Source organism: Pseudomonas sp. TAA207 (genome assembly GCF_001529285.1).
GTDB lineage: Bacteria > Pseudomonadota > Gammaproteobacteria > Pseudomonadales > Pseudomonadaceae > Aquipseudomonas > Aquipseudomonas weihenstephanensis.
The window spans coordinates 1-113,733 of record NZ_LLWJ01000071.1 but is presented as its reverse complement, the minus strand read 5'-3'; the positions used below and the strand labels follow the sequence as shown (position 1 = coordinate 113,733).

The 113,733-nt window shown below is 55.9% G+C and carries 113 protein-coding genes and 2 tRNA genes (1 of these 115 only partly in view); 54 read left to right on the top strand and 61 right to left on the bottom strand.

Features of this window, described 5'->3' with window-relative positions; translation table 11 throughout:
* Positions 1–212, bottom strand: the start of a protein-coding gene (locus AP059_RS18720) for an MIP/aquaporin family protein (protein ID WP_059765192.1). The gene continues 637 nt to the left of window position 1, outside the view; only the first 212 of its 849 coding nucleotides appear in the window; it begins with the start codon at positions 210–212; its stop codon lies off the left edge, out of view.
* 380 nt (positions 213–592) lie between these two features.
* Here AP059_RS18720 and ybaK point away from each other — a divergent pair, with 380 nt between their 5' ends.
* Complete coding sequence (ybaK, locus tag AP059_RS18715) at positions 593–1,063, top strand: Cys-tRNA(Pro) deacylase (RefSeq protein WP_059764905.1); 471 nt, start codon at positions 593–595, stop codon at positions 1,061–1,063.
* Between the two features lie 113 nt (positions 1,064–1,176).
* Here ybaK and AP059_RS18710 read toward each other — a convergent pair whose 3' ends face one another.
* Positions 1,177–2,286, bottom strand: a complete 1,110-nt coding sequence (locus tag AP059_RS18710) for an ABC transporter ATP-binding protein (protein ID WP_059764903.1) — start codon at positions 2,284–2,286, stop codon at positions 1,177–1,179.
* Positions 2,283–3,203, bottom strand: a complete 921-nt coding sequence (gene argF / locus AP059_RS18705; RefSeq protein WP_048362684.1) for an ornithine carbamoyltransferase — start codon at positions 3,201–3,203, stop codon at positions 2,283–2,285. The genes AP059_RS18710 and argF overlap by 4 nt, the downstream gene beginning before the upstream one ends.
* Positions 3,204–3,589: 386 nt before the next feature.
* Between argF and grxD the strand changes: the two genes are divergently transcribed.
* Complete coding sequence (grxD, locus tag AP059_RS18700) at positions 3,590–3,931, top strand: Grx4 family monothiol glutaredoxin (protein ID WP_059764901.1); 342 nt, start codon at positions 3,590–3,592, stop codon at positions 3,929–3,931.
* Positions 3,932–4,019: 88 nt separating this feature from the next.
* Here grxD and bfr read toward each other — a convergent pair whose 3' ends face one another.
* Both bfr and AP059_RS22135 read right to left on the bottom strand, forming a co-directional pair.
* Positions 4,020–4,490, bottom strand: a complete 471-nt coding sequence (gene bfr / locus AP059_RS18695; protein WP_019411006.1) for a bacterioferritin — start codon at positions 4,488–4,490, stop codon at positions 4,020–4,022.
* Positions 4,491–4,688: 198 nt separating this feature from the next.
* Positions 4,689–4,907, bottom strand: coding sequence for a bacterioferritin-associated ferredoxin (locus tag AP059_RS22135; protein ID WP_082706834.1), 219 nt, complete (start codon positions 4,905–4,907; stop codon positions 4,689–4,691).
* 275 nt (positions 4,908–5,182) lie between these two features.
* Between AP059_RS22135 and AP059_RS18690 the strand changes: the two genes are divergently transcribed.
* A complete protein-coding gene (locus tag AP059_RS18690; RefSeq protein ID WP_048362688.1) occupies positions 5,183–5,785 on the top strand; it encodes a peroxiredoxin in 603 nt (200 codons plus the stop codon).
* 77 nt (positions 5,786–5,862) lie between these two features.
* Here the strand turns inward: AP059_RS18690 and rnt are convergent, their stop codons facing one another.
* Together rnt and pyrC are read right to left on the bottom strand one after the other, a co-directional pair.
* Complete coding sequence (rnt, locus tag AP059_RS18685) at positions 5,863–6,534, bottom strand: ribonuclease T (RefSeq protein ID WP_059764899.1); 672 nt, start codon at positions 6,532–6,534, stop codon at positions 5,863–5,865.
* Positions 6,531–7,577 carry a dihydroorotase gene (gene pyrC / locus AP059_RS18680; protein ID WP_059764897.1) on the bottom strand — a complete coding sequence of 349 codons (1,047 nt, stop codon included), beginning with the start codon at positions 7,575–7,577 and terminating at the stop codon, positions 6,531–6,533. The genes rnt and pyrC overlap by 4 nt, the downstream gene beginning before the upstream one ends.
* A 155-nt stretch (positions 7,578–7,732) precedes the next feature.
* Here pyrC and AP059_RS18675 point away from each other — a divergent pair, with 155 nt between their 5' ends.
* Together AP059_RS18675 and AP059_RS18670 are read left to right on the top strand one after the other, a co-directional pair.
* Entirely contained in the window at positions 7,733–8,638 is a 906-nt protein-coding gene (locus AP059_RS18675) for a flagellar protein MotY (protein ID WP_059764895.1), read from the top strand.
* 128 nt (positions 8,639–8,766) lie between these two features.
* The gene (locus tag AP059_RS18670; protein WP_059764893.1) at positions 8,767–9,984 is read left to right on the top strand and encodes an argininosuccinate synthase; all 1,218 of its coding nucleotides are present in this window, start codon (positions 8,767–8,769) and stop codon (positions 9,982–9,984) included.
* Positions 9,985–10,052: 68 nt separating this feature from the next.
* Here AP059_RS18670 and AP059_RS18665 read toward each other — a convergent pair whose 3' ends face one another.
* Positions 10,053–10,841, bottom strand: coding sequence for a hypothetical protein (locus AP059_RS18665; RefSeq protein ID WP_059764891.1), 789 nt, complete (start codon positions 10,839–10,841; stop codon positions 10,053–10,055).
* A gap of 1,018 nt (positions 10,842–11,859) precedes the next feature.
* Here AP059_RS18665 and AP059_RS18660 point away from each other — a divergent pair.
* Entirely contained in the window at positions 11,860–12,486 is a 627-nt protein-coding gene (locus AP059_RS18660; protein WP_047274014.1) for a response regulator transcription factor, read from the top strand.
* A 96-nt stretch (positions 12,487–12,582) separates the two neighbouring features.
* Here the strand turns inward: AP059_RS18660 and AP059_RS18655 are convergent, their stop codons facing one another.
* The 4 genes from AP059_RS18655 to metG all read right to left on the bottom strand — a co-directional run bounded on the left by AP059_RS18655 (position 12,583) and on the right by metG (position 16,824).
* Positions 12,583–12,762 carry a PA3496 family putative envelope integrity protein gene (locus tag AP059_RS18655; RefSeq protein ID WP_059764889.1) on the bottom strand — a complete coding sequence of 60 codons (180 nt, stop codon included), beginning with the start codon at positions 12,760–12,762 and terminating at the stop codon, positions 12,583–12,585.
* A 106-nt stretch (positions 12,763–12,868) separates the two neighbouring features.
* Positions 12,869–13,507 carry an endonuclease III gene (gene nth / locus AP059_RS18650; RefSeq protein WP_059764887.1) on the bottom strand — a complete coding sequence of 213 codons (639 nt, stop codon included), beginning with the start codon at positions 13,505–13,507 and terminating at the stop codon, positions 12,869–12,871.
* A 67-nt stretch (positions 13,508–13,574) separates the two neighbouring features.
* Entirely contained in the window at positions 13,575–14,558 is a 984-nt protein-coding gene (gene rsxB, locus AP059_RS18645) for an electron transport complex subunit RsxB (RefSeq protein WP_059764884.1), read from the bottom strand.
* A 214-nt stretch (positions 14,559–14,772) separates the two neighbouring features.
* Positions 14,773–16,824 carry a methionine--tRNA ligase gene (gene metG, locus AP059_RS18640; protein ID WP_059764882.1) on the bottom strand — a complete coding sequence of 684 codons (2,052 nt, stop codon included), beginning with the start codon at positions 16,822–16,824 and terminating at the stop codon, positions 14,773–14,775.
* A 174-nt stretch (positions 16,825–16,998) separates the two neighbouring features.
* On the opposite strand from metG, the gene apbC reads away from it, so the two are divergent.
* Positions 16,999–18,093, top strand: a complete 1,095-nt coding sequence (apbC, locus tag AP059_RS18635) for an iron-sulfur cluster carrier protein ApbC (RefSeq protein WP_059764880.1) — start codon at positions 16,999–17,001, stop codon at positions 18,091–18,093.
* A gap of 160 nt (positions 18,094–18,253) precedes the next feature.
* Here the strand turns inward: apbC and AP059_RS18630 are convergent, their stop codons facing one another.
* Complete coding sequence (locus AP059_RS18630) at positions 18,254–18,463, bottom strand: cold-shock protein (RefSeq protein WP_002554837.1); 210 nt, start codon at positions 18,461–18,463, stop codon at positions 18,254–18,256.
* Positions 18,464–18,815: 352 nt separating this feature from the next.
* On the opposite strand from AP059_RS18630, the gene dcd reads away from it, so the two are divergent.
* Both dcd and AP059_RS18620 read left to right on the top strand, forming a co-directional pair.
* On the top strand, positions 18,816–19,382 hold the full coding sequence (dcd, locus tag AP059_RS18625) for a dCTP deaminase (protein ID WP_048362698.1): 567 nt from the start codon (positions 18,816–18,818) through the stop codon (positions 19,380–19,382).
* A gap of 94 nt (positions 19,383–19,476) precedes the next feature.
* Positions 19,477–19,677 carry a hypothetical protein gene (locus AP059_RS18620; RefSeq protein WP_048362699.1) on the top strand — a complete coding sequence of 67 codons (201 nt, stop codon included), beginning with the start codon at positions 19,477–19,479 and terminating at the stop codon, positions 19,675–19,677.
* Positions 19,678–19,793: 116 nt separating this feature from the next.
* Here AP059_RS18620 and AP059_RS18615 read toward each other — a convergent pair whose 3' ends face one another.
* From AP059_RS18615 to AP059_RS18585, 7 genes are all read right to left on the bottom strand, one after another.
* Positions 19,794–20,921, bottom strand: coding sequence for a succinylglutamate desuccinylase/aspartoacylase family protein (locus tag AP059_RS18615; RefSeq protein WP_059764879.1), 1,128 nt, complete (start codon positions 20,919–20,921; stop codon positions 19,794–19,796).
* A 98-nt stretch (positions 20,922–21,019) separates the two neighbouring features.
* Entirely contained in the window at positions 21,020–23,464 is a 2,445-nt protein-coding gene (locus AP059_RS18610; protein WP_059764877.1) for a penicillin acylase family protein, read from the bottom strand.
* A gap of 171 nt (positions 23,465–23,635) precedes the next feature.
* The gene (locus AP059_RS18605; RefSeq protein ID WP_048401092.1) at positions 23,636–24,277 is read right to left on the bottom strand and encodes a glutathione binding-like protein; all 642 of its coding nucleotides are present in this window, start codon (positions 24,275–24,277) and stop codon (positions 23,636–23,638) included.
* Between the two features lie 202 nt (positions 24,278–24,479).
* Positions 24,480–24,692 (bottom strand): SEC-C metal-binding domain-containing protein, encoded by a 213-nt coding sequence (locus AP059_RS18600; protein ID WP_048362703.1) that lies wholly within the window; start codon positions 24,690–24,692, stop codon positions 24,480–24,482.
* Positions 24,693–24,699: 7 nt separating this feature from the next.
* On the bottom strand, positions 24,700–25,185 hold the full coding sequence (locus tag AP059_RS18595; RefSeq protein WP_256209943.1) for an LEA type 2 family protein: 486 nt from the start codon (positions 25,183–25,185) through the stop codon (positions 24,700–24,702).
* A gap of 32 nt (positions 25,186–25,217) precedes the next feature.
* The gene (locus AP059_RS18590; RefSeq protein WP_059764873.1) at positions 25,218–25,694 is read right to left on the bottom strand and encodes a YchJ family protein; all 477 of its coding nucleotides are present in this window, start codon (positions 25,692–25,694) and stop codon (positions 25,218–25,220) included.
* A 4-nt stretch (positions 25,695–25,698) separates the two neighbouring features.
* Complete coding sequence (locus AP059_RS18585) at positions 25,699–26,196, bottom strand: DUF6231 family protein (RefSeq protein WP_059764871.1); 498 nt, start codon at positions 26,194–26,196, stop codon at positions 25,699–25,701.
* 219 nt (positions 26,197–26,415) lie between these two features.
* Here AP059_RS18585 and AP059_RS18580 point away from each other — a divergent pair, with 219 nt between their 5' ends.
* Positions 26,416–26,694, top strand: a complete 279-nt coding sequence (locus tag AP059_RS18580; protein WP_059764869.1) for a DUF1145 domain-containing protein — start codon at positions 26,416–26,418, stop codon at positions 26,692–26,694.
* Complete coding sequence (locus AP059_RS18575) at positions 26,687–27,445, top strand: hypothetical protein (protein WP_059764867.1); 759 nt, start codon at positions 26,687–26,689, stop codon at positions 27,443–27,445. The genes AP059_RS18580 and AP059_RS18575 overlap by 8 nt, the downstream gene beginning before the upstream one ends.
* A gap of 87 nt (positions 27,446–27,532) precedes the next feature.
* Here the strand turns inward: AP059_RS18575 and AP059_RS18570 are convergent, their stop codons facing one another.
* Positions 27,533–27,997 carry a CopD family protein gene (locus AP059_RS18570; RefSeq protein ID WP_059764865.1) on the bottom strand — a complete coding sequence of 155 codons (465 nt, stop codon included), beginning with the start codon at positions 27,995–27,997 and terminating at the stop codon, positions 27,533–27,535.
* 97 nt (positions 27,998–28,094) lie between these two features.
* Between AP059_RS18570 and dinG the strand changes: the two genes are divergently transcribed.
* The 5 genes from dinG to pdxH all read left to right on the top strand — a co-directional run bounded on the left by dinG (position 28,095) and on the right by pdxH (position 36,103).
* Positions 28,095–30,239, top strand: coding sequence for an ATP-dependent DNA helicase DinG (dinG, locus tag AP059_RS18565; protein WP_059764863.1), 2,145 nt, complete (start codon positions 28,095–28,097; stop codon positions 30,237–30,239).
* A 95-nt stretch (positions 30,240–30,334) separates the two neighbouring features.
* On the top strand, positions 30,335–32,686 hold the full coding sequence (locus tag AP059_RS18560) for a beta-galactosidase (protein WP_059764861.1): 2,352 nt from the start codon (positions 30,335–30,337) through the stop codon (positions 32,684–32,686).
* 358 nt (positions 32,687–33,044) lie between these two features.
* Positions 33,045–34,190, top strand: a complete 1,146-nt coding sequence (locus tag AP059_RS18555) for a serine hydrolase domain-containing protein (RefSeq protein ID WP_059764858.1) — start codon at positions 33,045–33,047, stop codon at positions 34,188–34,190.
* Between the two features lie 109 nt (positions 34,191–34,299).
* On the top strand, positions 34,300–35,430 hold the full coding sequence (locus AP059_RS18550) for an OmpA family protein (protein ID WP_059764856.1): 1,131 nt from the start codon (positions 34,300–34,302) through the stop codon (positions 35,428–35,430).
* Positions 35,431–35,455: 25 nt separating this feature from the next.
* Positions 35,456–36,103: a pyridoxamine 5'-phosphate oxidase gene (pdxH, locus tag AP059_RS18545; RefSeq protein WP_059764854.1), complete on the top strand. Its 648-nt coding sequence runs from the start codon at positions 35,456–35,458 to the stop codon at positions 36,101–36,103.
* Here the strand turns inward: pdxH and AP059_RS18540 are convergent.
* On the bottom strand, positions 36,051–36,332 hold the full coding sequence (locus tag AP059_RS18540; protein WP_059764852.1) for a hypothetical protein: 282 nt from the start codon (positions 36,330–36,332) through the stop codon (positions 36,051–36,053). The two genes, pdxH and AP059_RS18540, sit on opposite strands and share 53 nt — an antisense overlap.
* Before the next feature lie 186 nt (positions 36,333–36,518).
* On the opposite strand from AP059_RS18540, the gene AP059_RS18535 reads away from it, so the two are divergent.
* Entirely contained in the window at positions 36,519–36,983 is a 465-nt protein-coding gene (locus AP059_RS18535; RefSeq protein ID WP_048362716.1) for a glycine zipper 2TM domain-containing protein, read from the top strand.
* A gap of 221 nt (positions 36,984–37,204) precedes the next feature.
* On the opposite strand, the gene nhaA is transcribed toward AP059_RS18535, so the two are convergent.
* The 4 genes from nhaA to AP059_RS18515 form a co-directional block, all read right to left on the bottom strand.
* Positions 37,205–38,389 (bottom strand): Na+/H+ antiporter NhaA, encoded by a 1,185-nt coding sequence (nhaA, locus tag AP059_RS18530; protein WP_059764850.1) that lies wholly within the window; start codon positions 38,387–38,389, stop codon positions 37,205–37,207.
* Positions 38,390–38,635: 246 nt separating this feature from the next.
* Positions 38,636–40,246 carry an NAD(P)/FAD-dependent oxidoreductase gene (locus AP059_RS18525; protein ID WP_048362718.1) on the bottom strand — a complete coding sequence of 537 codons (1,611 nt, stop codon included), beginning with the start codon at positions 40,244–40,246 and terminating at the stop codon, positions 38,636–38,638.
* A gap of 115 nt (positions 40,247–40,361) precedes the next feature.
* The gene (locus AP059_RS18520) at positions 40,362–41,033 is read right to left on the bottom strand and encodes a COG3650 family protein (RefSeq protein WP_059765189.1); all 672 of its coding nucleotides are present in this window, start codon (positions 41,031–41,033) and stop codon (positions 40,362–40,364) included.
* A 59-nt stretch (positions 41,034–41,092) separates the two neighbouring features.
* Positions 41,093–41,692 (bottom strand): short chain dehydrogenase, encoded by a 600-nt coding sequence (locus tag AP059_RS18515; RefSeq protein WP_048362719.1) that lies wholly within the window; start codon positions 41,690–41,692, stop codon positions 41,093–41,095.
* Between the two features lie 104 nt (positions 41,693–41,796).
* On the opposite strand from AP059_RS18515, the gene AP059_RS18510 reads away from it, so the two are divergent.
* A complete protein-coding gene (locus AP059_RS18510; RefSeq protein ID WP_059764848.1) occupies positions 41,797–42,705 on the top strand; it encodes a LysR family transcriptional regulator in 909 nt (302 codons plus the stop codon).
* Here the strand turns inward: AP059_RS18510 and AP059_RS18505 are convergent.
* From AP059_RS18505 to AP059_RS18465, 9 genes are all read right to left on the bottom strand, one after another.
* Complete coding sequence (locus AP059_RS18505; RefSeq protein WP_059764847.1) at positions 42,702–43,205, bottom strand: DoxX family protein; 504 nt, start codon at positions 43,203–43,205, stop codon at positions 42,702–42,704. The genes AP059_RS18510 and AP059_RS18505 overlap by 4 nt on opposite strands.
* Complete coding sequence (locus AP059_RS18500) at positions 43,202–43,978, bottom strand: HvfC/BufC N-terminal domain-containing protein (protein ID WP_059764845.1); 777 nt, start codon at positions 43,976–43,978, stop codon at positions 43,202–43,204. The genes AP059_RS18505 and AP059_RS18500 overlap by 4 nt, the downstream gene beginning before the upstream one ends.
* Positions 43,975–44,856: an MNIO family bufferin maturase gene (bufB, locus tag AP059_RS18495; RefSeq protein WP_059765187.1), complete on the bottom strand. Its 882-nt coding sequence runs from the start codon at positions 44,854–44,856 to the stop codon at positions 43,975–43,977. The genes AP059_RS18500 and bufB overlap by 4 nt, the downstream gene beginning before the upstream one ends.
* A 23-nt stretch (positions 44,857–44,879) precedes the next feature.
* A complete protein-coding gene (locus tag AP059_RS18490) occupies positions 44,880–45,188 on the bottom strand; it encodes a BufA1 family periplasmic bufferin-type metallophore (RefSeq protein WP_059764842.1) in 309 nt (102 codons plus the stop codon).
* Positions 45,189–45,497: 309 nt separating this feature from the next.
* Positions 45,498–46,199: an ABC transporter ATP-binding protein gene (locus AP059_RS18485; RefSeq protein WP_048362724.1), complete on the bottom strand. Its 702-nt coding sequence runs from the start codon at positions 46,197–46,199 to the stop codon at positions 45,498–45,500.
* The gene (livG, locus tag AP059_RS18480; RefSeq protein WP_048362725.1) at positions 46,200–46,967 is read right to left on the bottom strand and encodes a high-affinity branched-chain amino acid ABC transporter ATP-binding protein LivG; all 768 of its coding nucleotides are present in this window, start codon (positions 46,965–46,967) and stop codon (positions 46,200–46,202) included.
* Positions 46,964–48,220, bottom strand: a complete 1,257-nt coding sequence (locus tag AP059_RS18475; RefSeq protein ID WP_048362726.1) for a high-affinity branched-chain amino acid ABC transporter permease LivM — start codon at positions 48,218–48,220, stop codon at positions 46,964–46,966. Before AP059_RS18475 ends, livG begins: the two co-directional genes overlap by 4 nt.
* The gene (gene livH, locus AP059_RS18470; protein ID WP_048362727.1) at positions 48,217–49,140 is read right to left on the bottom strand and encodes a high-affinity branched-chain amino acid ABC transporter permease LivH; all 924 of its coding nucleotides are present in this window, start codon (positions 49,138–49,140) and stop codon (positions 48,217–48,219) included. The genes AP059_RS18475 and livH overlap by 4 nt, the downstream gene beginning before the upstream one ends.
* Positions 49,141–49,389: 249 nt before the next feature.
* Complete coding sequence (locus AP059_RS18465; protein WP_048362728.1) at positions 49,390–50,511, bottom strand: branched-chain amino acid ABC transporter substrate-binding protein; 1,122 nt, start codon at positions 50,509–50,511, stop codon at positions 49,390–49,392.
* 363 nt (positions 50,512–50,874) lie between these two features.
* Here AP059_RS18465 and AP059_RS18460 point away from each other — a divergent pair, with 363 nt between their 5' ends.
* A complete protein-coding gene (locus AP059_RS18460) occupies positions 50,875–51,174 on the top strand; it encodes a DUF2288 domain-containing protein (protein ID WP_048363026.1) in 300 nt (99 codons plus the stop codon).
* 154 nt (positions 51,175–51,328) lie between these two features.
* Here AP059_RS18460 and AP059_RS18455 read toward each other — a convergent pair whose 3' ends face one another.
* The 3 genes from AP059_RS18455 to rapA form a co-directional block, all read right to left on the bottom strand.
* Positions 51,329–53,512 carry a hypothetical protein gene (locus tag AP059_RS18455; RefSeq protein WP_059764841.1) on the bottom strand — a complete coding sequence of 728 codons (2,184 nt, stop codon included), beginning with the start codon at positions 53,510–53,512 and terminating at the stop codon, positions 51,329–51,331.
* Between the two features lie 213 nt (positions 53,513–53,725).
* Complete coding sequence (locus AP059_RS18450) at positions 53,726–55,930, bottom strand: putative bifunctional diguanylate cyclase/phosphodiesterase (RefSeq protein WP_059764839.1); 2,205 nt, start codon at positions 55,928–55,930, stop codon at positions 53,726–53,728.
* 278 nt (positions 55,931–56,208) lie between these two features.
* On the bottom strand, positions 56,209–59,055 hold the full coding sequence (gene rapA / locus AP059_RS18445; RefSeq protein WP_059764837.1) for an RNA polymerase-associated protein RapA: 2,847 nt from the start codon (positions 59,053–59,055) through the stop codon (positions 56,209–56,211).
* A 172-nt stretch (positions 59,056–59,227) separates the two neighbouring features.
* On the opposite strand from rapA, the gene AP059_RS18440 reads away from it, so the two are divergent.
* From AP059_RS18440 to ccoM, 3 genes are all read left to right on the top strand, one after another.
* Positions 59,228–59,560, top strand: coding sequence for a hypothetical protein (locus AP059_RS18440; RefSeq protein WP_048362732.1), 333 nt, complete (start codon positions 59,228–59,230; stop codon positions 59,558–59,560).
* Positions 59,561–59,641: 81 nt separating this feature from the next.
* Positions 59,642–59,803 carry a hypothetical protein gene (locus tag AP059_RS22525; protein WP_087148758.1) on the top strand — a complete coding sequence of 54 codons (162 nt, stop codon included), beginning with the start codon at positions 59,642–59,644 and terminating at the stop codon, positions 59,801–59,803.
* A gap of 142 nt (positions 59,804–59,945) precedes the next feature.
* Positions 59,946–60,059, top strand: coding sequence for a cytochrome c oxidase subunit CcoM (gene ccoM / locus AP059_RS22865; RefSeq protein WP_019411060.1), 114 nt, complete (start codon positions 59,946–59,948; stop codon positions 60,057–60,059).
* Between the two features lie 208 nt (positions 60,060–60,267).
* Here ccoM and AP059_RS18430 read toward each other — a convergent pair whose 3' ends face one another.
* The 8 genes from AP059_RS18430 to AP059_RS18395 all read right to left on the bottom strand — a co-directional run bounded on the left by AP059_RS18430 (position 60,268) and on the right by AP059_RS18395 (position 71,550).
* Complete coding sequence (locus AP059_RS18430; protein ID WP_048362733.1) at positions 60,268–61,740, bottom strand: inorganic phosphate transporter; 1,473 nt, start codon at positions 61,738–61,740, stop codon at positions 60,268–60,270.
* Positions 61,741–62,078: 338 nt separating this feature from the next.
* Entirely contained in the window at positions 62,079–62,279 is a 201-nt protein-coding gene (locus tag AP059_RS18425) for a hypothetical protein (protein WP_048362734.1), read from the bottom strand.
* Between the two features lie 648 nt (positions 62,280–62,927).
* Positions 62,928–63,752 (bottom strand): methyltransferase domain-containing protein, encoded by an 825-nt coding sequence (locus AP059_RS18420; protein WP_059764835.1) that lies wholly within the window; start codon positions 63,750–63,752, stop codon positions 62,928–62,930.
* Positions 63,753–63,773: 21 nt separating this feature from the next.
* Positions 63,774–64,169 carry a hypothetical protein gene (locus tag AP059_RS18415; RefSeq protein ID WP_059764833.1) on the bottom strand — a complete coding sequence of 132 codons (396 nt, stop codon included), beginning with the start codon at positions 64,167–64,169 and terminating at the stop codon, positions 63,774–63,776.
* 24 nt (positions 64,170–64,193) lie between these two features.
* A complete protein-coding gene (locus AP059_RS18410) occupies positions 64,194–65,384 on the bottom strand; it encodes an NAD(P)/FAD-dependent oxidoreductase (protein ID WP_059764831.1) in 1,191 nt (396 codons plus the stop codon).
* A gap of 404 nt (positions 65,385–65,788) precedes the next feature.
* A complete protein-coding gene (locus AP059_RS18405; RefSeq protein WP_048362737.1) occupies positions 65,789–67,240 on the bottom strand; it encodes an AdeC/AdeK/OprM family multidrug efflux complex outer membrane factor in 1,452 nt (483 codons plus the stop codon).
* Positions 67,237–70,395: an efflux RND transporter permease subunit gene (locus AP059_RS18400; protein ID WP_059764829.1), complete on the bottom strand. Its 3,159-nt coding sequence runs from the start codon at positions 70,393–70,395 to the stop codon at positions 67,237–67,239. Before AP059_RS18400 ends, AP059_RS18405 begins: the two co-directional genes overlap by 4 nt.
* Before the next feature lie 3 nt (positions 70,396–70,398).
* Positions 70,399–71,550, bottom strand: a complete 1,152-nt coding sequence (locus AP059_RS18395; protein ID WP_048362739.1) for an efflux RND transporter periplasmic adaptor subunit — start codon at positions 71,548–71,550, stop codon at positions 70,399–70,401.
* Positions 71,551–71,817: 267 nt separating this feature from the next.
* Here AP059_RS18395 and AP059_RS18390 point away from each other — a divergent pair, with 267 nt between their 5' ends.
* From AP059_RS18390 to AP059_RS18380, 3 genes are all read left to right on the top strand, one after another.
* Positions 71,818–72,489: a TetR family transcriptional regulator gene (locus AP059_RS18390; protein ID WP_059765185.1), complete on the top strand. Its 672-nt coding sequence runs from the start codon at positions 71,818–71,820 to the stop codon at positions 72,487–72,489.
* Positions 72,490–72,865: 376 nt separating this feature from the next.
* Complete coding sequence (locus AP059_RS18385; protein WP_059764827.1) at positions 72,866–73,564, top strand: CoA transferase subunit A; 699 nt, start codon at positions 72,866–72,868, stop codon at positions 73,562–73,564.
* Positions 73,565–73,566: 2 nt separating this feature from the next.
* Positions 73,567–74,196, top strand: coding sequence for a CoA transferase subunit B (locus tag AP059_RS18380; protein WP_059764825.1), 630 nt, complete (start codon positions 73,567–73,569; stop codon positions 74,194–74,196).
* A 119-nt stretch (positions 74,197–74,315) separates the two neighbouring features.
* On the opposite strand, the gene fdxA is transcribed toward AP059_RS18380, so the two are convergent.
* The gene (gene fdxA, locus AP059_RS18375; protein ID WP_048362742.1) at positions 74,316–74,639 is read right to left on the bottom strand and encodes a ferredoxin FdxA; all 324 of its coding nucleotides are present in this window, start codon (positions 74,637–74,639) and stop codon (positions 74,316–74,318) included.
* Between the two features lie 130 nt (positions 74,640–74,769).
* The gene (gene mutS / locus AP059_RS18370; RefSeq protein WP_059764823.1) at positions 74,770–77,349 is read right to left on the bottom strand and encodes a DNA mismatch repair protein MutS; all 2,580 of its coding nucleotides are present in this window, start codon (positions 77,347–77,349) and stop codon (positions 74,770–74,772) included.
* A 184-nt stretch (positions 77,350–77,533) separates the two neighbouring features.
* Here mutS and AP059_RS18365 point away from each other — a divergent pair, with 184 nt between their 5' ends.
* The 24 genes from AP059_RS18365 (at position 77,534) to recX (ending at position 95,623) form a co-directional block, all read left to right on the top strand.
* The gene (locus tag AP059_RS18365) at positions 77,534–78,268 is read left to right on the top strand and encodes a LexA family transcriptional regulator (protein ID WP_059764821.1); all 735 of its coding nucleotides are present in this window, start codon (positions 77,534–77,536) and stop codon (positions 78,266–78,268) included.
* 491 nt (positions 78,269–78,759) lie between these two features.
* Positions 78,760–79,113, top strand: a complete 354-nt coding sequence (locus tag AP059_RS18360) for a phage holin family protein (protein WP_059764820.1) — start codon at positions 78,760–78,762, stop codon at positions 79,111–79,113.
* A gap of 31 nt (positions 79,114–79,144) precedes the next feature.
* On the top strand, positions 79,145–79,336 hold the full coding sequence (locus AP059_RS18355) for a hypothetical protein (RefSeq protein WP_059764817.1): 192 nt from the start codon (positions 79,145–79,147) through the stop codon (positions 79,334–79,336).
* A gap of 66 nt (positions 79,337–79,402) precedes the next feature.
* On the top strand, positions 79,403–79,894 hold the full coding sequence (locus AP059_RS18350) for a phage tail tube protein (protein WP_059764814.1): 492 nt from the start codon (positions 79,403–79,405) through the stop codon (positions 79,892–79,894).
* An 8-nt stretch (positions 79,895–79,902) separates the two neighbouring features.
* Complete coding sequence (locus AP059_RS18345; protein ID WP_059764812.1) at positions 79,903–80,250, top strand: phage tail assembly chaperone family protein, TAC; 348 nt, start codon at positions 79,903–79,905, stop codon at positions 80,248–80,250.
* A 149-nt stretch (positions 80,251–80,399) separates the two neighbouring features.
* Entirely contained in the window at positions 80,400–80,534 is a 135-nt protein-coding gene (locus AP059_RS18340) for a hypothetical protein (protein WP_371260638.1), read from the top strand.
* Positions 80,535–80,588: 54 nt separating this feature from the next.
* Positions 80,589–81,818: a phage tail tape measure protein gene (locus AP059_RS18335; RefSeq protein WP_059764808.1), complete on the top strand. Its 1,230-nt coding sequence runs from the start codon at positions 80,589–80,591 to the stop codon at positions 81,816–81,818.
* A 37-nt stretch (positions 81,819–81,855) separates the two neighbouring features.
* A complete protein-coding gene (locus AP059_RS18330) occupies positions 81,856–82,194 on the top strand; it encodes a phage tail protein (protein ID WP_059764806.1) in 339 nt (112 codons plus the stop codon).
* 26 nt (positions 82,195–82,220) lie between these two features.
* Entirely contained in the window at positions 82,221–82,397 is a 177-nt protein-coding gene (locus tag AP059_RS22130; RefSeq protein ID WP_082706832.1) for a Com family DNA-binding transcriptional regulator, read from the top strand.
* A gap of 20 nt (positions 82,398–82,417) precedes the next feature.
* Positions 82,418–83,260, top strand: a complete 843-nt coding sequence (locus tag AP059_RS18325; protein WP_059764804.1) for a putidacin L1 family lectin-like bacteriocin — start codon at positions 82,418–82,420, stop codon at positions 83,258–83,260.
* Positions 83,261–83,461: 201 nt separating this feature from the next.
* On the top strand, positions 83,462–84,145 hold the full coding sequence (locus AP059_RS18320; protein WP_059764801.1) for a phage minor tail protein L: 684 nt from the start codon (positions 83,462–83,464) through the stop codon (positions 84,143–84,145).
* 2 nt (positions 84,146–84,147) lie between these two features.
* Positions 84,148–84,918 (top strand): C40 family peptidase, encoded by a 771-nt coding sequence (locus AP059_RS18315; protein ID WP_059764799.1) that lies wholly within the window; start codon positions 84,148–84,150, stop codon positions 84,916–84,918.
* A gap of 23 nt (positions 84,919–84,941) precedes the next feature.
* Positions 84,942–85,598 (top strand): tail assembly protein, encoded by a 657-nt coding sequence (locus AP059_RS18310; RefSeq protein WP_059764797.1) that lies wholly within the window; start codon positions 84,942–84,944, stop codon positions 85,596–85,598.
* A gap of 58 nt (positions 85,599–85,656) precedes the next feature.
* Positions 85,657–86,262 (top strand): tail assembly protein, encoded by a 606-nt coding sequence (locus AP059_RS18305; RefSeq protein WP_059765183.1) that lies wholly within the window; start codon positions 85,657–85,659, stop codon positions 86,260–86,262.
* 65 nt (positions 86,263–86,327) lie between these two features.
* Positions 86,328–90,182, top strand: coding sequence for a phage tail protein (locus AP059_RS18300; RefSeq protein WP_059764795.1), 3,855 nt, complete (start codon positions 86,328–86,330; stop codon positions 90,180–90,182).
* Positions 90,175–90,483 carry a hypothetical protein gene (locus AP059_RS22360; RefSeq protein ID WP_131811534.1) on the top strand — a complete coding sequence of 103 codons (309 nt, stop codon included), beginning with the start codon at positions 90,175–90,177 and terminating at the stop codon, positions 90,481–90,483. Before AP059_RS18300 ends, AP059_RS22360 begins: the two co-directional genes overlap by 8 nt.
* The gene (locus AP059_RS22355) at positions 90,480–91,175 is read left to right on the top strand and encodes a hypothetical protein (protein WP_131811533.1); all 696 of its coding nucleotides are present in this window, start codon (positions 90,480–90,482) and stop codon (positions 91,173–91,175) included. Before AP059_RS22360 ends, AP059_RS22355 begins: the two co-directional genes overlap by 4 nt.
* A gap of 92 nt (positions 91,176–91,267) precedes the next feature.
* Positions 91,268–92,095 carry a hypothetical protein gene (locus tag AP059_RS18295; RefSeq protein ID WP_059764793.1) on the top strand — a complete coding sequence of 276 codons (828 nt, stop codon included), beginning with the start codon at positions 91,268–91,270 and terminating at the stop codon, positions 92,093–92,095.
* A complete protein-coding gene (locus tag AP059_RS18290) occupies positions 92,092–92,448 on the top strand; it encodes a hypothetical protein (protein ID WP_059764791.1) in 357 nt (118 codons plus the stop codon). Before AP059_RS18295 ends, AP059_RS18290 begins: the two co-directional genes overlap by 4 nt.
* Positions 92,441–92,713 carry a hypothetical protein gene (locus AP059_RS18285; protein WP_059764788.1) on the top strand — a complete coding sequence of 91 codons (273 nt, stop codon included), beginning with the start codon at positions 92,441–92,443 and terminating at the stop codon, positions 92,711–92,713. The genes AP059_RS18290 and AP059_RS18285 overlap by 8 nt, the downstream gene beginning before the upstream one ends.
* Positions 92,714–92,769: 56 nt before the next feature.
* Positions 92,770–93,378 (top strand): glycoside hydrolase family 19 protein, encoded by a 609-nt coding sequence (locus AP059_RS18280; protein WP_059764786.1) that lies wholly within the window; start codon positions 92,770–92,772, stop codon positions 93,376–93,378.
* 67 nt (positions 93,379–93,445) lie between these two features.
* Positions 93,446–93,946 (top strand): CinA family protein, encoded by a 501-nt coding sequence (locus AP059_RS18275; protein WP_059764784.1) that lies wholly within the window; start codon positions 93,446–93,448, stop codon positions 93,944–93,946.
* An 83-nt stretch (positions 93,947–94,029) separates the two neighbouring features.
* Positions 94,030–95,148, top strand: coding sequence for a recombinase RecA (gene recA / locus AP059_RS18270; RefSeq protein ID WP_048362747.1), 1,119 nt, complete (start codon positions 94,030–94,032; stop codon positions 95,146–95,148).
* Between the two features lie 7 nt (positions 95,149–95,155).
* Positions 95,156–95,623 carry a recombination regulator RecX gene (gene recX, locus AP059_RS18265; protein ID WP_059764782.1) on the top strand — a complete coding sequence of 156 codons (468 nt, stop codon included), beginning with the start codon at positions 95,156–95,158 and terminating at the stop codon, positions 95,621–95,623.
* 964 nt (positions 95,624–96,587) lie between these two features.
* On the opposite strand, the gene AP059_RS18260 is transcribed toward recX, so the two are convergent.
* Both AP059_RS18260 and AP059_RS18255 read right to left on the bottom strand, forming a co-directional pair.
* Positions 96,588–97,688 (bottom strand): TIGR00730 family Rossman fold protein, encoded by a 1,101-nt coding sequence (locus AP059_RS18260; RefSeq protein WP_059761476.1) that lies wholly within the window; start codon positions 97,686–97,688, stop codon positions 96,588–96,590.
* Positions 97,689–97,913: 225 nt separating this feature from the next.
* Positions 97,914–98,324 carry a PA3611 family quorum-sensing-regulated virulence factor gene (locus AP059_RS18255; protein ID WP_059761477.1) on the bottom strand — a complete coding sequence of 137 codons (411 nt, stop codon included), beginning with the start codon at positions 98,322–98,324 and terminating at the stop codon, positions 97,914–97,916.
* Between the two features lie 227 nt (positions 98,325–98,551).
* Between AP059_RS18255 and AP059_RS18250 the strand changes: the two genes are divergently transcribed.
* Complete coding sequence (locus tag AP059_RS18250) at positions 98,552–99,304, top strand: tRNA-uridine aminocarboxypropyltransferase (RefSeq protein ID WP_059761485.1); 753 nt, start codon at positions 98,552–98,554, stop codon at positions 99,302–99,304.
* A gap of 95 nt (positions 99,305–99,399) precedes the next feature.
* Here the strand turns inward: AP059_RS18250 and AP059_RS18245 are convergent, their stop codons facing one another.
* A complete protein-coding gene (locus AP059_RS18245; RefSeq protein WP_131811532.1) occupies positions 99,400–99,606 on the bottom strand; it encodes a hypothetical protein in 207 nt (68 codons plus the stop codon).
* Here AP059_RS18245 and erdR point away from each other — a divergent pair.
* The gene (gene erdR, locus AP059_RS18240; RefSeq protein ID WP_059761479.1) at positions 99,599–100,249 is read left to right on the top strand and encodes a response regulator transcription factor ErdR; all 651 of its coding nucleotides are present in this window, start codon (positions 99,599–99,601) and stop codon (positions 100,247–100,249) included. The two genes, AP059_RS18245 and erdR, sit on opposite strands and share 8 nt — an antisense overlap.
* Positions 100,250–100,324: 75 nt before the next feature.
* Positions 100,325–100,687, top strand: coding sequence for a diacylglycerol kinase (locus tag AP059_RS18235; RefSeq protein ID WP_048362753.1), 363 nt, complete (start codon positions 100,325–100,327; stop codon positions 100,685–100,687).
* On the opposite strand, the gene AP059_RS18230 is transcribed toward AP059_RS18235, so the two are convergent.
* Positions 100,684–101,610 carry a LysR family transcriptional regulator gene (locus AP059_RS18230; protein ID WP_048362754.1) on the bottom strand — a complete coding sequence of 309 codons (927 nt, stop codon included), beginning with the start codon at positions 101,608–101,610 and terminating at the stop codon, positions 100,684–100,686. The two genes, AP059_RS18235 and AP059_RS18230, sit on opposite strands and share 4 nt — an antisense overlap.
* Before the next feature lie 117 nt (positions 101,611–101,727).
* On the opposite strand from AP059_RS18230, the gene fpr reads away from it, so the two are divergent.
* Entirely contained in the window at positions 101,728–102,507 is a 780-nt protein-coding gene (gene fpr, locus AP059_RS18225; RefSeq protein ID WP_048362755.1) for a ferredoxin-NADP reductase, read from the top strand.
* Positions 102,508–102,569: 62 nt separating this feature from the next.
* Here the strand turns inward: fpr and tsaA are convergent, their stop codons facing one another.
* The 5 genes from tsaA to rimO form a co-directional block, all read right to left on the bottom strand.
* Positions 102,570–103,265 (bottom strand): tRNA (N6-threonylcarbamoyladenosine(37)-N6)-methyltransferase TrmO, encoded by a 696-nt coding sequence (tsaA, locus tag AP059_RS18220; protein ID WP_059761480.1) that lies wholly within the window; start codon positions 103,263–103,265, stop codon positions 102,570–102,572.
* Between the two features lie 122 nt (positions 103,266–103,387).
* Entirely contained in the window at positions 103,388–103,852 is a 465-nt protein-coding gene (locus tag AP059_RS18215; RefSeq protein WP_048362757.1) for a DUF1456 family protein, read from the bottom strand.
* 76 nt (positions 103,853–103,928) lie between these two features.
* Positions 103,929–104,639, bottom strand: coding sequence for an rRNA pseudouridine synthase (locus AP059_RS18210; protein WP_048362758.1), 711 nt, complete (start codon positions 104,637–104,639; stop codon positions 103,929–103,931).
* 50 nt (positions 104,640–104,689) lie between these two features.
* Complete coding sequence (locus AP059_RS18205) at positions 104,690–105,175, bottom strand: acetyltransferase (protein WP_059761481.1); 486 nt, start codon at positions 105,173–105,175, stop codon at positions 104,690–104,692.
* A 104-nt stretch (positions 105,176–105,279) separates the two neighbouring features.
* Positions 105,280–106,617: a 30S ribosomal protein S12 methylthiotransferase RimO gene (rimO, locus tag AP059_RS18200; RefSeq protein WP_048401048.1), complete on the bottom strand. Its 1,338-nt coding sequence runs from the start codon at positions 106,615–106,617 to the stop codon at positions 105,280–105,282.
* Between the two features lie 291 nt (positions 106,618–106,908).
* On the opposite strand from rimO, the gene AP059_RS18195 reads away from it, so the two are divergent.
* Entirely contained in the window at positions 106,909–108,810 is a 1,902-nt protein-coding gene (locus AP059_RS18195; RefSeq protein ID WP_059761482.1) for a potassium transporter Kup, read from the top strand.
* Positions 108,811–108,974: 164 nt separating this feature from the next.
* Here AP059_RS18195 and AP059_RS18190 read toward each other — a convergent pair whose 3' ends face one another.
* The 4 genes from AP059_RS18190 to AP059_RS18175 form a co-directional block, all read right to left on the bottom strand.
* Complete coding sequence (locus tag AP059_RS18190; RefSeq protein ID WP_059761483.1) at positions 108,975–110,255, bottom strand: virulence factor family protein; 1,281 nt, start codon at positions 110,253–110,255, stop codon at positions 108,975–108,977.
* Positions 110,255–112,897 carry a bifunctional lysylphosphatidylglycerol flippase/synthetase MprF gene (mprF, locus tag AP059_RS18185; protein ID WP_059761484.1) on the bottom strand — a complete coding sequence of 881 codons (2,643 nt, stop codon included), beginning with the start codon at positions 112,895–112,897 and terminating at the stop codon, positions 110,255–110,257. The genes AP059_RS18190 and mprF overlap by 1 nt, the downstream gene beginning before the upstream one ends.
* Positions 112,898–113,156: 259 nt before the next feature.
* Positions 113,157–113,233: transfer RNA gene (locus AP059_RS18180), tRNA-Met, on the bottom strand.
* A 147-nt stretch (positions 113,234–113,380) separates the two neighbouring features.
* Positions 113,381–113,457 (bottom strand) — tRNA-Met (locus AP059_RS18175).
* Between the last annotated feature and the right edge of the window lie 276 nt (positions 113,458–113,733).

Sequence of the window (113,733 nt, the reverse complement as noted above, 5' to 3'; positions counted from 1 at the left end):
TTTAAGTGAGCGCCTGAAACTCCCGCGGTCAGGTAAATCGCCATGCTGACGCCAATGCCCCAGATGATGCTGATTTCCCAGAGGCCAAAGCTGGCGCCCGCCACCTTGAGGGCTGCGACACAACCTGTACCAAAGAAGATGAGAAGTGCGGTGCCGAGAAACTCGGCCATACACTGGCCTGAAAGCGTTGGGTGCTGCGATGCAGTCGTCATTTTGAAACCTCTTTTTTGTTGTTTTTTGACGTCGTCAGTCAGGTTGGTCGTGAAGCTGCACAAAAACCGGGAAGTTTTGCGCCCGGTTTTCGTGTGCGGATAAAAATGTTCAGGTATCGAGCGTATATATTCAGAATCGAAAAAATATAGACAAGAAACACGGCTGTCAAAGGTCGAAAGTGAACGAGCCGTCGTATTCTGACTTTTGAGAGATGTTTTGGGGCTTGTTTTTCTGTAAGCAAAGGCTACAAATTGGTAGGAGCAGGTGTAACGATTCATCAGGTATTTAATTCGGAACGCCCGTTCCAACGCCTTTTTACGGGCAGATGGCCTAAAATCCGCACGCGATTGTCTTTACTCACTCCACGATTGGAACGCACATGACCCCCGCACTGGACCTGCTGAAAAAAGTTTGCGCACAACACCAGGTACACAGCTATGAGCACGACCCCAAAGCGCCTTCTTATGGGCTAGAGGCCGCAGAGAAACTGGGGCTAGAGCCTGGTCGGGTGTTTAAGACGCTGTTGGCGAGCAGTGAAAAAGGTGAATTGTTGGTCGCTGTGGTACCAGTCGTCGGAAGTCTTGATCTCAAAGCGTTGGCTCATGCAGCCGGGGTTAAAAAAACCGAGATGGCTGACCCTGCGGCGGCGCAAAGAGCGACAGGGTATTTGCTGGGTGGGATCAGTCCGTTGGGACAAAAGAAGCGTCTGCGTACCTTTATAGATAGCAGTGCACAGGATTTAACCACTCTTTATGTGAGTGCGGGGCGACGCGGGCTTGAGGTCGAGCTGGCGCCAGGCGTGTTGGCAGCGCAGACACAGGCCACCTTTGCCAACATTGGGCGAGATTGATCAGCCGCTACAGGCGTCAGTGTTTGCTCGCTGTAGCGGCGCTGTTGCGGGTTAAGCCGCACGGGAGTACAGCATCTGCACGTTATGCATCCGTTTGGGCAGGTTGTCGTTTATCAGTGGGACGTGCTGATGCGTCTAACGCCGGCCTCGCTGTGCGGGATTTGCGCAGCGGTGCTGCCACTGGTTTGAAACATCACTAAATGCTCTGCCGCGACCCGGATGCCCACTTCTGTGCCAGGTAAATGGTCCACGTGGCTTGGGAAAATGGATTCCAGCTGGCTGCCTGTCGGTAATTGCAGACGATACAGCGTTGAAGCCCCCAAAAACGTTTTACCGATAATGCGCGCTTTCAAGTTGCTGTCCGGTGCGTAGACGATGTCGTCCGGGCGCAGTAATACATCGACAGCACCCCCTGTTGGCCAGGTATAAGCCCGATTGCCTTGCAACACGCCCAGCTCGGTCTGAACCGATTCCGGGCTGAGCAATTGGCCACGAATGAAGTAACCCTGGCCAATGAAACTTGCGACATAGGGTGTGAGCGGTTCGTGATACAGGTTGTAGGGCGTATCCCACTGTTCGAGACGACCTTCCTTGAACACGCCGACGTGGTCGCTAACAGCGAAGGCTTCTTCTTGATCGTGTGTCACCAAAATCGCACTGGTGCCACGGGCTTTCAGAATGTCCCGTACCTCGTGGCTCAGCTTGCGCCGCAACTCACCGTCCAGATTCGAGAACGGCTCATCAAGCAATAGCAGTTGCGGTTCTGGCGCCAGTGCACGGGCGAGTGCTACACGCTGCTGTTGCCCACCCGATAGCTCGTGCGGGAAACGCTTGCCAAGGTTCTTCAGGTTGACCAGTTCGAGCAACTCTTCAGTAATGCGCTCTTTGCCTGGAAGTTTGCGAATACCGAACGCAATGTTGTCCGCCACGCTGAGATGGGGAAACAGCGCGTAGTCCTGAAACACCATGCCGATCCGGCGTTTTTCGGGCGCCAAGGTGAACCCGGCGCTGGAGATGATTTCACCGCCCAGCTGGATTTCTCCTTGATGAACGGGTTCAAAGCCTGCAATCGCGCGCAAGGTTGTGGTTTTGCCACACCCTGAAGAGCCCAGCAGACAACCGATGTCGCCTGCATTGAGGTGCAAGTTGAGGTTCTGTACCACGCTCTGGCCTTGATACCCGCAGGCCAGATCGCGCAGGTTAAGCAGTAGAGGCTGACTCATGCGTGGTGGTACGCCGGTTGAACGAGGAATTCGAGCAGCGCTTTTTGTGCGTGCAGACGGTTTTCGGCTTGATCCCAGGCGACTGAGCGCGGATCGTCAAGCAAGTCGACACTGATTTCCTCGCCGCGATGAGCGGGCAGGCAGTGCATGAACAGCACGTCTTCGGCAGCCAGGTCGAGCAGCGCTTTATTGACTTGGTAAGGGGCGAACTGCTTCAAGCGTTTGGCCGTTTCTTCCTCTTGGCCCATAGACGTCCAGACATCCGTACTCACCAGGTGCGCGCCTTTAACCGCCTCGCGTGGATCGCGCACGATGGTCACGCGTTCGCCTGCCAAGGCAACAAACTGCGGGTTGGGTTCATAGTCTTGCGGGCAAGCGATGCGCAGCTGGAAGTCGAACTGAATGGCCGCTTCTATATAGCTGTTGCACATGTTGTTACCGTCGCCGATCCAGGCCACGGTCTTGCCTTTGATCGAGCCGCGATGCTCCATGAACGTTTGCATGTCAGCCAGTAGTTGGCAGGGGTGCAAGTCATCTGACAGACCATTGATCACGGGAACGCGGGAATTGGCCGCGAACTCAGTCAAGGTGCTGTGAGCGAAGGTACGAATCATCACGGCATCAAGCATGCGCGACATGACAATGGCGCAGTCACCGATAGGTTCGCCGCGGCCCAGTTGGGTGTCGCGCGGCGACAGGAAGATGGCCTGACCGCCGAGCTGGATCATGCCGGCCTCGAAGGACAAGCGGGTGCGGGTCGACGATTTCTCGAAAATCATGCCCAGCACGCGGTTTTTCAGAGGTTCGAAGAGTACGCCGCGATGGCGCAGGTCCTTGAGCTCAATGCCTCGACGAATCACGCTGATTAGCTCTTCGGGCGTGCAATCCATGAGGGAGAGAAAGTGCCTTGCGCTCATCATTAGCTACCTTTTTTACAACGACTGCAGATGCTCAAAGCCGGGATTTTCACAAAAACGGGCGAGACCTGCGGCGTAAGCCGCACGGGGCGACGAAATAGGGGAAGGCGCGATCTTATAAGGAAATGTCGCGTCTTGCCAATCAGGGTGTTTTTTTAGAGGGTTCAGGTTCCGTTCGTCCGCCGTTAGCGTGTATCTGGATCACCTGGAGGATGGCTTCCTGCCCTCAGATGCCCATTTGTACACTGCCCTGACATTGCTTGGCAATTTATGGGCGGCAGAAGCAGATTATCGTCTGTGGGGCCGACCGAGCGTCTTGCTTGTGTTTCCGTTACAATGCGCCACCGTGCCGACAACTGAGTCGGAAAGTTCAGCCGAGGTGCTCCATGGATATCATCGAAACTATTAAAGAACAGATTGCCAACAATACCGTTCTGCTCTACATGAAAGGCTCGCCGAATGCCCCGCAGTGCGGCTTTTCGGCTAAAGCTGCTCAGGCTGTGATGGGCTGCGGTGAAAAGTTCGCTTACGTGGACATCCTGCAAAACCCGGAAATTCGCGCCAACCTGCCAAAGTACGCCAACTGGCCAACCTTTCCTCAATTGTGGGTAGGCGGTGAATTGGTGGGCGGCAGCGACATCATGGCTGAGATGCATGCCGCTGGTGAGCTGCAAACGCTGATCAAAGAAGCCGCCGCGAAAGCAGCAGCTGCCAAGACCGAAGCGTGATGACGGTGGTGCGCTAACTATTAGCGCACAATAAAAAACCCCGCCCTGCGATGAACAGGGCGGGGTTTTTTAATGAGTGCGAAGTTGCTTATTCACCCATTTGAGATTGCAGATAGTTCTCAATACCGACTTTGTCGATCAAACCTAACTGAGTCTCCAGCCAGTCAATGTGCTCTTCCTCAGATTCAAGAATATCTTCGAGAAGTTCACGGCTGCCGAAATCGCCGACAACTTCGCAATGGGCAATGGCAGCTTTTAGATCAGCATGGCCGGTGCGCTCAATACGCAGGTCGCACTCAAGCATTTCTTTGGTGTGCTCGCCGATGTGCAGCTTGCCCAGGTCCTGCACGTTAGGCAGACCTTCTAGAAACAGAATGCGTTTGATCAGCTTGTCAGCGTGTTTCATCTCATCGATGGACTCGTTGTACTCATGCTTGCCCAACTTTTCCAGGCCCCAGTCCTGATACATGCGTGCATGCAGGAAGTATTGATTGATTGCGACCAGCTCGTTGCCGAGGATTTTATTGAGGTGCTGGATGACTGAAATGTCGCCTTTCATCGCGAGGGCCTGCCTTAGTTAACTGTATATGCGCCAGAGTTTGAGCCGCGCACTTACAGCTGTCAAACCTAAGTAGTTGAATAATAAATGAAAATTAATCGGAATAAGAATGTTTGTGTTCCGCGTCTAGACGCTAAGCACTTGAATTCAGAGCATAAAAAAACCGGACATTAGTCCGGTTCTTTGAAAATGGCTTATTCAGGCAGCTGAAAAATCTGCGGGATAACTCATAACGGCCTGGCTGGCTTGTAGTGACGTCAAGGTTTCACGAACCACTTGTTTGGCCAGGCATGCACATTTGCCGCATTGGCTGGCAACACCCGTCGCTTCGCGGACTTCACGGTAGCTACAGCAACCGTCGTAGATTGCGTCGCGGATTTTTCCATCGGTGACGCCAGTGCAAAGGCAAACGTACATAAATAAGAACCATCGCTGGTTGGGATTCAATGCGATGGATCTTAATGTTAACGAGAATGATTGTCAAAGCAACTTGGGTCTCGATAGGGCCTCGATTTGGTGTGGCTGACGAACGGTGCCGCGATGATCTGCACTTGCCATGAAAAAGGGGTAAGGCCGGTTCCGACGAGCGGTGTATGATGCGCGATCTTTTCACGCGAGCGCTGGCTGTAATAATGCCTTTCAACGAAGGTTAGCCAGTTCCCGTTCTTCACGCTGCACATCAGGAGATATCCATGAGCGTACTCGTAGGCAAACAAGCCCCTGACTTCACCGTAGCCGCTGTTCTGGGCAATGGCGAAATCGTTGACAGCTTCACGCTGTCCACCGCGATCAAAGGCAAATACGGCCTGGTGTTCTTCTACCCGCTGGACTTCACCTTTGTGTGCCCATCGGAGCTGATTGCCCTGGATCACCGCATTCCTGAGTTCAAAGCACGTAATGTTGAAGTGGTTGCAGTCTCTATCGACTCCCATTTCACACACAATGCGTGGCGCAATACCCCAGTTAACAACGGCGGTATCGGTCAGGTGCAATACACCATGGCTGCGGACATGAAGCACGAAATCTGCAAAGCCTACGACGTTGAGTCCGAAGGTGGTGTCGCTTTCCGTGGTGCTTTCCTCATCGATGACAAGGGCGTTGTTCGCTCGCAGATCGTTAACGACCTGCCACTGGGCCGCAACATGGACGAGTTGCTGCGTCTGGTTGATGCATTGCAGTTCCACGAAGAGCACGGCGAAGTGTGCCCTGCCAACTGGAAAAAAGGCGACAAAGGCATGACCGCTTCGACTGCGGGTGTTGCTGCTTACCTGACCGAGAACGCTGACAAGCTGTAAACGTTCGTTTCAGGTATAAAAAAACCGGACTCAGTGTCCGGTTTTTTTAGGCTGGCAAGAAAGTCCAAGCGACTGAATCAGTCGTTGAAGTCTTTCCAACCGCCCATTTGTTTCCAGCTGTTGACGATGCCACAGAACAGCTCAGCTGTTTTTTCGGTGTCGTAACGTGCCGAGTGTGCTTCGCGCCCGTCGAAGTCGATATCAGCGGCCTGACACGCCTTGGCCAAAACGGTTTGACCATAGGCCAAGCCTGCCAGTGTTGCAGTGTCAAAGCTTGAGAAGGGATGAAACGGATTACGCTTCATGTCCAGGCGCGCGGCAGCAGCGTTCAGGAAGCCCAAATCGAAACTGCTGTTATGGCCTACCAGAATGGCTCGCTTGCAGCCGTTGGCTTTCAAGGCTTTGCGTACGCCACGGAAGATGTCATTCAGCGCGGTTTCTTCGCTAACGGCCATTCGCAGTGGGTGATCAAGCTTGATGCCGGTGAACTCCAGCGCAGCGGCTTCGATGTTGGCACCTTCGAACGGCTCAACACGGTGGAAATAGGTGTGCTCGGGGAACACGAAGCCTTTTTCGTCCATGCCGATGGTCACAGCGGCAATTTCCAGCAATGCATCGGTCGCGCAATTGAAACCACCGGTTTCAACATCAATCACAACCGGCAGGTAACCGCGAAAGCGCTCGGCCATTGGGTGGCGAGGGCCGCTATGACCGCCTTCGTGTTCGTCATCAAAATGGTCGTCACTCACAACTGTTCCTCCAGCAGGCGCCAGCGCAGTTTTTCACCGGCGCGCAGCGGGATTACGGTCAGCTCGCCGAAGGGCAGGCTGCTTGGGGCGGTCCACTCCTGGCGAACCAGGGTGATGTGTTCGGCGCTTGGCGGCAAACCGTAGAAGCGCGGGCCGTTCAAGCTGGCAAATGCCTCCAGTTTGTTCAGCGCATTGCGCTGTTCAAAGGCTTCGGCATACAGCTCAATGGCCGCGTATGCGGTATAGCAGCCAGCACAGCCGCACGCTGCTTCTTTTGCGTGTTGGGCATGCGGGGCCGAATCGGTACCCAGGAAAAACTTTTCGCTGCCACTGGTTGCCGCATCCAACAGCGCTTCCTGATGGGTGTTGCGCTTGAGAATAGGCAAGCAATAGAAGTGCGGGCGAATGCCCCCCACCAACATATGGTTGCGGTTGTAGAGCAGGTGATGAGCGGTGATGGTTGCGCCGACGTTGGCCGAGGCCTCGTTGACGAACTGCACTGCATCGGCAGTGGTTATGTGCTCAAACACAACTTTCAGCGTAGGAAAGCGATCCACAACGCGGCGCATGTGCTCGTCGATGAAGATTTTTTCGCGATCGAATACATCCACATCGCTGCGTGTTACTTCGCCGTGGATCAGCAATGGCATGCCGACTTCGGCCATGGCTTCAAGCACCGGGAAAATGGCATCGATGCTGGTGACGCCAGAGTCGGAGTTGGTTGTGGCGCCAGCAGGATAAAGCTTGGCAGCGTGAACGAAACCGCAAGCCTTGGCCGTACGAATATCTTCAGGCTGTGTGCGATCGGTGAGGTAAAGGACCATCAACGGTTCGAAGCGGCTACCGTCAGGGCGCGCAGCTAAAATACGCTGGCGATAGGCATCTGCTTCGGTTGCATTACGCACCGGAGGTACCAGGTTGGGCATGATGATGGCGCGGCCAAAAGTGCGCGCAACATCCGCGACAGTGTGAGGCAACATGGCGCCATCGCGAAGATGTATGTGCCAGTCGTCGGGACGCAGCAGGGTCAGGCGGTCGGACATTGGGGATTCCAGGCGGGTCAAACTGAGGCGAATGCTACCGGAAAACACTCTCTCAGGCACTCGCTATCAAGTTTTGTGGCGCTTAACCGATATCTCTTGAGAACGCCGTAAATCTGTTTGCTGTTTTTTTGCCGTACAAGCCTGTGGAGCCTCCCGTGCGCCAGCGTTATCTAGCCCTACTCAGTATGTTTGCCAGCCTGCCTGCCATGGCCCTGACTTTTCAGACGCGTCTGGAGAATATCGAGTGGAAGGTAGAAGGTGACAAGTTCGAGTGTCGTCTGATTCAGCCCATCACTGATTTCGGTTCCGGTGCCTTTGTGCGTCGTGCGGGTGAGCAAGCGGTTTTCCGTTTGAATGCCTACAACTCGATGATGGGTGAAGGGTCTGCGACGCTGCTGGCTGCGGCTGCACCCTGGCAGCCAGGGCGTGGTGATATTAATTTGGGGGCGGTGCGCATAAACCGCGGCCACGTGCTGTTTAACAGCTCTCAGGCCCAGGCAGGCAGTTTGGTCAGAGGGTTGCTGGAAGGTCGCAGTCCGTTGGTCAGGCATTACTCCTCGTCAGGTGGGCTCTCGGAGGTTCGCTTGTTACCGGTCAAGTTCCGTCAGGCTTATGGTGATTACGAGGCATGTACTGCCAAGCTGCTGCCGAAAAACTTTGAACAGGTACGCCAAACTCAGATTGGCTTCCCGGGGGGAGGTATTGAGCTGGACGCTCAGGCGCGGATTAATCTGCAAGTCATGGTTGATTATATGAAGGCAGATCCTACGGTAAACCACGTCACGCTGGACGGTCACTCCGACAATACCGGCAATCGCTTGACCAACCGGGACTTGTCCCGACGCAGAGCGCTGGCCGTGATGGACTATTTCAAGGAGAACGGCCTGCAAGAGTCGCAAATCACCCTGCGTTTCCACGGTGAGCAGTATCCTTTGGTGCGCAATTCCAGTGCGGCAAATCGTGCGAAAAATCGTCGAGTCAGTGTGCGACTCGATCGTACCCCCGCGTCTGAAAAAACGGCTCCGGCGGCAAGCGTTATCAACCCTGCAAACGTCTCTTGAATGCGCCTTGTTCGTCGCGCAAATGAAAGTAACTGTCGCTTTGTCGTCTTAAGCTGTCGCGCCTCTGTAAATTCATACACTTGAGCGGTAGACTGTTCGGCTTTTCGAACAACCCGTGGAGTGATGGCATGGCGGACGTAAACAAGGTCGTTCTGGCTTATTCGGGCGGCCTGGACACTTCGGTGATCCTGAAGTGGCTGCAGGATACTTATAACTGTGAAGTCGTAACCTTTACTGCTGACCTGGGTCAGGGTGAAGAGGTCGAGCCTGCACGTGCCAAGGCGCAAGCCATGGGCGTCAAGGAAATCTACATTGATGACCTGCGCGAAGAGTTCGTTCGAGACTTCGTGTTCCCTATGTTCCGCGCCAATACTGTTTACGAAGGTGAATACCTGCTGGGCACATCGATTGCTCGCCCGCTGATTGCCAAGCGTTTGATTGAAATCGCCAATGAAACGGGCGCTGATGCCATTTCTCACGGCGCTACAGGTAAAGGTAACGACCAGGTTCGTTTTGAACTTGGCGCCTATGCCTTGAAGCCTGGGGTCAAAGTGATTGCTCCTTGGCGTGAGTGGGATTTGCTCTCGCGTGAAAAGCTGATGGATTACGCTGAAAAGCACGCCATCCCTATCGAGCGTCACGGTAAGAAAAAATCCCCGTACTCGATGGATGCCAACCTGCTGCACATCTCTTACGAGGGCGGTGTGCTGGAAGACACGTGGACCGAGCACGAAGAGGATATGTGGCGTTGGACCAAGTCGCCCGAAGACGCGCCTAACACGCCAACGTATCTGGAGCTGACCTACCGTAATGGCGACATCGTTGCACTGGATGGCGTTGAAATGACGCCGGCGACAGTGCTGGCGACACTGAACCGTATCGGTGGTGAGAATGGTATTGGACGTCTCGATATCGTTGAAAACCGCTATGTGGGCATGAAGTCCCGTGGTTGCTATGAAACGCCAGGCGGCACCATCATGCTGCGTGCGCACCGTGCTATCGAGTCGATTACGCTTGATCGTGAAGTGGCGCATTTGAAAGATGAGCTGATGCCTAAATACGCCAGTTTGATCTACACCGGTTACTGGTGGAGCCCTGAGCGGGTAATGTTGCAACAAATGATTGATGCGTCCCAAGCGCACGTTAATGGTGTTGTGCGCCTCAAACTGTATAAAGGCAATGTGATTGTGACCGGGCGCAAATCCGACGAATCATTGTTTGATGCCAATATTGCAACGTTTGAAGAAGATGGCGGTGCTTACAATCAGGCGGATGCGGCAGGCTTTATCAAGTTGAATGCGCTGCGCATGCGGATCGCTGCGAACAAAGGCCGTAAATTGTTCTAATACACACGGTGTTAAAAAGCCCTGGCCTTGGTCAGGGCTTTTTTATGGGGGGCATTCAGTGGCGAGCGTCAAAAGGGCAAGCGGAGGGAGTCATCCTGGGTGTTATAAGTGATAACCGTCGTGTTTTCCATGAGCTGATTTTTCTTATGTGCATGCACTGCTAATGAAGTGTCTTGCATCAATGCATTGATCTGGTGATTGATTAATAGAATAAGCGTGGTGTTTTTCTTGAGTATGTTTTTGGTCGGGTGCAAGGCTTTATTCAGGCGGTGGAGGACTTCTTCCAGCCTGGTTTTATCCAGGATATGAAGGTTCGGATGAGTAAGGTTTGCGATGTGCAGGCCGTCTGTTCCGGCCTTCTTTAAAGTAATAGATTGTGGTGCGCTTGCCTCTCTGGTGGAGGAGCTAATGTCAAGTACGGTTTTTATTTTGCGTCGTTTGCTGTGCGTTGAATCATAATCTCGATGCCCTTGAGGTAAGAAAATAAGGCTTTGGGGGCGGCAAAGAGTTAGTTTCACATTTGCCCAGTTGAGGGCTTTTTTGTGTGCTGGCACATAAGGATGTGCGAAATGATTGCTGCCTTCGTTTTGCGGGCGCGCGCGTTCAGTGTTAGTGGTTATGAAGTTTGTTTCATTAGTGAAATCGGACGGCGAGTAAAGGGATTTGTTGTTAAAGTTTAAGGTGATGAAAAAAAGAAAAATTAGAATAAGTGGGAAAATCATCAAGAACCAGACATAGATCTCCTGGTTCTCATTGTTGATGTAAGGCAAGGAAATAGAGGCGGATGCCTGCGTCAGCATTGAAAAAATAGCGATGACGGTGAGCGGGTTTTTGGCTTTGTATTTTTGAGTGATCATAATGTGGCCTGTGCGAAAAATAAGGGTGGTTTTTACGTAAATAGTTTGTGCGCAAGGGGGCCTTGCCTGGCTGTTATCAGCGTCAGTGAGGACGTTCGCAAGGGTGAAAAGTGTGACTTCTTATAAAGCTAGACCTGGCTTTTTGAAACCGCAAGGATAAACGTGGCCTGTATTTATATGCGCGATATCTGGATATGGGTTTTTGACGGTTTTTTGTAGTATTTGTCGTGAAAGTCGCTCGGAAGTTTTCTTTTTTTGTGATGCGTCAATAAGTGATGAAGGTGGAGGTTTTTGAGTGTGATCAAATGCTGGGCAGGTTTGGCTAATGTGCTTGTTAGTATTGATTAAGTAACGCTTAATCTCTTTCCGAATGATCTGTAGTACTTTTCCTTAAGTGATAATTTGAAATATTTTCTTATGAAAGGAGAGTAGATTTTGTCAGGAGACAATTATTACCGAGTAGCAGTGTTGTAAAGGCATGCTAGTGTGGTTAGTAGTCATATTTCCATACGCATCCAAGCTCTTGCTGAATGATTGATGGGCTGCTAAATAGGTGTGTCAATATTTCTCTGTTTGCATGGGTAGTCGTTGCAGATGTTTTGTAAGGTAATTTTTACGCGTTTATATCAGCCGATTACCACATACATAATGTGCAGTTGAGTGATGCTTCAGAGCGGGCGCAAAGGAAGGTGATTGAAAAAAGCAGTGTGTGGATGTATGGCGTTGCGTCGAAGCATCGCTTGCGTAAGTGCGATGGGGTTGCACAAAAAAACACTCGTTTGATTAATTCCATAGTAAGTGGAGGCTTCGCAGTTCGATTTTTCTTACGTGGAGTGATTCGCGCGTTTGAGAGGCGGGAAGTTTTTCTTCAGAGCGGTTTTTTGTAGGATAAATCGTTATTTTATGTAGGTGATGTCTTTGGCTGTTAGTGCTCGGGGGGGAGCGCTATGCCCAGGGTGTTACGACTAGGCTATTGTGCTGACTCTAAAAATTCGAACAGCGAAAATTGGAATTGCCCATGAATAAAGTGCTGATCGTGGATGACCATCCCGTGATCCGTCTTGCTGTACGTATGCTCATGGAACGACATGGCTATGAAGTCGTTGCTGAGACGGATAACGGTGTAGATGCGTTACAACTTGCGCGTGAACATGCGCCAGATATTGTCATTCTGGATATAGGAATACCCAAACTTGACGGGCTTGAGGTTATAGCCCGACTTTCAACACCTGCATTACCCGTAAAGGTGCTGGTATTGACGTCACAGGCACCCGGTCATTTTTCCATGCGATGCATGCAGGCCGGAGCTGCGGGGTATGTATGCAAACAGCAAGACTTGACCGAGTTGCTCAGTGCAATCAAAGCGGTGCTGTCCGGTTACAGTTACTTTCCCAACCAGGCACTGCACTCGGTACGCACGAGCCTTGGCAATGCGAGTGAAGCGGATATGGTGAACCGCTTGTCGGGGAGAGAAATGATGGTCTTGCAACAGTTGGCGCGGGGGAAAAGTAACAAGGATATTGCCGATGGCATGTTCTTGAGCAATAAAACGGTCAGTACCTATAAAACCCGGCTTTTACTAAAGCTCAATGCACGCTCCCTGGTTGACCTGATCGAACTTGCACAACGCAATGGCTTGGTGTGAAGGGGATATGAGCGTAGCTGCTATTGATGCATCCGCGTGTTGTGGCTTGTGTCCTTAAGAATAAAAAGCCTCCGGGACAGGAGGCTTTTGAGGAGGCTATAGGTCGTAGTCATAGTCAGACAGTTGTCTCTTGAGGCGCTTTTCCTCAAGAAGGTTGTCTATGGTCCTGCGTTTGGCGAGATTGATCTTCGCCACAGGTTCAGGGGACGGTGTGGGAACGCTATCGTCCAGCTCATCCAAATCTTCGTCATCCAGTCTTTCTTTGCCAGTGCTCATTCTTTTCACTCCAGGCCAAGACAGCTATTGGCGCCCCTTATAGCGACAAACGCTTCGGGGGTAAAAAAGATTTTCTCAATCGATCAACCCTAAAAGCTTCGATGGTTCAATCATCGGATGTTTTTTGCTTGAATTCGCATAGGTCTTCAATGCGGCAACTGCCGCAACGTGGCTTGCGTGCCTGGCACACATACCTGCCGTGCAAGATCAGCCAGTGGTGGGCATCCAGTAAGTAAGGCTTGGGTACGAATTTCATCAATTGCTTTTCAACCTCCACCACATTTTTGCCCGGGGCGATGCCTGTCCGGTTGCTAACCCTGAAAATATGCGTGTCCACCGCCATAGTGAGCTGCCTGAAGGCAGTGTTCAGTACAACATTAGCCGTCTTGCGACCTACGCCAGGGAGTGCTTCGAGCTCCTCGCGGGTTTGAGGCACTTGGCTGGCGTGACGCTCGATCAGTAAGCGACAGGCTTCAATCACGTTCTTGGCCTTGCTGTTGTAGAGGCCGATGGTCTTGATGTAGTGCGATAAACCTTCTATTCCCAGAGCGTAGATGGCTTCTGGGGTATTCGCGACCGGGAACAGCTTGGCCATCGCCTTGTTTACGCTAACGTCTGTTGCCTGAGCTGACAAAATCACGGCGATCAATAGTTCGAAGGGCGATGTGTAGGCCAGTTCAGTCTTGGGCTCAGGATTGTCTTCGTGAAATCGACGAAATATTTCAAGGCGCTTAGCGGCATTCATGAGTAAAAAGGTTCCCGATGTGCAGTGTTAAGGGCCTTGAGAGTAAGTAGGTGCAAAGCCTGATATTTCAAGCTTTGACGGTGTCTAGTGCGGCCAGAGTCAATTCGGCATGAGTGACTGCTTCGTTCAGTGAAGTGAGCTGCTCACTCGGCAATGCCTGGTTAATGGCTTTTTTCAGTTCTGCGCGACGCAAAGCAAGCTGGATTTTTGCACGCTTAACATCGGCGCCCGGCGTTAAGGGCGCGTTACTCGATAGCTCTGGACGCTGTTCGAGTTGAGCCAATGCTTGTTCTGCACGTTCAAATTGCGCTTGAAGCTGGATCAACTGGGATTGCTGTGGGGCAGTCGGCGGATGGCCAAATGCTTTAAGCGATTTGTGAAGTTGGGCGCGCGCCATCGCAAGGGTGACTTTGGCCTTTTTAAGGGCTGCATCGGCAAGGGGCGCTGATGGGGTTGTCGGGTTGTGCGCGGCTACGGTGGGTATACGAGTTTGCTGAGTGCGAGCGAGCCGTTGTGCTTGCTTGAGTTGCTCCTCAAGGCTCAGGCGTGCCTCGCGCTGCTCATAACGCTGTCGAGCGTGATCGCGCTTGCGCGTGCGTGCGTGGCGCTGGGCTGCTCCGTGAGCCAATCCGCTTACCACCGGGATCACATCGCCAGGTAGCGGACGCATTTCAATGCAGTCGACAGGGCAGGGGGCTACGCACAAGTCGCATCCCGTGCATTCATCCACTATTACGGTGTGCATGAGCTTGGCTGCACCCAGAATGGCGTCTACCGGGCAGGCTTGAATACACTTGGTACAGCCGATGCATTCGGCCTCGCGAATAAAGGCGATTTGTGCCGGTGCCGTGCCGCGCTCCGTGTCCAGTGCAATGACGGGTATTTTCAGCAATGTGGCAAGCGCGCCAATGGTTTCATCAGCACCGGGCGGGCATTTATTAATCGCTTCGCCTTGAGCAATACCCTGCGCGTAGGGTTTGCAACCGGGATGGCCGCATTTTCCGCACTGGGTTTGCGGCAATAAAGCATCAATCTGTTGAATCAGGCTCATGGTGTTTTATGTCCAGCGACAGCAGGCCGCCCCCAAGCGCTATTCATCCGGCGCGGTGGTTGAAGTGGGCTGGCGATAACGCGTGAATGTCAGATCAGTCATGCTCGATACGGTTAAGTGAGCGTGGCTGATTATCCGACAAGGCAGGAAGGGCGGCTACTGATGAACGTCCGCTAACGGCCTGTAAGCCGTTAGCGGGTGTGTGAGGCAAGTATTATTTGATGCGCTGGCCTGGCTTTGCGCCGCTGTCCGGGCTCAGCAGGTAGATTTCTTCGCCGCCAGGGCCGGCTGCCATCACCATGCCTTCAGAGATGCCAAAGCGCATTTTGCGCGGCTTCAGGTTGGCAATCATCATGGTCAAGCGGCCTTCAAGCTCTGCCGGGTTGGGGTAGGCACTTTTGATGCCGGAGAACACATTGCGTTGTTCATCGCCGATGTCCAGTGTCAGGCGCAAGAGTTTGTCAGCGCCCTCCACGGCTTCAGCTTTGAGAATCAGCGCGACGCGCAGGTCTACGGCGGCGAATGCATCAAACTCGATCTCGTCCGCCAGCGGCTCTTTTACCAGCTCGCCGTTGCCTTTTGGCGTGGCAGCCCCCGTATCGGTCTGGCTAGCAATCAGGTCTTCTTTAGAGGCGTCAGTCATGGCTTGAACTTTTACTGGATCAATGCGGGTCATCAGCGGCTTGAATGCATTCAACTGATGATTGTTGAGTAGCGTGCGGTGGTCAGCCCATGTCAGAGGCTCGACATTAAGAAATGCCTCGGCATCTGCTGCGAGCACTGGCAACACGGGCTTGAGGAAAATGATCAGTTGGCGGAACAGGTTGATGCCCAAGGCACAGACCGCCTGCACTTCGTCCTGTTTGCCTTCTTGTTTGGCCATTGCCCAAGGCGCTTTCTCGGCAATCCAGGCGTTGGCACGGTCGGCCAGCGCCATGATCTCACGCATGGCGCGCGCGAAGTCGCGGGCTTCATACGCTTGCGCAATGCTAGGTTCGGCGGCGAGAAACGCTTCAGTCAGTTCAGGCGCTGCGTTGCCTTCAACCATGACGCCCGCATTGCCTTTATGGATGAATCCTGCACAACGGCTGGCAATGTTGACCACTTTGCCGATCAGGTCCGAGTTAACCTTCTGCACGAAATCTTCAAGGTTAAGGTCCAGGTCGTCGACGCCGCGCCCCAGTTTGGACGCGTAGTAGTAGCGCAGGTACTCAGGCGCCAGATGATCCAGGTACGTGCGGGCCTTGATAAAAGTACCGCGGGATTTGGACATCTTTTGACCGTTAACGGTCAGGTAGCCGTGCACGTTGATGGCAGTGGGCTTGCGATAGCCTGCGCCTTCGAGCATGGCGGGCCAGAACAGCGCGTGGAAGTTCACGATGTCCTTGCCGATGAAGTGGTACAGCTCGGTGGTGGAGTCTTTGGCCCAGTACGCGTCAAAATCCAGCTCTGGACGACGCGAGCAGAGGTTTTTGAAGCTGGCCATGTAGCCGATCGGTGCATCCAGCCACACATAGAAGTACTTGCCCGGTTCATCCGGGATTTCAAAGCCGAAGTACGGTGCATCGCGGGAAATGTCCCACTGTTGCAGCCCGGCATCCAGCCATTCGGCGATTTTGTTCGCTACCGCATCTTGCAGTGCGCCGCTGCGCGTCCAGCTCTTGAGCATGGCGTCGAAGTCGGGCAGCTTGAAGAAGAAATGCTGCGAATCCTTCAATACCGGGGTGGCACCAGAAATGGCCGACTTGGGGTTCTTCAGATCGGTGGGGGCGTAAGTGGCGCCACATTTTTCGCAGTTATCGCCGTATTGATCTTCAGTGCCGCATTTAGGGCAGGTGCCCTTGATGAAGCGGTCGGCCAGGAACATCTTCTTTTCCGGGTCGAAATACTGGGTGATCGAGCGAGTGGCAATGTGGCCTGCTTCGCGCAACTTGATATAGATCGCACTCGACAGCTCACGGTTTTCTTCGGCGTGGGTCGAATGGAAATTGTCAAAGTCGACATGGAAGTCAGCAAAGTCGGCGCAGTGTTCAGCCTGGACATTGGCGATCAGTTGCTCTGGCGTGATGCCTTCTTTTTCGGCGCGCAACATGATTGCCGAGCCGTGAGCGTCGTCTGCGCAGACGTAAGTGCATTGATTGCCGCGTTGCTTCTGGAAGCGCACCCACATATCAGTCTGGATGTACTCAAGCATATGGCCAAGGTGGATTGAACCATTGGCATAGGGCAGGGCGCTGGTGACGAGGATCTTGCGTGGCTCGGACATGGGGCTCGGCTACTTGATGAGACGGTGGTCGGCCACTATAAAGCGCCGGGCAATTTATTTCACCCCGTGGGCGCGTATCAGTTGGCATCGGCTGTTTTTAAAAGCCTGCGTCCACCGCTTTAGAAGGGTTAGGATAGCGGCCTGTTTTGTTCAGACCTATTTAGGGAGTTGCCCATGAGCGCCGTCAATCGCGCAGCGGTGGAGGCTGTACTTCGCCAATACACTGACCCTTATTTGAATCAGGACCCGGTCAGTGCCGGATGTGTACGGCACATTGATGTTCAGGGTGATCGCGTCAATGTCCAGCTTGAGCTGGGCTATGCCGCTGGCTTGTTCAAGAAAGGCTGGGCGCAGATGCTGCAATTGGCCATCGAGAATATGGACGGTGTCGCAAAGGCCAACGTTGAGATCAACTGTGTGATTGCTGCGCATAAGGCACAAGCGCAAATCCCGGGTTTGGCCAATGTGAAGAACATAGTGGCAGTGGCCTCGGGCAAGGGCGGAGTCGGCAAATCGACCACTGCGGCCAACCTTGCGCTTGCGCTTTCGCGTGAAGGTGCGCGGGTCGGAATCCTGGATGCTGACATCTATGGTCCGAGTCAGGGCGTTATGTTCGGTATTGCCGAGGGCACGCGCCCGAAAATCCGTGACCAGAAGTGGTTTGTGCCCATAGAAGCCCATGGCGTTGAAGTGATGTCGATGGCGTTCTTGACCGATGACAACACGCCGATGGTGTGGCGCGGCCCGATGGTGTCCGGGGCACTGTTGCAGTTGGTAACACAAACCGCCTGGAATGATTTGGACTATCTGGTCATCGACATGCCGCCCGGCACCGGGGATATCCAGTTGACGTTAGCGCAAAAAGTCCCGGTTACCGGGTCTGTTGTCGTCACTACGCCGCAGGATCTGGCGTTGCTGGATGCTCGCAAGGGCGTCGAAATGTTCCGCAAGGTCAACATCCCTGTGTTGGGTGTTGTCGAGAATATGGCGATTCATATCTGCTCCAATTGCGGTCACGCAGAGCATCTGTTTGGCGAGGGGGGAGGTGAAAAACTGGCAACTCAATATGGTGTTGAGGTGCTGGCGTCATTGCCGTTATCGATGAGCATCCGCGAGCAAGCGGACAGTGGCAAGCCGACGGCGATTGCAGAGCCGGATAGCCAGATCGCGATGATCTATCAGGAGCTGGCCCGCCACGTGGGCGCGCGCATTGTCCTGCATGAAGCGACGTCACAGGCCATGCCGACGATTACCTCCAGCGACGATTGATGCTGAGGTAAGGGGTTGCTCTTTCTCGCGATGTTGTTCGTCTGGATTCAAAAGGCGGACTTGAAAGCATTGCGAGACAGGCTCAAGCTTTGTGGTTGATTTTGCGGGCATAAAAAAACCCCGCTTTTGAGGGCGGGGTTTTTTACTGGATCAGTACAAGTTAGATAACTTGAACTTCCTCAGCTTGCATGCCTTTCTGACCGCGAGTAGCGATGAAAGAAACCTGTTGGCCTTCTTTCAGGCTCTTGAAGCCGTCGGATTGGATTGCTTTGAAGTGAACAAACAGGTCGTCACCGGATTGTGGAGTGATGAAGCCGAAGCCTTTTTCATCGTTGAACCACTTAACGGTACCAGTTTGGCGATTAGACATGGTGTAACTCCTTGAACAAAGATAACTGCGACGCAGGAAAAGCCCTGGCCGAGACTGAGTGCAAAGAGCAGGAAAAATTCTTGGAGATGGTTGGATCGAAATTCAACATCGTGTAGAGATTCTCAGTGACACAAGCAGCACAGTGGCGCCACCTTAACCCTTTTTCAGGAACGTGCAAAGGGTCTTTGCGAAGGTTTCTCTAAAAACGTGACTGACGGTTGGCCTGACGGCCTGTATTCACGGCGCTTAGCGCTATTTTTAATAAATCTGTTCCAGTTTTTTGAACCTGGCCCCGCGCCCCGGTAAGATGCCGGACAGAATTTTTCCACCTCGCTATTCAGGACACCCCGCCATGAGCATCAAATCAGACAAGTGGATTCGCCGCATGGCGCAAGAGCACGGCATGATCGAACCTTTCGTTGAGCGCCAGGTTCGTGGCGAAGGCGCAAACCGTCTGATCTCCTACGGTGTGTCGAGCTACGGTTATGACGTACGTTGCGCGAACGAATTCAAGGTGTTCACCAACATCAACTCCGCCACCGTCGACCCTAAAAACTTCGATGAAGGCAGCTTTGTCGATGTCACCAGCGATGTCTGCATCATCCCGCCGAACTCTTTTGCTCTGGCGCGCACCGTCGAATACTTCCGTATCCCGCGCAACGTATTGACCATCTGTCTGGGTAAAAGCACCTACGCTCGTTGCGGCATCATCGTGAACGTGACACCGCTTGAGCCTGAGTGGGAAGGCCACGTCACGCTGGAGTTCTCCAATACCACGACATTACCGGCGAAAATCTACGCCAATGAAGGTGTCGCGCAGATGCTGTTCTTCGAATCCGATGAAGAGTGCGAAGTGTCTTATAAAGACCGTGGCGGTAAATATCAGGGCCAACGTGGCGTCACCTTGCCTCGTACCTGACGAACAGAGGGAATTCCTGAGCGCAAATGCACTCTACTGAGTGTATTTCCGGTGATGCACCCAGCGAGCCGGATCCACGCTCAGGAGTGCCCTTATGAAGATTGATCCGAGTATCCGCGCCCAGTTGGCAAACCTTGAACCTAATCAGGTCGGGATGCTGGCCTGGTCGTTACTTGCACACCCTCAGATCCAGGCAGGCGGTATTCCCGGCCAGCCAGACCCCGATACCCCGCAACCTACAGAACCCGGCGTGCCGACGCTGCCGGATGAGCCGCCGCCTGCGCCTGTGGCGTGAATGTTCAATACGCCACCCTCAGCCGTCTGTGACCCGTGCCGGCCAACACCCGATGCTCAATTGCGGGTGTTGTGTGCCGTGTGGGCTCAGCACCGGCCCAGCAGCCTGGCCGAACCTCAAGCCGATAACAGATACCCGCTGCGATATGCCTGCTCACCTGCCACATGCGCAATGACCATCCCGGCGGTGGCCATGCGGCGTGTGACACGGGCATACAACACGCCTGAACAGGTGCAATGAATGGGCGTGACGCGATCACTGATCGGATCAATGACCTGGGCAACCAACGCACCGGCTTTCAGGTAATCGCCCGGTTTTGCGCTGAACACCAGCAAGCCCCCGACGGCCGTTGTGACGGGTTCAACCCCGGCCAGAGGGGTCGCAGGGTACATGAGGGCCGGAAGTGGCGCGGGTTGGCCTTCAATGGCGCCAAAATCGATCAGGTAGTCAATCAATGCCTGACAGTCTTGTTCGGCCAGTGAGTGGCTCACATCCTCTTGGCCGCGCAGCTCGACGGTGACCGAAAAACTGCCCTGCGGGATTGCCGCAGCGTGCCCAAAGCGCTGGCTCAACGCCCACCACAGCAGGGTAAAGCACTCGTCGAAGGACAAGCCCCCGGAGTCGGTTGCCAGCAGGCTGGCTTGCGCGCCGATGCGCCGGGCCAGTGGCTCGACCTGTGGCCAGGCTTCGGGAGTGGTGTACAGGTGCGCAACGGCTTCGAAATCGCAATGTAAGTCCAGCACCATGTCTGCATCGCAGGCCAGTTTTTGCAGGGTCAAACGCTGTGATTGCAGTTGCGTGGCGGGCACTTGTGCCGCAAGCGCATCACGCAAATGACGGCGGATGAGGTGCAGGTTGTGCGTGGCATCGTCGGTCAAAAGACCTTCGATGGCATCGCCAATCGGTCCGCTCAAATCGAGGAATTGGCGGTTGAAGTTTTGCCCGCTGGACAGCTCAAAACGGCCTACAGGTACGTCCATCAACACTTGCTCAAGGCCCGTCGGGTTGGCCACCGGGACGATCACGATCTCGCTGCGCAGTCGGCCAGCCGTTTGCAGCTCGGCCAGGCGCTGCTTGAGGTGCCAGGCCACCAACATGCCGGGCAGTTCATCGGCGTGCAGGGACGCCTGGATGTAGACCTTGCCCTGTGGCTGCGCTGGCCCGTAATGAAAGCTATGGATGAATCGTTCAGTACCCGGCACCGGGGCCAGCAAAGGGTGGATCTGATGTCGTTGTGCGCGCATAAGAAAATCCTGGAGAACGGGTAGTAAACGTCAATTCGCAGCGCAAGGGCATCTTGGCCTTAGCCGGGGCCTGCGCCTCATAGGTCTGGCCGCCGGTTTTACTTTCCGGGTGTCAGAGTCAATCGTGTTTTGCCATACACCTTGTCAAAGTTTTGCGGCTGCATCGGGAAGCTGAGGTACTGGCCCTTGAGCCACGGATCGATGCCGTCAGCATAATGCGGGCTGGCCGGGTTACTCGATTGTCCCGTGCTGTTTTGCGCCATCATGGGTTCGATTTGGCCAAAGTCGATGATCATGCGCATTGCTGGAATCACAGTGGCCTCGAAATCGCCAGCGCCCATGTTGTAGGCCGCCATGTTCAGCGTGGTGTGATCGCCGCCCGCTGCAATCGGGCCGCGCACGGTTTGCCCTTCGGCGTTACGCCATACGTAATGGTGCAGCTTGCCCCATTGCCAGGCTTTGTGATCGGGGCCCATCGACTGTTCTGCGGCGTTCACTGCGGCCACCAGGCTGCGCGCCAACACCGTGGGTTTGTCTTCTTTTTGCGCCGTTTTTGCATCATCCCAGAACGGGCTGTCTTCGCGGCTCAACAGGTGGTCAGCCTGAGCGGAGTACGACAGGTTGCCATTGCTGATGAAGGCCTTCCAGCTCGCGCTGTTTTGCGGGCCAAGTGCGCTGAGGAACGTTTGCTCGGCACTTTGCTGCAAAAACAGTTCATACAACGCCGCATCGGCGGAGGTGGCGCTGAGTTTGCCGTCAAACGCCAATAAGCGCGCCAAGGCTTCGCGGGCTTTGACCTGCTCGCCTGCGGGTAGCCCGGCAATCGCTTGCTTCAACGGCTGCGCCATGCCGGGGGCTGTAAGCATGGCCTTAAGCTTGGGGGCGAACAGGGTGGTCTGGTCGTACTGCATGGCAATCAGGCTGCGCGCGTCCTGCCTGCCGCTGGCCGCCAGTTGCGCAATGCGCTCACTGCGCTCGGGCGATAACCACGAGTTGGACAGCTGCATGCCATAGCCGTACGCAGCCGTGCGCTGGTTCGCCATGCCGAGCCAGCCTTGCGCCGGGTCCTGGTCGTAGGGGTGCAGCATGGCGTCGGCATAACCATCCCAGTCATAGCGACTGTCCCAGCCCGGCGACGGGAACAACCCCAGACCTTCGCGGCGATTAGGATAAAGCCCCGTCAATTGCCAGCCGATGTGTTGGGCGTCTGCATAGAGAAGATTCAGCGCTACGGCGCGGATTTCGCGACTGGCATCGGAGGCGGCTTCACTGTTTTGCGCACGCGACAGATCGAAAAACGCATCAAGGGTCTTGTCACCCTTGAAGTCCGGTACTTGCAGGGCAAGCCCCAGAGTGCTGTTCAGCGGGTTATTGAGCAAAGGGCCGTGGCGGGTTTCATACAGTGCTTCGCGAATGGGGCGCTGGCCTTTGATGAAAAAGGTTTCGTTGCGCACACTCGCGGGCACCCATTTGCCATTGGCGAGGTAATACACACTGTTGCCCTGGCGCTTGAGCTTCTCCAGGAATACGTCCTGGTTGTCGCCCATCGCCATGCTCATGCCCCAAGCGACTTTGCCATTGAAACCGGCAAACAGCGTCGGTAGGCCCGCAATCGAGGCGCCAGCAGCCTGATATTTTGGTGCGCGAATTTGCACGTAGCTCCAGGCGGACGGTATGCCAATCGGTTGGTGGATATCAGTGGCCAGCAGGCTTTTGCCTGTGCGGCTGCGCTGTGGGCCAAACGCCCAGTCACTGGACGCGGTGACGCCCGGCATACTCAAGCGCGTGACTTGCTCAAGGGCTTGAGTGACGCTGTCCAACCCTTGTAACTGGCTGCTCAGGTTCAGGCCTTTGAGTTTGTCGGCCTCGGCGCTGGGCAAGGCTTCGCCGGGGTACGTCGGCACCAGCCATGGGAGCTTGTCGGTGCCGACTTTCTGCGCCAGCACCAAGGTGTTCAGCTCTTCTTGCAAGTTGGTCGACATGCCGAAGCTCAGCAGGCTGAAAATCAAGGCTGAATCTTCAGGCTTCCAGTACTCGGCTTTATAACCGGCCTGTGCCAGATCAGCGGGCAGTTTGTCGCGGTAGCGGAACACGTAAGCGTTCACGCCGCGAGCATAGACTTCGAAGAACCTTTTGAGGCGCGGCGATGCACTTTTATAGAGTTCGCTGGCGTTTTTTTTCAGGTTGATGCTGCGCATCAGGCGATCGGTTTGCAGGGCGTCGGCGCCGTTGAGTTCCGCCAGGCGGCCCTGAGCAAGCAAGCGCAAGCGCACCATTTGGCTGAAGCGATCACTCGCATGCACGTAACCCAGGGTGAACAACGCGTCATGAAAGCTGCTGCTTTCAATCAGCGGCATGCCCTGACTATTACGACGCACCGAGACGTTCTGGGCCAACCCTTTGAGCGGTTGCACGCCGAAGGCAGGTACCAGGCTTTGAGAGGCGTGATTGTTTATCTGGCAACCGGTCAGGCTTAAAAAGCCGACCACTGCCGCGGCAACGCCGAACCGGGGTAAAAAATGAGTGAGGGCTGGCGAGGCCATGGCAAAGCTCCTGCGGGGGGATGTCATCGAAAGGCGCTACGTTAGTGAGGCCGATGATGGCGCGCAAGGGCTAGCCAGATAAAAGCTGAGGTCGGTATGACAGGTGGCGATTAATGCCCCGCCACGCTGTCAAAAACAGCGCAGATAGCCACGCGTAGCGATGGGATCTGTTTACTTCGATGGATTGATTTTTTCCACCAGCGCATAAGCCCGCTCGGTTGCGGGACGTGCCTTGACGCGGGCGAACCAGGCTTTGAGCGCCGGGAAGTCATCCAGGTTTTGACCTTGCCAGGTGTGAGGCACAATCCAGGGGTAAATCGCCATGTCGGCGATGCTGTACGTGTCGCCTGCGACAAACTCCCGACCTTCCAGCTGCTTGTTCAATACACCGTAGAGGCGTGCGGTTTCGTCGGTATAGCGCTTGATGGCATAAGGAATCTTTTCTGGCGCAAAACGATTGAAGTGATGGTTTTGCCCGGCCATCGGCCCCAGGCCGCCCATTTGCCAAAACAGCCATTGCAGCGCCATTTGCCGGCCGCGCAGGTCCTTGGGCAGGAATTGGCCCGTTTTTTCGGCGAGGTACAACAAGATAGCGCCGGATTCAAACAGTGACAGCGGGGCGCCGCCGTCTGCCGGGGTTTGGTCGACGATGGCCGGGATGCGGTTGTTAGGTGCGATCTTCAGAAAGGACGGTTCGAACTGTTCGTTTTTGCCGATGTTCACCGGGTGAACGTTATAGGGCAGCCCCGCTTCTTCAAGGAATAGCGAAATCTTGTGGCCGTTGGGGGTGGTCCAGTAATAAAGATCGATCATGAAGGGCTCCAGAAGGGAAGTTCACGCAGCAACTGATGCCAGCCAAAGGTAACAGTTCACCGCGGCCTGTCAGTTTTACTCCCAATCTTGTGCAGGAAGAAAGTACCTGACCCTGTTCTGGATGCATTTTTCATGTGGTGAAAACACACACGCCGCACATGCTTGAAGGCAAGTGCGGCGTGGGCGAGGCGCTTTAAAAGTATCAGGCGCCGTGGCACTTCTTGAATTTCTTGCTGCTGCCGCACGGGCAAGGGTCGTTGCGGCCAACGTCTTTCAACGCATTGCGCACAGGCTCCTGGTGGGCGTGACCGCAGTTCGGGCCATGCACATGACCGTTATCGTGGTCATGGGCGTGATCATGCTGGTCATGATCGTGGTTGCAGTCCGGGCCGTGAACGTGGGGTTGCTGGGTCATTGCTCAATCACTCTGGAATAAAATCGCCGGGGATTATCTCGCCTTTGCGCATCAGGTGCACGTCGTTACCGTAGAACAATCCGGTTTCCAGTATGCCTTCCAGCCGGTAAGGGATCGGTTGATCGGGGGATTCGAGCAGTTTGACCAGCGGTTTGACGTGTTGCCACATATTGGTGCGTACCGGTACGACATAGTCGACGTGGCTTTTTGGCTCAACGCTGAACCACTGGCTGTGATCGCCTTCGGTCAGCAAGACGGGCCCCAGATACACTTTGTAGCTCAGACCGCGAACGGTCAGCGTCGAGTCATTAGGGTTATCCACCCTGAAATGCAGTTTGAAGCGTTGCTCCAGCAGCTTTGCTTGAACCAGCTCCACTTTGGCAAGGCGAACTTGCGGGTCCTTGTCGGCTGATTCAAACCATGACGCACAACCTGAAAGCGCCACAATTAACATGACGGCGAATGAGCTTCTAATAAGTGCCCGAGATTCCATTCCTTGCTCCTTATTACGCGCGTCAGTTCAGCTTATTGGGCGAAATAGCTGGCGCAGCATTTTTTGAATTTAAGCCCGCTGGCGCAGGGGCACGCATCATTGCGGCCTACTTTGAGCGGTACTGTGGGATCGATGAAATACCAGCGACCAGCGCTTTGCACAAACGAGGAGCGCTCTCGGTGGTGGTGTTCACCGTCGGCGTCGTGCCAACGTGCAGTGAAAGTCACAAAGGCGTGTTCAGGTTGACCGCCAAAGACCTCGCTCTGTTCAACTTCCAGGCCCAACCAAGTGCTTTGGGCACTCCAGGCTGCAATCGACTGGCGATCCAGGCCGGGTTGCTGCACGGGTAAAGTCGTGCCAATCAGATAATCGATCAGCCCCAGCACATAAGCGCTGTAGCGCGAGCGCATGAGTGTTTCGGCGCTGGGAGCCCCCATGCCGTCGTGATAGTGCCCGCAGCATGCGTCGAGTAAATTGCCGGTGCCGCAGGGGCAAATAGATGTACTCATCGGGTTACCACCAATACTTGCCGAAATTTTGCGGATTGGCCCAGAACCTGGCATTCAACCAGTCGGGCACTTGTTTGTACTCGCGTAAGTCATAAGTGAACAGCGTCAGCATCTGCTCGTCACGCTGAAAGTTCTCATTGTTCTGTAGGCCCAAGGCGAAAAAATCCGTTTCGGCCCACTCGCAAGCAGTCAGATCTGCCAACACGGCAATCCGGCTGGCATTCAGATTACGAATCCCGGCAAGCAATTCAAAGCCTACGCGTTTTGGCAGGTGTTCAAGGCAATCCACCACAAGGGCAAGGTCAAAGCGTTGGGCCGCCAACTCGTCCGGCAAGACTGCGGGTGCGGCCTGAGCGATTGAAGCCTCAGGGTGAGCCTCCTTATAAGCCTCCAGGGCCGGGAAACGGCTGGCGCCGACGACCAGCAAACGCTGTGGCGCATAACGATCGAGCAGTGCCGCCAAGGCCTGCTGGGGCGTGCGGGTGGAGATAGCAAAGGTCATCGTCAGTCCTCAATCAGAGCGCTCAAGACTAGCGTGCCAAGCGCGCGCGGCCTAGTCGATGTGTGCGGCTTATTGGCGGAGCAGTGTGGGCCGGGTCAATTCCCTGCGTGGCCTCAGGCGATCAGGAATATTTTCCCGAGGCCTCTGGCGCAGCTATCGTGCGAGCCGTTAAGGTGCGTGCAAAGAAAAACATAAAAAGACATAAATAAAGGGGGAGCTATGAAGGTGCTTTGGGGGCTGGGGAAAGTCTTGACCCTATTGTTCTGGGTTGTTGTTGTCATCAACGTGTTCAGCCCACTGATCAACCCGTTCGATTTATTGATTAATCTGGCAGGCAGCTTGCTGCTGTTAACGCATGTACTTGAACTGTTGCTGTTTAACGGCAGTTTGAAACAGCGGCCGCGCCCTTGGCGTGATCGTCTGAACATTCTGTTGGTGGGCATCTTCCACTTGCAAACCCTTCGCTCCACTCCAGAACAAGGCGCTCATCATGCGTAAGTTATGTTTACTGGTCGCCCTGTGCTGCCCCTTTGTGCATGCCGAATCGGTCAAAGTTGCCCCCAACACCTTGATGCGCCTGCCTGATAATGCCAGCGTTTTGCAGCTGGAAACGTTAGAGGTTGCGGATTACGGCACCTTGTTGATCCCGGCGGGTGTGACGCAGGTCGACATTGATCAATTGCGTTTGGGTCATGAGGCACGTATTACCATCGTGCCCGCCGAACGGGCCATTGAGTTGCGGGCAGCGTATGCAGAGTTTGGCGAAGGCAGCCAAATCAACGCCCGCGGCGCGGCGGGTACCTATGAGAAACCGGCTCGCCCCGCGCGCGATCTGAGCCTGCGCTTTGATGCGTTACAAGCCGCTCAACTGTCCATTGATGCCCGTGGCGGTACCGGCGCTCCAGGCTTTACCGGCTTGGACGGTGGTAACGGCGAGGCGCCGGGTTGCACGTGGGGTTCGGCAGGTTCGGGCTTCAATGGGCAAAACGGCGGCAACGGCCAGCAGGGCGCCTCCGGTGCGCAGGTGCGGGTCGAGCTGCCGCGTGATTTTCCTGATGAGCTGATCAAAATCCGCGTCGACGGCGGGGCCGGCGGCAAACCGGGCGTCGCCGGGCGGGCAGGATCGGGCGGCAAATCCAAAGGTTGCTTGGTGTATCGCACGGATGGCGGTAAGTCGGGCCGTCCCGGATTGGCCGGTGAGCCAGGTGAAACCGGTTCGGCTGGCGCAGTAACGATCCAGCGCCTGTAAAAGCGGGCGCCGTAGTCGCTGGCAAGGAGCGAAGGCTGCGAGCTGTTGCATGATCGTTAGACGGTCCTCATGCAACGGCCGCAGGCGTTAAAACATAGGGCGCGCTGCCGCAATGGCCACCAGCACCAGCCCGACAATCAAATTACACCCCACCAATCGGCGAATTTTCCCCATCACCGCCGCGCCTGCTGCCCACTGTTCAGTTTCCACAGCCTTGCGCAGTTCAGGCAATTGCAGCGACTGAATCCGGATAAATAACGCCACCATCACGATGTACAGCCCCATCATGATCTGCACATAACGCGGTGCGGTTTCGAAACCGTTAAAGCGGATTTGCAACAGGCCCACACCGCTTATCGGCAAAATCACGACGGCCACCCAGACCCACACAAAAAAACGCTGAAAGACCTCGACCCACAATTTCAGCCTCGCCGGGCCGTCAAGGGCCGCCACGCTGGCGGGGCGCAGGATCATCCAGGCAAAAAACATCCCGCCCACCCAGATCAGGGCGGCCAAAACATGCAGGCTGTAGGCAAGGGCAAAGGCGGTCATGAGGTACTCCGTGCGGCGCGGGATGAATTAGCGGGGTATGATAGCGGCCATTCGAACCACTGAAAATTTATCCAGCGTTTCTCGCGCCCGAAGAACCATGATTAGTACCGAACTCAAATCCCAGATCCAGGGCGCATACTCGCGTTTTCTCGAAGCCAAGAGCCTCAAACCACGCTACGGCCAGCGGTTGATGATCGCTGAAGTGGCCAAGGTGCTCGGCGACATTGACACCGATGAAGAAGGCCATCGCAGTGGCGAACCGGCTGTGGTCGCTGTAGAAGCGGGCACCGGCACCGGCAAAACCGTGGCTTACAGCCTGGCGGCGATTCCTACGGCCAAGGCCGCAGGCAAACGTCTGGTCATCGCCACGGCGACCGTGGCCCTGCAAGAGCAAATCGTCTACAAAGACCTGCCCGACTTGATGCGCAACAGCGGGTTGAATTTCAGTTTCGCGCTGGCCAAAGGCCGTGGGCGCTACATGTGCTTGTCCAAGCTCGACATGCTGCTGCAAGAAGGCCACGCCCAAACGGCGACGGCGCAGCTGTTTGAAGAGGAAGGCTTCAAGATTGAAGTCGACGAAGCCAGCCAAAAACTGTTCACCAGCATGATCGAAAAACTGGCGGGCAATAAGTGGGACGGTGACCGCGACAGTTGGCCTCAGGCCCTCGAAGACCAGGATTGGGCGCGTCTGACCACCGACCATAGCCAATGCACCAACCGGCATTGCCCCAATTTTGGCCAATGCGCCTTTTACAAGGCCCGCGAAGGCATGAGTAAAGTGGACGTGATCGTGACCAATCACGACATGGTGCTGGCAGACCTGGCCCTGGGCGGCGGCGCGGTGTTGCCCGACCCGCGTGACACGCTGTACGTGTTCGACGAAGGTCACCACCTGCCGGACAAAGCCATTGGTCACTTTGCGCATTACACGCGTTTGCGCTCGACCGCCGACTGGCTGGATCAGACCGCCAAGAACCTTACCAAGCTGCTGGCGCAACACCCGTTGCCGGGCGACTTGGGGCGCTTGCTGGAGCAAGTGCCTGAGCTGGCCAAAGAGATCAAGGCGCAACAGCAGTTCATGTTCACCACCTGCGAGCAAATCGCTGACTTCAAGGTCGGTGAAGAGCCAGAAGGTCGTGAGCGCCCGCGCCATCGTTTTGTCGGGGGATTGATACCCGAGCACATGCGCGAAATGGGCATCGAACTGAAAAAAGGTTTCTCGCGCCTCACCGACCTGTTCACCCGTTTGACCGAAATCCTCAAAGACGGCATGGACGGTGAGGTCAGTATCGGCATCACCAGCAATCAGGCGGAAGAGTGGTACCCGTTGTTTGGCAGCTTGCTGTCCCGCGCCCAGGGCAATTGGGAGCTGTGGACGGCCTTCACCACCGAGGACCCTGAAGACAACCCGCCGATGGCGCGCTGGCTGACCTTGGCTGAAAGCGGCTCGTTGTTTGACATTGAGGTCAACGCCAGCCCGATTCTGGCCGCTGAAATGCTGCGTCGTAACCTGTGGAACGTGGCGTATGGTGCGCTGGTGACCTCGGCCACCTTAACCGCGCTGGGCACATTCGATCGTTTTCGTATGCGTGCCGGCCTGCCCAAAAAGGCCGTGACGGCGGTGGTGCCAAGTCCGTTTCATCATGCCGATGCAGGGGTGTTGCGAGTGCCCGACCTCAAGGCTGACCCGCGTGATGCAACGGCCCACACGGCTGCGATCATTCGCGAACTGCCAGGGTTGGTCGAAGGTTCGAAAGGCACGCTGGTGCTGTTTTCATCGCGCAAGCAAATGCAGGACGTGTTCGACGGGCTGGAGCGCGACTGGCGCAAGCAGGTGTTCATTCAGGGCAATCTGTCCAAGCAGGAAACACTCAACAAACACAAGGCGCGGGTCGACGGCGGCGACTCCAGTGTGCTGTTTGGCCTGGCCAGTTTTGCCGAAGGCGTGGACTTGCCGGGTGCCTATTGTGAGCATGTGGTCATTGCCAAAATCCCGTTCTCAGTGCCTGACGACCCCGTCGAAGCGGCACTGGCGGAATGGATTGAAGCGCGCGGTGGCAACCCGTTCATGGAAATATCCGTGCCCGATGCCTCGCTCAAACTGGTGCAGGCTTGCGGGCGCCTGCTGCGCACCGAGCAGGATCGCGGGACGATCACGTTGCTGGATCGACGACTGGTCACCCAACGTTATGGCAAGGCGATTTTGAATGCCTTGCCGCCTTTCCGGCGCGAAATTTCTTAAGTGCAAGTCGGCCATATGGCCGACTTTGCTGTCTATGCTTTGTCTTTCACCACCTTACAGGCCGCCTATCGGTCGTCAGGGAGAACCACTGTCTTATGATTCGCCGTTCGCTTTCTGCTGTTTTAGCGCTGCTGGTCACGACCCCGCTTCTGGCGGCGCCTGCGGGTCAACAAACCTTGTTCAACTTCGTTCGCCCTGCCGATGTGGTGCAGGTGGCGACCGTGGATGCGAGCTTGCCGCAATACAATGCGGAGCAAACGGCGGAGGGTGAGGTGCTGCGCCGTGTGACCTTCAACCCGGCCACGACCCCGAGCCTGATCCTGAAACCGCAGACCGGTGTGTGGGACTGGTCGCAGTCCGGGATGATGACCTTGCGCATTCAAAATGCCATGAACTGGGCGCTGACCCTCGACATCACGGTGCACAGCAGCAACGGTAAAACCCTGACCAGCCGGGTCGCCTTGCCAGCCGGACCTGCGCAGACATTGTTATTACCCTTGCAGGCCAACACCCCGCATAGCCAGGGCATGCGCGCCGGGCCGCCGATGCCAATGACCCTGGATGGGCAACGCATTTTGCTGGCCGCCAGCCAGGGCGAACTTGATCGCAGCCAGGTGGTGTCGGTGACCCTCTCGATCCCGCAACCCAATGCAGCGCAAAGCATCTTGCTGGAACGTTTTGGCGTGCAAGACGGCGAGGGCGTAATCAAAGCCGTGTACGGCTCGATCGTGGACGGCTATGGGCAGTCCACCCGCGCCAGATGGCCGGAGCGCGTGACCAATGACGAGCAGCTAAAGGCCGCAGCCGCCAAAGAGCAGCAACAGCTCAAAGGATGGTTGGCCAAGCGTGGCGATCAGGACCAATACGGCGGCTGGACCACGGGCACCCCTTTTGAAGCCACGGGTTTTTTCCGGACTGAAAAGCGCGACGGGCGCTGGAATCTGGTCACTCCCGAGGGCCACCCTTTTTACTCCCTGGGCTTGAATGCCGTCACGGCCAACGACAGTCAGACGTACGTCGCCGGGCGGGAATGGATGTTCAGCGCTTTGCCTGAAAAAGACCAGCCGTTGCATGTCTACTACGGCACCTCAAACCACAACAACGGCAACGGCGCGACTCAGGGCCGCGATTTCAACGCCGGGCGCTGGTACAACTTTTATGGCGCTAACCTGCAACGCATTTATGGTCAGCCGTGCAGTGTCACTAAACCCGCCGAGGGCGCACAGCCGACCGCACCGTGCGCGCCGCAGGCCTTCGATGCCAAACGCTGGCAAACCCACACGCTGGATCGCCTGCAAGCGTGGGGTTTCAACACCATCGGCAACTGGAGCGACCCGCAGTTGGGCCAGAATGATCGCGTGCCTTACACCCTGCCACTGTCGATCGTCGGTGATTACGCCAGCATCAGCACCGGTTCTGATTGGTGGGGCGGCATGCCTGACCCGTTTGACCCGCGCTTTGCAATGGCTACCGAGCGCGCTGTGGCCATTGCGGCGCGTGACCATCGTGACGATCCGTGGTTGATCGGCTACTTTGCGGACAACGAATTGGCATGGGCTGGCCCCGGCGATGATGCCAAAAGCCGTTATGCACTGGCATTGGGCACGTTGCGCATGACCACCGACGTGCCGGCCAAGCGTGCGTTCCTCAAGCAGTTGCGCGACAAATACCGTAACCAGCAGGGCTTGTCCAAGGCGTGGGGTGTTGAAATTGCTGCGTGGGAATTGCTCGAAGACCCGGGCTTCGAAGCACCGTTGCCCAATCCGCAACACCCGGAAATCGAAGCCGACTATCAGTATTTCCAAAAAGTATTTGCCGACACGTACTTCAAGACCCTCTCCGATTCTTTGAAATGGCACGCGCCCAATCACCTGTTATTGGGCGGCCGATTTGCAGTCAGCACCCCGCAGGCGGTGGCGTCTTGCGCGCAGTATTGCGACGTACTGAGTTTCAACTTCTATACCTTGCAACCGCAGGACGGCTACGACTTCGCCAAACTGCACGCACTCGATAAACCGGTGATGATCACCGAGTTCAATTTCGGTTCGCGTGACCGTGGCCCGTTCTGGGGCGGTGTAACAGAAGTGGCCAATGAAGAAGCCCGTGGCCCGGCCTACGCCAAGTTCCTCAAGCAAGCTGTGGCAGAACCCTCGATTGTGGGTGTGCATTGGTTCCAATACCTGGACCAACCCGTGACCGGGCGCTTGCTCGACGGTGAAAACGGGCATTTCGGCCTGGTCGGCATCACCGATTTACCGTTTACCGGGTTTGTCGACAGCGTGCGTAAGACCAATCTGCAAGTGCTTGACCAACTCGGCCAAGAGGCTGCCAAGGCCCAAGCTGACGCACAAAAAGTGCTCAAAGCGCCACGCCATGCACCACAGGATGGCAATGAAGGCGGCTCAGGTGCGGGCCACGCGGGCGGGCATTCAGGTAAAGGTCACTGATCCTATGAACCCCGATCAGCGACGGTGTCTTTTGTCGCTGATCGGACCTTTGCACGTTTACCTTCCACGCTTAAAACGAGCTTTATCTAGTCGCACGCAGCACTTTTTTCTCACCCTCCAAACCCCAGGTTCTGCCTGATTGCTGGTCAAAGCGCTTGCGAGGCACGCTCGCTCTTACACGGCTTGCTGAAATCCTGCGTATTTTTCACAAAAAATCCACTCTCATCTCGTTACCTTTGGCGGCTGTTTTTGCATGCTCAAAAATTGTGCGTTCAGAACCGTTTAGTCTGTTTCAAAATCTGACAGGGACTGGAACAATGCACGCCTTGTAGAGCCATGCTTGAACCAGGAGGTGCGGGTGCAGATTCAGGGTTTTCACGACCTTAAGTTCGAAGCAGTGCGCGAAGCATTTGCCGATCTTTTCAATGATCCGCAAGAGCGCGGTGCAGCGCTGTGCATCCAGATTGGCGGTGACACGGTGGTTGATCTGTGGGCCGGCACAGCTGACAAAGACGGTGAGCACGCGTGGCATACCGACACGATTGCCAACCTGTTTTCCTGCACCAAAACCTTTACTGCCGTGACCGCTTTGCAATTGGTGGAAGAGGGCAAGTTGGCGCTGGACGCCCCCGTGGCAAAGTATTGGCCTGAGTTTGCGGCTGCTGGCAAAGCGTCTATTACTTTGCGCCAATTGCTGAGTCACCGTGCCGGCCTGCCTGCTTTGCGCGAATTATTGCCGCCAGAAGCGTTGTATGAATGGCAAACCATGGTGGATGCGCTGGCTGCTGAAGCGCCTTGGTGGACGCCGGGCGAAGGCCATGGCTATGCCGCTATCACCTATGGCTGGTTGGTCGGTGAGTTGATTCGGCGTGCAGACGGGCGCAGCCCTGGCCAGTCGATCATGGCGCGTACTGCCCAGCCTTTGGGCCTGGATTTTCATATCGGGCTGGCAGATGACCAATTTTACCGGGTGGCGCATATCGCTCGCAGCAAGGGCACGCAGGGCGATGCGTCTGCGCAGCGCTTATTGATGGCGATGATGAAAGAGCCTGCGTCCATGAGCACCCGGGCATTTACCAACCCGCCGTCTATTATGACCAGCACCAATAAGCCGCAATGGCGGCGGATGGAACAGCCCGCTGCCAATGGTCATGGTAATGCCCGCAGTCTGGCCGGTTTTTACAGCGGTTTGCTGGATGGCAGGCTATTAGGCCCCGAGATGTTCGCTGAGCTGACACGTGAACACAGCGTGGGTGAAGACAAAACATTACGCACCCAGACGCGGTTTGGCCTGGGTTGCATGCTGGATCAGCCCCAGGTTGGGAATGCAACCTATGGTTTAAGTGCTAAGGCATTTGGCCATCCGGGGGCGGGCGGTTCGATTGGTTTTGCGGACCCGCAGCGGGAGGTGGCTTTTGGCTTCGTCACCAATACGTTGGGGCCTTATGTACTGATGGACCCGCGAGCTCAAAAGTTGGTGCAGGTATTAGCGACGTGTTTGTAAGACTCTTTTGTAGGCCGTAGGTCGGATCACTGTGGCTTTAATGCGCTTAATACGCTTTTTTATACGTATATCGCGTCCGATTATTTCTAATTCATTGTGTGGATATTCAATGTCATCTAATAAGACCCTCGCCTTGGCCCTGTGCCTGGCCATCACCGGTTGCGCACAAACTCCACAAAATGACGCCGAAGGTGGCCACAAATGGTGGCAGCTGGGCGCGTCTGATCAAGCTGACGCCCCCGCTTCGGTCGATAAAAAGGATGCCGTAGCGACCAAACCCGCGGATAAAAAAGCCGCTGCGCCCGTGGTTGCCAAGGCCGCACCTGCGCCAGCCGTAGCAGACGCCAAAAAAGACAGCGGCTTCGATTGGTGGCCTTTCGGCTCTGACAGCGCGAAGAAAGACACCCCGGCGCAAAAACCAAAAACCGTGGCGGCTGCGCCCGCAACCGCGACCAGCACTGAAAAGAACTGGTGGTGGCCGTTCGGCAGCACTGCTAAAGACAGCAAAACGACTGCTGCCAACGTCGTCCCGATGCCAGATCCAAAAATCACTCAAGCCTGGCTGGACGAATACGAACCGCGTTTGCGCGCTGCCATCAAAGACACCAACCTGCAACTTGAGCGCCGCGAAAGCCTGCTGGTGATCGTGGCTTCTGCGGACAGCTCGTTCAAAACCACGCGTCCTGACTTGTTGATGCCTTCTATGCTGGGCCCTTTCACACGCGTTGCTAAAGTGGTTGAAGGCGATCCTAAAACCGCCGTGCTGGTACTCGGCCATGCCGACTCCACAGGCGCTATGGCGGGTAACACCAAGCTGAGCCTGGACCGTGCGCGTTCGGTGGCGGCTATTTTCCGCATGAGCGGCTTGCAAGCCAATCGCTTGACCCTGCGTGGCATGGGCTCGGTGATGCCGCGTGCGGCCAACGACAGCAACGAAGGTCGTGCATTGAACCGTCGGGTTGAAATTCTGATGACGCCGCAAAACACTATGTTGGCGCTGGTCAGCAAATACAGCCAGCCGGCGTTGTCGCCAGCCGATCTGGTCGCCGTGCAGCCCGCCGTTGCGCCGACCAAGGCCGTAGCGGCTAAAAAGGGCGCGGCCGCTTCCAAGAAAGCCGTCGTTGCCAAAAAATCCGCGCCTGCCAAGAAGCCCGTGAAAGCTGCGCCGGCCAAGAAAGCCGTCGTCGCGAAAAGCGCAGCGGCCAAAAAGGACGTTGCCAACGCTCAAGCCAAGAATTAATCGGTTTGATTAACGGGAGGGTGTCATGACTCAAGCGCTGGCAGATATGCGACGCGATTACACCCGTGATGGACTCGCCGAGGCTCAGGCCCCGGCGGAGCCTTTCGCGCTGTTTCACCAATGGTTTGCAGATGCGGTCAAAACCGAGCAACCGCCTGTCGAAGCCAATGCCATGACCTTGGCAACGGTTGATGATGACGGGCGTCCGCATTGCCGGGTCCTGCTGCTAAAAGGGCTGGATGCTCAGGGCTTTACCTTCTTTACCAACTACACAAGTGCCAAAGGTCAGCAACTGGCAGCACGGCCTTACGCAGCCATGACATTTTTCTGGCCAACGCTGGAGCGCCAGGTGCGTATCGAGGGCCAAGTGGTCAAGGTCACGCCAGAGGAGTCTGACGCTTACTATCAGGTGCGCCCACTGGGCAGCCGGATCGGCGCGTGGGCGTCACCGCAAAGTCAGGTCATTGCAGACCGTGAGGCGTTAGCCCAATTGCTTCGCGTTACTCAAGAGCGTTTCAGCGACACGCAGCCCCATTGTCCTGAGCACTGGGGCGGCTTCAGGTTGTTACCCGAGCGTATCGAGTTCTGGCAGGGGCGACCTAGTCGCTTGCATGATCGCCTCAACTATCGGCGTGAGGGGGCTGACTGGACGCGGGAGCGGCTGGCGCCTTGATGCTGTAGTCAGCCGCCGCACTGTGCAGCCATTGAGGCAAGTCGCGGCGTTTGATGTTCTGCTGGCGCGCTGCTGCCAGGCGTTGCAGCATAAAGTCCTTCTTGGCGGGATCGTCTCCTGCTAAAGACAGCGCCAAATCCCTGTCCATCCAGCGCTTGATACGGACATACAGCCACCCGTGGAAATACAACCCGGCGGCAGTGGTGATGAAAATGATGAAGTAGTCCATGACGGTCCTGTGATGGGCGAGGCGAATTCGTCGATTTCCCGCTACGCTTGCTTAACGTTTTGAATAAGTGATGGCTTGAATTTGCCTGTACAAGCGCTGAATAAAGGCCATTTTATCCGGGCTGAGCCGTGACAGGCCTCAAGCAGCGGAGTTTAATGAACCCCTGATCTTTTGGAGTTGATCTAAATGCGTAAGTCCGTACTGTTAATTGCTGCTTTTTCTACCATGACAGTCTTGTTGGGCGGCTGCACCTCCAACTTGACTGGCGACTCTTACTCGCGTGATGAAGCCCGCCGTGTACAAACGGTTCGTATGGGCACCATCGTGGCTTTACGCCCTGTGCAAATTGAAGGCACCAAGACCCCAATCGGTGCTGCAACTGGCGCCATCGTAGGTGGGGTGGGCGGCAGTGCGATTGGTGGCGGGCGCGGTAGCATCGTCACAGCGGTTATCGGCGCTGTCGCCGGTGGCTTGCTGGGTTCTGCGGCTGAATCGGGCCTGACTAAAACCCAGGGCGTTGAGATTACCGTGCGTGAAGACGACGGCAGCACCCGTGCTTATGTTCAACAAGTTGAACCTAACCAAGTGTTCCGCACCGGTGAGCGCGTGCGCATCATGACCGTTGACGGCACCAGCCGCGTCACTCAATAAGTCATCGCGCAAAAACAAAACCCCGGCCAGTGTGAACTGGCCGGGGTTTTTTATTACCTGTCGCCTGCGTGAAAACCTGCGGCCTCTGACGATCAACGCGAGGCTGCGTCCGGCGACGGGGTCGTCGTAAGCCCCGTCAACAGGGTATGTCAGGCACACCGCAGTGACAGGGTTTAAGGCTCGATCGAACACCTACAGAGCGCAGGTGCGCAATCGTACGGCTACGAGGAGAGCTGTGGCTTGCGACTCGCCATGGCGGTGACGGCATAACCGATCAACGCCGCCAGGATCGAACCGGTGAGGATACCCATGCGGTCCATGCCCACGTAGTCGCTACTGCCTGCGACAAACGCCAGTGAGCCGACAAACAGGCTCATGGTGAAGCCGATACCGCACAGGATCGCCACGCCAAAGACTTGCCCCCAATTAGCGCCGGACGGCAATGCGGCCAACCCGGTTTTGACTGCGAGCCAGGTCAGGCCGAACACGCCCACGGTTTTACCAATCAGCAAGCCTGCGGCGATCCCCATGGGTACGTGGCTGATGAAGTTATGCAGGGTGATGCCGGACAGAGAGACACCCGCATTGGCAAACGCAAACAGCGGCAAAATCCCGTAAGCCACCCAAGGGTGCAGCGCATGCTCGATGGTCATCAGGGGCGATGGCTCCGAATTTTTGGTGCGCAGCGGGATGCAGAACGCCAAGGTGACACCGGCCAAGGTTGCGTGCACGCCACTTTTGAGCACACACACCCACAGGATCAAACCGACGATCATGTACGGCGCCACTTTTATCACGCCCATCCGGTTCATCATGATCAACGCGACGAGACATGCGGCTGCCAGAGCCAAGGAGATACCCGACAGTTCGCTGGAGTAGAACAGTGCAATCACGACGATCGCACCCAAGTCGTCGATGATTGCCAGGGTCATCAGGAACAGCTTGAGCGACACGGGAACACGCTTGCCCAGCAGAGCCAGCACACCCAGCGCAAAGGCAATGTCGGTGGCCATCGGGATAGCCCAGCCGCCGAGTGCGTCCGGGTAGTCCTTGTTGATGAACCAATAGATCAGCGCTGGCACCACCATGCCGCCAATCGCCGCTGCACCGGGCAGCACGACTTGGGACGGCTTGGACAGCTGGCCTTCCAGCAACTCGCGTTTGACCTCAAGGCCGATCAACAGGAAGAACAAGGCCATCAGGCCATCGTTGATCCAGAGCAGAGAAGGTTTGGCAATTTGCAAGGCACCGATTTGCACAGCCACGGGCGTGTCCAAAAAGGCCATGTAGAAGTGCGAAAGCGGTGAGTTGTTGATGATCAAAGCCAGAGCGGCTGCGGCAATCAACAGCAAACCGCTGGCAGCTTCCAACTGAAAGAAACGAGTGAAAGTGCTACGCAGAGGCAAGGTCGCTCTCCATCAATGAGTAAAGGGGTGCAACACCCTAACCTGTGGGGTTAGTTGTTAAAACAAAAACTATATTCTTTTTTGTTATAAGCAGGTGCGTGATATCACACTGCCAAAAACGCTGGCCGTTGTATGTCAAATTGAGTCGGGAATATGCCGTTAACGACCGTAGGAAAGGGGTGTAACAACGCTGGAAAAGAACCTGTAGAAGCGAGTTTGCCTCGCTCCTACAGGGCCCATTCGCTTTTAGGCGTCGAGGCCGAGCATGTCACGGGCCACGGCTTCGGCAATGCGAATGCCATCCACCCCGGCTGACAGGATGCCGCCCGCATAGCCGGCGCCTTCGCCGGCCGGGAACAGCCCTTTGACGTTGAGGCTTTGCATCGAAGCGTCACGGGTCATGCGCAGGGGCGATGAGGTGCGGGTTTCGATACCGGTCAGGATCGCGTCATGCATCGAGAAGCCTTTGATTTGCTTCTCAAACGCAGGCAAGGCTTCGCGGATGGCTTCAATGGCGTAATCGGGCAAGGCCAGCGCCAGGTCGCCCAGCGCTACACCAGGCTTGTACGACGGTTCTACACTGCCCAAGGCCGTCGAAGGTTTACCGGCAATAAAGTCACCGACCAACTGCGCGGGCGCTTCGTAGTTGCTGCCACCCAAAATATAGGCATGCGCTTCGAGGCGTTCTTGCAGTTCGATACCGGCCAATGGGCCGCCCGGATAGTCTTCGGGGGTGATGCCGACCACGATGCCCGAGTTGGCATTGCGCTCGTTACGCGAGTATTGGCTCATGCCGTTGGTGACCACACGGCCAGGCTCGCTGGTGGCGGCAACCACAGTACCGCCAGGGCACATGCAGAAGCTGTACACCGAGCGACCGTTTTTAGCGTGGTGCACCAACTTGTAGTCAGCGGCACCCAGTTTCGGGTGACCGGCGTATTTGCCCAACCGCGCGCTGTCGATCAGCGATTGCGGGTGTTCAATCCGAAAGCCTACCGAGAACGGCTTGGCCTCCATGTACACGCCACGGTCGTGCAGCATACGGAAGGTGTCACGGGCACTGTGGCCCAACGCCAGGATCACATGGCGGGAGTTCAGTTGCTCGCCATCGGTCAGTACCACGCCGGTCAACTGACCATTGTCGATCAGTACATCTGCCACGCGTTGCTGGAAGCGCACTTCGCCACCCAGCGCTTCGATTTGCTGACGCATGTTTTCTACGACACCGGTCAGACGGAACGTACCGATATGCGGCTTGCTGACGTAGAGGATTTCGTCGGGTGCGCCTGCTTTCACGAACTCGTGCAGCACTTTTCGACCGTGGTGCTTGGGATCTTTGATCTGGCTGTACAGTTTGCCGTCAGAGAATGTCCCGGCACCGCCTTCACCAAACTGCACGTTGGACTCCGGGTTGAGCACGTTTTTGCGCCACAGCCCCCACGTATCTTTGGTGCGCTGGCGCACTTCAGTGCCGCGCTCAAGGATGATGGGCTTGAAACCCATCTGTGCCAGCAACAGGCCAGCAAAAATGCCGCAAGGTCCGAAGCCGACCACAATCGGGCGTTCGCTCAAATCGTGTGGGGCGTGACCGACGACTTTGTAGCTGACATCCGGTGCCGGATTGACGTTGCGGTCGTCCGCGAACTTGAGCAGCAACGGCGCTTCATCACGCACCGACAGGTCGATGGTGTAGATAAAGCACAGTTCGGAAGATTTTTTACGCGCATCGTAGCTGCGCTTGAACAAGGTGAAGTCGAGCAGGTCAGCATCGGCGATGCCCAGGCGTTGCACGATGGCAGGGCGCAGGTCTTCTTCGGGATGGTCGATCGGCAACTTGAGTTCGGTAATTCGTAACATGACGGTGTCCAGTATCGGGGCCGGGTATACCCCAGCAGCCATAGACCGGCAATTATAGGCTGCTTCGGGGTAAAACCGTCAGGCTAAAACGGCAATGTTCAGTAACAACCGTCGATTAATCGTTCCGTGCGCCGCCGAAATAACCGCAGCCGCGTTGAACCTGACCATTGACGCGCAGTTCGGCGCCCAGGTGCTGCACGCTGCCATCAACGCTGTCGGTGCAGCGTTGCGGGGCGACCCACAGTTCGATGCGTTGGTTGTTGGCTTCAGTGGACAAGTAGAAGCGGCCGTCGCCCACTTGTTCTTCAACATAGGGCAGTACGAGCGGCGGCTGGCCTTCACGGGTCAGTTGCAGCCCTTTGCCGCTGGCGCGCACTTCCCACGTCGGGCCGTTACCGTTGGCATGCACAGTCAGTTGTTTGAAGTTCGGGTCTTTGCAGGCGTTGCTGCTGCGCTCCAGACGATAGAGCTGCTTAACATTGACTTCGCCATCGGAACCGGCTGATTTGCTGGCAGTAAAGCTGCCACGAATATCTGCGAATAACGCGCCAGGTTTGACAGGCATATCCGTCGCATCTTGTACGAGGGTGGTATTAGCGCTGTCGCGAACCACATAGCGCTGTTGCCCGATACAGGGTTGGAACACCAGCTCGCCGTTGGCCGAGAGCAGTTCACCTTGCAGGCGGGACAAACCGGCATTGCTGTCCACCGGTTTGCTGTTGAACAGTTGGCAGCCCGCAAACACGGGGAGCAGGGCGACTAAAACGAAGGAACGGGCAACACGCATCATTGGGACTCCTGACAAGTGTCGCCACGTTACTTAGGCGCGCCGCGCATCACAAGTGTTTAGCCCACCTGATAGGTCTGACCTGTGTGCAGACCTTCGACACTTTTGGCGTACGCCAAAGCCACGTCCGCAGCCGGCACCGGCTTGAAACCGCGGAAGTACGGTGCGTAATGGCCCATGGCTTCTTCGAGCACCGTCGGGCTGACCGAGTTCACCCGTAGCCCACGGGGCAGCTCAATGGCGGCAGCTTTTACAAAGCCATCCAGTGCGGCATTCACCAGCGCTGCCGAACTGCCCGTGCGAATCGGTTCGCGATTGATCACACCGCTGGTGAAGGTGAACGAGGCGCCATCATTGGCGAATTCGCGCCCGATCAACAGCAAGTTGACTTGGCCCATGAGTTTGTTCTGCAAGCCCAATGCAAAGTCTTTTTCACTCATCTCGCCCAAGGGAGCAAACGTGACGCTACCGGCGGCGCAGATCAGCGCGTCAAAACGACCGGTTTGTTCAAACAGTTTGCGAATCGAGGCGCTGTCGCTGATGTCCACCTGCACGTCACCACTTTTAAGGCCAATGCGCACGATCTCATGGCGGCCCGAGAGTTCGCGATCAATGGCCGAACCGATGGTGCCGTGTGCGCCGATCAACAGAATTTTCATGATGTGTTCCTGGAGTGGGAGGGTGTGGACTCAGTCTAGTACTGGTTTTTTAGAGCGATAAGCGCACTAATAGGCAACCTTTGGTTTTCATATGGAAACAATTGATGAGCGAAATGGATGACCTTGCGGCGTTTGCCGTGTTGATCGACGCGGGCAGTTTTACCTTGGCAGCCCAGCAACTGGGTTGCAGCAAGGGTCAGTTGTCCAAACGCATCAGCCAATTGGAAGCGCAGTTTTCGGTGGTGCTGCTGCACCGCACTACCCGTCGTTTGAGCCTCACGGCGGCGGGTGCAGCGCTCTTGCCCCAAGCGCAGGCATTGGTGGTGCAAGTGGAGCGAGCACGTCAGGCGTTAGCCCGTCTGAAGGAGGATATGGCGGGGCCTGTGCGTATGACGGTGCCGGTTTCTTTAGGTGAAACCTTCTTCGATTCGTTGCTGCTGGAGTTCTCGCGTGATTACCCCGATGTCCAGGTCGAGCTGGAACTCAACAACAGCTATCGCGATCTGGCGCGTGACGGGTTTGATTTGGCGATCCGCTCACAGGTGCACAGTCACGAGCGCCTGGTGGCCAAACAGGTGGTCAACTGGCACGAAATGACCTGCGCCAGCCCTGCATACCTGGCGCAAAACGGCGAGCCCGCAACGCCACAGCAACTGGTCGGGCACAGCTGTTTGCTTAACAGTCACTACAGTGGCCGTGAAGAGTGGCAGTACCACCAGCAGCATGAACTGCATCGTGTGCGTGTTTCGGGGCCGTTTGCCAGTAATCACTACAGCTTGCTGAAAAAAGCGGCAGTGATTGGCGCCGGTATCGCACGTTTGCCGTCGTACATGCTTCACAACGAATTGGCAGACGGGCGCTTGTGCGTATTGCTGCGTGACTACCAGACCCGCAGTCACCCGATGTACCTCGTGCATCCGTATCAGGGCGGTTTGCCCAAGCGCACACAGGTGTTGGCAGATTACCTGGCCGGATGGTTTCAGCGCAGCGGTGAGAGCATGGCGCAGCTTTAGCCAAAACGCCGGGCAATCAGGTGATCAATCGACAAGGCCCCCGGCCCTTTGGCCATCAGGTACAGCAAAATTGCGATCCACGTGCCGTGTGTGGGATACGCATCGGGGTAGACGAAGAGCTGAATGGTCAGGGTCATGCCGAGCAGGGCCAACGCTGAAAAGCGCGTAGCCAGGCCCAGCAAGATCAGCACAGGGAAAAAATGTTCGCAAAACGCCGCCGCGTGGGCCGCGAACTCAGGAGAAAGCACAGGCAACTTGTATTCGTGACTGAACAGGTAAACCGCAGAGCCTGACAAACGCGGCACACCCAGTTCGAACGTGCCGGACACCAGGTCCACGGCAAACCCTTCGACCTTGGTTTGCCCGGACTTCCAGAATACGGCCGCAATTGAGACGCGGGCGATCAAGGCGATCAGTGTGTGGGGAATGCATTGCATCCACCCAATCACACGGGCGAGTGCGCGCCGAAACACGCAGGAATGTTCAGCACACGTGTTCATGGCGATACCTCGGGGCTGGCGTGCAGTTCAGTGATTGCGCCTTGGCTGATCAATAGCGCCAGGCTTTGGCTTAAATCGAAGAGCGGGTCGGCTTGCAGTGCATAGGCGGCGGCTTCGCCGAGCGGGCAGCCGCTTTTCATAAACCGTACAAAGGCCACGCACCCTGAGCGCACGGCGAAGACTTCAACACTCAAGCCGTTACGCAGCACCAATGTGCTTTGCGGTTGGCGCGGGTCAAGTCCTTTGATTTGGCCTTGACCATGATGCGCGGCCCACAACGCAGCGACGGCATAGGGCGAATGCAGGGTGGCAACGCTGGGGTGCAGCGTCATGCGCAACTGGTCCAATGTGTCGGGCGTGCTCAATGCCAGGGCCAGGGTTTGCGGGGCCACAGGGCTGGCATCGGCGGCGTGAAAGGCCTGCACACACAGCCGCTCAAGACGGGCCACATCCGCCAGGTAAGGCACTTTGTTGGCGGGCGCGAAACCCTGGATGAAATCCGCAAATTGGCGGCCGTAGGTACTCATGACCGGGTTTTGGGGTGGGTGTTTCTGAATAAATAACTGCGCCATGGCGTTAAAGAACGCTTCGCCGACCAGTTGTGCAACCACCGGAAAGCTGGACTCTAACGCGTTGATCAAGCCACTTTGTACATTGTTGCGGTAGACCGAAAAACGGCTGAGGATATCGCCGCCGCTGGGGCTGATGATCCCTTGTGGGCAGGCGTGTTGTGGGTCAAGCACCGCGGCGCTGAATGCCTGTTGCAAGGTCATGGGAACACCTGTGGGGTTGAGTGTAAAAAGTGCTCGGCGAGTTGAGCTTCGGTGATCAGTGCGCTCAGCTCAGGCAGGTGATTGTCGCGTTCGATCAGCGTCGCCACAGGCCCGGTGCGTGCCAGCACCTGCTGATAGAGGGCCCACACCGCGTCATCGATAGCTGCGCCGTGGTTGTCTATCAACAAACGTTGACCCTTGCTGTCGGTGTCTTCGGCAAAACCCGCCAGATGTAGCTCGCCTACTGTGTGTAACGGTAAGGCATCGATGTAGGTCAAAGGGTCGCGTGCATGGTTGATGCACGACACATAAACGTTGTTTACATCCAGCAGCAAGCCGCAGCCGGTGCGTTGTATGACCTGCTCAATAAAGGCTGCCTCGGTGTAGCTGGCCTGATCGAACTCGATATACGTGGCCGGGTTTTCCAGCAACATCGTGCGTTGCAGTGTGTTCTGGACCTGGTCGATATGGGCGCACACCCGTATCAGCGTGGCGTCGTCATAGCGTAATGGCAGCAGGTCATTGAGGAAAAAAGGGCCGTGGGTGGACCATGCCAGATGTTCGGAAAACTGCTCGGGCTGGTAGCGCTCAAGCAAGGTTTTCAAACGTCTCAAATGTTCGGAATCGAGCGCTGCGTCGGCGCCTATGGACAGGCCGACACCGTGAATGGACAGCGGGTAGTGTTCACGAATCAACGTTAAGTAATGATGAAACGGACCCCCGGCCACCATGTAATTTTCGGCATGTACTTCGAAGAACCCGACATCAGGACGGGTTTGGAGTACATCCTTGAAATGCTCGGCCTTGAGCCCCAACCCCACGCGCGGTGGAAGTTGGGGCGCACCAGGCGCGATGAGCGAAGCATCAGGGCTGTGCATCATCATGACTCTGGCGCAGTGTTTCAGGACTTGGCTGTGAAAGCGGCCAGTTGGCCAAAGCCGGTAGGCGAGGTGCTGCTGGTGGTTTTTTCGCAGCTGCCTTTAGGCACGAGTTTCCAGGCGTTGGCTTGATGGTCAGTTTTGGCAGTACCTGCGCAGGTGGTGCCAGCGCCCGCCGCGCAATCGTTTTGACCTTTCATGGCCACACCGAAGCATTTTTCCATGTTGTCCGCAGCCACAGCGGTCGTTGGCAGAGCAGCGATGCTCAATGCAGAACCCAAGGCCAAAGCCAGAGCAGCAGCGGACACAGTGCGGGTGGTTTTGTTAGTCATGGTGTTTCTCCAGGGTTGAGGTTTTATGCCTGCCGGCAGCGAATGTCTGCCGGCTTACCCCACTAGAGAAACGAGGTCTGGATTTGTTACAGAGAACTCAAAAAAAATCTGAAAAGAGTGTTTTTTATCAACCGGGTGAATGCGGCCGCTCTTAGACGCCGCTGAAGGATTTTACGAGCGCGGCATGTCTGAACGCCGCGTCTCACTGCTCGCACGCGGCTCCAGGTGTGAGGTGCGTGCTGCATGACTTCATGGCTGCGGGTAATAAAAAACGGCCCCGCAGGGCCGTTTATGGTGTGGCTGGCAGGGTTAGCCGCCCAGGTAAGCGTCGCGCACTTTTGGGTCGTTGAGCAGTTGCTCTCCGGTGCCCTGCATGACGACTCGGCCGTTTTCCAAGACATACGCGCGGTCGGCAATTTTCAGGGCCTGGTTGGCGTTTTGCTCCACCAGAAACACCGTCACGCCTTCTTTGCGCAGTTGCTCGATGATGTCGAAAATCTGCTGAATGATGATCGGTGCCAAGCCGAGTGATGGCTCGTCAAGCAGCAACAGCTTGGGTTTGCTCATCAGTGCGCGCCCAATCGCGAGCATTTGCTGCTCGCCCCCGGACATGGTGCCGCCGCGTTGGGTAAAGCGCTCTTTCAGACGCGGGAAAAGATGCAGCACCTTGTCCATTTGCTCCTGATAGTCGTGCTTGTCGGTGAAAAATCCGCCCATGGCGAGGTTTTCTTCCACCGTCAGTCGGGCAAACACCCGACGGCCTTCAGGCACCACGGCGATGCTCTTGCGCATGATGTGCGCAGAACTCAAGCCCACCAGCTCTTCGCCCAAATAGCGAATGCTGCCGCTGTGGGCTTGCGGTGAACCGCACAAGGTCATCATCAACGTCGATTTGCCAGCACCGTTGGCACCGATCAGTGTCACGATTTCCCCCTGACGCACTTCGACATTGACACTGTGCAGCGCCTGAATCTTGCCGTAGAAGGTCGAAACGTTTTCGAATTGCAGCATTTACGCTTCCCCCAAATAGGCTTTGATCACGTCAGGGTTGTCGCGGATCTGTTCCGGCGTGCCATCAGCCAAAGGCGTGCCTTGGTTGATAACCACGATGTGGTCAGAAATGCTCATCACCAGCTTCATGTCGTGTTCAATCAGCAATACCGTGGCGTTGTGCTCTTCGCGCAGCACACTGATCAACGCTTTCAGGTCCTCGGTTTCCTTGGGGTTAAGCCCCGCGGCGGGTTCGTCGAGCATGAGAATGCGCGGGCGCGTCATCATGCAGCGAGCGATTTCAAGGCGCCGTTGCTGGCCATAAGCCAATGTGCCTGCCGGGCGGTTGGCGAACTCGGTCAGGTTGACCTTGTCCAGCCAATACGCGGCGTACTCCATTGCATCACGTTCGCTTTTACGAAACGCCGGGGTCTTGAACAGCCCTGCCAGAAAGTTGGTATTGAGGTGACGATGCTGTGCGATCAGCAGGTTCTCGACGGCGGTCATGTCTTTAAACAGGCGTACGTTCTGGAAGGTACGCACGACGCCCTTGCGGGCGATTTCATGACCCGGCAAGCCTTCAATCGACTGACCATCAAGCAGGATGCTGCCAGCCGAAGGCTTGTAGAAGCCGGTCAGGCAGTTGAACACGGTTGTTTTGCCAGCCCCGTTAGGGCCGATCATTGATACAACCTGTTTTTCTTTGACGGTCAGGCCCACGCCGTTGACCGCCAACAAGCCGCCAAAGCGCATGCTCAGGCCGCTAACTTTCAGGATCTCGCGGCTCATTGTCGCAGCTCCAGGTGAGGACGTTGCATGGGCAGCAGGCCTTGCGGACGCCAGATCATCATCAACACCATCAGAGCACCGAACAGCAACATCCGGTACTCACTGAAGTCACGCATCATTTCGGGCAGCAGGATCATCACCACAGCAGCCAGAATCACGCCCAGTTGTGAACCCATACCGCCGAGCACGACGATGGCCAGAATGATCGCCGACTCAAGGAAGGTGAACGATTCCGGGGTCACCAAACCTTGGCGAGCGGCAAAGAAGCTGCCCGCAAAGCCCGCAAAGGTTGCGCCAAGGGTGAAGGCCGAAAGCTTGATAATCGTGGGATTCAAACCCAGTGCTCGGCAGGCGATTTCGTCTTCGCGCAGTGCTTCCCACGCACGACCAATGGGCATGCGCAGCAGGCGGTTGATCACGAACAGCACCACCAGCACCAGGACCAACGCGATCAGGTACAGGAAAATCACCTTGTTGATCGAGTTGTAGGGCAGGCCGAAGTATTCGTGGAAGGTTTGCATGCCTTCAGCGGCGGTTCTGTCGAAGCTCAACCCGAACAGCGTCGGTTTAGGGATGTTGCTGATGCCGTTTGGTCCACCGGTGATTTCGGTCAGGTTACGCAGGAACAGGCGAATGATCTCGCCGAAACCCAGCGTCACGATGGCCAGATAGTCACCGCGCAAACGCAGCACCGGGAACCCCAGCAGGAAGCCAAACGTAGCCGCCATCAACCCGGCGAGGGGCAGGCACACCCAGAAGCTGAAACCGAAGAAGTGCGACAGCAACGCGTAGGTGTAAGCGCCCACGGCGTAGAAGCCCACGTAGCCCAGATCCAGCAGGCCGGCCAGACCCACCACGATGTTCAGGCCCAGCCCCAGCATCACGTAGATCAGGATGAGTGTGGCAATGTCCACCGCACCGCGTGAGCCATAGAACGGCCATACCAATGCCACCAGCACCAACCCGAGAATGATCCAGCGCTGAGTGCTGGGCAGGGTCAAGAAGTTACTGGCTTTGGCTGGCACTTTCGGCAGGCCGGGCGTGGCTTTCCAGGCCGCGCTCAATTGTTGGTTGAATAGCACGCGCACAAACATCAGCAGCGAGCAGATCGCGATCACGCTCAGGGTAAAGGCGCTGGTGTTGTGAACTTCAATGTTGATCCCGACGATGGTCAGTTTCAGGCCGAGCACCGGGTAGGCGACTGCCCAGACCAGCAGGGCGCTGAAGAGCGCCGATTTAAGATTCCTAGTCATACTTTTTCGATCTCCGGACGCCCCAGAATGCCGGTCGGACGGAACAGCAGCACCAATACCAACAGGCCAAACGCCACAACATCTTTGTACTGGTCGCCGAAGATGTCGGCACCAAAGGCTTCAGCTACACCCAATACCAGCCCTCCGAGCATCGCGCCCGGAATGCTGCCGATACCGCCCAGTACGGCGGCGGTAAAGGCTTTAAGCCCCACCAAAAAGCCCGCATTGGGGTTGATCACGCCGTATTGCACGCTGATCAGCACGGCGGCGACGGCGGCCAGCGCGGCACCAATGACGAAGGTCAGGGCGATCACGTTGTTGGTGTTGATGCCCAGCAAGTTGGCCATCTTCATGTCTTCGGCGCAGGCGCGGCAGGCGCGACCCAGGCGTGAACGGGAGATGAACAGTGTCAGGCCCAGCATGGCGAGGAAGGTGACCACGAAGACCACAATCTGCATGTAGGAAATAACCACTTCGCTGGCGCCACCCGGACCGAAGGTGAAACCGCCAGGAATCAAGTTTGGAATCGATTTGTCTTTTGAGTCCTGAGACAAAAGCACCATGTTCTGCAGGAAGATCGACATACCGATGGCAGAAATCAAAGGAATAAGGCGATTACTGCCGCGCAAAGGACGGTAGGCCACCCGTTCGATGCTGTAACCGTAGGCGCTGGTGACCACGATGCTGGCCAGAAAGGCCGCGGTCATCAGCAACGGCACGCTGTCCAGACCCATCATGGTCAGGCCGGCGATGGCGATAAACGCAATATAGGAACCAATCATGTACACCTCGCCGTGGGCGAAGTTGATCATTCCAATAATGCCGTAAACCATCGTATAGCCGATGGCGATGAGGGCATATGTGCTGCCAACGTTGAGGCCGTTAACCAGCATTTGGAAAAAGTGATAGATGTCAGGCATTACCAAGCTCCTAAAAACCTGAGACGCATTTCACTGGTGGAGTCATTTTCCGGACTTGCCTGTATGGATTTGCATCCACTTTGAGCACAAGTCTTCTCCCAGCGAACCGCTGGTGACGGTTTTAAAGATTTTCAGGTGGGCAGACTTTCGGATCACGAAAGCGCGGCCCCAATTCAGTCCAACGAACGTCTGTAAAACAAAGCCCACCGCTCGTGCAGTGGGCTTTGTGATCAGATCAAAACGCTGCCCTTACTGAGGGCTTACTTCGGTTTTAGGTTTGCCGAAGTGCCATTCGTACACCACGAACTTGAAGTTCTTCACGTCGCCTTTTTCGTCGAAGCTCAGATCACCTGTCGGGGTTTTGAAGGTGCCTTTGTGGATGGCTTCGGCCACTTTCACCGGGTCTTCGCTTTTGGCTTGCTCGATACCGCCTGCAATCACTTCAACGGCGGCGTAAGCAGGGAAGACGAACGGGCCGCTTGGGTCTTCTTTCTTGGCGGCGAAGGCTTCAACCAGAGGCTGGTTGGCAGGGTCTTTGTCGAAAGCTTGTGGCAAGGTCACCAGCAGGCCTTCGGAGGCACCCTGAGCGATTTGCGAGATGGACTCGTTGCCCACACCTTCTGGGCCCATGAACTTGGCGCTCAGGCCTTTTTCTTTGGCTTGGCGCAGGATCAGGCCCAGTTCAGGGTGGTAGCCGCCGTAGTACACGAAGTCGACGTTGGCTTGCTTGAGTTTGCCAATCAGCGATGAGTAGTCTTTTTCGCCCGGGTTGATGCCCTCAAACACCGCGACTTTCACGCCTTTGTCTTCCAGCGTCTTTTTGACCGCGGAGGCGATGCCTTCTCCGTATTGCTGCTTATCGTGAACCACGGCCACGATTTTAGGTTTTACGTGATCGGCGATGTAGTTACCGGCGGCAGGGCCTTGAGCGCTGTCCAGGCCAATGGTGCGGAACACCATTTTGTAACCGCGGTTGGTGATTTCCGGGCCGGTCGCTGCCGGGGTAATCATGATGATGCCTTCGTCTTCGTAGATGTCCGAAGCAGGCTGAGTGGAGCTGGAGCACAGGTGACCGACCACGAACTTGACGCCGTCGTTCACGACTTTGTTGGCTACGGCAACGGCTTGTTTGGGTTCGCAAGCGTCATCGTACTCAACGGCCACCAGTTTTTTGCCGTCTACGCCGCCTTTGGCGTTGATTTGTTCGATGGCCATTTTGGCGCCCGAGAACTGCATGTCGCCGTACTGGGTCAGAGGGCCTGTTTTGGCACCCGCGATACCGATCTTGATGGTGTCTGCTGCAAACGAATGGCTGGCAACCCCGGCCAAAACCATAGCGGCAAACAGTTTAGTCATGTGCTTAATAGCCATCTTTATTGGTGCTCCACTCTTCTGTTGTAATTTTTATAGTCCTGGAAGCCAAGGCAGCCGGACCGGGTCTTCATCTGAGCGAAATTCCCGGTCAATCCCCCCTGCAACTGTACCGGTACAGTGTAGGGCCACGATTCAGCGCTTGAATAGCGGGCGGCTGAGGGAAAAACCAGAAAATGTCGCTTAAACGAAAGAAAAAGACAGAATGGCGGCTAAACAGGCTGATGATTCTTAACAGAATGTTGCTGTCTTGACGCCTGTTGCACAGCCTTCGACTCTTTCTTCGTTCTCCCACCTGAATCCGGGTTTTGCTACCGGGTGTGCAGCGCTATCATTGCGCCGATTTTTTACCTGGTGAAACCCATGATCGAAGAACCTAGCACCCTCTATGCCAAGCTGCTCGGCGAGACCTCAACTATCGAATGGAAAGCGCTTGAGAAGTTTTTCGCCAAAGGCGAACTGCTGTACGTTGACGCACAGTTGGACTTGATCGAAGCAGCGCAGGCAGTGAGCCAGGATGATGCAAGCAAAGTGGGAGGCTGGATGGCATCCGGGACACTTAATAAATTGTCTGACACGCAGGCATTAGACTTCGCCGAGCGTGATCCGCAGCTGTGGGCCGTGGTGGTTTCACCGTGGATACTGATCCAGGAAAGGGCATAAAAAAAATTCTGCGCACCAAAATTGAGCGTTTTTTGGGGCGCGAAAAGAAGGGAAAAGTGGGTAGCCCAGTAACTGGCGGCTAAATAGTGGCCAGTTGCCGTAGAGAAACGCCACAGTCGTGTCTGTGGCGTTTTTTTTGTACCTGCGGCGAGGATCAGTAGGCCGTTTTGCCCGTGTGGTTGTTCAGCGAGATGATCTTGGTTTTGCCGATACGGTGACGGTAAATTTCACGCAGGTACTTGATGGCTTTTTTCACGCAGTCTCGAGAAAGGCGGATGTCATTGATCGACACAAATTTGTCTTTGTCGTTAATCAACTCACGGTATTTCTTCTCGTACATCGGCTTGATCGCGTACCAGTTGGTGTCGAGGATTTTGGCCGGGTTCTCGAACTCGTTGAGCAAGTCATCAATCTGGCTTTCATCGAACGCGTCACCGGTGATGAACTCCAGCATCGAATCATCCAGCGTGTCGTCAAAACGGTAAGGATTTCGCGCAAAACAGCGTTTGATAAAGGCAACGATCAGCGTGAGAAAGTCGTCCGACAAGCAGGGGCTTTTGGCGATCAATGTTGTCAGCGACAAGTTGGCCGAGGCACCGATGACCAACGCATAACGCTTGAGCGTGGTATTGGGGAACAGGCTATTGAGGTGGGTCTTGAGTCGGTTCAAGTCCATGTACGACAGCTTGTAGTCCTTGGGCAAGGACACAATCGAAACCACCGAAGAGCAGTTCTTGAAGAAATGCAGGTCGTGCAGCGCCGCGGCGTCGTAGCCCGAGTGCTTGTATTGCTCCAGGGCTGCGCGGTAACGCTGAGACTCGATCGGCAGCAAACTGATGCCTTCGATAGCCTGGGTGTCCTTGTTGAAGTGCGGCAAGTCGATGGAGCGAAAGAACAAGTCGTCAATGTCCAGACGGGGTGGTTCTTTTTCGAAGACTTTGAATTTGTCGGTTCCCGGCACAGGTTGTTCGGGCACGACGGATTCTGCGTAGGCAATGGCTACGGGGCCCGCCAGGCTCATAAACAAATCGTTGGCATCGAGGCGGATGGTTTCGCCAATGTCGATCCCGGCACGGCGGAAGTAATTCTGATCGTAGTCAGTGGTCACCGCCTGCGCCGTCAGAATGTTGAAGATCTGCTGCGAGATGTATTGGTTGGCGTGCTTTTCCATCGCGTTGACGTCGATGTTCTGGATGTTGCCGTCATCGCTTTGTTCGGCGTAACGCATGATGTCATTGGAGATCAACATCATGGCGTTCCAGGGGCGAATACGGCCCATGACGCTGGCTTCGCTGCTGTCTTCATTGTCGAAGTTGTATGAGAAGTCCCATTCTTCTGACAGGTATTTACACAGCAGTCGGCCCGCGTTGATGTGTAAGGCTTCGGACATTTCGCTGCGGTGATCGGAAATGTTCGGCAGTACGCAGATGCCGCTGGTGAAAATAGGCTCGAACACAAAGGCGTGACCGCTCTTGCTGTCATGTTCATCGGCCGGTTTGGTGTCGAAGGTTTTGTTCATGTACGAGAACTGCTGCGCCAGACCAAACTCCGAGGCCATGCCCGAGCCTGTCCCGCCGCCTGCGCTGAAAATCGAAAAGTACAGGCGCGACTGGTTGGCTTTGATGCCGCAGGAGTCGATCAGGTAGGAGTGGATCAGTTTCCAGTCCGGGCTGGAGAAGCGCTGCGCATCCTTGTTGAGAATGATCTTGGCCAGATACTGACCCAGAATCGGCGCGTTACCGGCGCCGCCTGCGTGGACTTCCGACAAGTCCATGATCTTCATCTTGCTGTAGTCGCGGATGAAGTTACTTTTCTCACTTTTGCGCGAAAAGCGAATACGCCCGGCGATGTCTTTGTCCAGGTCACCCAGCAGCACCAGCGGTTCGACCAAAAACACCGGTTTAGTGGCTTTGTTTTGCACCAGTCGCAAGTTATTACGAATCCATTGGCCAGGGTTGTAGCGTTTGTCTTCGTGTTGCGGGTCGATGGTATTGAATTCGTTGAGGTAGAACTTGCGGGCGTTGTACACCAGTTCGGCAACGTCCAGCGCAATGTTGGACCCGCAGCGCCCCAGGCCTATCAGGCACACCGAGGGGAATTGCTGCTCGACACGGCTCTCGCTGTCGTCTTCAACCAGCTCGGGTTGGGGGAACACCAAGTCCCGTAAACCATCAAGGTTTTCGAGGATACGGTCGGTATTGGTTTCGGTGAAATACAGGTATTGCTGAGTCGCCAAGGGTTGCTGGCTGGAATAGCTTTTCGATGAACGTAGGGGCTCGTTTATTGTTTTTAGAGACACTTCAGAGACCAAGGGTGTCGCATTATTGTTCGACGTCATTGTGTGCCATCTGTCTGGGCTGGACGACTGTTGAGGGATGTTCAACAGGCCAAAACGAGGGTGGGAATCGCGCACTAACGGGGCGATAAGGGTATTCGCACGTTCTAATCCATATTTTGTATAGGGGATTAAACGCTACGGATAGAAAAGAATCGGCCTGAGGCGGTCGTTCTTTAATGGCTCTTTTCGAGCTGCGAGGAGGATGCTGGCATTTTACTGGCTTGAGAGTTGAAACGTTGCGTAGTCAAGGGTCTCAGACGGTCGTTTATTGAGCTGTTGGAGCAGCGCATTCAACTCCTCGAACGGCACGGGGCGGCTGAGCAGAAAGCCTTGGATAAAGTCGCAGTTGTACTGGTTGAGGAAAGCGAACTGTTGGTGCGTTTCAACGCCTTCGGTGACCACTTGCAGGTGCAACGTGTGGGCCATCAAGATGATGGCCTGGACGATTTCCATGTCCTGGCTGGACTTGGGGATGTCCTGGATAAACGAGCGGTCGATTTTCAACGTGTTGAGCGGCAGTCGTTTCAAGTAAGCGAGCGATGAGTAGCCAGTGCCGAAGTCGTCAATGGACAGGGATACGCCCAGCGCCCGAATCTGTCGCAGCAGTTGCGAGGTATTACTGATGTTGCCCATCAGCGCGTTTTCGGTGACTTCAAGCTCCAGCCGGTTAGCGCTGATGCCCGAGGTGCGCAGGGCGCTCTCAATCTCATCAGCCAGTTCCACACGTACCAGGTTGAGTGCCGAGCAGTTCACTGCAACGCTGATGTCTTTCCAGCCAAGATCGGTCAAGGCTGCAAGGTCGTGGCAGGCCTTGCGCAGCACCCAGTTGTCGAGTTCGGCAATCAGGCCATTGGCTTCGGCAATGCTGATAAAGCGCTCTGGCCCCAGCAGGCCATGCTCCGGGTGGTGCCAGCGGACCAAGGCTTCGAGTTTGGCCACCTGGCCACTTTTGAGGTCGAATATGGGTTGGTAATGCAAAAACAGCCCGTGATCTTCACGCAAGGCATGGCGCAGCTCTTCTTCGATTTGCAGCTCAAGAGAGGCGCGGGCTTTGAGGTTTGAGCTAAAGAAATTCAGGCTGTTGCGGCCATTGTCTTTGGATTGGTACAGCGCCAGGTCGGCATGTTTGAGCAGTTCATCAATGGTGGTGCCATCGTCAGGGAACACACTGATACCGATGCTGGTGGTCATCACCATGTTTCGCCCGGCAAGCTCGATGGGATCTTTCATTTTGAGCATGATGCGCTGCGCCATTTGGCGGGCTTCTTCGCGATTGTTCAGGCTGATCAATATGCAGAACTCATCGCCCCCAAAGCGCGCAACCACATCTTCGTGACTGCGGGTGGCGCTCTTGATTTGCGAGGCAATCACTTTGAGCAGTTCGTCCCCCGCATCGTGGCCAAGGCTGTCATTGATGCGTTTGAAGTGGTCGATATCGAGGAACATCACCGCCAGCATGGTGTTATTGCTGGCGCGTTCAATCAGCTTTTCGGCAAACAGCTGGTTAAAGCCGCGACGGTTGATCAAGTTGGTCAACGGGTCGTAATGCGCCACTTGTTGTAAGGAGGCGCGGGCCTGATCCAGTTGGCTGAGCAGGGCGTTGACCCGCCTGAGATCGTGCTCTTTGAGTTGCAATTTTTTGTCCACCAGCGCTGCGCTTATGCTGCTGCCAATGAGCAGCAAGGCAATCAGCGCCACCATCAGGGCCAATTGCCAGTGGTTATTTTCTATGTGCGGCTGCACGTTGCTGCCCAGGGGGGCAAAGGTGTGCAGCGCCCACATGCCGATGAAATGAACACTGGTAATGGCCAGGCCAGCGGCCAGGCTAATGGCGTACTTGTAGAACTGATGCGCCAAGCCGCTGGTGGTGCGCAATGACTTGGCCAGTAACAGGGCGGCATAACTGGCGACTATGGCGATCACGAATGACAGGGTGAACAGGGCGGGGTTGTAGTGCTGTTGACTGCTGGAGTGCATGGCTGACATGCCGACGTAGTGCATGGTGCAAATGCCCAGCCCGAACACCAGCGCGGTGAGTATCAGCCTGGGGCGCGTGAGGGGTGTTTGGGTGAGGATTTGCATCGCCACAATGGCTGCGAGTAAGGCGATAAACAGCGAGCCAATGGTGATGCCCAGGTCGAAGTGGATATTCAATGGGGATTCAAAGGCGAGCATGCAGATAAAGTGCATGGCCCAAATGCCGCCCGCCAGAGAGCAGGCGCCTATCCAGCGCCACACCGTTTTGGCCGTGGTTTTTTCCGCGTTGCAGGCGCGTTCAAACATGTGCAGGGTGGCGAGGCTGGCGGCACAAGCGACTAAAAATGCCAGAAACACCAAATACGGGTTATGACTGCTGTTGAGCGCCAATTGCCCGTTTGCGGTGTGCTCCCCAATAAACTGCAGCCCCAGCCATTCCATAGCATCCCTCAACACTGAGTGCAGGTTTGCCAGTCGTCAGACGCTAGCTTGCTCTGAAGTGTAGAAGCTGAAATGGGGGAAAAAACGATGATGGCAAGATGATGCCTATCATTTTGCGATTAAACACGGCTTTGACCGTGTTTAACGCTATAAACCCTGCCTTGAACAAGGGGGTGACCCTGTAGGCGCTCGGTTGCTCGCGAAAAAACAACGCATCTCATCAGATGGGACGCATTGTTTTGTTTCGTGGGCAACTCGCTCCTACAAAGTGTGTGGCGTTAGCCTGCAACCAATACGCGAATCGCTTCAAGGCGCAGGGCAGCTTTTTCAAGCATGGCCAGACCTTGCTCACGTTGTTTGCGCAAGGCAACCAGTTCGCTGTCACGCACGCTTGGGTTCACGGCTTGCAAAGCAGTGAGGCGGGCCAGTTCTTCTTCGGTGTCAGCGGCCAAGCGACGTTGGGCGTCGGCGACACGTTCAGCATGACGCGGCGCAATTTTGGCCTCACCGGCGTTGATTTTGGGTGTCAGTTGATCGCGCTGGGCCTGCACGAACTTGTTGGCGCTGGCACGTGGCACGCTTTCGAGCTGCTCATTGAGCGTCACGAAAGAAACCCGTGAGGACAGGTCATTGCCGTTAGCGTCGAGCAAGCAGCGCAGAGCAGCAGGCGGCAGGTAGCGGCCCAGTTGCAGCGCGCGCGGGGCGACCACTTCGCTGACGTAAATCAGTTCAAGCAAGACAGTGCCGGGTTTGAGTGCCTTGTTCTTGATCAGCGCCACCGAGGTGTTGCCCATCGAGCCGGAAAGCACCAAGTCCATGCCGCCTTGCACCATCGGGTGTTCCCAGGTGATGAACTGCATGTCTTCGCGTGACAGGGCCAGGTTGCGGTCGTAGGTGATGGTCACACCTTCGTCGTCACCCAAGGGGAAGCTGGCGTCCAGCATCTTCTCGCTGGGCTTGAGGATCAGGGCGTTTTCCGAATGGTCTTCGCTGTCGATGCCAAAGGCGTTGAACAGGGTTTCCATGTAGATCGGCAGGGCAAATTGATCGTCTTGCTCAAGAATCGCTTCAACCAGCGCTTCACCTTCACCTGCGCCGCCAGAGTTCAGCTCCAGCAAGCGGTCACGGCCAGTGTGCAGTTCTTGTTCAAGCCGCTCGCGCTCGGCGCGGGCTTCATTGATCAGGGCTTGCCACTCTTCGTCATCGCCGGCTTCCAGCAACGGCAGCAGGCGGGGGCCGAACTGGTGTTGCAGGGCGTTACCGGTCGGGCAAGTGTTGAGAAAGGCGTTCAGGGCTTCGTGATACCACTGAAACAGGCGCTGCTGAGGGCTTGGCTCAAGGTACGGCACGTGCAGTTCAATGGTGTGTTTCTGGCCGATACGGTCCAGACGACCAATGCGCTGCTCCAGCAAGTCTGGGTGTGACGGCAGATCGAACAGTACCAAGTGGTGTGCGAACTGGAAGTTGCGGCCTTCACTGCCGATTTCCGAGCAGATCAGCACTTGTGCGCCGAACTCTTCGTCTGCGAAGTAGGCGGCGGCACGGTCGCGCTCAAGGATGTTCATGCCTTCGTGGAAAACCGTGGCAGGGATGCCGGAGCGCACGCGCAGGGCGTCTTCCAGATCCATTGCGGTTTCAGCATGCGCGCAGATGACCAAGACTTTGGTGCGCTTGAGCATCTTGAGGGTGTCAATCAGCCACTCGACACGCGGGTCGAAGTTCCACCAGCGCTGTTCTTCGTTGGCATCCGGCAGGGCCTGGAAGCTGACCTCCGGGTACAGCTCGGCGTGTTCGCCCAGCGGCAACTCAAGGTATTCGTCCGGGCATGGCAGCGGGTAAGCGTGCAGCTTGCGCTCCGGGAAGCCCTGGACAGCGGCGCGGGTGTTTCGGAACAGCACGCGGCCGGTGCCGTGGCGGTCGAGCAGTTCACGCACCAGGCGGGCACTGGCTTCAGCGTCCCCTGCATTGACGTCTGCGAGCAGGGCATCGCCCTCAGCGCCGAGGAAGCCGTGAATGGTTTTTTGCGCTTCAGGCGACAGGCTGCCTTTGTCCAGCAACTCCTGTACGGCCTGGGCCACCGGGCGATAGTTTTCGCTCTCGGCACGGAAAGCGGCGAGGTCGTGGAAGCGGTTCGGGTCCAGCAAACGCAGACGAGCGAAGTGGCTGTCTTGGCCCAATTGCTCCGGGGTCGCGGTCAGCAACAGCACGCCAGGGATGGTTTCGGCCAGTTGCTCAACCAACGCGTACTGGGGGCTGACGTTGTCTTCGTGCCACACCAGGTGGTGCGCTTCGTCGACAACCAGCAAGTCCCAGCCCGCTGCAAAGAGCGCGTCCTGAGCTTTTTCGTCATCAACCAGCCATTCCAGTGCCACCAGTGCCAGTTGGGTGTCTTCGAAGGGATTGCTGGCATCGCTTTCGATGAAGCGTTCTTCGTCGAACAGGGCTACTTCAAGGTTGAAGCGACGGCGCATTTCCACCAGCCATTGGTGCTGGAGGTTCTCTGGCACCACGATCAGCACACGGCTGGCACGGCCGCTGAGCAGTTGACGATGGATCACCAGGCCGGCTTCGATGGTTTTACCCAAGCCTACTTCGTCGGCCAGCAGTACGCGCGGCGCGATGCGGTCTGCGACTTCGCGAGCAATGTGCAGTTGGTGTGCGATAGGTTGCGCACGCACGCCACCCAGGCCCCACAGTGGCGATTGCAACTGACGGCTGGTGTGTTCGAGGGTGTGGTAGCGCAGCGAGAACCAGGACAACGGGTCAATTTGCCCGGCAAACAGCCGGTCGCTGGCCAGGCGGAACTGGATAAAGTTCGACAGCTGGGTTTCGGGCAGGGTAACGGTTTCGTTCTGCTCGTTCAGGCCGTGATAGACCATCAGGCCATCGGCATCATCGACCTCGCGTACAGTCATCTTCCAGCCTTCGAAGTGGATGATGGTGTCGCCTGGCGAGAAACGTACGCGCGTCAGCGGTGCGTTGCGCAGCGAATATTGACGGGTTTCGCCAGTGGCCGGATAGAGCACGGTCAATAAGCGACCGTCCTGTGCCAGAACGGTGCCTAAACCTAACTCAGCTTCGCTGTCACTAATCCAGCGTTGCCCCGGTTGATACTGCTGCGCCATGCTGCCTGACTCCCGCTTTGAAAAAGCCGAGTATATTAACGGATCAAGGGCCTCAGTCCAAAGGACTCTGACAAAAAGCTACGCGTAGGGATTTAGTCAGTCATGTGTTTACGACCGGCGGCTCAAGTCGAACCGTCTTGGGCCGACAGCTTGAATACAGGAGAACAATAATATGCTGCCGCCGATCCTACCTCTCAGCCTTGTGCCCGTGACCTCTCAGCAAGACCCGGTTCGCCCGCGTCCCGATATTCCCCCCGTTGTGCCAGCCCAGCCAAGTTCAGGCGACAGTACGATCAACCTGAAAAATCAGGACAGCGATCAAGCCACGTTGCTGCTGCGCGAAGAGCAACAGCGCCAGCAGGACAAGCGTCGTCGTGAAGCGGCCCAAGGGCAGGAAGTGGTGGTGGTGCCGGGCGATGAGTTGAATGAAGACAACACCGTGCCGGTATCCCCGCTGATTGATGGCGCGCCACGCCAGGGGTTGTGGGTTGATATTGAGGTTTAAGTGTTTTTTCTGGTCAGGGCTGGAGGTGCGTCGCATTATTAGCGCATTGCCGATACCCACTGACAGTGATCCCATTTCGTTATGAGCCAAGACAACAAGCTGGTCGACCTGGGCGCCGAACGCGCCAAACGCGTGCATGACCTCAATGAAAAACGTCTGAATGAAGTGCGCCAGGCGTTTGAGCAAGCGATGCCGCTAAAAAGCCCCAAGAAAAAAGCGAAGAAAAAGCCTAAAAAGCGCTGAACATCGGCGTTTTTCATGATCTGTATCAACTATTCCCTCTAACACCCTGCTGGCCGGAGTCACTATTGATCCCGGTCAAGTTCCTTGCCTGCGTGTCTGGTTAAGCTGGCTTCACACAAACAAACACGCGCAGGAGGCCGTCATGTTTCTCGATAATGTGGTTATCGCTGGAGTACTTACCGTCGGTCTCATGGTTTTATTTTTCGCGGGGTTAGGGATTTTTATCTGGAAAGACTCCCAGAAGCGCAATAAGTAGCGCCGGGTCTTTCGAGTAACGAGCACGCAAGGCATTTTGGGCGACTTCGGTCGCCTATTTTTTTGCGTGTGTGTTTTGCAAGGCTTGCGGTTGTTTTGGGGGCAGGTTGCGAGCCGTTCAAGCGACGGCCTGGGTGCCATCCCCTCAAACCCGAGGCATAAAAAAAGGTACGGCCCGTGAGGGGCGTACCTTTTTTAGTGCGCGCTGCTTAGGCGAGGGCTTTGGATGCCAGCCAGAACAGTGTTGCAGACAGTGCGATAGTGGCCGGTAAGGTCAGTACCCATGCCATCAGGATGGTCTTGATGGTGCCGCCTTGCAGGCCGCTTTTGTTGGCAACCATCGTACCCGCTACACCGGACGACAAAATATGCGTTGTCGATACCGGCAAGGAGTAGATGTTGGCCAGCCCGATCGCAAACGTGGTGGTGATCTGCGCCGACATGCCTTGAGCATAAGTCATGCCCTGCTTGCCGATCTTCTCACCGATGGTTTTAACCACACGTCTCCAGCCCACCATGGTGCCCAGGCCCAAGGCCAGGGCGACCGCCAGAATCACCCAGAACGGGGCGTATTCAGTCGTGGCCGTCAGGTCCTTGCGCAGTTTTTCGAGGTCGGCTTTTTCGCGTTTATCGAGCACTGGCAGCTTGCTGACTTTCTTTGCCGTGTCGTCCAGGCAAAGCAGGTAGCGACGGATCTCGATACGCTTTTCAGCCGGGATCGAGTGGTAGTCCGCTACGCCTTTAAGTGAGCTGAGCAGGGCTGCGATGGTCGGCTCGGTTTGCTGAGGGTTGCAACTGAACTGTTCCGGCAAGTCGCCTTTTGCGCTCTTGCCCAATGCCAGAAACTCGCTCAGGGTGGCGTTATTGCGCTGATAGAACTGGCTCAGGTGCAAGGTGGCGTCGCGTGTACGCTCGATCTGATAAGTCGTGCTGTTGAGGTCCAGTACGAAGACGCTCGGCACGATACCGATCAGTACCAGCATGATCAGGCCAATGCCTTTCTGGCCATCGTTGGAGCCGTGTACAAAGCTCACGGTCATGGCCGAAATGACTAGTACCAGACGGTTCCAGAACGGCGGGTGCTTTTTGTCGTCCATCTTGCGGCGCTGTTCCGGGGTTTTGTGCATCTTGGAACCCGGACGCCACCATTTAAGGCCGATCAAGACCAACGCGGCAACCACAAAGCCTGCCAGGGGCGAGAATACCAGCGAGGCGCCGATGTCGATCGCCTTTTGCCAGTTCACACCCTCACTCACCGGAATCCCGGTGATCAAGGCATTGGCCAAACCCACGCCCAGGATCGAGCCGATCAAGGTGTGCGAGCTTGAAGCCGGGATCCCGAAGTACCAGGTGCCCAGGTTCCAGGTGATGGCAGCGGCGAGCAGTGAGAACACCATGGCCAGGCCATGTCCGGTATTCACATTCACCAGAAGCTCTACGGGTAACAGGTGGACGATGGCATACGCCACGCCCACACCGCCCAGCAAAACGCCGAGAAAATTGAACACACCGGAAAAGAACACCGCCAGGTGAGGCGGCATGGCTTTGGTGTAGATGACAGTCGCTACCGCATTCGCGGTGTCATGAAAGCCGTTGATGAACTCAAACGCGAGAACAAAGGCTAGGGCGAAGAAGAGGCTGATAAGAACCCAGGCATCCAATCCGCTTAATAGATCGATCATGAAGGTTTTCTGACACGGTCATAAAGGGGGCCGGATTATGCCAGAAAACCCCGGTAATCGATGCACTAGCTGCTCGTTGGTAACATCTGTAAATGAAAAAACCTGTCAGACCGGATCGCTTCAACGGGTGGGATGCTGGTTACAAGCCGCTGATATCAAAGGCTATAAGCCATTGAGCAGGTGATGTGTCAGCCTTTATGCATGTCTGAATCATGCGTATGAAATTTCTTGTCCGGGAGGTTTATGAAGCGACATTCCGTCATCGATGCTGACATTCGCCCCCCGATTTCAAAGAGAGGACGCGCATGGATTGTGCGTGGAGCCTGCTGGCACAGAGGCTATGGCTCTTCAGGTTTCAGCTCTTTTTCGATTTTTTGGATTTCTTGGGTAAATGCCTGATCGATCAGGCTGGCGCGTTTGCGCCAAGGCTTACGCTCAGGCTCAGGCTGAGCCGCGTAAGTCGTCACTTCACCGCCGTAAACGTCCTTGTAACGTTGTTCCTGTCGCTCAAGTTCTGCGCGCAGTTCGTCTTTCGTCACAGTGTTACCTAATGGAGTAGAGAGTGAGTCGGGTGAATCCTAGTTGCTCCGTGCAGGGACGGATTAACAGCCCTGCGTATTTAAAACAGGCACGCCGTTTGTAGTTTCAATCATGAAACTGTACGCCGTCGTTTTGAGGTAGCCCCTATGCGAGCGGCCGGTTTATCAATAGCTGATTTAAACCACGGTACTGAATAGGCCACCGGTCTTCTTAACAAAGATGAATTCAAGGTGGCGTGCGAGGTGTACTGCACCGTGCAGGAGCACAACAGCCGCTACTATCGCTGATGGACTTTGCAGGCGTCAACTTTCCTGTGCAGGGGCATGGCCGCCCTGACTGGTGGGCGGTACAGAGTGGTTTGACTCACCCGTGAACAGGGCAGGCGCCTTACAACTTAAGTTAGCGCTTCATGTGATGTTGAGTGCGCGTGATATAGAACGGGCGTGCTACATCAACTCACTCAGGACTATGTGGCGCAGAAGTTAAACCTGTCTGAAAGTACTCAGCAAGTTTTCATGCCCGCGAGGGGGGGTAATAAAGCGTGGTTATACGGTGCTTATGTTGCCTGTGTTGCATGTGTGAGGCGCACACATTAGCAATGGCTGCTGACATGCTGCCCGGCAGCCATATATGAAACACAGCGCGAGTCAGACAGTCGCGAGGATGAAAATGCGTTTGAACGGGAACAGCGTCTGGCCATTGGCTTCTTGTGGGTAGTGTTGATGCACCACACGCAGGTATTGCTCAATGAAGCGCTCTTTCTCACGCTCGCCCAGTGCCAGTAACACAGGGCGCAGTGCGGAGACTTTGACCCAGTCGAAAATAGGCGATGTTCCTTCGACTACTTGTAAGTGTTCGGTTTCCCAAATATCCAGCTCCTTCGTCAGGGGGGCCAGCAATTGGTAATAGCTTTTAAGTGAGAGCACCGTACGTTCGGCCATGAATTGGCGCAGACGTGCTGAGCCAAGGGGTCGACCCTGCGGGCCTCCGGTTTCCAGGGTTTCCAGCATTAATTCGTACCACAGTGCATCGCGCCAGTTAGGCATGTGCGCGGCGAGGCACCCGCCGGTGTTCAACTGGCTCAATAACTGCGGGAGCAATGATTGATGATCATTGATGAAGTGCAACACAGCGGCGGCAAATAAAAGGTCCGCCGGACTTTGCGCCCGCCATTCGCGCACATCACACTTTTGCCATAACGCTTTAATGGGTAAATAAGTCGCCTCTTCCAGCATTTCGGCAGAGCTGTCGATGCCGGTCAGGTCAGCCAATGGCCAGCGTTTGGCGAGAAGTTGCGTCGCAATGCCGGTGCCGCAGCCCAGATCATAGATACGTTGCGGGTGTTCCAGGTCGACATGGTCCAGCAGCTCAAGCACCGGCCGCTCACGCAGCCGGGCAAATTGTTGGTAGGACTTGGCGTCCCATTGGGTGTTGGCAGTCCGTGCCGGGGGTGTCTGAACATTGGCAAGCATGAGGTGGTCCTCCAGTGCATTTCAGAGTTGTCTTCCGATGACATTGAGTGTTCGTAAAGCAACAGCGCAGCCACGTCGGGTGTCTTCCTGACGCAGCAGTGACAGCAATTGGCGAAGGCTGGGGGCTTCGGTTTGGGCGGCGGTTTGTGCGCTCGCCATGCGCACCGCATTGCCCAGCGACCAGATGGCCGCCGTGATTTGTTCAAACAGCAACGCGAGTTTTTCCACCATGGCCGGGTCCAGCAGGTCTACGGTGTCGGAGACCAAGGACAGGCCGTCGACCAGATTGTCCAGACGGCCGCTTTGAATCAAGGGCTCAAGTTTGCTCAGCAGGTCGCCCAGATCGAGGGGGGACTGATCAGTGATAGGGTTTTGGCAAACCTGACCGTTGTCGGGTGTTTGATTGACGGGTTCCATACGTACGCTCCTCCCGGTATCGGGTCACAGCATTCCACGGGCGACAGCCCAATACAGTCCGCGGTTAAATCCGTTTCTGAGTAAACCGCCGAGTTTGGTCGGCGGTGTTGGCAGCACATCGACTTGGTAGTCGTACCACAACGGCATGCCGGCATTCAGGCCCATTTGAGCGACGGCCTGCACCCGGCCGTCATAGACACTGACGTTAGTGCCCAAGCGAACCTTGCCCGCAATGTTGTTGGCGATGACCGGCCCCTGATTGTGACAAGCACCTCCGGCTTTGCTGATGGGCAGATCAACCGTGTCACCGATCACGTAAACGTTTTCCAGGCCATACACTTCAAGGGTTTCATGATGGGTAGGCAGCCAGCCTTCATGGTTCTGTGCCTGCGACACACCGCTGTTGAGCACTGCGTCCACGGCGCGAATGGGCGGAGTGGCCATCAAGATGTCGAATGGTTGCTCATCGCCCTCAGCGCTGTACGCAATGCGTGCGTCGGGATCTACCTTGCTCAGGGTGAAGCTGCGTTGAAACTGTATGTTTTTTTGTTCGAAAACCCCCGGCAGCACATCGCCCACCCGGCGCTGCATAAACAGGCAGTTACGCATCAATTGCGCTGTAGTGGGGTAGGTGTAGATGATTTCGATTTGATCGCGTACCCCGCGTTTGCGCAAAAAATCATCCAGCATCAGGGTCGTTTCTACAGGGGCAATGCCGCATTGATGCGGCACGTTGGGTGTCTGGGGGAACGATACGGTGATAAAAATGCGGCCTTTTTTGATCGTGCTCAAGCGTTCTGCCAATTGTCTTGCCGGTGTGTATTGATAGAAGTGGTCGCCAGCTTCTTTCAGACCCTCGATACGTTCTGGCGCAGGCACGCATCCTGTGGCTATCACTAAATAGTCATAGCCATAGCGTCTGCCACTGGCTGTATGCAGGGCTTGAGCGTTGAAGTCGAAGCGGGTGACCTCTTCAACGTTGAAGTCGATTTCGGGTCGCAGCAGCGATCGCTCAGAGCGTTTTAGCTCTTCCTCGAAGAACTGGTTGAATGCCACGTACATGAAGGCGGGCTTGTAGTAGTGGTCGGGCGAGTTTGAAAGCAACGTCAGTTGCACATCGCCTCGATTGATCTCTGGATAGAGTTTGGTGACCAGTTGGTTGGCGAGCAATGTGCCCCCCACACCGCCACCGACGATGATGATTTTTTTTAGCATTGCGTGACCTCCGTGGTCGGGTCGTCACGCGGCTGCCTGAAAAGGGCCGTGCACTGACCTGTTGTTTTAAACACGCACACAAAATCCGGTTATCGAGATAACTGTATGTGGTCGGTGCTTTTTCGCCAGCCGAGTGAGCAGGATGCAAAAGGGAGGGGAATGTTGGCTCGATAAGGGAGCGGCACCTATCAGGCGTGTTAAGTGCTTATCAAAGAACCTTTTTTCTACACAGGGGGCGATCAAATCGACGTGGTGATGGGCTGCATGCAACCGGTTTGATGGATTAAATGACGTGTTTAATCCGGATGGACGGGGAGGATTCGACAGAAGCAGTGGTGATTTACACCCGGGAGCAAACGAAAAAACCCGCCTTCAGGCGGGTTTTTCGTGACGCTAAGTGACAATCAGGCCTTCGGCGGCTCTGAAGAGATCGGGCGGTTTTGCCCGGTCTGTTCGTACCAGCCCCCACCCAGTGCCTTGTACAGGTTGACCTCGCTGGTCAACTGCGAAAGACGGTCACTGATCAACGACTGTTGGGCGCTGAACAACGAGCGCTGGGCATCGAGGAAAGTCAGGTTGCTGTCCACGCCAATGCGATAACGACGTTCGGCTAACCGGTAGTAATCCTGGTTGGCGTTGACGAAATCAGTCTGCGCTTGCAACTGCTGGCTGTAAGTCTGGCGAGCGGCCAAACCGTCAGATACTTCCTGAAATGCCGTCTGGATCGCCTTCTCGTATTGCGAGACGGTGATGTCCTTCTGGATTTTCGAGTAGTCCAGGCTGGCGCGCAAAGCACCTGCGTTGAAGATTGGCAGTGTGATTTGCGGCGAGAACAGCCACGTACCCGAGCCACCCTTGAACAGCCCGGACAAGTCCGGGCTCAAGGTCCCGGCATTGGCGGTGAGGCTGATGCTGGGGAAGAATGCCGCACGGGCCGCGCCGATGTTGGCGTTGGCGGCCAACAGCTTGTGCTCGGCCTCCAGAATGTCCGGGCGACGTTGCAGCAGGTCCGATGGCAAGCCGGCCGGTACTTCGTTCAGCAAGTCGGCAGCCAGCGGCTTGCTCGCGGGCAGGTTCTCTGGAAGCGTCGTGCCGAGCAGCAGCGCCAGGCTGTTCTGATCTTGAGCGACCTGACGGGTGTAACGCGCCAGTTGCACCTTGGCGTTTTCGACCGAGGTACGGGACTGGCTCACATCCAGAGCCGATGCCACGCCCACTTCATTGCTGCGCAAGGTGAGCTTGTAGCTCTCATTGAACGCTTTGAGCGTGTCTTCAGTCAGCTTGAGCAGCTCTTTGTCGGCCTGCCAGGTCAAGTAGGCATTGGCGACGCTGGCAACCAGACTGATCTGAGTAGTGCGGCGGGCTTCTTCGGTTGCAAAGTAGTTTTGCAACGCCTGATCGTTCAGGCTGCGAATCCGCCCGAACAGGTCCAGTTCATACGCGCTGACCCCAAGGGTTGCCGAGTACTGGCTGGTGATGCCCGACTCGCCTGTTTGCGACATGCGCCCAGGTGTGCGTTGACGGCTACCGCTGGCATTCGCGTTTACTGCCGGGAACAGGTCCGCACGCTGAATACGGTACTGCGCGGCATACGCATCAATGTTCAAGGCCGCGACCCGAAGGTCACGGTTGTTGACCAGTGCCGTCTGAATCAACTGTTGCAGGGCCGGGTCATGAAAAAACTGACGCCAGCCTTGCTCGGCAGCCGTTTGATTCGGCGCTTCGTTTGGCTTGTAGGCCGGGCCTTGCGGGTACTGCGCTGCTACCGGCGCTTCAGGGCGCTGGTAGTCAGGGATCAGCGAGCAGCCGCCCAGCGTAAACGCTGCGACCGCTACTGCGAGAAGCGACTTGCTCATTGGCCAGCCTCTTGATTTGGAGTTTTAGTCAGATCTACTTTCTTCTGTTCTTCTTTGTCCTTGCTGCCAAAAGACGACACGGCAACGAAGAATAGAGGCACCCAGAACACGGCCAGAACCGTGGCGGTGATCATACCGCCGATTACACCGGTACCAATGGCATGCTGGCTGCCTGAACCGGCGCCTGAGGAGATGGCCAACGGGATCACACCCAATACGAACGCCAGCGACGTCATGATGATCGGACGCAGACGCATACGGCACGCCTCGATGGCGGCCTCGGTCAGGGTTCGCCCTTGTTCATGCAGCTCTTTGGCGAACTCGACGATCAGAATGGCGTTTTTCGATGCCAGACCGATGGTCGTGAGCAAGCCCACCTGGAAGTACACGTCGTTGGACAGTCCGCGCAGGCTGGTGGCCAGCAAGGCGCCGATAATCCCCAGCGGTACAACCAACATCACTGCAATCGGGATTGACCAGCTTTCATACAGCGCTGCGAGACACAGGAACACCATCAGCAAGGAAATTGCGTACAAAGCAGGTGCTTGCGAACCCGACAGACGCTCCTCGTATGACAGGCCAGTCCAGGAAATACCTACACCTGCCGGCAGTTTCTTGGCCAGGGCTTCAACTTCAGCCATGGCTTCACCACTGCTGTAGCCGGGTGCCGGGGCACCGAGGATTTCCATGGCTTCTACGCCGTTGTAGCGCGACAGCTTCGGTGCACCGTAGGTCCACTTGCCTTTGGCGAATGCCGAGAACGGCACCATGGTTCCTTCGTCGTTACGCACGTACCACTTCTTCAGGTCTTCGGGGTTCATCCGCGAGTCAGCTTCGCCTTGCAGGTAAACCTTTTTCACACGACCACGGTCGATGAAGTCGTTGACGTAGCTGGCACCCAGACCGATAGACAGAGTGTTGTTGATGTCTGTCAGGCTAACGCCCAGGGCGCGAGCCGCTTCGTCATCGATTTCCAGTTGGTATTGCGGTTCATCGTTCAGGCCGTTAGGTCGCACGCCTGCCAGGATCTTGCTTTGCGATGCCATGCCCAGGAACTGGTTGCGGGCTTGCATCAGCTTTTCGTGACCAATACCGGCGCGGTCTTGCAGGTACACGTCAAAACCGGTGGCGTTACCCAGCTCCATCACTGCCGGTGGGGCAAAGGCAAACACCATTGCATCGCGGAAGGTGGAGAAGTGCGCCTGAGCACGGGCTGCCAGTGCAAACACGCTGTTGTCGGCATCACGCTCGCCCCAAGGCTTGAGCATGATGAACGCCAGGCCGGAGCTTTGGCCGCGACCGGCGAAGTTAAAACCGTTCACGGTAAACACCGAAGACACTGCCGCCGATTCATCGGCGAGCAAGTATTCGCGCATGCGGTCAATCACCACCTGGGTGCGTTCTGCTGTCGTACCGGCCGGGGTTTGGACCTGAGCGAAGAGTACGCCCTGGTCTTCTTCTGGCAGGAACGAGGTAGGAATGCGTGTAAACAGGAAGACCATGCCGACGACGATCAGCACGTATGCCAGCAGATACGGAGCCTTGTGGCGCAGGATGTTGCCGACACCTTTCTCGTAGCGCTTCACGCCACTGTCGAAAGTGCGGTTGAACCAGCCGAAGAAACCGCGTTTGTTTTCGCCGTGATCCCCTTTTTTGACGGGCTTGAGCATGGTGGCGCACAAGGCCGGGGTGAAGATCAGGGCAACCAGTACCGAAAGCGCCATCGCCGAAACAATAGTGATCGAGAACTGTTTGTAGATCACACCGGTTGAGCCGCTGAAGAACGCCATTGGCAGCAATACGGCCGACAGCACCAAGGCAATACCCACCAGGGCACCCTGGATTTGCTCCATGGATTTCTTGGTGGCTTCCTTGGGTGACAATCCTTCTTCGCTCATGACCCGTTCGACGTTTTCCACCACAACGATGGCGTCGTCCACCAGCAAGCCGATGGCCAGTACCATGCCGAACATGGTCAGGGTGTTAATGCTGAAACCGGCTGCTGCGAGAATGCCGAATGTACCCAGCAATACCACTGGCACCGTCATGGTGGTGATGATGGTGGCACGGAAGTTTTGCAGGAACAGGAACATCACCAGGAACACCAGGGCGACGGCTTCAACCAGGGTTTCAACAACGCCCTTGATCGAGGCCGATACCACTGGCGTGGTGTCGTACGGGTAAACCACTTTCATGCCGGGCGGGAAGAACGGAGCCAGATCATCGATGGTTTTGTGCAGCGCCTTGGCCGTGTCCAGTGCGTTGGCATTGGTGGCCAGTTTGATCGCCAGACCCGAAGACGGTTTGCCGTTGTACTGCGCGCTGATGCTGTAGTTCTCACCGCCCAAAGCGACTTCGGCGACGTCGTGCAGACGTACCTGAGAGCCGTCGGTGTTGACTTTAAGCAGTATCTTTTTGAACTCTTCAGCAGTTTGCAGGCGCGTTTTGCCGATGATGGTTGCGTTCAGCTCTTGACCTTTTACAGCTGGCAGGCCGCCCAGTTGCCCGGAGGACACCTGTACGTTCTGTGAGCTGATAGCGGACTTAACGTCCACCGGGGTCAGGTTGTACTTGTTCAGCTTGGCTGGATCGAGCCAGATACGCATGGCGTACTGGGCGCCGAACACCTGGAAGTCGCCCACACCTTCGGTACGGGAGATCGGATCCTGCATGTTAGAGACGATGTAGTTCGACAAGTCGTCTTTGTTCATGCTGCCGTCTTCAGACACCACACCGATAACCATCAGGAAGTTTTTCACTGCCTTGGTCACGCGGATACCTTGCTGCTGAACCTCTTGAGGCAGCAGTGGGGTCGCCAGGTTGAGCTTGTTCTGCACCTGCACCTGAGCGGTGTCGGGGTCGGTGCCTTGCTCGAACGTGGCGGTGATGGTCATGCTGCCGTCGGAGTTACTTTCAGACGATACATAACGCAGGTGGTCAATACCGTTGAGCTGCTGCTCGATCACCTGGACCACGGTGTCCTGCACGGTTTGCGCCGAAGCGCCCGGGTAGGTCACGGAGATCGAGATAGCCGGCGGTGCGATGCTCGGGTATTGGTTGATCGGAAGTTTGAGGATCGATAGAGCCCCGACCAGCATGATCACCAAGGCGATTACCCAAGCGAAAATCGGACGGTCGATAAAAAATTTCGACATGGTTTACTCCCCTTTACTGCCTGCAGCTTGTTCTGTTGCCGGGGCAGCTGCCGGGGTTGCGCCTTGTGGTTTTTCCATGATCTTGACTTCAACACCTGGCTTGACGAATTGCAGGCCGTCGGTGATCAGGCGATCGCCAGGGTTCAAACCTTTCTCGACCAGCCAGTCGCTGCCCACGGTACGGGATGCTTGCAGTACGCGCAGTTCGACCTTGTTGTCCGGCCCTACAACCATTGCTGTCGGCTGGCCTTTGAGGTTATGCGTCACGCCCACTTGAGGTGCCAGAATCGCGTGGCTGTCGATGCCCGCTTCCAGTTGCGCGTGCACAAACATGCCTGGCAACAGAATCTCGTCGGGGTTGGGGAACAGGGCGCGCAGCGTCACGGAACCGGTGGTTTCGTCGACCGACACTTCGCTGAATTCCAGGCGACCTTCTTGTGCGTACTCGCTGCCGTCCGGCAGGGTCAATTTGACCTTGGCTGCGTTATCGCCAGCTTTTTTCAAGCGGCCATCAGCGAGGTCTTTGCGCAGTTCCAGCATCTCGACAGAGGACTGGGTCACGTCAACATAGATGGGGTCCAGTTGAGTGATAACGGCCAGCGCGTTGGCCTGACCGCTGGTCACCAGCGCACCTTCGGTGTACAGCGAGCGACCGATACGGCCGGTCAGCGGCGCCAGCACTTTGGTGTAGCGCAGATTGACTTGAGCGGTATTGAGAGTGGCCTCAGCTTCCAGGCGAGCGGCTTCAGCGTTGTCGTATTCCTGACGGCTCACGGCTTGCTCTGCGACCAATTGCTTGTAGCGATCAGCCAGCGATTTGGCGGATTGTAAGGTCGCGCGGGCACTCAATACGGCACTTTCATAGATAGCCGGATCAATTTGATACAGCTGTTGGCCAACTTTGACGTCAGAGCCTTCTTTGAACAGGCGCTTGAGAATAATCCCGTTGACCTGAGGTCGAACCTCGGCAGAACGATAAGACGTGGTTCGGCCCGGAAGATCAGTGGTCAGGGTGAACGGCTGAGCTTTGAGCGTCACGACGCCGACCTGAGGGATTTGGGGTGCGGGTGCCGCTTCTTCCTTTTTGCATCCGCTGAGCAGCGATGCCAGGGCGACGGCGGCAACCAGAGCGGTAACAGCTGGCTTGAATTGCATGAAGATCCTCGGGTCAGGCACGCGAAAGCGCACAAGAATAGTGGAAGGGTAAAGAAAGCTGTTCCGGGTGGATAAGTAGCTTGCTAAGGAATATACTTACATTCGTGTCTGTTTGTAAATAGCGGGGTTGTGTCGTTAAAGGCATGCCGCAACCCTTTTCAATGCGTGAGATGTAGGCCGGGATAAGGCACAACAAACGCCACCCGATATAGGTTTTGAAGGCTTTACGCCGTGCTCAGAACCGCCCTGATTGAGGTTTTTATTGCCATGGTGCGTCGTACCAAAGAAGAAGCTCAGGAAACCCGCAGTGCCATCCTCGAAGCGGCCGAACGGGCCTTTTATGAACGGGGTGTAGCGCGCACGACGTTGGCGGATATTGCCACGTTGGCGGGTGTGACTCGAGGTGCCATCTACTGGCATTTCAGCAACAAAGCTGACTTGGTACAGGCGATGCTCGATAGCCTGCATGAACCTTTGGACGCATTGGCAAAAGCCAGTGAAAGTCAGGACGAAATTGATCCGCTTGGCTGCATGCGCAAGCTGTTGATCCATTTGTTTCATCAAGTTGCGAACGATCCCAAAACTCGACGTATCAACGAGATTTTGTTTCATAAGTGCGAATTCACTGACGAAATGTGCGATTTGCGTCGTCAGCGCCAAGTCGCGATGGCCGACTGCAACAGTCGAATCGAGCTGACCCTGAGTAATGCAGTTCATCGCCAACAACTCCCTAAAACACTCGACGTACGCCGAGCCGCCATTTGTTTACATGCCTATATCGACGGCATTCTCGGGCAATGGCTACTGGTTCCTGACAGTTTCGAGCTTCATGGAGAGGCAGAGACATGGGTCGACATTGGCCTGGACATGCTACGACTCAATCCTGCGCTGCGAACATCAGACAAAACCGAATCTGAGTCTAGTTCCCTACAGCCATAAGGCGAGAGAAGATTTTGCTCTAATGACTTTTTAAAGTCCGGCGGTCTTTATATACGTCTAGGTCGCGGGTTTAAAGTTAGCGAGCTAAGTATTTTGTAGGTCAATTGTTACGACCTCGTTAATGGAAAGGCCACTCGAGCGGCCTGCACGTCAAAGAGTTGCGCAAGCGCGACACCTCGCGCATTTATTTGTGCGCCATCTTCACTCATGGCTAGAGTTCCCGCGCCGCCTTCCCCTACACTCGGGCAACGCGTTGGCTTAAGGCCAATGCAGCCAGAATCGGGGAGCGGGCACCTGCCTTACTGTGTGTTCGTTCTCGACTAAAGCAAGCAGGCCACGTACGGCATGTGTGCGTGGTGAATTCGAGGAATAACAAGTGAATAAGATTTACTCGAGTGCGCAATCCGCCTTGCAGGGGCTCGTCGAAGACGGCATGACCCTGGCCGTGGGCGGTTTTGGATTGTGTGGGATTCCAGAAGCACTGATCGGCGCCTTGCGTGACACCGGCAAGCGCGACTTGACCGTCATCAGCAACAACGCGGGTGTCGACGGGTTTGGATTGGGCCAACTGCTGGCCACCCGTCAAATACGCAAAATGATTTCTTCCTACGTGGGTGAGAACAAAGAGTTCGAGCGTCAATACCTGGCGGGCGAGCTGGAGCTGGAATTCACCCCGCAAGGCACCCTGGCTGAAAAGCTGCGTGCGGGGGGCGCGGGTATTCCGGCGTTCTTTACCAAAACCGGTTACGGCACCCTGGTTGCCGAAGGCAAGGAAACCCGAGAGTTCGACGGGGAATGGTATGTCATGGAGCGTTCACTGCGTGCGGACGTCGCGTTGGTCAAAGCCTGGAAGGCGGATAAGTCCGGCAACCTGCTGTTCAATAAAACCGCACGTAACTTCAATCCGCTGGCTGCAATGGCGGCCAAAGTGTGTGTAGTTGAAGTTGAAGAGATCGTTGAAGTTGGTGAGATTGAACCTGATCAGGTTCATCTGCCCGGGATTTATGTGCAGCGGCTGATACTCAATGCCACCCCGCAAAAACGCATCGAACAACGCACTGTGCGGAGCGCCTGATCATGGCCTGGACTCGTGAAGAAATGGCGCACCGCGCCGCCCAAGAATTGCAGGATGGTTTCTACGTCAACCTGGGTATCGGTTTGCCGACGCTGGTGGCCAACTACATTCCTGCGGGCATGGACGTGTGGCTGCAAAGTGAGAACGGCTTACTGGGTATTGGCCCATTTCCCACCGAAGACGAAGTCGATGCCGACCTGATTAATGCCGGCAAGCAAACCATCACCACCTTGCCTGGCAGCAGCTTCTTTAATAGTGCCGATTCGTTTGCCATGATTCGCGGCGGGCACATCAACTTGTCGATCCTGGGGGCGATGCAGGTCTCCGAGCACGGTGACCTGGCCAACTGGATGATTCCCGGCAAGATGGTAAAAGGCATGGGCGGTGCAATGGATCTGGTGGCAGGGGTCAAACGCGTCGTCGTGTTGATGGAGCACACTGCCAAAGGTGGCGTTCACAAACTGCTCAAGCAGTGTGATTTGCCGCTGACCGGCGTAGGCGTGGTGGATCGAATCATCACGGATCTGGGCGTGCTTGATGTGACGGAGCAAGGTCTCACGCTCGTTGAGTTGGCTTCAGGTGTTACCCGTGAACAACTTCAAGAAGCTACGGGCTGTGTGATCAACGGCTAAAACGCTGATCAAAGCTTGTAGGCGCTGACGAGAAACACAAGGCTGCGACTACGTAGCGTGCCCTGAAATGTAAAAAAGCCCCGGCTCAGGTGAGGCGGGGCTTTTTGGTGCAGCGTGAATCAGCGTTCCAGATCTTTGAGCTTGCCTTTCACGCCATCCCATTCTGCCGCGTCCGGCAGAGCGTCTTTACGTTCAGTGATGTTTGGCCAGATTTCAGCCAGTTCCACATTCAACTGAATAAACTCTTGCATGTCAGCGGGCACTTCATCTTCGGAGAAGATGGCTTGCGCCGGGCATTCAGGCTCACAAAGCGCGCAGTCAATGCACTCGTCCGGGTGAATCACCAGGAAGTTCGGGCCTTCGTAAAAGCAGTCCACCGGACAGACTTCTACGCAGTCGGTGTACTTGCACTTGATGCAGTTGTCGGTGACGACGAAGGTCATTTCTAATTTTCTCCTCAGGCGGCGGCAGCGAAGCCCTTCCAGGTCGGGTTCGCCAGGTTCGGGAGTGATATCCACTGATCAGGCTAAAAGGCCAGTAGCATCCCGAACCGCGCGCGATTCTAGCGCATGGTTAGATGCGTGTCTTTAATGTGTAGAGCAAATCAAGGGCTTTGCGTGGCGTCAGCTCGTCAAGATCAAGCTTGGCCAAGTCGTCCAGCACCGGATGCGCAAGGCTAGCAAACATATCGCTCTGCTGGGGCGCTGATTTTCTTCCGGGCACCGGAGCAGGCGCTTCATGCGGCAGGCTGGTGGTTTCAAGACGGCTCAAATGCTCCCGTGCGCGGGTGATGACATTGGCCGGAACCCCCGCCAATTGCGCCACTGCAAGGCCATAGCTCTGACTGGCCGGACCGGGCAAGACGTGGTGCAAGAAGACGATGCGCTCATTGTGCTCGGTGGCACTCAAATGCACGTTGGCCACCAATGGCTCGTTTTCCGGCAGTACGGTCAGCTCGAAATAGTGGGTGGCAAACAACGTGTAGGCGCGAAGCTGGGCGAGTCGTTCTGCCGCAGCCCATGCCAGCGACAAACCGTCAAATGTGCTGGTGCCGCGGCCCACTTCGTCCATCAGTACCAGGCTGCGTTCGGTTGCGTTATGCAAGATATTGGCGGTTTCGCTCATTTCCACCATAAAGGTCGAGCGTCCACCGGCCAGGTCATCGCTGGAACCGATACGGGTAAAGATCCGGTCGACCAGCGACAGTTCGCAGATGGCGGCCGGAACAAAGCTGCCGATGTGTGCCAGCAACACGATCAGCGCGGTTTGTCGCATATAAGTCGATTTACCGCCCATGTTCGGGCCGGTAATCACCAACATGCGGGTGTTGTCATCCAGTGCCAGATCGTTGGCCACAAACGGTGTGGTCAGTACTTGCTCAACCACCGGGTGACGGCCCTGGCTTATGCGCATGCACGGTTCTTCAACAAAGCGCGGGCAATTCAAATCGAGGTTCAGTGCACGCTCGGCCAGGTTGCTCAAAACGTCCAGTTCGGCTAAAGCTGCGGCCGTGTCTTGAAGCGGTGGCAACTCGCCGATCAAGGTTTCGAGCAACGCTTCGTAAAGCATCTTTTCGCGTGCCAGTGCACGGCTCTTGGCCGACAAGGCTTTGTCTTCAAACGCCTTGAGTTCCGGGGTGATAAACCGTTCGGCGCCTTTGAGGGTTTGACGGCGAATGTAATCGGCGGGTGCCTGTTCGGCCTGTTTGCTCGGCAGTTCGATGAAGTAACCGTGCACTCGGTTGTAACCGACCTTAAGGTTGGCCAGTCCGGTGCGGGCTTTTTCGCGTGCTTCCAGGTCGATCAGAAACTGACCGGCGTTTTCGCTCAGGGCTTGCAGCTCATCGAGTTCGGCGTCATAGCCGGTCTTCAGCACGCCGCCGTCGCGAATGACCGCAGGCGGATTATCAATAATGGCTCTGTCCAGCAACGCGGCCAGCTCGGGGTAGGTGCTGGTGGTCACGGCCAGTTGCTGCAAGTGCGGGGCATGCAGGTCCAGCATGGCGTCTTGCAGTTCAGGCAGTGCCGCCAGGGCATCACGCAGTCGGGCCAGGTCGCGCGGCCGCGCATTACGCAGGCCGATACGCGCCAGAATACGCTCCAGATCGCCGATTTCCTTGAGCTGCGGTTGCAAGCGCTCAAAACGGTAGCCATCGAGCAAACAGGTGATTGACGACTGGCGCGCCAACAGAACGGGCAGGTCGCGTAGCGGACGGTTCAACCAACGGGTCAGCAAGCGGCTGCCCATTGAGGTTTGGCAGCGATCAACCACCGATTGCAGTGTGTTATCACGCCCCCCCGCCAGGTTGGTATCCAGCTCAAGGTTGCGTCGGCTGGCGCCGTCCAGCACCACGGTGTCATCGAGTCGTTCATGGCGCAGGCTGCGTAAATGGGGCAGGGCGGTGCGCTGGGTTTCTTTGGCGTAGCTGAGCAAGCAGCCTGCGGCGCCAATGGCCAGGGTCAGGTTCTCGCAGCCAAAGCCCTTAAGGTCCTGGGTCGAGAACTGCTGGCACAGGCTTTTTAGTGCAGAGTCGCGCTCAAAGTCCCACGGCGCTCGACGACGTACGCCACGGCGCTTCTCGGCTGGCAGGCCTTGTGGCCAGTCATCCGGGATCATCAGCTCAACCGGGTTGATGCGCTCCAGCTCAGCCAGCAGGTTTTCCCAGCCCTTGATCTCGACGACCGAAAAGTTACCACTGGTGATATCCAGCACGGCCAGGCCAAACAGGCGCTCATCACCCAGCACGGCGGCGATCAGGTTATCGCGGCGCTCATCCAGCAACGCTTCGTCACTGACCGTACCCGGCGTGATGATGCGCACCACCTGACGGTCGACCGGGCCTTTACTGGTGGCCGGGTCGCCTACTTGCTCGCAAATCACCACCGACTCGCCGAGCTTGACCAGCTTGGCCAAATAGCCTTCGGCTGCGTGGTAAGGAATCCCGCACATCGGAATCGCCTGCCCTGCCGACTGCCCACGCGCCGTGAGAGTGATATCCAGCAATTTGGCGGCCTTCTTTGCATCCTCATAGAAGATTTCGTAGAAATCGCCCATGCGATAGAACATCAACTGATCAGGGTGCTGGTTCTTCAGGCGCCAGTACTGCTGCATCATCGGCGTGTGTGAGGACAGATCGGAGGTATTTTTACTCATTAGGGCTTAGGCGGATTCATTTAAAAAGAGGGGTGAAAAGCGGGTGCCACGCACGGCTTTTTGCAATGGGCGCAAGGTTAACACGGGTAATGCCTGCTTAGCAGGCGCGGTGGGAAGACAACGAATCGCGCAATATGCCAAATAGCATTTGCGATCAGTAAAAAATGTAATCACTATTCGCGTCATGCACAATCGTACTGTTTCTACCGTCTTAAAAGAGCTGCTTGCTCGCCAAGGGATCTCTCCTACAGAGCTTCACCGGCGTACAGGTGTGCCTCAATCCACGCTCTCGCGCATTTTGAACGGCAAGATTGCCGATCCTTCGGATAAACATATCTCTCGTTTGGCTGAGTATTTTGGGGTCAGCACGGATCAATTACGCGGGCGCGTTGAGATTTCAGTACCGGGTGATGAGCTGTCGCCGCCAGGGCATGAAGATCTTAAGGACATAACTCTGTGGGATGACGACACGCCCATCGAAGACGATGAAGTCTGTATCCCTTTTTTACGTGAGGTTGAGTTGGCTGCTGGATCAGGAAGATTCGCCATCGAAGAAAGTGAGAAGTCTAAACTGCGCTTTGGCAAGCGCAGCCTGCGCCATAACGGCGTGCAGTTCGACCAGGCCAAATGCGTCACTGTGCGCGGTAATAGCATGTTGCCAGTACTGCGCGACGGTGCGACGGTTGGGGTGAATGCGGGGAAAACCTCTATAGGAGACATCATTGATGGCGACCTGTATGCGATCAATCACAATGGCCAGCTGCGGGTAAAACAACTGTATCGCCTGCCTTCGGGAATACGCCTTCGCAGTTTTAATCGCGAAGAACATCCTGATGAGGACTATACGTTTCAGGATATGCAAGAAGAGCAAATAGCCATCCTTGGTCATGTTTTCTGGTGGGGCATGTACGCCCGATAGTCTGTATGTCTTAAAAACCCACTGATAAGTGGGTTTTTTTTCGCCCCTAAAAAAGTCGGGCGCATTGATTTTAAAAGGATTTATGCTCCAATGCATTTATTATGAATAAACAAATGCATTTGTGCATTGACTGTATATGCATACATGCATAGTATCTGTCTCAAGCCGGCCTTACAGCCAGTGAACAGGCAGCGATGGACGAGCCTTATCGTTCAGAGGGTTGGCAACTGACCCGGGTGTGCAGCGTAAAGCACCGTAAGCAGTTATCTGGCGGACAGGGTCGCGGTCGGAAAAACATGTGAATGGATTCGTACCGCGCCAGTAGCGCCGAAAAATCCGGGGCCGTATTGCTGAAATGTCTGAAACGGCCGGTGTGACATGCGTTCGCCCCGGTCATTTCGGACCTTTTGGAATGCCTACCCACGGATGTGCAGGTATCCCAGTCAATCCCATCGCCTGCCGCTGACGGGCATTTATGAAGGAGGCGAATAATGACACCTGAAGAACACGCGTTGCTGGACATGCCGATATGGCTGGTCATCGTTTTAGCGCTGTTAGGCGGGGTCTCGGGCGAAATGTGGCGTGCAGATAAAGAAGGCGCTCGCGGCTGGCCATTGGTTCGACGCATTGCGTTACGCTCCGGAGCCTGCATGGTGTGCGGGGTTTCGGCTACTTTTTTACTGTATGCCAACGGCGTATCTATGTTGGCAGCGAGCGCATTCGGTTGCCTGACCGCTATGGCTGGTGCCGATATGGCCATTGGCTTATATGAGCGCTGGACGGCCAAGCGGCTGGGCGTTTGCGACATACCGCCTCGAGATACTCCTCCCGACGAATCCCCTTGATCAGAGGTTTTCCACTCACAGCAGGTGAACGATGAATGATGAAGAACTGGCGGCAATCAATCGGCTGGTCAGCGCCTTGCAAGCCCAGTCAGATGCGCAGATGGCCTTGAATACGAGGCTTCATGACCTGGCGCAGAGCAATCAGGCGCTGGTCGATTATCTGAAAAGCCGCGAGCCCGATCCCACAGCGCCTCCATATCTGGATGGCTCACCGGCACCTTGACCCCAAACATGCTTATCCATACAGCCCGCGGATGCGGGTTTTTTAATGTTCGTAGGAGAACACCCGATGTCGATTCTTACCCAAGGCACACAAATTTTCGCGCTTGTGCCAGCGCTCGATGGCAGCGCGCCTTACACCGTGTTGGAGGTTGAACACGCGACCTCTTTCGATCCGGGCGGCGCACCCGCTGAGCAAATTGAAGACACCAGTCTTGAAGCTCAGGAGCGCACCTATAAAAAAGGTCTGCGCACACCCGGCACGGCCAGTCTTGGCCTGAATGCCGACCCCACAAACGCCAGCCATATCCGTCTCCATCAATTGTCTGAGGCCAAAGGTGCTACGGGGATTAAATGGGTCGTGGGCTGGTCCGACGGCCAAGGCATCAAACCCACTGTCAATACTCGGGGCGACGATTTTGAATTGCCTGCCACTCGTACCTGGTTCGCGTTCGACGGTTACGTCGCAGACTTTCCTTTCAACTTCGCCCTCAATGCCGTGGTGACTACCACCGTGAGCATCCAGCGTACCGGCGGTTCCGCCTGGATCAAAAAGGTCTGACCACGCCTATGAACCTTCAGCAACTCAAAGCCAGCGGCGGCATTGTCGATGGCAACTGCGTAAAAAAAGTCGTGCAGTGGACTCACCTTGACCCGGCAGGAGACAGCATCACCGACGCCGTGACGGTGCACGTGCGACGTCAGTCTTTTGGGGTGATAGAACAGTTGTTCGCATCGGATGGCAGTGAGCAAAGTCGCAATGCGCGATATATCGCTGCCTCAGTTCGTTTGGGGCAGGACGCCGATGAGGCGTTGAGCTACGAAGATGCCTACAGCCTGGAGCCCGGCTTGGGATTCCTGCTACTCAATGCCGTGAATGAAGTTAACGGTACAGGAGGTGCAGGAACAAAGAACTGACGGCCGCCGATGAGTTTTGGCACGAACTGGTGCTCAACGGAATCGGCGGCCGAACCATAGACGAAGCCAAAAAGCGCATGAGTTACCGGGAAGCGCTCGCGTGGGGGGGGTATATCGATCGATATGGCTCTCTCAACCTTGCGCGAAGGATGGAAGCCAGCAGCGCGCTCATTGCATTGCAGGCGTATCGGCTAGGCGGTGGTGAGGCCCAGTTGATGGATTTCATGCCGTATGAACGGCGTCTAGGCGTGGCCTTGGAACAGGCCATGAGTGAATGGCGCTGAGTCTGATCCTCAACCGACCTGTCACTGCGACGGGTTTTGAGCAGAGAGAAAACTATGGCAACAGCGTCTAAAACGAACTGGACGGTTGACCTGAGCGGCCTTGAGCAGATGTTGGCACAAGCCGTGCGCATCACCGAGCAGCGGATGACAGCTATACAAAAGCGCGTCGAAACGGCGGGCAAGCACGTGGGAGATACCCTGACGGCCTCAGGCCAAGCAATTGCGCAGGCGACCCAAGGCACTTTCAGAACTGTGCAGCGCGAAACCGATATGCAGTTGAACGTGCCTTATGCCAAAGAGTTGATAGCTCTGAAGGCGAGTGGCGCGCTGGCGGCCGCTCAAGTCGGTATGGGTAAGCGTCAGCAAGCTAGTGCTGGCGTACTGAGCGGCATCGACACGGAGTACGCTCAGTCTAAAAGCGCCCTTAAGATCCAGTTTCCCGAGGGTGCCAACGGTCAGGGTGGCGAGGCGTATCTCAGTCAACTGAAAACAATCGAAAACCGGCATCTGGACTTCACCCAACAGGTGCAAGCCAATTACGCAGAGATGAGCCAAGCCCAAGGTAATTGGGTTAATGGTGCAACGTCTGCATGGCAGGACTATCTGGACTCTTCTGGCAATGTGGCAGCGAAATCCAGAGAGGTGTTCACCAAAGCCTTTGAGGGTATGAGCGATGCGGTGACAATGTTTGTAACCACGGGTAAGTTTTCGTTCTCCGATTTTGCGACCTCTGTGCTCAAGGACATGGCGCAACTGGCTGCTCAGACCGCTGCGTCCAAAGGATTGGGTTTTTTGTTCAGCATGGCCAGTAGCGCGGTGGGGGCGATGTTTAACTCGCCGTCGACGCCCCCAGTGAGTGGTGCTTCGTTGCCGGGGTTTGAGTTCGACTTCAACCCGGCGTTGAGTACGAGCGGGCTCACTGCCTATAAATTTGCCAATGGCGGTGCCTTCACTAACAGCGTGGCCACAGGCCCAACGTTAGCTCCGATGGCGTTATTTGGAGAAGCGGGCCCAGAAGCGATCATGCCTTTGAGCCGTGGTGCCGATGGTGCACTGGGTATTCGCGCCCTGAGTGGTTCAGGCGGTTCAAGCAGCAGTAATCAGGTGGTGATCCAGCAAACCATTAACGTGGCCGATGGCCAAGGCAACACGGCGGGCGGCGAGACAGCCAGTCAAGACATTGCAAAGGCGTATGCAGGCTCAGCCAAGCAGGGCGCAGCCGAACAAATCGCCCGCGACCTTAAACCGGGCGGGCAAATCTGGTCCGCCATCCACGGCCGCTGAATATCAGCGGCTGCAACGGCCCACACCCGGAGAACACATGAGCGCAAAAACGTTTACCTGGATTCCTAAAGTCGAACCGGTGGGTACGGTCGAGTTTCGCCTCAAAACTGCCCAGTTCGGTGATGGGTATCAGCAAGTGCTCAAGGACGGTCTCAACCACAAAACTCAATCCTGGCCACTGACATTTGTCGGCGATCAGGTGCAGATAAAAGCCATTATCGACTTTCTGGATGAGCACGCTGGTGCCACAGCCTTTTACTGGGCGGCACCATTGAGCGAACCCGCACTCTACCGCTGCAAGCGCTACCAGCCGACCCCGATGGGCGCAGGGCTCTACACCTTGGCCGCCACGTTCGAGCAAGCGTTTCATCCCTGAGCGGGTACAAACAAAAGGACTTGTTCATGCTCGCAGATTTTCGTTGCGCCAAATGCAACCGGTTACTGGCACGCGTCGGTGAAAACAGCCAGCTCCAAATCAAATGTTCGCGCTGTGCGACGTTGAATGCTGTGAAGACCTTGAGTCTCGATCCATCGCCTTTGAGCGACACACGTGCAGCCATTGTTGCGCGACAACATTGATCTACTCAATAGGTGAAATCATGGCAGCACGCACACGTATACCTTTTCAACACAACGGCAGTTCAATCCTTCCTCCTTATCAAACAATGTCTGCCGGACAGTTTCTACAATCGCCCAATGGCCGCTTCAAATTAGTGTTGCAGCCTGACGGTAATCTGGTATTGCAGGATAACGGCGCCCAAGTGTGGGTGGCAGACGCCAGCCAGCCTTATAGCAACACACTTGTGTTACGCCAGAAGATCCCTTCAGCGTTTTACATTCAGTACTCGGCCTTTTTGGATGACCCAAGCCGTAAACGCACGTGGGCGTCGGTCAATACCACGTTTACCGATAAAGATCAGTGGAACCGGACCCACATGATTCTTCAGAACGACGGCAACATGCTGCTTGTGGATTTTGGCTCGCTGTGGAACAGCAACGGTGCATTGCCGCCGGATCCTGCGGCGGTTGATGCTTTGGTCTTTCCAGCCGAGACCGCACTGGAGATCGGTAAGTTCTATGTCGCAGGGGCTTCGCGACTGGTATTTCAGGCGGACGGCAATCTGGTTGTATTTGGTCCGGCGGGTGGTGCGATCTGGGCCAGTCACACGCAAGGCCAAGGTGCGGTACGTGCTGTGATGCAGGCGGATGGAAACTTCGTGTTGTTAAATGCAGCTAATGGCGTCGTATGGCAGACAGGCACCGCAGGACGTACGGGAGCATTCGCCAGGCTTCAACCCAATGGCGGCTTTTCGATCGCTTTTGAATTGCCCGTTTGGGCACGCTTTGGTTTCACTCCCGTACTCAAGCCGCGCCGGGTCTTTTACCCGGATCACGGCACAGGCCCACTTCCTACCTGGAAAGACTGGACGTGGAGTTTTTAAATGACCCTGCCGGATGTCACGTCCGCGTCCTGAGTCTGCGTACGTAGTCAATGCTTAAAATCATGCCCAAGACTCGAAGTTTTAACCTTTGTCTCTGCGGCGAATCCCAAGAAAAGTATCGCCTTCTCTCATAGGGCAGGCGACCTTTCACTTACTTGAGAAACCCCGCCAAGCGCGGGGTTTTCTTTGCCCGGAGCATTTATGTCAATCAATGCAGACATCCAGACACTGGAGCCTGGGGCGTGGGTCGAGCTGTTTGAGCTGGATGCCACCTCCCTGGGCGCCGAGATTTACCGGTTCCACGGCTATCCCCAGCAAGCCTCAATTGTGTGGCAGGAACTCGAATACTCACCTTGGCCGATTGTCGCTGAAGGCTTTGAAATGTCGGGGCAGGGCATGCAGCCTACGCCGACTTTATCAGTGGGCAATGTCGGCGGTTTTATTACCGCACTGACGTTGTACTTTGAAGACTTGGTCGGCGCCCGTCTGGTGCGCCACCGCACGTTGGGCAAATATCTGGACGGTCAACCCGAGGCCGATCCGCAAGAAGAACTGCCTCCGGACACTTGGTATATAGAACGCAAGGTGGCTGAGAACAATGCGACCTTGAAATTTGAGTTGGCCAGTGCGCTGGACTTTAACGGCGTGCAACTGCCGCGTCGCCAAATCGTTGCCAACGTGTGCTGGTGGCTAAGCTGTGGCGGTTATCGCGGCCCTTATTGTGGCTATAACGGCCCACCGGTCGCTGACGCCAACGATGTGATCGTCACGGATGCGGCCAAGGACAAATGCGGCGGCCGCCTTAGCAGTTGCAAGCTGCGTTTTGGTGAAACCGAGCCTCTGTCTTATGGCTCCTTCCCGGCCGCTGGCCTGCTGCGGAGTTGACTATGAACAAGGCCATTCAAGCCGCAATTGAACGGCATGCCATCGGCTGCTATCCCCAGGAATGCTGTGGGCTGATTATTCGCGAAGGCCGCAAGCGCGTGTACGTACCCTGCAGTAACACGGCCAGAACACCTGATGAACACTTTCGTCTGGCCCCTGAAGATTTCGCTGGCGCCGAAGAGCGCGGCGAAGTGCTGGCGGTGGTGCACAGCCATCCCGACTACCCGGCCACGCCCAGCGAGGCAGATCGCGTGGCCTGTGAAGCGTCTGGTTTGCCATGGCACATTTTGCAAGTACGCCGTCATGAAAGCGGGCAGATTGAACCTGGGGAAATGGTCCACCTGCAACCCAGCGGCTATCAAGCTCCTCTGCTCGGGCGAGCGTTTGCCCACGGCGTGCATGATTGTTTGAGCATCGTGCTCGACTACTACCAGCGAGAGATGCACATCGATCTGGGCAGCTTTGAGCGCGAAGATGGCTGGTGGGAGCGCGGTGGCAACCTGTATCTGGACAACCTGCCTGCTGCCGGGTTTGAGCGGGTACACAGCCTGCAACAGGGCGACATTGTGTTGATGCAGATCCGTTCACCGGTGCCCAATCATGCGGCGATCTACTTGCAAGACGGCACCTTGAGCACTGAGCCCGAGCATTTCCCCACGCCGGGCGCCATTCTTCACCACCTTTATGGCCGCGACAGTCGGCGCGACACCTACGGCGGTTATTGGGCCGAGGTAACCACAGGTTATTGGCGCCATCGCCAGGCGCCGCGCTAATGGCCGCAAGGAGCAGCATCCGTATGCAACACGAAAAAATACGCACTGTGCGTCTTTATGGCACGTTGGGCGCACGTTTTGGCCGAGTGCATCAACTGGCAGTTAATAGCGTGGCCGAAGCTGTCCGGGCGCTGGGCATCCTGATTCCCGGTTTTGAACAGTACTTGATGGCGTCCAAAGACAACGGGGTGGCGTACTCCATCTTTTTGGGCAAGCAGAACATTGGCAATAAACAACTCATGGCACCGCCCGGCAGTACCGACATTCGGATTGCGCCGGTGTTGGTGGGAAGCAAACGCGCCGGCTCATTGCAAACTATCGTAGGCGTGGCGTTGATTGTCGCCGCTTCGTACTTCAGTGGCGGAGCGGCGGCAGGTTCCGGTGCAGGTGCAAGCGGCGCGGCGGCAGGTACCGGCACCGCAGCCGCTGCTGGCATGAGCAATTGGTCGATGGTGTCCAGCATGGGTATTGCAATGGCCATGGGCGGCGTAATGCAATTGATGTCTCCCCAAGCCAAAGGACTGGGCGCAATAGACAGTCCACAAAATCGTAGCAGCTATAGCTTCAACGGCCCCGTCAATACTAGCGCCCAAGGTAATCCGGTGGGTTTGCTCTATGGTCAGTTGATCGTCGGCAGCTCGGTGATCAGCGCTGGCATTTATGCTCAGGATCAGTTGTAACCGCGCAGCCTTTTTTTATCAGCCGCCGGCTGGCGGTTCTTCACGTCAGGGCCTGCATATGTCTGCAACCGCTGTACCGCAAAAACTGCAAACCGTGTTGCTTTCGGGGTCACTGGCCAAGCGCTTTGGTCGCCGGCATCGTGTTGCAATTACGGGAGGTTTAAAAGATGCCATGGGTTATTTCAAGCAGTTTCCAGGCTTTGAGCAGTACATGCTCGACAGCCAGGGCAACGGGCTTCGATTCGCCATCTTCAACGGCACACATAACTTGGCAGAAGATCAGTTGGGCCAACCTACCGGTAAATCGGTGATTCGCATCGTGCCGGTCATCGCAGGCTCCAAGCGCGCAGGCTCGCTACAAACCATTGTCGGGGCGGTGTTGGTGGCGGCAGCTTTTGTGCTGTCCTTCACGCCTTTTGCTGGCGCTTCACCTTTTCTTTACCAAGTGGGCGCGGCCCTGGCGTTCGGTGGCGTGCTGCAAATGCTCAGTCCGCAGCCCAAAGGGCTTGGTGCTCAGGATCGCCCCGAAAATCGCGCCAGTTATAGCTTTAACGGGCCGGTCAACACCAGTGCCCAAGGCAACCCGGTGGGTTTGCTCTATGGCCAATTGATCGTCGGCAGCGCCGTGATCAGCGCTGGCATCTACGCCGAGGATCAGCGTTAAACGCCCCTCATCCTCTTCAAACCAGCCCGCCCGCAGGCGGGCTTTATTTCGCCAGAAGGAAAGCCATGACTGACCTTACTATCGCTGGCAGCAAGGGCGGCGGATCCAAGCCGCGGCCTTCTGTCGAGGCGCCAGACAGCCTGCAAAGTACCGCTTACGCCCGCATCCTTGACCTTGTCAGCGAAGGCGAGATCGTAGGTTTGAAACATGACAAACGCTCGGTGTTTCTGGATGAAACCCCGTTGGCCAATGCTGATGGCAGCCTGAACTTCAGCGGCGTGACCCTCGACACCCGCTCGGGCAGTCAAGATCAAACCTACATCCCCGGCTTCCCGGCGGTTGAAAACGAAAGCGCCGTTTCGATTGAGCTGCGCAGCGATCAGCCCTGGACCAAAGCCATTACTAACCTGCAATTGTCAGCCGTTCGCATCCGTTTGGCGGTTGCTCGGTTGGCGCAAACAGACACCAAAAATGGCGACACCAACGGCTACACGGTGCAATACGTCATTGAGTTGGCCACCGATGGCGGCCCTTTCATATCGGTGCTCAATGCCGCATTCAGCGGCAAGACCTCCACCAAATATGAACGCTCCCATCGCGTGGATTTGCCACCTGCCAATACTGGCTGGACTGTGCGGGTACGGCGCTTGACGCCGAACGCGGTCAGCGGCGCGATCGCCGACACCACCAGCGTAGAGTCCATCACCGATGTCATCGACGGTAAACTGCGCTACCCAGGCTCGGCCATCATTGGCCTGCAATTCGATGCGTCGCAATTTCAAGCTATCCCCTCGCGCGCTTTTGAGTTGCAGGGGCGCATCATTCGCGTACCGAGCAACTACGACCCGCAAACACGCCACTACTCAGGCGTGTGGGACGGTACCTTCAAGTCCGCATGGACCGATAATCCAGCGTGGATTTACTACGATTTGTTACTCCATCAGCGCTACGGCCTCGGGCATTTGCTCAACGCCAGCCAGGTCGACAAATGGGAGTTGTACCGTATCGCACAGTACTGCGACCAACCGGTCTCAGACGGTAAGGGCGGCACTGAACCGCGTTTCACCTGCAACCTGTATTTGTCGGTACGCGCTGACGCACTGAAAGTCTTGCAGGACCTGGCCACTACCTTCCGCGGCATGTCGTACTGGGGAGCTGGCTCAGTGATGGCGGTTGCGGATATGCCAGAAGATCCGGTTTACACCTATTCCAATGCCAACGTACTGGGCGGTACGTTCACCTATGCCGGATCGGCAAAAAAGACCCGTTTTACCGTGGCCCTCGTCAGTTGGAATGACCCGGCTGACTTCTATCGACAAAAAGTGCAATACGTCGACGATGCCGAAGGTATTGCCCGCTACGGTATCCAACAGACTGAAATCAGCGCTACCGGGTGTACTTCACAGGCTCAAGCCCAACGCATTGGAAAATGGGCCTTGCTCACCAATCGTTTAGAAACCGAAAGCGTCACGTTTTCAGTCGGGCTCGACGGCACACTCGCACGTCCGGGTCAGATCATTCGTATTGCCGACAACGACCGTGCGGGTCGGCGCATTGGTGGCCGTCTGCACGACGCAACACTCGATACCTTAACCCTGGACGCTGAAGTCAAAGCGCTGAGCGGCGACACCGTGACGTTGGTCATGCCCAACGGTAAAGCGGTATCGAGGATGGTCAAAACGGTGGAGATGCTCGATGCTACCCAGCGTGTGACTCTTCAAGAGCGGCTCGAAGAGCTGCCGCCGTCGCACTCGATGTGGGCGCTCGACTCGCCAAGCCTAGCCACACAATTGTTTCGCGTTCTGTCCATTGCTGAAGACACCGCTGATAGCTCAATCAGCTACAGCCTGAGCGCGGTCAAGCATGTGTCTGACAAATACAGCGCTATCGACAACGGTTCGCGCATCGAGTCTCCACCCATTTCGGTTATCCCACCGAGCGTCCAGTCTGCGCCAACTGCTGTGCGGGTCAGTAACGCGCATTTTGTCGAGCAGGGCAGTGTGATCAATGTCATGACCATTGACTGGGAACGCCCGGCCAACGCTATCGCGTTTGAAGTCTACTGGCGTAAAAACGACGGCGAATGGGTCTTCGCCGGGCGTACCGGTGGCAATTCGCTGGATGTGCAAGGCATTTATGCCGGGCGATATGTGGCCAAAGTGCGCGCCATCAACGCGCTGGACATCGGCTCGCTCTACAGCATCTCGGTAGAAACTGTCCTCAACGGCAAAACCACCTTGCCACCGGTCGTGTCGAAGTTGACCACCGAATCGCTGGTGTTTGCTATTAAAGTTCAATGGCAGATCCCGGCGGGCGTCAGCAGCGCTGACCTGCAGCGCACTGAAATTTGGTACAGCCTCACACCTGAACGTTCAACCGCCCGTAAATATGGCGATTATGCCTACCCTCAAAGCGATATCACGCTCATGGGGCTGGCAGCGGGCGTGCGCTTGTTCTTCTGGGCGCGCCTAGTCGATCGCACAGGCAATATCGGCCCTTGGTTTCCTGAGGGTGTGGGGGTTGCGGGGCAATCCAGCGCTGATGCAAGCCCGGTACTTGACCTCATTGCCGGGCAAATAGGCGAAAGCGAACTGGGCAAACACCTGCTGGACCGCATTGAGCTGATCGACGGCGCCGGTAGTGGCTCTGTCAACCAGCGCCTGGATAAAACCCGACAAGAGTTGGAAGGACTGATCGGTGAAATCACCGATGCTCTTGAGTACGACAACGCCAAATCCTACTCAGTGGGTGAAATAGCTCGCTTGGGCAGCCGGCTCTTTCAAGCCATCGTGGTCACTTCCCGGCATCCGCCACCGGACGTCGCCTATTGGGTTGATCTGGGGACTCTCGCCGAAACGAGCCATGCGCTGTCGCTGCAAGTGCAGAAAAATTCGGCCAGCATCCGCGAACAGGCGGGGAACCTGACGGTTCAGGCCCAACAGCTCAATGCAATCAATCTCAAAGTCAACGATCCGGCCAGCGGTCTGCAAGCCACGGCTAACGGTCTGAACTCACTGACCGGTACGGTGCAAACACTGGACGGAAAAGTCAGGGCTAATGCTGAAAGGGTTGAGGGTGTGTACACCTTGGTCAACAGTGCCTCTGCGGGCTCTGAAGCGGGGAGTGCAGGTGACCAAACCGCGTCGGCTGGTGCTGAATCGCTAATGTCAGTGATTGCTGAGCGTCATTTCGCACAAGCGGTCAGGACTGATGTGGTGGAAGCCAAGGTCGGGCAGAACGCCGCGAGCATCGTCGATGTATCCAAAGCGGCAGTGAGCGCCAACTCGGCTTTGACCGCTCGTGTGACCCAACTGGACAGCAAGATCGAGGGTAATGCTGCGACGTTTAAATCGGACACCTTGGCATTGGCTAACACCGATCGGGCGATCAGTCAGCGTGTTGACTCACTCCAGACGACGTCGGGTCAAAATACAGCGGCTGTGCAAATGCTCAGTCAAGCCCAAGCGAATCTTAAAGGAGACCTGTCGACCATGTGGTCGGTAAAAATGCAGGTCAATGCCAATGGTCAACTGGTGGCAGCAGGCGTGGGCTTAGGGATTGACACCAATGCCGAAGGGGTAACGCAAAGTCAGTTCCTGGTGAGTGCTGATCGATTCGCAGTGGTGGGAGGACAAACCGGAGGTCAGGTATTTACACCTTTTGTAGTGCAGGGAGGGGGCGTATTTATCGATTCGGCATTTATTCAGAATGGAACTATTACAAATGCAATGATTGGTAGTTATATAGCATCAAGTAACTATGTGGCAGGCACTAGTGGATGGCGCCTCGATAAGTCCGGCATGTTCGAAATCAACGGTAATGTCCCCGGTCAAGGTCGAATGATAATGACCAATAGATCGCTGCGAGTTTATGATGCCAATCAAGTCAAGCGAGTTCAGCTGGGAGATCTAAGTGAATGAATTTGGGATTAAATTTTATGATGGGGGCGGTGTTGAGTACCTGAACGCTGACTCATATTCTATGCGGACAGTATTCTCACTCATTAAGCCAGGAATTTCGCCCTCTGGTGAGGATGTGCCCATTCCAAGTTTTGATCCGGATAAGGGTGTGATATTAGTTACTTCATACGATGGGCCTTTTTTGGTTTTGTCTGAGTATTTAATTGTGGGTAAATTCCCAAATGTTATTTTGCGATTCGCTGCGTCTCCCTTGTCGGAATCTGCTCTTGCATTACTTATTTTGGCGGTGCATTACAAATGAACTATGGGTTTGAGTGTTTTGGATCGGCAGGTCAAGCTGTTGTTGATAGTGAACATGGTCTGTTACATGTTATGAGTGAAGGTGTGTATTCGGGCGCTGTTGTAATTAGTAAGGACGGTACTTACGCAGTGGTCGATGTTAGTTATTCGTCTGCAATAGTTACTGAGTATCCTCCTGTGGTATTTATCTCGCCTGGCAGTATAGGGGTGCATTTTTATTTCCAGCATAAAGGTCGCCCGGGGAGTTGGACAGGTTTTACATTTAGAGTCGGTTATTATGAGTCTGTAGCCAGTGGTTTTTTGACTGCGGGTAAGTACTGTGCTTGTGGAATGAATCCTGAGTCTGTGCCGGGTTATGGAATGCAAGTGAGAGATGCTTCTGCACGGTTGGTTTTTGATGGTGCATATAAGATCATGAATTTCCTGGGCGGGGGGCAAGTATGGCCGCCTTATTTTTTTTTAAATTTAACAATGTTTCAAGGTGCATGGATTTATCGCCTCCCTTGGGTATATGGTCGGGAGGCTTATTTTATGGTTAGTCATTTTGGGCAGGCATATAGTAACTCATTGACTTTAGGGGATGTGTCTATTGGGTTTTCCGATAGCTCTAGATCCTATATCGAGATTTCGAATATTACATTTAAAGTTCCGGCGCCCATAATGAATTGGCCTTTGTTAGTGGCAATGCCTTGATTTATTTAGTGCTGGGATGGTGGAAGAAGTTATCAATGAATGTGCGCTTTTAAAAAACAAGTCAATCTGTTGTATCAGGTTTGGAGAAGCATATGGCAAGACAAGAAATAATTCTAGGTACACCACCCTCTGGCCTCGGCGGTGATCCGCCGCGTACGGCCAGTCAAAAAGTTAACTTTATGACGCAAGAACTCTATGAGCATAAAGCACAACTCGGTACAGCCAGTACTGCGAATATAACAAGTGCTACGGATGAAACGTATCTGGGTGGCGCTTACAAAGTTACTAAGCAGGGTGATTATGGTCTTGGAAGACCATTGTCCGCCAGGGCGGTATCCGACGCTGATCTACCGATTAAAAATAATGCAGGCGCGGCCTTTCATTATTTGGGTGCTCGTTATCCAGGGACCAGTGATGGCGCACTGTTGACCATGGGATTTAACGAGCAATATGCTTTTCAGATGTTTGGTAATTGGCGTAATGGCGATTTATATACGAGAAATACTGCGGTTGGCGAGGAACGGCCAAAAAAATGGCGCAAAAATTATCACGAAGATAATGTGATTGGTGCTATCGAGAGTGGGGGGATTATAGAATCAGGGGTAAATAGTTATGGAGGCTATACTAAATTTCGGGATGGAACCCTTTTGTGCTATGGCGAAGCTCAGCCGGTAAATGCGGCACCTGCTAATGCGACAGTGTCTAATCAACCTACGATGTTTGCTCATCCGTTCTCAACCAGTACGCCCACAGTTATACCGACGGCCACTCCTCTGTCAAATCATGATCATTACGGAGTTATTGGCATTAATTACGGTGCGGAAACTGGAAGTTCCAGATTTACGCTATTTGTTCGAAATGGCGCCACTGTGCAAAATTTCAGATTCTGGTTTTTGGCCATAGGGCGGTGGAAAGCATGAATATTAGGTTGGGGGGTATAAGAGCCGATGCTTCATTAACGCTCGAAAAAAAGGGTGATGCGCTTATTGTAAATGGTGAGTTATTTGATTTTTCACGGATAGAAGAGGGCGACAGCCTTCCTGATACCGCGCTGATGAGTAAGGTCAATAGACATTTCTTCCTGTCACCTATCACTAGAGTTGATGGTCAATTGACTCTGGTGTTAATGCTTCCTTACGGAGAGGGCGCAAGTAGCGCTCAGGTATTTCCTGAACCGATTGTTATCGATTTGGACGGGGAAATACGCCTACCGCAACCGGATAAAATTATCGCCCCAGATCCACTACCCATGGAGAATGCCCTTCATGAATAACATCGACTGGTCGCAACTTCGCAGTGCTGCGGATATTGCAGCTGAAAAAGAAACATCACGCTTAGCCCCTCTGATCGCCGAGGAAGTTAAATGGGTTGAGCAGGAACGCTCCTTCGTTAGTGTGCAATTGGAAGCGCTCGAGGACGGCGAGAAAATACCGGGTACTGAACGCCAATGGCGCGACCATCGGATTTTGGTGCGGGCCTGGCAAGAAGGCGCTGAGTACTACCCGGATTCAAGGCATCGCCCCATTCGTCCCAGCTGAAATTCAGCCGTCAACCGAACCCGCTTAGAGCGGTTTTTTTTCGCCTGGAGACGCTCATGCATATCACCTTGGCGCAGTTACAAAAGATACTTCCAGGCGCTGGTGACAGTGCCAGCGTTTTTGTCACTGCGCTCAACCAGGCAATGCTGCGGTATGAGGTTCAAGGACCGCTGCGGGCTGCAGCGTTTATCGCTCAAGTGGGTCATGAATCTGCCCAGCTGAGGCATCTGGTTGAGCGTTTCAACTATAGCGCTCCAGCCTTGCTTGCCACTTGGCCTAAGCGTTTCACACCGCAAATGGCAACTGCCAGCGTGGGGCAGCCGTCACTGATTGCGCAGATAGCCTATGGCAATCGCTTGGGCAATGTTGAGCCGGGTGACGGATTCAGGTATTGCGGTCGTGGGTTAATTCAGATTACCGGTAAGTATAACTACCAAGCATGCAGCAAGGCTTTGGGGGTTGACTGCGTGGCAGAGCCCGAGCTGCTGGAAATACCGGATTATGCGGCGCTGTCAGCGGCCTGGTTTTGGTCTGAAAATGGATTGAATGAATTGGCTGATTTGCAACGTTTTGAACAGATCACTCGCAGGCTCAACGGGGGAGTGCAGGGGCAGGAAGATCGAAGGCGGCTTTATGAGGCAGCGTTATGTACATTTTGCCGCTAGCGTGGCTTGCAACACGGGGCTGCTGGTGTAGCTTAGACCGCTGTTTTTTGCGCTTCGGGAGACCATCGTGGACGAATTAACTCAACTGGCGACTGAACTGGGCCAGCACTTGCAGACTCTTAATGCGCAGGTCACAACGGCTGAATCTTGCACGGGCGGCGGTATCGCTGAGGCCATCACCCGTGTTGCTGGCAGTTCGTCCTGGTTCGAAGCCGGGTTTGTCACGTATTCCAACCAGCAGAAAACTAAGCAGTTGAACGTGCCCGAGACTCTATTCGCGCAAGTGGGTGCGGTCAGCAGTGAGGTAGTCCAGGCGATGGTGCGCGGTGCGCAGGCACAAAGCGGCGCGCATTTTGCGGTGGCGGTCAGCGGCATTGCCGGGCCGGGCGGCGGGTCGGCGACCAAACCGGTCGGTACCGTTTGGCTGGCGTGGGGCGCCGGCACCGAGGTATGTACGCAGTGCAGGCACTTCCCCGGAGACCGCGATAATGTGCGCCGACAAACGGTGATAGCCGCGCTAGAGGGTCTAATACGCCGAACGGTACGAGAAATAAAAAATCAGGGGTAGGCGATCCTGAAACCCTGTGGAATAATACTGGCTACTTATACAGTTATCGGCCGTCAGGCCTTATTGATTACGAGAGGACTTTAATGGACGACAACAAGAAGAAAGCCTTGGCTGCGGCCTTGGGTCAGATCGAACGTCAATTCGGCAAAGGCGCCGTGATGTTGATGGGTGATCAAGACCGCCAGGCGATCCCGGCTATCTCCACCGGCTCCTTGGGTCTGGACATCGCGCTGGGTATTGGCGGTCTGCCAAAGGGTCGTATTGTTGAAATCTACGGTCCGGAGTCTTCGGGTAAAACCACGCTGACCCTGTCCGTTATCGCTCAAGCCCAAAAAGCTGGTGCTACCTGTGCGTTCGTCGATGCGGAACATGCCCTTGATCCTGAGTACGCCGCCAAATTGGGTGTCAACGTTGATGACCTGCTGGTTTCCCAGCCAGACACCGGCGAACAGGCGCTGGAAATCACTGACATGCTGGTGCGTTCCAATGCAGTTGACGTCATCATCATCGACTCCGTGGCTGCGTTGACGCCTAAAGCTGAAATTGAAGGCGAAATGGGTGACACCCACGTTGGCCTGCAAGCCCGCTTGATGTCTCAGGCACTGCGTAAAATCACCGGCAACATCAAAAATGCCAACTGCCTGGTGATCTTCATTAACCAGATCCGTATGAAAATCGGCGTGATGTTCGGCAGCCCGGAAACCACCACCGGTGGTAACGCCCTGAAGTTCTACGCCTCTGTACGTCTGGACATTCGTCGCACCGGCGCCGTTAAAGAAGGCGACGTAGTCATTGGTAGCGAAACCCGCGTCAAAGTGGTCAAGAACAAAGTCGCTCCGCCATTCCGTCAGGCTGAATTCCAGATTCTGTACGGCAAGGGTATCTACCTGAACGGCGAGATGATCGAGCTGGGCGTGTTGCACGGTTTCGTCGAAAAAGCCGGTGCCTGGTACAGCTACCAAGGCAGCAAAATCGGCCAGGGCAAGGCTAACTCCGCCAAGTTCCTTGATGAGAACCCGGACATTAAAGCCACGCTTGAGAAGCAACTGCGTGACAAGCTGCTCGGCCCAAAAACCGAGAGCGAACTGGCTGCAATGAAAGTCATGCCAAAACTGAGCAAGGCGGCCAAGCAAGCGGCAGCTGAACAAGAAGCGGCGGAAATGGAGCTTGAAAATTCGGGCTCAGACGACGCTAGCAACTGATTGAATCATGACTGTTGTTCTGGAAGACCTCGTCGCCATACGGCGATCAGCAATGGACCTGCTCGCGCGACGCGAGCACGGTCGTGTCGAGCTGACGCGCAAGTTGCGTCAGCGAGGCGCTTGCCCTGACATGATCGACATAGCCCTCGACCGTTTAACGGAAGATGGCTTGCTGTCCGAATCGCGTTACCTTGAAAGCTATATCTCCTACCGTGCCCGCTCGGGTTATGGCCCTTTGCGCATCCGCGAAGAGTTGAATCAGCGAGGGTTGGCACGCAGTGACGTGGAGGAGGCGCTGCGTGAATGTGAATTCAACTGGCAAGCACAGTTGCAAGACACTTGGCAGCGTAAGTTTTCAGGGCGTATGCCTGAAGATGCCAAAGAGCGTGCACGTCAAGGGCGCTTCTTGAGTTACAGAGGGTATCCGCTTGAAATGATTGGTCGCTTGCTCAGTGGCCGAGAGTTCGATGACTGAAAATCTTAAGTGCGCTACCGCAGAAACCCCGCAGTCATCAGGTTTACAACCACTTCGCAATCAAGCGTCCCGGCCCCGCCAATACCTTTGTAGTCGCTGACGAGTAACGCGAGGCTGCGTCCGGTCGCGTAGCGGCCGTAAAACCGTTAAACGCGCTACCGCAGAGACCCCGCAGTCATCAGGTTTACAACCACTTCGCAACCAAGCGTCCCGGCCCCGCCAATACCTTTGTAGTCGCTGACGAGTAACGCGAGGCTGCGTCCGGTCGCGTAGCGGCCGTAAAACCGTTAAACGCGCTACCGCAGAGACCCCGCAGTCATCAGGTTTACAACCACTTCGCAACCAAGCGTCCCGGCCCCGCCAATACCTTTGTAGTCGCTGACGAGTAACGCGAGGCTGCGTCCGGTCGCGTAGCGGCCGTAAAACCGTTAAACGCGCTACCGCAGAGACCCCGCAGTCATCAGGTTTACAACCACTTCGCAACCAAGCGTCCCAGCCCCGCCAATACCTTTGTAGTCGCTGACGAGTAACGCGAGGCTGCGTCCGGTCGCGTAGCGGCCGTAAAACCGTTAAACGCGCTACCGCAGAAACCCCGCAGTCATCAGGTTTACAACCACTTCGCAACCAAGCGTCCCAGCCCCGCCAATACCTTTGTAGTCGCTGACGAGTAACGCGAGGCTGCGTCCGGTCGCGTAGCGGCCGTAAAACCATTAAACGTGCTACCGCAGAGACCCCGCAGTCATCAGGTTTACAACCACTTCGCAATCAAGCGTCCCGGCCCCGCCAATACCTTTGTAGCCGCTGACGAGTAACGCGAGGCTGCGTCCGGGCGCGTAGCGGTCGTAAAACCATTCAATCTGATACTTCAAACCTGCCACAGTCTTGGGATTCCCAGCCGCTTCGCACCGCAGCGACTGAGCATGAGCGCAACATCTGCCACGCTGGCGAGCAGAAGATTGCAGGTTTATCGAGACAAAGGCTCAAGTGACTTCTTCTGGATCATTCCCCCAGCATCAGCCCAGTTCTGCGGCAGATTGATAAAGTCCACCAACTCGCGCAGGCGCCCCTGATTGCGGCCGCTGAAAGCAAAACTCAAACGCGTAAGGTGTTCAAACGCGGGTTCGTCATCCAACTGTTGATGAAAGCTATCGCTTAAGCAGATATCGGCAAATTCGTGCTGTATATGTTTCAGCGCCAGCGCACTGACGGGGCGTTTCATGCGTATCGCAAAAATCTTGTTCAGCCAGCGTGTGGAGTGGAAGTTGTTGTAAAACTGATCAATCTGCGCCACGGCTTCTTCGGCGCTGTGGACGAGGCGCATTAACTTCAAGTCGTTAGGCAGGATGTAATGATTGGCTTGCAGCTGCGCTTGAATGAAGTCCAGTGCGCTTTGCCAAAATGTCCCGCCCGGTATGTCGAGCAACACCACAGGCACCAATGGCGTTTTGCCGGTTTGTATCAGCGTCAGCACCTCCAGCACTTCATCCAGCGTGCCGAATCCGCCAGGGCACATCACCAGTCCGGCCGCTTCCTTGATGAAAAACAGTTTGCGCGTAAAGAAGAAGTGGAACGCCAGCAGGTGTGAGCTGCCCAGGATGGTCGGGTTGGCACGCTGTTCAAACGGCAGGGTGATATTGAAGCCCAGGCTGTGTTCAAGACCGGCCCCCTCATGGGCCGCGGCCATGATGCCTGCACCGCCGCCGGTGATCACCATCATGTCGGCTCTGGCCAGTGCCGCGCCTACTTCACGGGCCAATGCATACAGCGGGTCTTCCATTGGGGTACGTGCCGAGCCAAACACGGTGATTTTGCGCCGTGACTTGAATTGCTCCAGCACGCGAAAGCTTTGCTCCAGCTCACGTATGGCTTGCAGCGTAATTTTGGCGTTCCAGCGATCAAAGTCGTCGTGCGCCATACGCAATACCGTCAGCATCATTTCGCGGTAAAGCGGTCGGTTTTTGCTGTCGGGGGCAATCAACTCAAGTTGGGCATCGACGTGCTGCGCAAGGTCGAGGCTCAAGTGTTCGAAATCGAGAGGCAGGTTCGCATGGGTTTGATCAGGCATGTAGATCTCCTTCAGCACAACATCCTTTGGGGCGCAGTAAAGCATGACAGCGCGCAGACACAGCGTGTCAGAAGTAATGGCCTGATGATGGTCTTGTGCTGTCGAACCTGGCAACCGCTAATTGCCTGAAATCCATGAAAATAGGCGGGAGGAGGGGGAGAGAAGGTGAGATAGAAAACTGCGTACGCCGCAACGAATTACGGCGTGCATGCACTTCGAAAGGGTTTATTTTTTTGGCCGACAGTTATCAGCGACAATGTCTTGGCTGAGAATCGTGATGTTGTTTTGGTCATCTTTGATGTCCAGTCGCACAATTGCGCCTTTGGCGAGCAATGTACGAAAATTTTTATTGCTACACACACCTCGGCCGAGGCTCGACGCAGCTTTCTCTTTATCTTTGAGTATGTTTAAAGCCAGTGCCTGTGGAGCGACCAGGTGATTGGTCAGTACCCGGCCTTCAGCGCTAAAACCGTTATCGGTAAGGCCTGATTCCATCAGTCTGGGTGTGCCCTGGCTGCTTTTTTCGGCCGTCTCTTTCAGGTCCTGTTCAAGTTTGAAATCTTTGAGAGAGGCCGCTTGTGCGCCCAAAGGCAGAGCCAGCATTAAAGCGACGGTCGGAATGATAGTGCGCAACATGAAACTCTCCTGATTCAGTGACGCAGGCTTTGACCCGCCACATTTCTATGCGTTCAGTGGCGCGGGAGTATAGGTCAGCCTGCGGTTACAGGAAATGCCTGAAGTCACGGGTTGGCACGCCACAAGGCGGCCTCTGATAGACTGCGCGCCTTCCTCCAGCCAATCTGCCCAGCGCTAACCCGAGGCGTGCGGGCGATCTGCATCTCAAAGTAAACACCATGACCCTGATGACCTTTTCCCCGAATGCTGTTGCCCGTTTACGAGACGAGCGAGAAGAGGAAAGCACAAAACCCTATTTGTCCCGTGGCTCGCGAGCGCCGCGTTGCCCTACGTGCCGCGTGATTGCCAGCCATTGTTTGTGCCGCTGGCGCCCGCAGGTCAGTACGCGCGCCGGGGTGTGCCTGATCATGACCAAAAAAGAAGTGTTCAAGCCGAGCAATACTGGCTGGTTGATTGCTGACGTGGTGAGCGACAACTTTGCCTTTATCTGGTCGCGCACTGAAACCGATCCGGCATTGCTTGAGTTGCTGGCCGACCCGCAGTGGCAGCCTTATCTGGTATTTCCGGGCGAGTACGTGGAGCCTGGGCGCGTCACCCATACAGTTCAGGCCGAGAGCGGAAAACGCCCTCTGTTCATTCTGCTTGATGCCACGTGGACCGAAGCCCGCAAGATTTTCCGCAAAAGCCCGCATTTTGATCGTTTTCCGATCCTGAGCCTGCTGCCTGAAAAACTCTCACGCTATCGCCTGCGCCGCTCCACCCGCAGTGAGCATCTATGCACTGCCGAGGTCGCCAGCTTGTGCCTGGACCTTGCAGGTGATACCCAGACGTCCACCGCGCTGGATGCGTACTTCGATGTGTTCAGTCAGCACTATCTGGATGCCCGAAATCAGTTGCCGATGAACGAAAGCAGCGCCGCGCACCATGAGCTGGGTGTTTTTTGTAAAAGACCTTCGCCAGAATCGCTCTCAATAGACTAAAGAAGTAGCGCTACAATTTTGCGCGTTCACAACGTGTGTCAAAGCGTCGCATCCTGACCGGTGCGTTTGACGTCGGAATAAGTTGAACGTTGGGGTCAGGTTTGTCCTTGACCACCCACAGTTCGCTGGGCATGCTTGGCGCCGATTCGGGCGCTGTTGCTGTTCAAACGCTTATTTTTCACGACGTTTAGCCTAAGCACGCCCTTTGACGCACAGTCTTTCAACTGCTGCTCAAGTTGCCTTAGCGAGTGCTGGAATTCATCAGGGCTCGCCTGAAACGGGATCATTTTAAAAATGGCCACATACGAAATCCTGATTGCCGACGACCACCCATTGTTCCGCAGTGCATTGCTTCAGGCGGTGACGTTGGGGCTGGGACCTGATGTTCGTCTGGTAGAAGTCGCCAGTATTGCCGAGCTCGAAAAGCAACTGGCAATCAAGGCGGATTGGGATCTGGTACTGCTCGACTTGAACATGCCGGGCGCTTACGGGTTTTCCGGGCTGGTATTGCTGCGTGGGCAATACCCGCAAATTCCGGTGGTGATGGTGTCTGCCCAGGAAGAAGCCTCGGTCATGGTCCGCTCTCGCGAGTTCGGCGCCAGCGGGTTTATTCCCAAGTCCAGCTCTATGGCAGAAATTCAAAAAGCAGTACGTGCCGTACTGGATGGCGATGTGTCGTGGCCGCCTCAGGCGTTCGAAGAGGTGCAGGTGTCTGCCGAAGCCAAAGCCGCCAGCGAAGGCTTGGCCAGCTTGACGCCGCAGCAGTTCCGGGTGCTAACGATGGTCTGTGAAGGGTTGCTGAACAAGCAGATTGCTTATGAGTTGAGCGTGTCGGAAGCCACGATCAAGGCGCACGTTACCGCGATATTTCGCAAGCTGGGTGTACGCACCCGTACGCAGGCGGCGTTGCTCCTGCAACAACTCGAGTCAATTTCGAACCATTAAATTGCCAGGCTTCACGCTTTTTTGACGAAGCGTGAACTAGCGTTCTTTTCTCATTTTTTGCTCAGTTGCCTATCTATGTCGCCTTTTAAAGGGAAAACCGGGTTTAAACGGATTTTGAATGCAGGCGGATACTCGCTGGATGGGCTGCGCGCAGCCTTTACGGGCGAAGCCGCTTTTCGCCAGTTGGTGCTGCTTAATGTGGTGCTGATCCCCCTGACGTTTTTCTTGAATGTCAGCCGGGTTGAGCGCGCGTTGTTGATCGCTGTATGCCTGCTGGCATTGATCGTCGAGTTGCTCAATTCGGCCATTGAAGCGGCGATTGACCGGATCTCCCTCGATCTGCACCCCTTGTCCAAGAACGCCAAAGACATGGGCAGCGCCGCTCAGTTTGTGGTGCTCACCCTGATTGCCGTGGTGTGGGCTGTCATCCTGCTTTAAGCGATGCTGGGCAGTACGATCTCGTCGCTGCGCTGAACCCCGGCGGTGAAGGCGCGGCACAGGTCCAAAAACTCGCGCATGGCAGAGGTTTGGTACTTTTTCTTGTGCCAGATGAAGTAAAACTGCCGCGCAAGATCCAGCTCCGGCGTTTCAACCGCCACCAGGCTGCCGCGTCTGAAGGCATCGCGCAGTGCCAGGCGAGAGATACACCCAATGCCCAGGCCAGACTCCACCGCGCGCTTGATCGCCTCGGTGTGTTCCAGCTCCAGGCGAATGTTGAGCGCACTCTGATGATGGCGCATGGCCTGGTCGAAGGTCAGCCGTGTGCCCGAACCCTGTTCACGCAAAATCCACGCTTCACGAGTCAGCTCTTGCAGTGTGGCGCTCCCCTTGGCGGCCAGCGGATGCTGCGGTGCGCAAAACACCACCAATTCATCCTCGACCCAGCTCTGAACTTCGATGTCCGGGTGGCTACAGTCGCCCTCAATTAGACCCAGATCAATTTCATAATGGGTCACTTGTTGCACGATGTGCGCTGTGTTTTGAACAACCAGTTTCACTTGGCTTTCGGGGTGAGCTTGCATAAAGCTGCCGATGAGCAAAGTGGCCAGGTAATTGCCGATGGTCAGGGTTGCCCCCACCGTCAGCGAGCCAAACCCGGACTTACCGTTAAGCAGGTCTTCGATTTCTTTGGCCTGGTCGAGCAGGGCGACAGCTTGTGGCAACAGTTGGCGGCCGAGCGCGTTGAGGCTTAAACGCTTGCCGGCGCGATCAAAGAGTTGGCAACTGGTTTGGCGTTCCAGTTCGGTAATTGAGGTGCTGGCGGCCGATTGTGAAAGGGCCAACAAGCCAGCAGCGCGTGACACGCTCTCTTGTTGGGCGACGGTGACGAACACTTGAAGTTGTCTGAGAGTAAATCGCATATCGATATAACCGATAACCCTTATCTTAATAATTCAGTTAACAGATATTGTCGTCGCCATTAGAATGCTATGCAATCGCGCCCATAGTCAGCGCAGGCGAAATTAGGAGCCCCGTACATGAGCAACATGAACCACGAACGTGTCCTCAGTGTTCACCACTGGAACGACACCCTGTTCAGCTTCAAGTGCACCCGCGACCCGGGCCTGCGCTTTGAGAACGGTCAGTTCGTGATGATCGGCCTGCAACAACCCAACGGCCGTCCGCTTATGCGTGCCTACTCGATCGCCAGCCCGAACTGGGAAGAGCATCTGGAGTTCTTCAGCATCAAGGTGCCAGACGGCCCGCTGACGTCCCAGTTGCAGCACTTGAAGGAAGGCGACGAGATCATCATCAGCAAAAAACCTACGGGTACGCTGGTGCTGGACGACTTGAAGCCGGGCAAGCATTTGTACTTGCTCAGCACCGGTACAGGCTTGGCGCCGTTTATGAGCGTCATCCAGGACCCGGAAACCTACGAGCGTTTCGAAAAAGTGATCCTGTGCCACGGTGTGCGTTACGTCAACGAAGTCGCTTACCGCGAATTCATCACCGAGCATTTGCCGCAGAACGAGTTCTTCGGTGAAGCGCTGCGTGAAAAGTTGATCTACTACCCCACCGTAACCCGCGAGCCGTTTGAAAATCAGGGGCGCCTGACCGACCTGATGCGCAGTGGCAAACTGTTCAGCGACATCGGCTTGCCGCCGATCAATGCGCAAGATGACCGTGCCATGCTGTGCGGTAGCCCAAGCATGCTGGACGAAACCAGCGAAGTTCTGAACAGCTTTGGCCTGACCGTTTCGCCGCGTATGCGCGAGCCGGGTGATTACCTGATCGAGCGCGCTTTCGTAGAAAAGTAAGCGTCTTTCAACAAAAAGCCCGCGGTGTCTGACGACAGCGCGGGCTTTTTGCTGACCGGGTTTTAGGCCGCTGTGATCACTTCCAGCACTCGGATCATGCCCGGCTCGGGGTAGTGCCAGCGCACATCCAGGTCCCAAAACTGAGCGCCGTACTCTCGTTCTGCTGTAGGCGTCTGGTAGGCCGGACGTGGGTCTTGCGCCAAACACTGTTCAATCAGGGCCACGAGCGGCTCTTGAAGGCGCAGGGCGTGGGCATGCGCCTGTTGCAGCGCGTTCTCGGCCCAGACCACCGGGATCAGCACAGGGGCTGCGCTGGCCATGTCGTTACTGGCGCCAGGGATTATGTCGGCGTAAGGCACATAGGGCTTGATGTCCAGAATCGGCGTACCGTCGAGCAGGTCGATACCCGAGATGTGCAGCCGGCCTGCTTCAACGCGATCCAGCTTGACGACAGACTGGCCGATGCCATTTGGACGATGAGTGGCACGGGTCGCAAAGACGCCCATCGACGTGTTGCCCCCAAGGCGCGGCGGTCGCACTTTTAATCGGGGTTTGTTCTCCAGGGCTTGATGGAACACAAACAGCAACCACACATGGCTGACCTGCTCAAGCCCTTGCACCGCATCGCCCTGATTGAACGGCGCGACCAGCTCCAGCACACCACGGGCGGCGGGGGCCAATTGCGGCTGACGCGGAATGGCGAACTTCTCCTTGAAACAGGAGCGCACAAAACCGATGGGGGAAACGCTGTAGCTCATGAAGGGACCCTGTAGTCGCGGCCGCAGGCTGCGATGGGCTGCGGTTGCGGCCCATGAAATAGGTGTTGCATCAGATCTTCAGATCTTTTCGCGGCCTGCGCCAGTGACGACTACGGCAGCACTCAGGCGGGCCGGACGCGCAGGGTCAGGCCTTTGAGGAAGTTGCGCAGCAACTGGTCGCCGCAGGTGCGGTAGTTGGTGTGACCAAACTTGCGGAACAGGGCGCTCAGCTCAGGCTTGGACACCGGGAACTCGGCGGCTTTAAGAATCGCGTGCATGTCGTCTTCTTTCAGCTCGAAGGCCACGCGCAGTTTTTTCAGGATGATGTTGTTGGTCACTGGCGTTTCAATCGGTTGCGCAGGACGGCTTTCGTCTTTGCCGCGCTTGAAGATCACCAGGCCATCCAGGAAATGCGCCATCACCACGTCCGGGCAGAAGACATAACCTTCTTCATCTTCTTTTTTCAGGTAGTTCAAGAGGTCTTCCTTGGACACTTCAAAGCCGCCCAGTTTGATGATGTCGACCATCTTGTTGTCGCTGATGTCGAGCATGTAGCGCACGCTGCGCAGTACGTCGTTATGAATCATGGTGGGTAATCCTGATATTCAGCAGAGAGCACCGCAGGCGTGCTGCGGTGTCGATATGTTCGGGGTAAAGCCGTGTTTAGAACTTTTCTTTGGTCGTCATGTAGCGCCATTGGCCTACAGGCAGCTTGCCCATCGACACGCCGCCGATACGAATGCGGCGGGTGGAAATAACCGTCAGGCCCACGGCCTGGCAAAACAGTGCAATAACGCCCGGCTGCGGGTTTTTCATCGCAAAGCGCAGGCGGTTTTCACTCTGCCAGCTGGCTTTGACGGCAGGCAGCTCACGGCCTTTGTACGTCATGCCGTGATTGAGCCGATTGAGGCCGTGAGGCGCCATCTCGCCAGACACTTCAACCACGTATTCCTGTTCAATCTTGTTGGCGTCAGCGGTCAGCTTGCGCACGATCTTCCAGTCCTGGGTGAACACCAGTAAGCCGCTGGCGCCTGCTTGCAGTTCATTGCCAACGCTCAAGCGCAGGAAGTGACCTTTTAGCGGGCGTTTGCCGTAACGGTGCTCTTCACTCAGGGTGTCCGGGCCGATCAACGCCATGGCGCTGTCAGTGTCCAGCCCGGCGGGGGCATTCAGCAAGATGGTCACCGGCTCGGGGGCGGTGGCCTTGGCTTCAGGGTCCAGCTCGACTTTTTGGTTGTCGACCTTGAATTGTGGTTCGTCGATGACTTCGCCATCTACCGTGACCCAGCCACCTTCAATGAACAGTTCGGCCTCACGGCGCGAGCAGCCGACGAGTTCGATGAGGCGTTTGGAGAGACGTATCGGTTCAGACATGACAAGGGCCGTAATGTAATTGGGCGGCTATTGTACCCGCCTCGCGTCGGTTAAGTCCGGCTACATTTGCCTTGGGTCGGTGTTGTGCGTTTATAACGCAGGTGCAGGAGTGGATAAGGCTCACCCATGCCGTCTGTTTCACTGCGGCCGATGACTTCAAATCCTTGTTTGAAGTAAAAGCCGATGGCTTGCGGGTTCTGCACATTGACATCGAGTTGTACGGCATGGAGGTTGTCGATGGCATGCCTGAGCAGTGTTTTACCTACGCCACGCCCTCGGTACTCAGGGTCAATGAACAGCATTTCAACTTTGTCGGCATGGATCCCGCAAAACCCCACGATGCGGCCGGTGAGCGGGTCTTTACAGCAAATCAGCTTCACCGCCTTAAGGTAGGCGTGCGCCACTAGTTCGCGCAGTTCTTGGATATAACGGTCAGGTAAAAAGTCATGGGTTGCCCGCACGGAGCCTTCCCAAACCTGGCACAGCTCTGTGAAATCGTCCTGTTGTGGTGTTTCTACCACCCATACCCGGCCCATTACGCCTTTCTCCTGACGCCCGTCGTTAAACCATGAGGTTAACCATAGCCGTAAAAAAAGCCCTGGCGCGAGTGCGGCAGGGCTTTTTCAGAGCGTGCGGCGATTTAGATCACTTCAGCCCACAGGTCATACTCGTCGGCGTCGGTCACGCGACACATGATCTTGTCACCCGGCTTGATGTCTTTGTCGGTGGCGATAAACACGTTGCCGTCGATTTCCGGTGCGTCAAAGAAGCAACGGCCTACAGCGCCTTGCTCGTCCACTTCATCGATCAGGACTTCGATGTCCTTGCCGATTTTCATTTGCAGACGTGCCGCACTGATGGCTTGCTGGTGCGCCATAAAGCGATCCCAACGGTCCTGCTTGATGTCATCGGGCACTATGTCCAGATCCAGATCGTTGGCCGGTGCGCCTTCTACGGGCGAATACTGGAAGCAACCCACGCGATCCAGTTGCGCTTCGCTCAGCCAGTCCAGCAGGTACTGGAAGTCTTCTTCGGTTTCGCCGGGGAAGCCGACGATGAAGGTCGAGCGGATGATCAGGTCCGGGCAGATGACGCGCCAGTTTTTGATCCGCGCCAGAGTCTTGTCTTCAAACGCCGGGCGTTTCATCGACTTGAGCACTTTAGGGCTGGCGTGCTGGAACGGGATGTCCAGGTACGGCAGGATTTTGCCGGCGGCCATCAACGGGATCAGCTCATCAACGTGCGGGTACGGGTAAACGTAGTGCAGGCGCACCCATACACCCAGCGAGCTCAAGGCTTCGCACAGTTCAGTCATACGGGTTTTGACGGGGGCGCCGTTCCAGAAACCGGTACGGTATTTCACGTCAACGCCATAGGCACTGGTGTCTTGGGAAATCACCAGCAGCTCTTTAACCCCGGACTTGACCAGACGCTGCGCTTCGTCAAGCACGTCGCCGACCGGGCGGCTGACCAGCTTGCCGCGCATCGAAGGGATGATGCAAAAGCTGCAACTGTGGTTACAGCCTTCAGAGATTTTAAGGTACGCGTAATGGCGCGGGGTCAGCTTGATGCCTTGAGGCGGCACGAGGTCGATCAGCGGGTTGTGGTCCTGACGCGGTGGCACCACTTGGTGAACGGCGTTGACCACTTGCTCGTACTGCTGCGGGCCGGTGACGGCGAGCACGCTTGGATGAACGTTGCGGATATTGCCTTCTTCGACGCCCATGCAGCCAGTCACGATGACTTTGCCGTTTTCCTTGATGGCTTCGCCGATGACTTCCAGCGATTCAGCTTTGGCGCTGTCGATGAAGCCGCAGGTGTTAACCACCACGACGTCAGCGTCCTGATAGGTGGAGACGACATCGTAGCCTTCCATACGCAGCTGCGTGAGGATGCGCTCGGAGTCGACCAACGCTTTTGGGCAACCCAGGGAGACAAAACCAACCTTGGGGTTGGCAGGCTTGGTAACGGTGGACATGGCGAACCTCGGTATGTAGTGACGTTACATGCCCGTAAAGGCTGCACGACGAACGGGCGCTTGATGCGCCTCTAATGAAAAAAAGTGCGTGATTTTAGCTATGGTCAACGCACTTGACCAGCGTTATGCGGGGATTTACGACGAGTGCTGCGCTATGCTGCGCGCCGTCGCGAAAGTAGGGTTTCTAACCTATGAATTTTCGTAGATAACAGTCAGACAATCAGCGCATGCTGCCGAGCAAACGTAGCGCTCGCCATTAAGAACAGCGGTCTAGAGTTGTAGGAGTGGTTGATGGGGCAGGCAAGTAGTCAGGCGGCAGACGGCGGGCATTCAAAAGCCAAGCCGATTGGGATGCTGGTTGCGGCGGTCGGGGTGGTTTACGGCGACATTGGTACCAGCCCGTTGTACACCCTCAAAGAGGTGTTTTCCGGCGGTTATGGGGTACAGGTCAACCACGACGGTGTGTTCGGCATTTTGGCGCTGATTCTGTGGTCGCTGATTTGGGTCGTGTCGATCAAATACGTACTGTTCATCTTGCGCGCCGATAACCAGGGCGAAGGCGGCATTATGGCCTTGACCGCGCTGGCTCGCCGAGCCGCTTCGCCTTATCCCAAATTGCGTTCGGTGCTGGTGATTCTGGGGTTGATCGGCGCATCGTTGTTTTACGGTGACAGCATGATCACCCCGGCGATCTCGGTTCTATCCGCGGTTGAAGGGCTTGAGCTGGCGTTTGATGGCCTGGACCACTGGGTAGTGCCCCTCGCGTTGGTGGTGCTGGTGCTGCTGTTTCTGATTCAGCGCCACGGGACTGCCAGCATTGGCAAGCTGTTTGGCCCGGTGATGGTGGTGTGGTTTCTGGTATTGGGCGGGCTGGGCATTCACGGGATAACCCAGCACCCTGAAGTCCTCAACGCACTGAACCCTGTTTGGGGCGTGCGCTTTTTTGTGTCACACCCTGGCATGGGCGTGGCCATTTTGGGCGCGGTGGTCCTGGCCTTGACCGGGGCCGAGGCGTTGTACGCCGACATGGGGCACTTTGGTCGCAAGCCGATTGCACGGGCGTGGTTCATTTTGGTGTTGCCTGCGCTGGCGCTTAACTACTTCGGACAAGGCGCATTGCTGCTCGAAAACCCGGGCGCTGCGCGTAACCCGTTCTATCTTCTGGCCCCCAGTTGGGCGCTGATCCCGTTGGTGGTGCTGTCGACGCTGGCCACGGTGATTGCATCGCAAGCGGTAATTTCCGGGGCGTTTTCCTTGACCCGCCAGGCGATCCAGTTGGGTTACATCCCGCGTATGCACATCCAGCACACTTCCAGCGCCGAACAGGGCCAAATCTACATCGGCGCCGTGAACTGGTCGTTGATGGTGGGGGTGATTTTGCTGGTGTTGGGCTTTGAGTCCTCGGGCGCGCTGGCATCGGCTTACGGCGTGGCGGTGACCGGCACCATGCTGATCACCAGTATTTTGGTGTCGGCGGTGATGCTGTTGCTGTGGAAGTGGCCACCGATTTTAACGGTGCCCATTTTGGTCGGTTTTCTGCTGGTGGACGGCCTGTTTTTTGCGGCCAACGTGCCGAAAATCGTGCAGGGCGGAGCGTTTCCGGTGTTGGCGGGTATTGTGCTGTTTGTACTGATGACCACTTGGCGTCGCGGTAAACAGTTGTTGGTTGATCGTCTCGACGAGAGCGCCTTGCCACTGCCGCTGTTTATTAGCAGCATTCGCGTGCAACCGCCGCACCGTGTGCAGGGCACCGCTGTGTTTTTGACTGCCCGCCCGGACGCTGTACCCCACGCGCTGTTGCATAACCTGCTGCATAACCAGGTCCTGCATGAGCAAGTGGTGCTGCTGACGGTGGTCAACGAAGACTCGCCACGGGTGCCCGCTGAGCGACGCTTTGAGGTGGATGCTTACGGTGATGGCTTCTATCGGGTGATTCTGCATTTTGGTTTTATGGATGAGCCGGATGTACCGCAAGCGTTGAAGCTGTGCCATCTGGACGAGCTGGACTTCAGTCCGATGCGCACGACCTATTTCCTCAGTCGCGAAACGGTGATCCCTTCAAAACTGGTGGGCATGGCGCGTTGGCGCGAAGGGCTGTTTGCTTTCATGCTCAAAAACGCCAACGGCAACCTGCGCTTCTTCAAGCTGCCGGTAAACCGGGTGATCGAGCTGGGAACCCAGGTCGAGATGTAGCCTGATAAAAAAGCCCGGCCTTGTGAGAGGTCGGGCTTTTTGTTGCGCCATGGGTTGACGTGCTCAAGGCCTGTAGCCGATGACGCGCCATGCGAGGCTGCGTGCAGTTGCGCAGCCATCGTAAACTCACCCGTCATAGACGTCTGCGCACCGCTTGCACCGGGTTATTCGGCTACGGCCTGGTGTTTCTTGATCAGGTCGACCAGCCGTTGCGCCAGTGCCGGGTAGTTCTCGTCGAAGTGATGGCCGCCCGGTAGCTTCAAGCCTTCACCCACTGCTGTTTTGGCCGTACAGCCGCTTTCGTCGACTTCCTCTTCGCCATAAATACACACGACTTTGGCTGGCGGCAGTTTTGACATTTCTTCGCCCGTGTCGGCTTCTGCACCCGCTTTACCCAGCCAGCCATCCACATGGATTTCAAAACTGCCACTGCGGGCAAATGCCAGCAACATAATGGCATCTACGCGCTTTTGCTCGGCTTCTGGTAGACGGTTGTAGGTGGCAGGCAGCACATCAGCACCAAACGAGTAGCCGACCAGCACAAAACGCTGGGTGCCCCATTTCTGACGGTAGTGCTGCATCAGTTCTGTCAGGTCGGTAGCGCTTTGCTCCGGGGTTTTGTGCTGCCAGTAGTAGCGCAGCATGTCGATACCCACCACCGGGTAACCGATCTTGGCCATTTCACCGGCCACGTCACGGTCCAGATCACGCCAGCCGCCATCACCCGATAAAAACAGCGTCACGGTATTGTTTTGCTGACCGGCCGGGACTTCGACCACCGGCATGCTCAGCCCACCGTTCTCATTGCCCACCAGGATTTTGCGCAGTTCATTGCTCAGCACTTGCGGCAAATGGATGTCGTAGTCGCTGATGCTGGTCTGTGCATTGCTTTGATCGCGTACGAACGCAGCACTTGGATCGTCAGGGTTGTCGTTCCAGGCCACCAGCCAGTTGCCGTGGGCAGCCGCCTTTGGCACGGGCAGGGCGCATCCCGGCTCTTCGAGCTTGAAGCCCACTGACACCGCTTGCGCTTTGTCGTTGGTTTGCCCGGCCAGCCAGCGCCAGGCCAGCGTTGCACCGGGACCAATGCCACTGACCAGCGTGGCCGGGCCTTTGAGCTGAGCGAGTGCGTTTTGCAGCGCTTGCTGCTGCAAGGTGCAGTCCTCTTTGGGCAGGATGACCTGCGCCAACTGAGCTGCGCCGCCGCGGCTCAACGCCAGTAATTGCTTATCGTTGAGCGCTTCTTCGGTGGGTACGGCGATGACCACTTGGGCGCGGGCTTTCTGGCCCGGGATGACCTTGGTCAGCGTCGAGCCGTCGGCTTGGCTGATGTGTTCAATTGTGGGCTCAGGAGCGGGACGGTTCCATGCCCAATAGCCGCCTGCCACCAGCGCGACCAACACCACCAGAGTGACCAGCAAAAACCGCCAGGAACGATGTTTCATTAACGTTTCACCAATCCAGTCAAGCCGCCTGCAATCAGGGCGGCGGTATCAGCCAGTGCGACCAGCGGATCAAGTCCGGCAGGCACGGCCATATAACGAGGTTCCCAGTCAGGCTGGAATTTGTCTTTAAAACGGCGCAACCCCTGGAAGTTGTACAGGTGCTCGCCGCGCTGGAACAACATCGACCCCAAACGCTGGGTCAGCGGTGCGCCCCGACGCGGTTGCAAGCCGGACAACGGCACCATCCCCAGGCTGAAACGGGCATATCCGTGCTTCTTATAATGCTGAATCAGGCCGACCATCATGAATTCCATGGTCAACTTCGGCGCATCGGGGTGAGCGCGCATCAGGTCAAGGCTCGACAATTCGTGGCTGTGAGTCTCCAGCAAGTTGGCGAATGCCACCGGTTTACCTTCGAAACGAATAATCGCCACACGAAAATGCTTGATGTAGTCCTCGCTGAATCGTCCCAGCGAGAAGCCTTTTTCGCGCACGTTCTTGCCCGTGAGCCAGGCATCGGAAATCACCTTCAATTCATCCATCGGCGCTTCACCCGGTTCGTGAATCTCCAGTGACAGGCCGTCACGAGTGCCGCGGTTCCAGGTGTAACGCAGGTCCTTCATCTCTTTGCCTTTGGCGTCGAGATCAAAGCGCTGCAAATCGACGCGGGCTTCTTCGCCCAGCTTGATCGCGGTCAGGCCGATGTCCATATAGAACGGCAGGTTCTCAGCACGAACCTGATAAAAAACGGGGCGCGCGTGATAGGTGTCGCACAGGTCGCGAAACTGCCAGATCAACTCGGCACGTTGCTGGTTCGGCCCAATCGGGTCGTACAAGGCCACCAGGCTGCGGCCACGGCGGGCGTACATCAAAAAAGCGTTGTCGTGCGGGTGGAACAGCAAGGCTTTATCGCCGGTCAGGGCCAGGCCGCCGTCGGGTTGGTTGGACGCCAGGAGGATTTTCTCGGCGCGTGCCAGTTCCTCGGCATCCGGCAGGTGGATGACGGGCCGGGCGGTGCGCAGCAGCCAGGTCAGCGAAACGATCACCAACACCACGGCGGCGCCCAGCAATGAGCGCAACCCGCGTGGCGCATCGGCATCCAGGGTGAATTGCCACCACAGCTGATGGCTGTAAGGCACGTCCTGATAGGCAAACAGCAGCAGCCAGATCGAGGCGCCCAGCACACAGAGGCTGGCGACCAGATACAGGGGAGAGAAGGGCAGTTCAGTCAAACGGCTGGGGCGATAGAACGAGCGGCGAAACAGCGCCAGCAGGCTGGCGGTCAGGGCCAGAATGCACGCTTCTTCCCAGTCAAAGCCCTTGAGCAGCGACAGCACGGCACCCACTAGCAGCAAAATGGTGGTCAGCATCCACGCCGCCGACAAGCGTCGACGCAAGCCTTGAGCCAGCAACAGGCACAGCACGCCAATCAGGCTGGCGCCAAAGTGTGAGGCATCAATCAGGCGGTGCGGGATAAGAAAGCCGATGTGTTCAAGGCGGGTGTCGATTTCAGGAGTCGCCCCCGAGAACAGCAACACCACGCCCGACATGAACACCAGCACCGCGAGGATCGGAGCGGCAAGGCCCGAAGCGACGCGCAGACTTTGGCGGGTTTGAATCAGGCGCTGGGCTTCGTTGATCAGCAGCATCAGGCACGCGACCAGCAGCGGCAGAATCACGTAAATCATGCGGTACAGCAGCAAAGCGGCGGCCAACGGCGCAGCCCCCAGCTTGTCGGCAAAGGCGGCGAGCAATATCGCCTCAAAGACACCCACGCCGCCGGGAACATGACTCAACACGCCTGCGGCCAGCGCCAGCAGATAAACCAGCATGAAAGCGCCAAACGGGGGCGCTTCGGGCAGTAACAAATACAGCACGGTAGCTGCTGCGGCCACGTCCAGGGCGGTGATCACCAGTTGCAGGAGCGTCAGGCGTGGGCTCGGCAGGCGCAGGGTGCGTCGGCCAGCCTTGACCAGCAAGTTGTCCGGTATCGGTTGTTCGGGCAGTCGGCGACGATAAATGCCCAGTGCCAACAAACCGAACAGTGCCAGCACCGCGAAAGAAATCGCACCCAATAAATAGGCGGGAAGGTGCAGGGCGGCTGCGGCTGCGGGCAAATTGCTTAAGGTTGCGAGCGCTGCCAGGGGCGGTAACGCGCAGCCTAAAGAGAGGCTGGCGAACAGCGTCATGTGTGCCACTTCCGAGGCGCCGACACCGTGGCGTGCATATAAACGGTAGCGCACCGAGCCGCCGGACAGCAGCGACAGGCCGATGGCGTTACCAATGGCAAAAGCTGTGAAGCCGCCAAGAGCCAAAGTTTTGGGAGGCAGTTTGACCCCCGCGTAGCGACTCGCAGACCATTCATACCCGAGCAGGATCAGAAACCCGACAGCCGTGGCAGCCACAGCGCCGAAGAGGGCGGGCTTGGGCACTTCAAGAATGGAGTCGTGCAGTGCGTACAGGTCAAGTTCGCTGAGTAGATGGCGACATGCAATCAGGGCTATCGCAAACAGCAGCAAGGTGAGCACCAGCCCGATGGGTTGGCGGTACTTGCTCAACAAATCCAGCCAGCGCAAGCGGGTCGCGGCAATCGGGTGGGCTGCTGTAACGGTGTCTTTGGGGAGTGGCGAATTATCGGGCATCAATCACCTCGTGGATCGTGCGCGATAGGATGGAGGCATAGACTCAAGTTACCAATCCTTTTGGCTAAAATATTTTGAAATACTTTCAGTTGTTTGCCTGAGGTTCAGGTTGATGAGGTGAAAAGAAGGTAGTTGCTGCGTCAGGGGATAGCTGCACGAACTTTCAGAAATATGCCGTTTATTGTCAATAAACGCGTGCCGGGCACTTTTCGAGCGCGCACAAAAAAGGCCACTCTTTCGAGTAGCCTTTTTCGATGTTTGGTTGCGGGAGCCGGATTTGAACCGACGACCTTCGGGTTATGAGCCCGACGAGCTACCAGACTGCTCCATCCCGCGTCTGTGTGGGCGCATTCTACAGATGAACGAAGATGTGTCAACGCTTAATTGACCGCGCGGTCGAAATAAACAACGTTGAGGTGGTAGGTCAGCAAAAACACACACGCACAAAAAAGGCCGCTCTTTCGAGCAGCCTTCTTCGATGTTTGGTTGCGGGAGCCGGATTTGAACCGACGACCTTCGGGTTATGAGCCCGACGAGCTACCAGACTGCTCCATCCCGCGTCTGTGGGGCGGATTCTACAGCGATACGCCGCAGTGTCAAACTTTAATACGTAAAAACAATGAATTAGGTCGCATGCGCAGATTTCAACCTGAAAGCAGGGCGCGGACTTGCCAGTCACTGCCGCAGGCTGCAATGGGGTTGGCAGTGCAAATGAGGGTCAGCAAGTGTCATTGCATAAAATGCACGCGCACAAAAAAGGCCACTCTTTCGAGTAGCCTTTTTCGATGTTTGGTTGCGGGAGCCGGATTTGAACCGACGACCTTCGGGTTATGAGC

Coding starts and splice junctions, on each gene's coding strand:
- AP059_RS18295 (WP_059764793.1), top strand. CDS start 91,268: ATGGCAAGACAAGAAATAATTCTAGGTACACCACCCTCTGGCCTCGGC.
- AP059_RS18485 (WP_048362724.1), bottom strand. CDS start 46,199: ATGCTGCAATTCGAAAACGTTTCGACCTTCTACGGCAAGATTCAGGCG.
- AP059_RS18195 (WP_059761482.1), top strand. CDS start 106,909: ATGGGGCAGGCAAGTAGTCAGGCGGCAGACGGCGGGCATTCAAAAGCC.
- recA (WP_048362747.1), top strand. CDS start 94,030: ATGGACGACAACAAGAAGAAAGCCTTGGCTGCGGCCTTGGGTCAGATC.
- AP059_RS18535 (WP_048362716.1), top strand. CDS start 36,519: ATGCGTAAGTCCGTACTGTTAATTGCTGCTTTTTCTACCATGACAGTC.
- AP059_RS18380 (WP_059764825.1), top strand. CDS start 73,567: ATGGCCTGGACTCGTGAAGAAATGGCGCACCGCGCCGCCCAAGAATTG.
- AP059_RS18340 (WP_371260638.1), top strand. CDS start 80,400: ATGGAAGCCAGCAGCGCGCTCATTGCATTGCAGGCGTATCGGCTAGGC.
- AP059_RS18235 (WP_048362753.1), top strand. CDS start 100,325: ATGTCGCCTTTTAAAGGGAAAACCGGGTTTAAACGGATTTTGAATGCA.
- AP059_RS18690 (WP_048362688.1), top strand. CDS start 5,183: ATGAGCGTACTCGTAGGCAAACAAGCCCCTGACTTCACCGTAGCCGCT.
- AP059_RS18325 (WP_059764804.1), top strand. CDS start 82,418: ATGGCAGCACGCACACGTATACCTTTTCAACACAACGGCAGTTCAATC.
- AP059_RS18575 (WP_059764867.1), top strand. CDS start 26,687: ATGCGTAAGTTATGTTTACTGGTCGCCCTGTGCTGCCCCTTTGTGCAT.
- bfr (WP_019411006.1), bottom strand. CDS start 4,490: ATGAAAGGCGACATTTCAGTCATCCAGCACCTCAATAAAATCCTCGGC.
- AP059_RS22135 (WP_082706834.1), bottom strand. CDS start 4,907: ATGTACGTTTGCCTTTGCACTGGCGTCACCGATGGAAAAATCCGCGAC.
- AP059_RS18450 (WP_059764839.1), bottom strand. CDS start 55,930: ATGGAATGGCTGGGGCTGCAGTTTATTGGGGAGCACACCGCAAACGGG.
- pyrC (WP_059764897.1), bottom strand. CDS start 7,577: ATGTCCGACCGCCTGACCCTGCTGCGTCCCGACGACTGGCACATACAT.
- AP059_RS18350 (WP_059764814.1), top strand. CDS start 79,403: ATGTCGATTCTTACCCAAGGCACACAAATTTTCGCGCTTGTGCCAGCG.
- AP059_RS18440 (WP_048362732.1), top strand. CDS start 59,228: ATGCTGCCGCCGATCCTACCTCTCAGCCTTGTGCCCGTGACCTCTCAG.
- dcd (WP_048362698.1), top strand. CDS start 18,816: ATGAGCATCAAATCAGACAAGTGGATTCGCCGCATGGCGCAAGAGCAC.
- AP059_RS18395 (WP_048362739.1), bottom strand. CDS start 71,550: ATGCAATTCAAGCCAGCTGTTACCGCTCTGGTTGCCGCCGTCGCCCTG.
- AP059_RS18620 (WP_048362699.1), top strand. CDS start 19,477: ATGAAGATTGATCCGAGTATCCGCGCCCAGTTGGCAAACCTTGAACCT.
- AP059_RS18500 (WP_059764845.1), bottom strand. CDS start 43,978: ATGACCTTGCAACAGGCATTCAGCGCCGCGGTGCTTGACCCACAACAC.
- AP059_RS18615 (WP_059764879.1), bottom strand. CDS start 20,921: ATGCGCGCACAACGACATCAGATCCACCCTTTGCTGGCCCCGGTGCCG.
- metG (WP_059764882.1), bottom strand. CDS start 16,824: ATGTCCGAGCCACGCAAGATCCTCGTCACCAGCGCCCTGCCCTATGCC.
- AP059_RS18335 (WP_059764808.1), top strand. CDS start 80,589: ATGGCAACAGCGTCTAAAACGAACTGGACGGTTGACCTGAGCGGCCTT.
- AP059_RS18540 (WP_059764852.1), bottom strand. CDS start 36,332: ATGGACTACTTCATCATTTTCATCACCACTGCCGCCGGGTTGTATTTC.
- AP059_RS18320 (WP_059764801.1), top strand. CDS start 83,462: ATGTCAATCAATGCAGACATCCAGACACTGGAGCCTGGGGCGTGGGTC.
- rapA (WP_059764837.1), bottom strand. CDS start 59,055: ATGGCGCAGCAGTATCAACCGGGGCAACGCTGGATTAGTGACAGCGAA.
- erdR (WP_059761479.1), top strand. CDS start 99,599: ATGGCCACATACGAAATCCTGATTGCCGACGACCACCCATTGTTCCGC.
- apbC (WP_059764880.1), top strand. CDS start 16,999: ATGAGCGCCGTCAATCGCGCAGCGGTGGAGGCTGTACTTCGCCAATAC.
- AP059_RS18605 (WP_048401092.1), bottom strand. CDS start 24,277: ATGATCGATCTTTATTACTGGACCACCCCCAACGGCCACAAGATTTCG.
- AP059_RS18255 (WP_059761477.1), bottom strand. CDS start 98,324: ATGTTGCGCACTATCATTCCGACCGTCGCTTTAATGCTGGCTCTGCCT.
- AP059_RS18660 (WP_047274014.1), top strand. CDS start 11,860: ATGAATAAAGTGCTGATCGTGGATGACCATCCCGTGATCCGTCTTGCT.
- AP059_RS18260 (WP_059761476.1), bottom strand. CDS start 97,688: ATGCCTGATCAAACCCATGCGAACCTGCCTCTCGATTTCGAACACTTG.
- AP059_RS18655 (WP_059764889.1), bottom strand. CDS start 12,762: ATGAGCACTGGCAAAGAAAGACTGGATGACGAAGATTTGGATGAGCTG.
- AP059_RS18630 (WP_002554837.1), bottom strand. CDS start 18,463: ATGTCTAATCGCCAAACTGGTACCGTTAAGTGGTTCAACGATGAAAAA.
- AP059_RS18210 (WP_048362758.1), bottom strand. CDS start 104,639: ATGTCTGAACCGATACGTCTCTCCAAACGCCTCATCGAACTCGTCGGC.
- AP059_RS22525 (WP_087148758.1), top strand. CDS start 59,642: ATGAGCCAAGACAACAAGCTGGTCGACCTGGGCGCCGAACGCGCCAAA.
- AP059_RS18580 (WP_059764869.1), top strand. CDS start 26,416: ATGAAGGTGCTTTGGGGGCTGGGGAAAGTCTTGACCCTATTGTTCTGG.
- tsaA (WP_059761480.1), bottom strand. CDS start 103,265: ATGAGCTACAGCGTTTCCCCCATCGGTTTTGTGCGCTCCTGTTTCAAG.
- AP059_RS18465 (WP_048362728.1), bottom strand. CDS start 50,511: ATGGCTATTAAGCACATGACTAAACTGTTTGCCGCTATGGTTTTGGCC.
- AP059_RS18190 (WP_059761483.1), bottom strand. CDS start 110,255: ATGAAACATCGTTCCTGGCGGTTTTTGCTGGTCACTCTGGTGGTGTTG.
- AP059_RS18310 (WP_059764797.1), top strand. CDS start 84,942: ATGCAACACGAAAAAATACGCACTGTGCGTCTTTATGGCACGTTGGGC.
- AP059_RS18360 (WP_059764820.1), top strand. CDS start 78,760: ATGACACCTGAAGAACACGCGTTGCTGGACATGCCGATATGGCTGGTC.
- AP059_RS18285 (WP_059764788.1), top strand. CDS start 92,441: ATGAATAACATCGACTGGTCGCAACTTCGCAGTGCTGCGGATATTGCA.
- AP059_RS18365 (WP_059764821.1), top strand. CDS start 77,534: ATGCACAATCGTACTGTTTCTACCGTCTTAAAAGAGCTGCTTGCTCGC.
- AP059_RS18390 (WP_059765185.1), top strand. CDS start 71,818: ATGGTGCGTCGTACCAAAGAAGAAGCTCAGGAAACCCGCAGTGCCATC.
- AP059_RS18250 (WP_059761485.1), top strand. CDS start 98,552: ATGACCTTTTCCCCGAATGCTGTTGCCCGTTTACGAGACGAGCGAGAA.
- AP059_RS18405 (WP_048362737.1), bottom strand. CDS start 67,240: ATGAGCAAGTCGCTTCTCGCAGTAGCGGTCGCAGCGTTTACGCTGGGC.
- AP059_RS18420 (WP_059764835.1), bottom strand. CDS start 63,752: ATGCTTGCCAATGTTCAGACACCCCCGGCACGGACTGCCAACACCCAA.
- AP059_RS18585 (WP_059764871.1), bottom strand. CDS start 26,196: ATGACCTTTGCTATCTCCACCCGCACGCCCCAGCAGGCCTTGGCGGCA.
- AP059_RS18345 (WP_059764812.1), top strand. CDS start 79,903: ATGAACCTTCAGCAACTCAAAGCCAGCGGCGGCATTGTCGATGGCAAC.
- AP059_RS18710 (WP_059764903.1), bottom strand. CDS start 2,286: ATGAGTCAGCCTCTACTGCTTAACCTGCGCGATCTGGCCTGCGGGTAT.
- AP059_RS18455 (WP_059764841.1), bottom strand. CDS start 53,512: ATGACGTCGAACAATAATGCGACACCCTTGGTCTCTGAAGTGTCTCTA.
- AP059_RS18300 (WP_059764795.1), top strand. CDS start 86,328: ATGACTGACCTTACTATCGCTGGCAGCAAGGGCGGCGGATCCAAGCCG.
- AP059_RS22355 (WP_131811533.1), top strand. CDS start 90,480: ATGAACTATGGGTTTGAGTGTTTTGGATCGGCAGGTCAAGCTGTTGTT.
- AP059_RS18670 (WP_059764893.1), top strand. CDS start 8,767: ATGGCGGACGTAAACAAGGTCGTTCTGGCTTATTCGGGCGGCCTGGAC.
- ccoM (WP_019411060.1), top strand. CDS start 59,946: ATGTTTCTCGATAATGTGGTTATCGCTGGAGTACTTACCGTCGGTCTC.
- AP059_RS18550 (WP_059764856.1), top strand. CDS start 34,300: ATGTCATCTAATAAGACCCTCGCCTTGGCCCTGTGCCTGGCCATCACC.
- AP059_RS18355 (WP_059764817.1), top strand. CDS start 79,145: ATGAATGATGAAGAACTGGCGGCAATCAATCGGCTGGTCAGCGCCTTG.
- livG (WP_048362725.1), bottom strand. CDS start 46,967: ATGAGCCGCGAGATCCTGAAAGTTAGCGGCCTGAGCATGCGCTTTGGC.
- dinG (WP_059764863.1), top strand. CDS start 28,095: ATGATTAGTACCGAACTCAAATCCCAGATCCAGGGCGCATACTCGCGT.
- ybaK (WP_059764905.1), top strand. CDS start 593: ATGACCCCCGCACTGGACCTGCTGAAAAAAGTTTGCGCACAACACCAG.
- AP059_RS18520 (WP_059765189.1), bottom strand. CDS start 41,033: ATGCGTGTTGCCCGTTCCTTCGTTTTAGTCGCCCTGCTCCCCGTGTTT.
- AP059_RS18205 (WP_059761481.1), bottom strand. CDS start 105,175: ATGGGCCGGGTATGGGTGGTAGAAACACCACAACAGGACGATTTCACA.
- fdxA (WP_048362742.1), bottom strand. CDS start 74,639: ATGACCTTCGTCGTCACCGACAACTGCATCAAGTGCAAGTACACCGAC.
- rimO (WP_048401048.1), bottom strand. CDS start 106,617: ATGTCCACCGTTACCAAGCCTGCCAACCCCAAGGTTGGTTTTGTCTCC.
- AP059_RS18315 (WP_059764799.1), top strand. CDS start 84,148: ATGAACAAGGCCATTCAAGCCGCAATTGAACGGCATGCCATCGGCTGC.
- AP059_RS18460 (WP_048363026.1), top strand. CDS start 50,875: ATGATCGAAGAACCTAGCACCCTCTATGCCAAGCTGCTCGGCGAGACC.
- AP059_RS18515 (WP_048362719.1), bottom strand. CDS start 41,692: ATGAAAATTCTGTTGATCGGCGCACACGGCACCATCGGTTCGGCCATT.
- AP059_RS18290 (WP_059764791.1), top strand. CDS start 92,092: ATGAATATTAGGTTGGGGGGTATAAGAGCCGATGCTTCATTAACGCTC.
- bufB (WP_059765187.1), bottom strand. CDS start 44,856: ATGCACAGCCCTGATGCTTCGCTCATCGCGCCTGGTGCGCCCCAACTT.
- mutS (WP_059764823.1), bottom strand. CDS start 77,349: ATGAGTAAAAATACCTCCGATCTGTCCTCACACACGCCGATGATGCAG.
- recX (WP_059764782.1), top strand. CDS start 95,156: ATGACTGTTGTTCTGGAAGACCTCGTCGCCATACGGCGATCAGCAATG.
- AP059_RS18330 (WP_059764806.1), top strand. CDS start 81,856: ATGAGCGCAAAAACGTTTACCTGGATTCCTAAAGTCGAACCGGTGGGT.
- grxD (WP_059764901.1), top strand. CDS start 3,590: ATGGATATCATCGAAACTATTAAAGAACAGATTGCCAACAATACCGTT.
- AP059_RS18410 (WP_059764831.1), bottom strand. CDS start 65,384: ATGCTAAAAAAAATCATCATCGTCGGTGGCGGTGTGGGGGGCACATTG.
- AP059_RS18280 (WP_059764786.1), top strand. CDS start 92,770: ATGCATATCACCTTGGCGCAGTTACAAAAGATACTTCCAGGCGCTGGT.
- mprF (WP_059761484.1), bottom strand. CDS start 112,897: ATGCCCGATAATTCGCCACTCCCCAAAGACACCGTTACAGCAGCCCAC.
- livH (WP_048362727.1), bottom strand. CDS start 49,140: ATGCCTGACATCTATCACTTTTTCCAAATGCTGGTTAACGGCCTCAAC.
- rsxB (WP_059764884.1), bottom strand. CDS start 14,558: ATGAGCCTGATTCAACAGATTGATGCTTTATTGCCGCAAACCCAGTGC.
- pdxH (WP_059764854.1), top strand. CDS start 35,456: ATGACTCAAGCGCTGGCAGATATGCGACGCGATTACACCCGTGATGGA.
- AP059_RS18215 (WP_048362757.1), bottom strand. CDS start 103,852: ATGATTCATAACGACGTACTGCGCAGCGTGCGCTACATGCTCGACATC.
- AP059_RS18475 (WP_048362726.1), bottom strand. CDS start 48,220: ATGACTAGGAATCTTAAATCGGCGCTCTTCAGCGCCCTGCTGGTCTGG.
- AP059_RS18560 (WP_059764861.1), top strand. CDS start 30,335: ATGATTCGCCGTTCGCTTTCTGCTGTTTTAGCGCTGCTGGTCACGACC.
- AP059_RS18600 (WP_048362703.1), bottom strand. CDS start 24,692: ATGACCCAGCAACCCCACGTTCACGGCCCGGACTGCAACCACGATCAT.
- AP059_RS18590 (WP_059764873.1), bottom strand. CDS start 25,694: ATGAGTACATCTATTTGCCCCTGCGGCACCGGCAATTTACTCGACGCA.
- AP059_RS18490 (WP_059764842.1), bottom strand. CDS start 45,188: ATGACTAACAAAACCACCCGCACTGTGTCCGCTGCTGCTCTGGCTTTG.
- AP059_RS22130 (WP_082706832.1), top strand. CDS start 82,221: ATGCTCGCAGATTTTCGTTGCGCCAAATGCAACCGGTTACTGGCACGC.
- AP059_RS18665 (WP_059764891.1), bottom strand. CDS start 10,841: ATGATCACTCAAAAATACAAAGCCAAAAACCCGCTCACCGTCATCGCT.
- AP059_RS18230 (WP_048362754.1), bottom strand. CDS start 101,610: ATGCGATTTACTCTCAGACAACTTCAAGTGTTCGTCACCGTCGCCCAA.
- AP059_RS18430 (WP_048362733.1), bottom strand. CDS start 61,740: ATGATCGATCTATTAAGCGGATTGGATGCCTGGGTTCTTATCAGCCTC.
- AP059_RS18570 (WP_059764865.1), bottom strand. CDS start 27,997: ATGACCGCCTTTGCCCTTGCCTACAGCCTGCATGTTTTGGCCGCCCTG.
- AP059_RS18400 (WP_059764829.1), bottom strand. CDS start 70,395: ATGTCGAAATTTTTTATCGACCGTCCGATTTTCGCTTGGGTAATCGCC.
- AP059_RS18415 (WP_059764833.1), bottom strand. CDS start 64,169: ATGGAACCCGTCAATCAAACACCCGACAACGGTCAGGTTTGCCAAAAC.
- fpr (WP_048362755.1), top strand. CDS start 101,728: ATGAGCAACATGAACCACGAACGTGTCCTCAGTGTTCACCACTGGAAC.
- AP059_RS18525 (WP_048362718.1), bottom strand. CDS start 40,246: ATGTTACGAATTACCGAACTCAAGTTGCCGATCGACCATCCCGAAGAA.
- AP059_RS18305 (WP_059765183.1), top strand. CDS start 85,657: ATGTCTGCAACCGCTGTACCGCAAAAACTGCAAACCGTGTTGCTTTCG.
- AP059_RS18595 (WP_256209943.1), bottom strand. CDS start 25,185: ATGGAATCTCGGGCACTTATTAGAAGCTCATTCGCCGTCATGTTAATT.
- nth (WP_059764887.1), bottom strand. CDS start 13,507: ATGAATGCCGCTAAGCGCCTTGAAATATTTCGTCGATTTCACGAAGAC.
- AP059_RS18505 (WP_059764847.1), bottom strand. CDS start 43,205: ATGAACACGTGTGCTGAACATTCCTGCGTGTTTCGGCGCGCACTCGCC.
- argF (WP_048362684.1), bottom strand. CDS start 3,203: ATGAGCGCAAGGCACTTTCTCTCCCTCATGGATTGCACGCCCGAAGAG.
- AP059_RS18510 (WP_059764848.1), top strand. CDS start 41,797: ATGAGCGAAATGGATGACCTTGCGGCGTTTGCCGTGTTGATCGACGCG.
- AP059_RS18610 (WP_059764877.1), bottom strand. CDS start 23,464: ATGGCCTCGCCAGCCCTCACTCATTTTTTACCCCGGTTCGGCGTTGCC.